Source organism: Pseudomonas sp. B22129, assembly GCF_044218875.1.
Taxonomy (GTDB): Bacteria; Pseudomonadota; Gammaproteobacteria; order Pseudomonadales; family Pseudomonadaceae; genus Aquipseudomonas.
In genome coordinates, this window is the sequence record NZ_CP162592.1 from 458,894 (window position 1) to 574,236 (window position 115,343).

Annotated in this window: 102 protein-coding genes, 8 tRNA genes, 3 rRNA genes and 4 pseudogenes (2 of these 117 running past the window's edge); 56 read left to right on the forward strand and 61 right to left on the reverse strand. The window is 59.7% G+C overall.

The annotated features are described in order from the left end of the window. Positions 1–854: the 3' portion of an NAD(P)/FAD-dependent oxidoreductase gene (locus AB4P94_RS02110; RefSeq protein ID WP_395609202.1), read on the forward strand. It extends 445 nt beyond the left edge of the window; only the last 854 of its 1,299 coding nucleotides appear in the window; its start codon lies beyond the left edge, outside the window; the stop codon is at positions 852–854. Between the two features lie 50 nt (positions 855–904). On the opposite strand, the gene AB4P94_RS02115 is transcribed toward AB4P94_RS02110, so the two are convergent. From AB4P94_RS02115 to rluD, 9 genes are all read right to left on the reverse strand, one after another. After that, the gene (locus AB4P94_RS02115; protein WP_395609203.1) at positions 905–1,792 is read right to left on the reverse strand and encodes a LysR family transcriptional regulator; all 888 of its coding nucleotides are present in this window, start codon (positions 1,790–1,792) and stop codon (positions 905–907) included. A 30-nt stretch (positions 1,793–1,822) separates the two neighbouring features. Further along, positions 1,823–2,557: a cysteine hydrolase family protein gene (locus AB4P94_RS02120; protein ID WP_395609204.1), complete on the reverse strand. Its 735-nt coding sequence runs from the start codon at positions 2,555–2,557 to the stop codon at positions 1,823–1,825. Positions 2,558–2,724: 167 nt separating this feature from the next. Beyond that, positions 2,725–2,801 (reverse strand) — tRNA-Pro (locus AB4P94_RS02125). 94 nt (positions 2,802–2,895) lie between these two features. Next, positions 2,896–2,971: transfer RNA gene (locus tag AB4P94_RS02130), tRNA-Lys, on the reverse strand. 5 nt (positions 2,972–2,976) lie between these two features. Then, positions 2,977–3,053: transfer RNA gene (locus tag AB4P94_RS02135), tRNA-Pro, on the reverse strand. A gap of 9 nt (positions 3,054–3,062) precedes the next feature. After that, positions 3,063–3,138, reverse strand: a tRNA-Asn gene (locus AB4P94_RS02140). Between the two features lie 302 nt (positions 3,139–3,440). After that, on the reverse strand, positions 3,441–6,005 hold the full coding sequence (gene clpB, locus AB4P94_RS02145) for an ATP-dependent chaperone ClpB (protein ID WP_395609205.1): 2,565 nt from the start codon (positions 6,003–6,005) through the stop codon (positions 3,441–3,443). 133 nt (positions 6,006–6,138) lie between these two features. Beyond that, positions 6,139–6,864 carry a peptidoglycan editing factor PgeF gene (gene pgeF, locus AB4P94_RS02150; RefSeq protein WP_395609206.1) on the reverse strand — a complete coding sequence of 242 codons (726 nt, stop codon included), beginning with the start codon at positions 6,862–6,864 and terminating at the stop codon, positions 6,139–6,141. After that, positions 6,861–7,823 (reverse strand): 23S rRNA pseudouridine(1911/1915/1917) synthase RluD, encoded by a 963-nt coding sequence (gene rluD / locus AB4P94_RS02155; RefSeq protein WP_005784662.1) that lies wholly within the window; start codon positions 7,821–7,823, stop codon positions 6,861–6,863. Before rluD ends, pgeF (AB4P94_RS02150) begins: the two co-directional genes overlap by 4 nt. A gap of 149 nt (positions 7,824–7,972) precedes the next feature. Between rluD and AB4P94_RS02160 the strand changes: the two genes are divergently transcribed. Together AB4P94_RS02160 and AB4P94_RS02165 are read left to right on the forward strand one after the other, a co-directional pair. Continuing rightward, complete coding sequence (locus AB4P94_RS02160; RefSeq protein WP_395609207.1) at positions 7,973–8,998, forward strand: outer membrane protein assembly factor BamD; 1,026 nt, start codon at positions 7,973–7,975, stop codon at positions 8,996–8,998. 124 nt (positions 8,999–9,122) lie between these two features. Continuing rightward, the gene (locus AB4P94_RS02165; RefSeq protein WP_395609208.1) at positions 9,123–9,356 is read left to right on the forward strand and encodes a PP0621 family protein; all 234 of its coding nucleotides are present in this window, start codon (positions 9,123–9,125) and stop codon (positions 9,354–9,356) included. Here the strand turns inward: AB4P94_RS02165 and thiO are convergent. The 5 genes from thiO to pilV form a co-directional block, all read right to left on the reverse strand. Then, complete coding sequence (gene thiO, locus AB4P94_RS02170) at positions 9,343–10,452, reverse strand: glycine oxidase ThiO (protein WP_395609209.1); 1,110 nt, start codon at positions 10,450–10,452, stop codon at positions 9,343–9,345. The two genes, AB4P94_RS02165 and thiO, sit on opposite strands and share 14 nt — an antisense overlap. Positions 10,453–10,514: 62 nt before the next feature. After that, a complete protein-coding gene (locus AB4P94_RS02175) occupies positions 10,515–10,916 on the reverse strand; it encodes a type IV pilin protein (protein WP_395609210.1) in 402 nt (133 codons plus the stop codon). A gap of 11 nt (positions 10,917–10,927) precedes the next feature. Next, entirely contained in the window at positions 10,928–11,446 is a 519-nt protein-coding gene (locus AB4P94_RS02180; RefSeq protein WP_395609211.1) for a PilX N-terminal domain-containing pilus assembly protein, read from the reverse strand. Beyond that, the gene (locus tag AB4P94_RS02185) at positions 11,433–12,161 is read right to left on the reverse strand and encodes a PilW family protein (protein WP_395609212.1); all 729 of its coding nucleotides are present in this window, start codon (positions 12,159–12,161) and stop codon (positions 11,433–11,435) included. The genes AB4P94_RS02180 and AB4P94_RS02185 overlap by 14 nt, the downstream gene beginning before the upstream one ends. After that, positions 12,158–12,643 (reverse strand): type IV pilus modification protein PilV, encoded by a 486-nt coding sequence (gene pilV, locus AB4P94_RS02190; protein WP_395609213.1) that lies wholly within the window; start codon positions 12,641–12,643, stop codon positions 12,158–12,160. The genes AB4P94_RS02185 and pilV overlap by 4 nt, the downstream gene beginning before the upstream one ends. A 204-nt stretch (positions 12,644–12,847) precedes the next feature. Between pilV and AB4P94_RS02195 the strand changes: the two are divergent. Then, a pseudogene (locus AB4P94_RS02195) lies at positions 12,848–13,430 on the forward strand (GspH/FimT family pseudopilin). Here the strand turns inward: AB4P94_RS02195 and ispH are convergent. The 6 genes from ispH to murJ form a co-directional block, all read right to left on the reverse strand. After that, the gene (ispH, locus tag AB4P94_RS02200) at positions 13,384–14,331 is read right to left on the reverse strand and encodes a 4-hydroxy-3-methylbut-2-enyl diphosphate reductase (RefSeq protein ID WP_395609214.1); all 948 of its coding nucleotides are present in this window, start codon (positions 14,329–14,331) and stop codon (positions 13,384–13,386) included. The pseudogene AB4P94_RS02195 and the gene ispH sit on opposite strands and share 47 nt — an antisense overlap. Before the next feature lie 159 nt (positions 14,332–14,490). Then, the gene (locus AB4P94_RS02205; RefSeq protein WP_395611282.1) at positions 14,491–14,928 is read right to left on the reverse strand and encodes a peptidylprolyl isomerase; all 438 of its coding nucleotides are present in this window, start codon (positions 14,926–14,928) and stop codon (positions 14,491–14,493) included. Between the two features lie 7 nt (positions 14,929–14,935). Beyond that, entirely contained in the window at positions 14,936–15,448 is a 513-nt protein-coding gene (gene lspA / locus AB4P94_RS02210; protein ID WP_395609215.1) for a signal peptidase II, read from the reverse strand. Then, a complete protein-coding gene (ileS, locus tag AB4P94_RS02215; RefSeq protein ID WP_395609216.1) occupies positions 15,441–18,272 on the reverse strand; it encodes an isoleucine--tRNA ligase in 2,832 nt (943 codons plus the stop codon). The genes lspA and ileS overlap by 8 nt, the downstream gene beginning before the upstream one ends. 14 nt (positions 18,273–18,286) lie before the next feature. Beyond that, positions 18,287–19,225, reverse strand: coding sequence for a bifunctional riboflavin kinase/FAD synthetase (gene ribF, locus AB4P94_RS02220; RefSeq protein WP_078740647.1), 939 nt, complete (start codon positions 19,223–19,225; stop codon positions 18,287–18,289). A gap of 119 nt (positions 19,226–19,344) precedes the next feature. Beyond that, on the reverse strand, positions 19,345–20,883 hold the full coding sequence (murJ, locus tag AB4P94_RS02225) for a murein biosynthesis integral membrane protein MurJ (protein ID WP_395609217.1): 1,539 nt from the start codon (positions 20,881–20,883) through the stop codon (positions 19,345–19,347). Between the two features lie 253 nt (positions 20,884–21,136). Between murJ and rpsT the strand changes: the two genes are divergently transcribed. Then, on the forward strand, positions 21,137–21,415 hold the full coding sequence (gene rpsT, locus AB4P94_RS02230; protein ID WP_003171647.1) for a 30S ribosomal protein S20: 279 nt from the start codon (positions 21,137–21,139) through the stop codon (positions 21,413–21,415). Between the two features lie 285 nt (positions 21,416–21,700). On the opposite strand, the gene AB4P94_RS02235 is transcribed toward rpsT, so the two are convergent. Further along, positions 21,701–22,186 carry a peptidylprolyl isomerase gene (locus AB4P94_RS02235; protein WP_003188398.1) on the reverse strand — a complete coding sequence of 162 codons (486 nt, stop codon included), beginning with the start codon at positions 22,184–22,186 and terminating at the stop codon, positions 21,701–21,703. Here AB4P94_RS02235 and AB4P94_RS02240 point away from each other — a divergent pair. From AB4P94_RS02240 to AB4P94_RS02250, 3 genes are all read left to right on the forward strand, one after another. Continuing rightward, complete coding sequence (locus tag AB4P94_RS02240) at positions 22,185–22,475, forward strand: DUF3565 domain-containing protein (RefSeq protein ID WP_395611283.1); 291 nt, start codon at positions 22,185–22,187, stop codon at positions 22,473–22,475. The genes AB4P94_RS02235 and AB4P94_RS02240 overlap by 2 nt on opposite strands. Positions 22,476–22,554: 79 nt before the next feature. After that, a complete protein-coding gene (pta, locus tag AB4P94_RS02245; RefSeq protein WP_016971193.1) occupies positions 22,555–24,654 on the forward strand; it encodes a phosphate acetyltransferase in 2,100 nt (699 codons plus the stop codon). Further along, positions 24,655–25,554: an acyltransferase gene (locus AB4P94_RS02250; protein ID WP_395609218.1), complete on the forward strand. Its 900-nt coding sequence runs from the start codon at positions 24,655–24,657 to the stop codon at positions 25,552–25,554. Between the two features lie 177 nt (positions 25,555–25,731). Here the strand turns inward: AB4P94_RS02250 and cysN are convergent, their stop codons facing one another. The 3 genes from cysN to AB4P94_RS02265 form a co-directional block, all read right to left on the reverse strand. Then, on the reverse strand, positions 25,732–27,630 hold the full coding sequence (gene cysN / locus AB4P94_RS02255) for a sulfate adenylyltransferase subunit CysN (RefSeq protein ID WP_395609219.1): 1,899 nt from the start codon (positions 27,628–27,630) through the stop codon (positions 25,732–25,734). Positions 27,631–27,639: 9 nt separating this feature from the next. Next, positions 27,640–28,557: a sulfate adenylyltransferase subunit CysD gene (cysD, locus tag AB4P94_RS02260; protein ID WP_003171640.1), complete on the reverse strand. Its 918-nt coding sequence runs from the start codon at positions 28,555–28,557 to the stop codon at positions 27,640–27,642. 270 nt (positions 28,558–28,827) lie between these two features. Further along, on the reverse strand, positions 28,828–29,586 hold the full coding sequence (locus AB4P94_RS02265; protein WP_395609220.1) for a Nif3-like dinuclear metal center hexameric protein: 759 nt from the start codon (positions 29,584–29,586) through the stop codon (positions 28,828–28,830). Positions 29,587–29,688: 102 nt separating this feature from the next. On the opposite strand from AB4P94_RS02265, the gene algW reads away from it, so the two are divergent. From algW to AB4P94_RS02280, 3 genes are all read left to right on the forward strand, one after another. After that, positions 29,689–30,843: a Do family serine endopeptidase AlgW gene (gene algW, locus AB4P94_RS02270; protein ID WP_395609221.1), complete on the forward strand. Its 1,155-nt coding sequence runs from the start codon at positions 29,689–29,691 to the stop codon at positions 30,841–30,843. A 108-nt stretch (positions 30,844–30,951) separates the two neighbouring features. Continuing rightward, positions 30,952–33,048 carry a TonB-dependent siderophore receptor gene (locus AB4P94_RS02275; RefSeq protein ID WP_395609222.1) on the forward strand — a complete coding sequence of 699 codons (2,097 nt, stop codon included), beginning with the start codon at positions 30,952–30,954 and terminating at the stop codon, positions 33,046–33,048. Between the two features lie 13 nt (positions 33,049–33,061). Beyond that, positions 33,062–33,781 carry a DUF4198 domain-containing protein gene (locus AB4P94_RS02280; RefSeq protein ID WP_395609223.1) on the forward strand — a complete coding sequence of 240 codons (720 nt, stop codon included), beginning with the start codon at positions 33,062–33,064 and terminating at the stop codon, positions 33,779–33,781. Between the two features lie 112 nt (positions 33,782–33,893). Here the strand turns inward: AB4P94_RS02280 and hemH are convergent, their stop codons facing one another. Both hemH and AB4P94_RS02290 read right to left on the reverse strand, forming a co-directional pair. Continuing rightward, positions 33,894–34,919 (reverse strand): ferrochelatase, encoded by a 1,026-nt coding sequence (gene hemH, locus AB4P94_RS02285; RefSeq protein ID WP_395609224.1) that lies wholly within the window; start codon positions 34,917–34,919, stop codon positions 33,894–33,896. Between the two features lie 14 nt (positions 34,920–34,933). Then, positions 34,934–35,833 carry a TIGR01777 family oxidoreductase gene (locus AB4P94_RS02290; RefSeq protein WP_395609225.1) on the reverse strand — a complete coding sequence of 300 codons (900 nt, stop codon included), beginning with the start codon at positions 35,831–35,833 and terminating at the stop codon, positions 34,934–34,936. Between the two features lie 199 nt (positions 35,834–36,032). On the opposite strand from AB4P94_RS02290, the gene AB4P94_RS02295 reads away from it, so the two are divergent. The 12 genes from AB4P94_RS02295 to AB4P94_RS02350 all read left to right on the forward strand — a co-directional run bounded on the left by AB4P94_RS02295 (position 36,033) and on the right by AB4P94_RS02350 (position 46,025). Continuing rightward, complete coding sequence (locus AB4P94_RS02295; RefSeq protein WP_395609226.1) at positions 36,033–37,019, forward strand: NAD(P)/FAD-dependent oxidoreductase; 987 nt, start codon at positions 36,033–36,035, stop codon at positions 37,017–37,019. Then, positions 37,016–37,231, forward strand: coding sequence for a TIGR02450 family Trp-rich protein (locus tag AB4P94_RS02300; RefSeq protein ID WP_016971205.1), 216 nt, complete (start codon positions 37,016–37,018; stop codon positions 37,229–37,231). Before AB4P94_RS02295 ends, AB4P94_RS02300 begins: the two co-directional genes overlap by 4 nt. A gap of 112 nt (positions 37,232–37,343) precedes the next feature. After that, positions 37,344–38,303 (forward strand): YbgA family protein, encoded by a 960-nt coding sequence (locus tag AB4P94_RS02305; RefSeq protein WP_395609227.1) that lies wholly within the window; start codon positions 37,344–37,346, stop codon positions 38,301–38,303. Between the two features lie 3 nt (positions 38,304–38,306). Then, complete coding sequence (locus tag AB4P94_RS02310; RefSeq protein ID WP_395609228.1) at positions 38,307–39,233, forward strand: MerR family transcriptional regulator; 927 nt, start codon at positions 38,307–38,309, stop codon at positions 39,231–39,233. Then, positions 39,234–40,679 carry a deoxyribodipyrimidine photo-lyase gene (gene phrB / locus AB4P94_RS02315; protein WP_395609229.1) on the forward strand — a complete coding sequence of 482 codons (1,446 nt, stop codon included), beginning with the start codon at positions 39,234–39,236 and terminating at the stop codon, positions 40,677–40,679. Beyond that, on the forward strand, positions 40,672–41,094 hold the full coding sequence (locus AB4P94_RS02320) for a nuclear transport factor 2 family protein (protein ID WP_395609230.1): 423 nt from the start codon (positions 40,672–40,674) through the stop codon (positions 41,092–41,094). The genes phrB and AB4P94_RS02320 overlap by 8 nt, the downstream gene beginning before the upstream one ends. Continuing rightward, positions 41,091–41,873, forward strand: a complete 783-nt coding sequence (locus AB4P94_RS02325; protein WP_395609231.1) for an SDR family NAD(P)-dependent oxidoreductase — start codon at positions 41,091–41,093, stop codon at positions 41,871–41,873. Before AB4P94_RS02320 ends, AB4P94_RS02325 begins: the two co-directional genes overlap by 4 nt. Next, complete coding sequence (locus AB4P94_RS02330) at positions 41,870–43,117, forward strand: NAD(P)/FAD-dependent oxidoreductase (RefSeq protein ID WP_395609232.1); 1,248 nt, start codon at positions 41,870–41,872, stop codon at positions 43,115–43,117. The genes AB4P94_RS02325 and AB4P94_RS02330 overlap by 4 nt, the downstream gene beginning before the upstream one ends. Then, positions 43,114–43,923 (forward strand): DUF1365 domain-containing protein, encoded by an 810-nt coding sequence (locus AB4P94_RS02335; protein WP_395609233.1) that lies wholly within the window; start codon positions 43,114–43,116, stop codon positions 43,921–43,923. Before AB4P94_RS02330 ends, AB4P94_RS02335 begins: the two co-directional genes overlap by 4 nt. Then, on the forward strand, positions 43,910–45,181 hold the full coding sequence (locus tag AB4P94_RS02340; RefSeq protein WP_395609234.1) for a class I SAM-dependent methyltransferase: 1,272 nt from the start codon (positions 43,910–43,912) through the stop codon (positions 45,179–45,181). Before AB4P94_RS02335 ends, AB4P94_RS02340 begins: the two co-directional genes overlap by 14 nt. Then, entirely contained in the window at positions 45,174–45,665 is a 492-nt protein-coding gene (locus AB4P94_RS02345; RefSeq protein ID WP_395609235.1) for a DUF2878 domain-containing protein, read from the forward strand. Before AB4P94_RS02340 ends, AB4P94_RS02345 begins: the two co-directional genes overlap by 8 nt. Positions 45,666–45,719: 54 nt before the next feature. Next, positions 45,720–46,025: a YkgJ family cysteine cluster protein gene (locus AB4P94_RS02350; protein ID WP_395609236.1), complete on the forward strand. Its 306-nt coding sequence runs from the start codon at positions 45,720–45,722 to the stop codon at positions 46,023–46,025. Positions 46,026–46,162: 137 nt separating this feature from the next. Here AB4P94_RS02350 and AB4P94_RS02355 read toward each other — a convergent pair whose 3' ends face one another. The 6 genes from AB4P94_RS02355 to hemA all read right to left on the reverse strand — a co-directional run bounded on the left by AB4P94_RS02355 (position 46,163) and on the right by hemA (position 51,542). Then, positions 46,163–46,681: an acyloxyacyl hydrolase gene (locus tag AB4P94_RS02355; protein WP_395609237.1), complete on the reverse strand. Its 519-nt coding sequence runs from the start codon at positions 46,679–46,681 to the stop codon at positions 46,163–46,165. A gap of 113 nt (positions 46,682–46,794) precedes the next feature. Then, a complete protein-coding gene (gene murI / locus AB4P94_RS02360) occupies positions 46,795–47,589 on the reverse strand; it encodes a glutamate racemase (protein WP_395609238.1) in 795 nt (264 codons plus the stop codon). Further along, entirely contained in the window at positions 47,582–48,337 is a 756-nt protein-coding gene (moeB, locus tag AB4P94_RS02365; protein WP_395609239.1) for a molybdopterin-synthase adenylyltransferase MoeB, read from the reverse strand. Before moeB ends, murI begins: the two co-directional genes overlap by 8 nt. Beyond that, a complete protein-coding gene (gene prmC, locus AB4P94_RS02370; RefSeq protein WP_395609240.1) occupies positions 48,331–49,161 on the reverse strand; it encodes a peptide chain release factor N(5)-glutamine methyltransferase in 831 nt (276 codons plus the stop codon). The genes moeB and prmC overlap by 7 nt, the downstream gene beginning before the upstream one ends. A gap of 12 nt (positions 49,162–49,173) precedes the next feature. Beyond that, complete coding sequence (gene prfA, locus AB4P94_RS02375; protein ID WP_395609241.1) at positions 49,174–50,256, reverse strand: peptide chain release factor 1; 1,083 nt, start codon at positions 50,254–50,256, stop codon at positions 49,174–49,176. Beyond that, positions 50,253–51,542, reverse strand: a complete 1,290-nt coding sequence (gene hemA / locus AB4P94_RS02380; RefSeq protein ID WP_395609242.1) for a glutamyl-tRNA reductase — start codon at positions 51,540–51,542, stop codon at positions 50,253–50,255. The genes prfA and hemA overlap by 4 nt, the downstream gene beginning before the upstream one ends. 182 nt (positions 51,543–51,724) lie before the next feature. Here hemA and AB4P94_RS02385 point away from each other — a divergent pair, with 182 nt between their 5' ends. The 12 genes and pseudogenes from AB4P94_RS02385 to sctJ form a co-directional block, all read left to right on the forward strand. Further along, positions 51,725–53,449, forward strand: coding sequence for a tetratricopeptide repeat protein (locus AB4P94_RS02385; protein ID WP_395609243.1), 1,725 nt, complete (start codon positions 51,725–51,727; stop codon positions 53,447–53,449). A 4-nt stretch (positions 53,450–53,453) separates the two neighbouring features. Then, entirely contained in the window at positions 53,454–54,071 is a 618-nt protein-coding gene (gene lolB / locus AB4P94_RS02390; protein ID WP_395609244.1) for a lipoprotein insertase outer membrane protein LolB, read from the forward strand. Between the two features lies 1 nt (position 54,072). After that, entirely contained in the window at positions 54,073–54,924 is an 852-nt protein-coding gene (gene ispE, locus AB4P94_RS02395; protein ID WP_395609245.1) for a 4-(cytidine 5'-diphospho)-2-C-methyl-D-erythritol kinase, read from the forward strand. 37 nt (positions 54,925–54,961) lie between these two features. Further along, positions 54,962–55,036: transfer RNA gene (locus AB4P94_RS02400), tRNA-Gln, on the forward strand. A gap of 46 nt (positions 55,037–55,082) precedes the next feature. Beyond that, positions 55,083–56,024, forward strand: a complete 942-nt coding sequence (locus AB4P94_RS02405; protein WP_003208392.1) for a ribose-phosphate pyrophosphokinase — start codon at positions 55,083–55,085, stop codon at positions 56,022–56,024. A 136-nt stretch (positions 56,025–56,160) separates the two neighbouring features. Beyond that, positions 56,161–56,757, forward strand: a complete 597-nt coding sequence (locus AB4P94_RS02410; protein ID WP_033896953.1) for a 50S ribosomal protein L25/general stress protein Ctc — start codon at positions 56,161–56,163, stop codon at positions 56,755–56,757. A gap of 167 nt (positions 56,758–56,924) precedes the next feature. Next, positions 56,925–57,509, forward strand: coding sequence for an aminoacyl-tRNA hydrolase (gene pth / locus AB4P94_RS02415; protein WP_010213318.1), 585 nt, complete (start codon positions 56,925–56,927; stop codon positions 57,507–57,509). A gap of 21 nt (positions 57,510–57,530) precedes the next feature. Next, positions 57,531–58,631 carry a redox-regulated ATPase YchF gene (ychF, locus tag AB4P94_RS02420; protein ID WP_049710111.1) on the forward strand — a complete coding sequence of 367 codons (1,101 nt, stop codon included), beginning with the start codon at positions 57,531–57,533 and terminating at the stop codon, positions 58,629–58,631. Between the two features lie 293 nt (positions 58,632–58,924). Next, a complete protein-coding gene (locus AB4P94_RS02425) occupies positions 58,925–59,848 on the forward strand; it encodes a sigma 54-interacting transcriptional regulator (RefSeq protein WP_395609246.1) in 924 nt (307 codons plus the stop codon). 193 nt (positions 59,849–60,041) lie between these two features. Continuing rightward, a complete protein-coding gene (locus AB4P94_RS02430) occupies positions 60,042–60,197 on the forward strand; it encodes a hypothetical protein (protein WP_395609247.1) in 156 nt (51 codons plus the stop codon). Positions 60,198–60,280: 83 nt separating this feature from the next. Continuing rightward, positions 60,281–60,646: a hypothetical protein gene (locus tag AB4P94_RS02435; protein WP_395609248.1), complete on the forward strand. Its 366-nt coding sequence runs from the start codon at positions 60,281–60,283 to the stop codon at positions 60,644–60,646. A 4-nt stretch (positions 60,647–60,650) separates the two neighbouring features. Then, positions 60,651–61,097 (forward strand): annotated as a pseudogene (gene sctJ / locus AB4P94_RS02440) (type III secretion system inner membrane ring lipoprotein SctJ); the annotation flags it as partial. On the opposite strand, the pseudogene AB4P94_RS02445 reads toward sctJ, so the two are convergent. The 5 genes and pseudogenes from AB4P94_RS02445 to sctW all read right to left on the reverse strand — a co-directional run. After that, a pseudogene (locus tag AB4P94_RS02445) lies at positions 61,083–61,203 on the reverse strand (type III secretion protein); the annotation flags it as partial. The pseudogenes sctJ and AB4P94_RS02445 sit on opposite strands and share 15 nt — an antisense overlap. Continuing rightward, the gene (locus AB4P94_RS02450; protein ID WP_395609249.1) at positions 61,190–62,548 is read right to left on the reverse strand and encodes a FliI/YscN family ATPase; all 1,359 of its coding nucleotides are present in this window, start codon (positions 62,546–62,548) and stop codon (positions 61,190–61,192) included. The pseudogene AB4P94_RS02445 and the gene AB4P94_RS02450, both read right to left, overlap by 14 nt. After that, positions 62,545–63,435 carry an FHA domain-containing protein gene (locus AB4P94_RS02455; RefSeq protein ID WP_395609250.1) on the reverse strand — a complete coding sequence of 297 codons (891 nt, stop codon included), beginning with the start codon at positions 63,433–63,435 and terminating at the stop codon, positions 62,545–62,547. The genes AB4P94_RS02450 and AB4P94_RS02455 overlap by 4 nt, the downstream gene beginning before the upstream one ends. Positions 63,436–63,472: 37 nt before the next feature. Then, entirely contained in the window at positions 63,473–65,566 is a 2,094-nt protein-coding gene (gene sctV / locus AB4P94_RS02460; protein WP_395609251.1) for a type III secretion system export apparatus subunit SctV, read from the reverse strand. After that, on the reverse strand, positions 65,563–66,627 hold the full coding sequence (gene sctW / locus AB4P94_RS02465) for a type III secretion system gatekeeper subunit SctW (RefSeq protein WP_395609252.1): 1,065 nt from the start codon (positions 66,625–66,627) through the stop codon (positions 65,563–65,565). The genes sctV and sctW overlap by 4 nt, the downstream gene beginning before the upstream one ends. A 262-nt stretch (positions 66,628–66,889) precedes the next feature. On the opposite strand from sctW, the gene AB4P94_RS02470 reads away from it, so the two are divergent. From AB4P94_RS02470 to pgeF (AB4P94_RS02505), 8 genes are all read left to right on the forward strand, one after another. Next, entirely contained in the window at positions 66,890–67,441 is a 552-nt protein-coding gene (locus AB4P94_RS02470; protein ID WP_395609253.1) for an RNA polymerase sigma factor, read from the forward strand. A 234-nt stretch (positions 67,442–67,675) separates the two neighbouring features. Then, positions 67,676–67,752: transfer RNA gene (locus tag AB4P94_RS02475), tRNA-Met, on the forward strand. Positions 67,753–67,992: 240 nt separating this feature from the next. Continuing rightward, entirely contained in the window at positions 67,993–68,331 is a 339-nt protein-coding gene (locus tag AB4P94_RS02480; RefSeq protein WP_395609254.1) for a hypothetical protein, read from the forward strand. A gap of 711 nt (positions 68,332–69,042) precedes the next feature. Continuing rightward, positions 69,043–69,390: a hypothetical protein gene (locus tag AB4P94_RS02485; protein ID WP_395609255.1), complete on the forward strand. Its 348-nt coding sequence runs from the start codon at positions 69,043–69,045 to the stop codon at positions 69,388–69,390. 29 nt (positions 69,391–69,419) lie between these two features. Next, a complete protein-coding gene (locus AB4P94_RS02490; RefSeq protein WP_395609256.1) occupies positions 69,420–69,620 on the forward strand; it encodes a hypothetical protein in 201 nt (66 codons plus the stop codon). Between the two features lie 750 nt (positions 69,621–70,370). Next, complete coding sequence (locus tag AB4P94_RS02495; protein WP_395609257.1) at positions 70,371–71,150, forward strand: PhzF family phenazine biosynthesis protein; 780 nt, start codon at positions 70,371–70,373, stop codon at positions 71,148–71,150. Positions 71,151–71,186: 36 nt separating this feature from the next. After that, positions 71,187–73,016 (forward strand): gamma-glutamyltransferase, encoded by a 1,830-nt coding sequence (ggt, locus tag AB4P94_RS02500; protein WP_395609258.1) that lies wholly within the window; start codon positions 71,187–71,189, stop codon positions 73,014–73,016. A 25-nt stretch (positions 73,017–73,041) separates the two neighbouring features. Further along, entirely contained in the window at positions 73,042–73,743 is a 702-nt protein-coding gene (pgeF, locus tag AB4P94_RS02505; protein ID WP_395609259.1) for a peptidoglycan editing factor PgeF, read from the forward strand. 77 nt (positions 73,744–73,820) lie between these two features. Here the strand turns inward: pgeF (AB4P94_RS02505) and ddlA are convergent, their stop codons facing one another. From ddlA to AB4P94_RS02525, 4 genes are read right to left on the reverse strand one after another with little or no spacing between them, the layout of a single operon-like run. Next, positions 73,821–74,915, reverse strand: coding sequence for a D-alanine--D-alanine ligase (gene ddlA, locus AB4P94_RS02510; protein WP_395609260.1), 1,095 nt, complete (start codon positions 74,913–74,915; stop codon positions 73,821–73,823). A 44-nt stretch (positions 74,916–74,959) separates the two neighbouring features. Beyond that, a complete protein-coding gene (locus AB4P94_RS02515) occupies positions 74,960–75,598 on the reverse strand; it encodes a LysE family translocator (protein WP_395609261.1) in 639 nt (212 codons plus the stop codon). A gap of 32 nt (positions 75,599–75,630) precedes the next feature. Next, a complete protein-coding gene (locus AB4P94_RS02520) occupies positions 75,631–75,852 on the reverse strand; it encodes a helix-turn-helix domain-containing protein (protein ID WP_395609262.1) in 222 nt (73 codons plus the stop codon). Positions 75,853–75,859: 7 nt separating this feature from the next. Continuing rightward, the gene (locus AB4P94_RS02525) at positions 75,860–76,423 is read right to left on the reverse strand and encodes a DUF2975 domain-containing protein (RefSeq protein WP_395609263.1); all 564 of its coding nucleotides are present in this window, start codon (positions 76,421–76,423) and stop codon (positions 75,860–75,862) included. Positions 76,424–76,625: 202 nt separating this feature from the next. Between AB4P94_RS02525 and AB4P94_RS02530 the strand changes: the two genes are divergently transcribed. Next, positions 76,626–77,447 (forward strand): AraC family transcriptional regulator, encoded by an 822-nt coding sequence (locus AB4P94_RS02530; protein ID WP_395609264.1) that lies wholly within the window; start codon positions 76,626–76,628, stop codon positions 77,445–77,447. Positions 77,448–77,450: 3 nt separating this feature from the next. On the opposite strand, the gene AB4P94_RS02535 is transcribed toward AB4P94_RS02530, so the two are convergent. The 4 genes and pseudogenes from AB4P94_RS02535 to AB4P94_RS02550 form a co-directional block, all read right to left on the reverse strand. Continuing rightward, positions 77,451–78,026, reverse strand: a complete 576-nt coding sequence (locus AB4P94_RS02535; RefSeq protein WP_395609265.1) for a flavin reductase family protein — start codon at positions 78,024–78,026, stop codon at positions 77,451–77,453. 52 nt (positions 78,027–78,078) lie between these two features. Beyond that, on the reverse strand, positions 78,079–78,684 hold the full coding sequence (locus AB4P94_RS02540) for a methyl-accepting chemotaxis protein (RefSeq protein ID WP_395611284.1): 606 nt from the start codon (positions 78,682–78,684) through the stop codon (positions 78,079–78,081). Further along, positions 78,667–79,437 (reverse strand): annotated as a pseudogene (locus tag AB4P94_RS02545) (PAS domain-containing protein); the annotation flags it as partial. The gene AB4P94_RS02540 and the pseudogene AB4P94_RS02545, both read right to left, overlap by 18 nt. Positions 79,438–79,500: 63 nt before the next feature. Beyond that, positions 79,501–79,833, reverse strand: coding sequence for a DUF2790 domain-containing protein (locus tag AB4P94_RS02550; RefSeq protein WP_395609266.1), 333 nt, complete (start codon positions 79,831–79,833; stop codon positions 79,501–79,503). A gap of 226 nt (positions 79,834–80,059) precedes the next feature. Between AB4P94_RS02550 and AB4P94_RS02555 the strand changes: the two genes are divergently transcribed. The 3 genes from AB4P94_RS02555 (at position 80,060) to AB4P94_RS02565 (ending at position 83,801) form a co-directional block, all read left to right on the forward strand. Further along, positions 80,060–81,379 (forward strand): OprD family porin, encoded by a 1,320-nt coding sequence (locus AB4P94_RS02555; RefSeq protein ID WP_395609267.1) that lies wholly within the window; start codon positions 80,060–80,062, stop codon positions 81,377–81,379. A 341-nt stretch (positions 81,380–81,720) separates the two neighbouring features. Continuing rightward, entirely contained in the window at positions 81,721–82,395 is a 675-nt protein-coding gene (locus tag AB4P94_RS02560) for a response regulator transcription factor PcoR (RefSeq protein ID WP_395609268.1), read from the forward strand. After that, positions 82,392–83,801: a heavy metal sensor histidine kinase gene (locus AB4P94_RS02565; protein WP_395609269.1), complete on the forward strand. Its 1,410-nt coding sequence runs from the start codon at positions 82,392–82,394 to the stop codon at positions 83,799–83,801. The genes AB4P94_RS02560 and AB4P94_RS02565 overlap by 4 nt, the downstream gene beginning before the upstream one ends. Before the next feature lie 548 nt (positions 83,802–84,349). Here AB4P94_RS02565 and AB4P94_RS02570 read toward each other — a convergent pair. The 4 genes from AB4P94_RS02570 to AB4P94_RS02585 all read right to left on the reverse strand — a co-directional run bounded on the left by AB4P94_RS02570 (position 84,350) and on the right by AB4P94_RS02585 (position 90,853). Next, the gene (locus AB4P94_RS02570) at positions 84,350–87,484 is read right to left on the reverse strand and encodes a CusA/CzcA family heavy metal efflux RND transporter (protein WP_395609270.1); all 3,135 of its coding nucleotides are present in this window, start codon (positions 87,482–87,484) and stop codon (positions 84,350–84,352) included. 18 nt (positions 87,485–87,502) lie between these two features. Further along, entirely contained in the window at positions 87,503–88,609 is a 1,107-nt protein-coding gene (locus AB4P94_RS02575; RefSeq protein WP_395609271.1) for an efflux RND transporter periplasmic adaptor subunit, read from the reverse strand. 18 nt (positions 88,610–88,627) lie between these two features. Then, positions 88,628–89,848, reverse strand: coding sequence for a TolC family protein (locus AB4P94_RS02580; RefSeq protein ID WP_395609272.1), 1,221 nt, complete (start codon positions 89,846–89,848; stop codon positions 88,628–88,630). A 99-nt stretch (positions 89,849–89,947) separates the two neighbouring features. After that, positions 89,948–90,853: a cation diffusion facilitator family transporter gene (locus AB4P94_RS02585; RefSeq protein ID WP_395609273.1), complete on the reverse strand. Its 906-nt coding sequence runs from the start codon at positions 90,851–90,853 to the stop codon at positions 89,948–89,950. 216 nt (positions 90,854–91,069) lie between these two features. Here AB4P94_RS02585 and AB4P94_RS02590 point away from each other — a divergent pair, with 216 nt between their 5' ends. After that, positions 91,070–92,440, forward strand: coding sequence for a gluconate:H+ symporter (locus AB4P94_RS02590; protein WP_395609274.1), 1,371 nt, complete (start codon positions 91,070–91,072; stop codon positions 92,438–92,440). 3 nt (positions 92,441–92,443) lie between these two features. Here AB4P94_RS02590 and AB4P94_RS02595 read toward each other — a convergent pair whose 3' ends face one another. Then, on the reverse strand, positions 92,444–93,733 hold the full coding sequence (locus tag AB4P94_RS02595) for an MFS transporter (protein ID WP_395609275.1): 1,290 nt from the start codon (positions 93,731–93,733) through the stop codon (positions 92,444–92,446). Between the two features lie 185 nt (positions 93,734–93,918). On the opposite strand from AB4P94_RS02595, the gene AB4P94_RS02600 reads away from it, so the two are divergent. The 4 genes from AB4P94_RS02600 to AB4P94_RS02615 all read left to right on the forward strand — a co-directional run bounded on the left by AB4P94_RS02600 (position 93,919) and on the right by AB4P94_RS02615 (position 99,198). Beyond that, complete coding sequence (locus AB4P94_RS02600) at positions 93,919–95,337, forward strand: short-chain fatty acid transporter (protein ID WP_395609276.1); 1,419 nt, start codon at positions 93,919–93,921, stop codon at positions 95,335–95,337. 200 nt (positions 95,338–95,537) lie between these two features. Beyond that, on the forward strand, positions 95,538–97,238 hold the full coding sequence (gene acpA, locus AB4P94_RS02605) for an acid phosphatase (protein WP_395609277.1): 1,701 nt from the start codon (positions 95,538–95,540) through the stop codon (positions 97,236–97,238). Positions 97,239–97,360: 122 nt separating this feature from the next. Continuing rightward, a complete protein-coding gene (locus tag AB4P94_RS02610) occupies positions 97,361–98,530 on the forward strand; it encodes a hypothetical protein (protein ID WP_395609278.1) in 1,170 nt (389 codons plus the stop codon). A 146-nt stretch (positions 98,531–98,676) separates the two neighbouring features. Then, the gene (locus AB4P94_RS02615) at positions 98,677–99,198 is read left to right on the forward strand and encodes an SET domain-containing protein-lysine N-methyltransferase (RefSeq protein ID WP_395609279.1); all 522 of its coding nucleotides are present in this window, start codon (positions 98,677–98,679) and stop codon (positions 99,196–99,198) included. Here the strand turns inward: AB4P94_RS02615 and can are convergent. After that, positions 99,195–99,839 (reverse strand): carbonate dehydratase, encoded by a 645-nt coding sequence (gene can / locus AB4P94_RS02620; RefSeq protein WP_003188288.1) that lies wholly within the window; start codon positions 99,837–99,839, stop codon positions 99,195–99,197. The genes AB4P94_RS02615 and can overlap by 4 nt on opposite strands. 138 nt (positions 99,840–99,977) lie before the next feature. On the opposite strand from can, the gene AB4P94_RS02625 reads away from it, so the two are divergent. Further along, positions 99,978–100,382: a serine kinase/phosphatase gene (locus tag AB4P94_RS02625; RefSeq protein ID WP_395609280.1), complete on the forward strand. Its 405-nt coding sequence runs from the start codon at positions 99,978–99,980 to the stop codon at positions 100,380–100,382. Between the two features lie 120 nt (positions 100,383–100,502). On the opposite strand, the gene rimI is transcribed toward AB4P94_RS02625, so the two are convergent. Beyond that, a complete protein-coding gene (gene rimI, locus AB4P94_RS02630; RefSeq protein ID WP_017737118.1) occupies positions 100,503–100,955 on the reverse strand; it encodes a ribosomal protein S18-alanine N-acetyltransferase in 453 nt (150 codons plus the stop codon). Continuing rightward, on the reverse strand, positions 100,948–101,694 hold the full coding sequence (locus AB4P94_RS02635; RefSeq protein ID WP_395611285.1) for an energy transducer TonB: 747 nt from the start codon (positions 101,692–101,694) through the stop codon (positions 100,948–100,950). The genes rimI and AB4P94_RS02635 overlap by 8 nt, the downstream gene beginning before the upstream one ends. 187 nt (positions 101,695–101,881) lie before the next feature. On the opposite strand from AB4P94_RS02635, the gene mksB reads away from it, so the two are divergent. Genes mksB through mksF form a run of 3 tightly spaced genes read left to right on the forward strand, consistent with a single transcriptional unit; the run spans position 101,882 to position 106,693 of the window. Beyond that, a complete protein-coding gene (mksB, locus tag AB4P94_RS02640; RefSeq protein WP_395609281.1) occupies positions 101,882–103,159 on the forward strand; it encodes an Mks condensin complex protein MksB in 1,278 nt (425 codons plus the stop codon). Further along, entirely contained in the window at positions 103,149–103,856 is a 708-nt protein-coding gene (gene mksE, locus AB4P94_RS02645; RefSeq protein ID WP_395609282.1) for an Mks condensin complex protein MksE, read from the forward strand. Before mksB ends, mksE begins: the two co-directional genes overlap by 11 nt. After that, positions 103,853–106,693, forward strand: coding sequence for an Mks condensin complex protein MksF (gene mksF, locus AB4P94_RS02650; RefSeq protein ID WP_395609283.1), 2,841 nt, complete (start codon positions 103,853–103,855; stop codon positions 106,691–106,693). Before mksE ends, mksF begins: the two co-directional genes overlap by 4 nt. A gap of 170 nt (positions 106,694–106,863) precedes the next feature. Here mksF and AB4P94_RS02655 read toward each other — a convergent pair whose 3' ends face one another. The 8 genes from AB4P94_RS02655 to AB4P94_RS02690 form a co-directional block, all read right to left on the reverse strand. After that, on the reverse strand, positions 106,864–109,167 hold the full coding sequence (locus AB4P94_RS02655) for an MlaD family protein (RefSeq protein ID WP_395609284.1): 2,304 nt from the start codon (positions 109,165–109,167) through the stop codon (positions 106,864–106,866). Then, the gene (locus AB4P94_RS02660) at positions 109,160–109,783 is read right to left on the reverse strand and encodes a paraquat-inducible protein A (protein WP_395609285.1); all 624 of its coding nucleotides are present in this window, start codon (positions 109,781–109,783) and stop codon (positions 109,160–109,162) included. The genes AB4P94_RS02655 and AB4P94_RS02660 overlap by 8 nt, the downstream gene beginning before the upstream one ends. Beyond that, on the reverse strand, positions 109,770–110,429 hold the full coding sequence (locus AB4P94_RS02665) for a paraquat-inducible protein A (RefSeq protein ID WP_395609286.1): 660 nt from the start codon (positions 110,427–110,429) through the stop codon (positions 109,770–109,772). Before AB4P94_RS02665 ends, AB4P94_RS02660 begins: the two co-directional genes overlap by 14 nt. Before the next feature lie 155 nt (positions 110,430–110,584). Further along, positions 110,585–110,700 (reverse strand): 5S ribosomal RNA (gene rrf / locus AB4P94_RS02670). Positions 110,701–110,855: 155 nt separating this feature from the next. Further along, positions 110,856–113,747: ribosomal RNA gene (locus AB4P94_RS02675) — 23S ribosomal RNA — on the reverse strand. Between the two features lie 247 nt (positions 113,748–113,994). Beyond that, positions 113,995–114,070: transfer RNA gene (locus AB4P94_RS02680), tRNA-Ala, on the reverse strand. Positions 114,071–114,100: 30 nt separating this feature from the next. Then, positions 114,101–114,177, reverse strand: a tRNA-Ile gene (locus tag AB4P94_RS02685). 82 nt (positions 114,178–114,259) lie between these two features. After that, a 16S ribosomal RNA gene (locus AB4P94_RS02690) occupies positions 114,260–115,343 on the reverse strand (it continues 453 nt past the right edge of the window). Together the 16S, 23S and 5S rRNA genes with 2 tRNA genes alongside form the textbook arrangement of a ribosomal RNA operon.

Here is a 115,343-nt window from a genome sequence, read left to right on the forward strand (position 1 = left end):
AACAACTGCTCAACCACTACCTGCGCGCCCATGCCGGGCAAACCGATGTGGAAGAAAACATCAGCGTCGCCATCGTCGGCGCCGGCGCCACCGGCGTCGAACTGGCCGCCGAGCTGCACAACGCTGCTCACGAACTGGCGGCTTACGGCCTGGACCGCATCAAGCCGGAAAACATGCACATCACCCTGATCGAAGCCGGCCCACGGGTATTGCCTGCCCTGCCCGAGCGCATTGGCGGGCCTGTGCATAAAACCCTCGAGAAGCTGGGTGTGACGGTACTGACTAACTCGGCAGTGAGCGAAGTGACGGCAGACGCACTGATCACCAGCAGTGGCCAGGTCATCCCGGCCAGCCTGAAAGTCTGGGCCGCCGGCATCCGCGCCCCGGGTTTCCTCAAAGATATTGATGGCCTGGAAACCAACCGCATCAACCAGCTGCAAGTGCTGCCGACCCTGCAAACCACCCGCGATGAAAACATTTTCGCCTTTGGTGACTGCGCCGCCTGCCCGCAACCGGGCACCGACCGCAATGTACCGCCACGCGCCCAGGCGGCTCACCAGCAGGCATCGTTGCTGGCCAAATCGCTGAAGCTGCGCATTGAAGGCAAGGACTTGCCAACCTACAAGTACACCGACTACGGCTCGTTGATTTCGCTGTCGCGGTTCTCGGCGGTGGGCAACCTGATGGGCAACCTGACCGGCAGCGTGATGCTCGAGGGCTGGTTGGCGCGGATGTTCTATGTGTCGCTGTACCGCATGCACCAGATGGCGTTGTACGGTTTTTTCCGCACGGCCATGTTGATGCTCGGCAGCAAGATCGGGCGCGGCACTGAGCCAAGGCTCAAGCTGCACTGACGCACTGTACGGCAGTAAAAAAATCCCCCGGTCTTGCGACAGGGGGATTTTTATTGGGCGCGGTAAAACTCGGCCATGTGGTCGACAAACGCCCGCACCTTCGGCGCAAGGTGCCGGGACTGTGGATAAAGCGCGTAGTAATGTCGCTCGCCCAATGAGTAATTGGGCAGGATAGGCACAAGCTGGCCCTGCGCCAGATCATTGCGCACCGTGGCCTGGGTGAAACACGCGATGCCCGCGCCGGCGAGGGTTGCCGCGTGCAGCGCACTGATTGTATTGGTTCTGAATTGCCCCGAAGGCGTGACCCTGACCGCCCCGCCGCGCACTGTGCTCAGTTCCCAATCCGAAGAGGCACCGACAAAGGTCAACAGGCGATGCTTGTCGAGCTCCTGGGCAGTGCGGGGCAAGCCATAGCGGTTGATATAACCCGGTGATGCCACCAGGACCTGCCTGGAAACCGTCAACGTGCGTGCAATCAGCGAGGTATCCGCCAGTGCGTTGGCAATTCGTATTGCCACATCAAACCCGGCGGCCACCAGGTCGACGAACTGATCATCGCAACACAACTCAAGCTCTATGTCTGGATAGCGTCGCTGAAAACCTGGCAGCCAGTGCGGCAAGTCCAGCGTGCCCACCACTAAGGGCACGCTGACCCTGAGCAAGCCTTCAGGTCGCTGATGGCCACTGGCAATGAGCTGGGACGCCGCATCGATACGTTCGAGGATATCCACACACGCCGCGTAGTACTGCTCTCCCGCCGAGGTCAGGCTGAACCGTCGCGTGTTGCGGTTGATCAACTGGGCGCCCAGCTCAACTTCCAGCTGCTGCAATTGCCGGGAAATCGTCGAGTGCGTAGTGTCCAGGCGTTCCGCTGCAGCAGAAAAGCCCTTGGCCTCGACGATGCACCGAAAGGCGCGCATGGCAGATAACTGGTTCATCAAACAGGCTATCCCGGGCAAATCAAAGAATCAGTTAACCGGCAGAGCGAGGATTTGCGACGTGGTCAGCACCGAACCAAAGGTGTCTTCGATTTCAGCCAATGCCGAATTGTGCAGTTCATCCTTGTTAACCGAACGGCCATCAGCACGGGTAATCGCCCGAGTGGCTGTGGCGTCGGATGCTACCACAACGTCGTAGCCCAACGGCGCAGCGTCCCGGGCGGCGCCAGCGACGCAGGCGTGGGTCATCAGGCCGGTGATAATCAGGGTTTTGACGCCTGCCTTTTTCAGTTGTGCATCTAGGTCGGTGCTGGCGAACACGCTGACGGTGGTTTTCTGCACGAGCTTGTCTTGTGGGCGTGGCTTCATCAGCGGGTGAAAGTCCACAGTCTTGCCATCGTTGGCAAACACTGCGGCGCCCGCCGGTGCGATGTGTTGCACGTGAATGACCTGGATATGTTGCGCGTCGGCAAACTCAATCAAGCGACGGGTGTTTTCCAGGGCTTTCAACCTGTCCGGGATCGGCATGCGACCGGTGAAATATTCATTCTGGAAGTCGATGACCAACAAGGCGGTAGTTTTCGGGGCCAGCCGCTCGGTTGGCTTGGCACCGGACATGGCGCGAATGGTGGGGTGCTGGTTCGCGGCGGTTTCGGCGGCGACAGCACACTGCCCGAGCCCCATCAGCATGCCCAGACCAACAAGGGTGGTCTTGAGCAGCGCGGGCAACGAACGAACGGGTTGAATGGCCAAGATAGGGGTCATGATGCGGGTTCCTGTGTAGGTGAGTAACTGACGAGGCCCAGTCTAGGAGGTCTCGACCGCTGCACCAACGCACCAATCAGCACAATATATGTTTGAAAACTGCACAAACGAGATCAAAAAACAGGCAAAAAAAATCCCCGTATCTGTCGATACGAGGATTTTTAATATGGTCGGGGTAAGGGGATTCGAACTCCTGACATCCTGCTCCCAAAGCAGGCGCGCTACCGGACTGCGCTATACCCCGGTAAAAAAAAGGCGACCTTTCAGTCGCCTTCTTCGATCAGCGCTTTTGGCCTCTGATCTTAAGATTCGATTCCAGCGTTAACTGGTCTCAAAAATGGTGGGTCGTGTGGGATTCGAACCTACGACCAATTGGTTAAAAGCCAACTGCTCTACCAACTGAGCTAACGACCCAAATATGGTCGGGGTAAGGGGATTCGAACTCCTGACATCCTGCTCCCAAAGCAGGCGCGCTACCGGACTGCGCTATACCCCGGTTTGAAATTGGCTCCGTGACCAGGACTCGAACCTGGGACCCAATGATTAACAGTCATTTGCTCTACCGACTGAGCTATCACGGAACTACATATTTCAAAGTACAACTTTTACTGCTATCCAACCTTCTCTTCGACTTGCCCGTATCGCTACGTTCATGTGTCTGAGGCGCGCTATTCTACAATCTTAAAAACCCCTGTCAACCCTTTAAATTGCTTTTAAGACAATGATTTGCGCTTGTTTCTGATTTCTTCTTGGGGAGAAGAAACCCGTGGGCTGACGTTGCTGCGGGGCGCACTTTACAAGCCTTTGCCTTACAGTTCAACGCCCTATCGAAAAAAAAGGCCCCGCAATGCGGGGCCTCCTCTTATCGCCATACAGGCCGGGCTCAATGGAAGACGATTTCGTCGTTTTCCACTGCCGCTTTGACGCTGGTGCCCGGCATGAAGCTGCCCGACAGAATCAACTGCGCCAACGGGTTTTCGATCCAGCGCTGGATCGCACGCTTCAGCGGCCGTGCGCCATACACCGGGTCGTAACCGACCGCGATCAGCTTGTCCAACGCCTCATCGCTCAGTTCCAGGTTCAACTCGCGCTCAGCCAGACGGCCACGCAGGCGACCCAACTGGATCTCGGTAATGCCTGCGATTTGATCCCGCGCCAGAGGCTCGAAGATCACCACTTCGTCGACCCGGTTGATAAACTCCGGGCGGAAGTGCGACGTCAGCGCATCCATCACCGCAGCGCGCTGGCCTTCACGATCGCCTACCAGCTCCTGGATCTGCGCCGAGCCCAGGTTGGAGGTCATCACGATTACCGTATTACGGAAGTCCACCGTACGCCCGTGGCTGTCGGTCAACCGGCCATCTTCCAGCACTTGCAACAGGATGTTGAACACATCCGGGTGCGCCTTCTCGACCTCATCCAGCAGGATCACCGAGTAAGGCTTGCGGCGCACGGCTTCGGTCAGGTAACCGCCCTCTTCATAGCCCACATAGCCTGGTGGTGCGCCAATCAGACGGGCCACCGAGTGTTTCTCCATGAATTCGGACATATCGATCCGCACCATGGCCTCTTCAGTATCAAAGAGGAATTCGGCCAAGGCCTTGCACAACTCGGTTTTACCCACGCCGGTCGGGCCGAGGAACATAAACGAGCCGCTTGGACGGTTCGGATCGGACAAACCGGCCCGCGAACGCCGCACCGCGTTGGACACTGCCACCACCGCCTCTTCCTGGCCGATGACGCGCTGGTGCAGCAGGCTTTCCATCTTCAGCAACTTGTCGCGCTCGCCTTCGAGCATTTTCGACACCGGAATGCCGGTCCACTTCGAGACGACTTCGGCAATTTCTTCCTCGGTCACCTTGCTGCGCAGCAACTGGTTCTCGGGTTTGCCATGCTGGTCGACCATCTGCAGGCTGCGTTCCAGGTCCGGGATCACCCCGTACTGCAGTTCGGCCATGCGGTTCAGGTCACCTTTACGGCGCGCGGCTTCCAGCTCCTGACGAGACTGCTCGATCTTTTGCTGGATCTGCGCAGAACCCTGCACTTCAGCTTTTTCCGACGTCCAGATTTCTTCCAGGTCGGAATACTCGCGCTCCAGACGGACAATTTCTTCCTGGAGTTTTTCCAGGCGCTTTTTCGCCGCGTCGTCTTCTTCTTTCTTCAACGCCTGGGATTCAACTTTCAACTGAATCAGGCGCCGGTCCAGACGGTCGAGCACTTCCGGCTTGGAATCGATCTCCATACGAATGCGGCTGGCCGCTTCGTCGATCAGGTCGATAGCCTTGTCCGGCAATTGACGGTCAGTGATGTAGCGATGGCTCAATTTCGCCGCCGCAATGATCGCGCCGTCGGTGATAGCCACCTTGTGGTGAACCTCATAGCGCTCTTTCAAGCCACGCAGGATTGCGATGGTGTCTTCTTCGCTCGGTTCTTCCACCAGTACTTTCTGGAAGCGCCGCTCGAGGGCCGCGTCCTTTTCAATGTACTGGCGATATTCGTTGAGCGTGGTCGCACCGACGCAGTGCAGCTCGCCGCGCGCCAAGGCCGGTTTGAGCATGTTGCCGGCATCCATGGAGCCCTCGCCTTTACCGGCGCCGACCATGGTGTGCAATTCGTCGATAAACAGAATGATCTGCCCTTCCTGCTTCGACAGCTCGTTGAGCAGGGATTTCAGGCGTTCTTCGAACTCGCCACGGAACTTGGCACCGGCAATCAGCGACCCCATGTCCAACGACAACAGGCGTTTGCCTTTAAGGCCGTCCGGCACTTCACCATTAATGATGCGCTGGGCCAAACCTTCGGCAATTGCGGTTTTACCCACGCCAGGCTCACCGATCAATACCGGGTTGTTCTTGGTGCGGCGTTGCAGCACCTGGATGGTGCGACGGATTTCATCGTCACGGCCGATCACCGGGTCGAGCTTGCCCTCTTCGGCACGCTTGGTCAGGTCGACGGTGTATTTATCCAGGGCCTGGCGCGACTCCTCATGGTTGGGGTCATTCACCGCATCGCCGCCACGCAGGTTGTTGATGGCGTTTTCCAGGGCTTTCTTGCTCACACCCTGGCCCAGCAACAATTTGCCGAGCTTGCTGTTCTCGTCCATCGCGGCGAGCAACACCAGTTCGCTGGAGATGAACTGGTCGCCTTTTTGCTGGGCGAGGCGGTCAGCCTGGTTGAGCAGGCGCGCCAAGTCCTGCGACATGTTCACGTCGCCGGTGGGGTTCTGGATTTTCGGCAGTTGGTCGAGCTCTTTGCTCAACTCCTTGCGCAGGCTGTTGACGTCGAAGCCCACCTGCATCAGCAAGGGCTTGATAGAACCACCTTGCTGTTCCAGGAGCGCCTGCATCAAGTGCGCAGGCTCGATGGCCGGGTGGTCGAGGCCCACCGCCAGGGATTGAGAATCCGATAAAGCCAACTGCAATTTGCTGGTTAAACGATCAATACGCATTAGTCACCTTCCTTTTGAGCAGGCCGGAGCTAGAAATACACATCCTGAATGAAGAAACCTGCCAGATACCCTTATAGATGGGGTGGATTCTGGAAGATTCAAGCTGTGGATAGTTGACGCAGATCAGAAGAGTCTAGCGTTCCAGCCAGATAAGGGAGGCGAACCGACCGGTGCGCGGGTTGCGCCGGTAGGAAAAGAAACGAGGGTCAGTCACGGTGCAGAATCCGCCGCCATAAACAGCAGTGACACCCCGCGCTGCCAGACGCAGGCGCGCCAGCTGGTAGATGTCAGCCATGTATTTGCCGGGGTTGCGGCTCGGCACAAAGGCTTCAGCGGTCACCGGCAGTTGCTGCATGAAGGCTTCACGTACCTCCGGGCCGACTTCAAAGGCTTGCGGGCCAATGGCCGGACCCAGCCAGACCAACACGTCGGCCGGCTCGGCGCCCAGGCTTTCGAAAGTAGCCTCAAGCACCCCCGCCGCGAGACCACGCCAACCGGCATGGGCGGCCGCTACGCGAGTGCCTGCACGGTTGCAGAACAACGCGGGCAGGCAATCGGCAGTCATGGAAGTGCAGGCGATACCCGGTGTGCGGGTCCAGCTGCCATCCGCTTCGACCGTGCGCGACGGGTTGGCCTCGACCACTGTCACCCCGTGGACCTGACGCAACCAGGCGGGCTGGATATCAAAGGCATCGGTAAGGCGGCGGCGATTTTCGAGCACGGCCGCAAGGTCATCCTCGACATGATCGCCCAGATTGAGGCTGTCGAACGGCGCCACACTGACGCCGCCCGCACGGGTGGTGACGCAGGCTTTGACTCCCGACGGCGCGGGCCAGTCAGGAATCAGCCAGTCACTCATCCGATAAACGCCTCACGATCCTGCTTGAGCAGCGACAACAACCAGACCAGGTCGTCTGGAAGAGGCGATTCCCAGCTCATCCGCTTACCGCTCGTCGGATGATCCAGCTCCAGGAAGCGTGCATGCAACGCCTGGCGCGGAAAGCTTTTCAGCGATTCAACCATGGTCTGACTTGCCGCCGGCGGAATGCGGAAGCGGCCACCGTAGGCAGGATCCCCGACCAGCGGGAAATTGATATGCGCCATGTGCACACGAATCTGGTGGGTGCGACCGGTCTCCAGCTTCACCCGCACATGGGTGTGGGAGCGAAAACGCTCCAGCACACGGTAGTGGCTGACGGCCTGCTTGCCGCCTTCCATCACCGCCATACGCTGGCGCTGCTGGCCGTGGCGACCGATCGGGGCGTTGATCTTGCCACCCGCCACCACGACGCCGATCACAATGCACTCGTAGATCCGGCTGACGCTGCGGCTTTGCAGTTGTGTGACCAACTGCGTCTGGGCCTGGATGGTCTTGGCCACCACCATCAAGCCGGTGGTGTCCTTGTCCAGGCGGTGCACGATGCCGCAGCGCGGGACATTGATGATGTCCGGCACGTGGTGCAACAAGGCATTGAGCAAGGTGCCATCAGCGTGCCCGGCCGCCGGGTGAACCACCAGGCCTGCGGGTTTGTTGATGACCAGGATGTCGTCGTCTTCATAGACGATATCCAGCTCGATATCCTGGGCAACCCATTCTCCCTGGGCTTCCTGCTCGGCAGTCAGCTCAAGAATCGCACCGCCATGGACTATGTCTCGCGGGCGGATAACCGCTCCATCCACAGTCAGGCGGCCGTCTTTGATCCAGGCGGAAAGGCGCGAGCGCGAGTGCTCAGCGAATAATTGTGCGGCGACTTGATCGAGGCGTTGGCCGCCCAATTCGGACGGCACCTCTGCGCGAAGTTCAATTTTATCGGACATGCTCAGACTAGGCGTGGCACAGCCTTTGGTTTCGGCTGCGCGCTTGTGGTTAAATACGGCGTCTTTTGCCCCGAGGCTTTCAACGGGGCGCTCATCATAACAGGACGGCCCCGCCCAAGACAGCGGCCGTCATAGGGACGCAAGCCGCCATGCAAGTGAAACACCTGCTGCTGATCGCCATCCTCGCCATGACTGCTGCTTGCTCGTCAACAAAGGAAGTCGTCGACGAAAACCTGAGCGAAGTCGAGTTGTATCAACTGGCTCAGAAAGACTTGGACAATAATAGCTACACCAGCGCCACAGCGAAGCTGAAGGCCCTGGAGTCGCGCTATCCGTTCGGGCGCTATGCCGACCAGGCCCAGCTTGAGTTGATCTACGCCAACTACAAGAACGCCGAGCCGGAAGCCGCCAAGTCCGCCGCCGAGCGCTTTATCCGCCTGCATCCGCAGCACCCGAACGTCGACTACGCCTACTACATGAAAGGCCTGACCTCGTTCGACCAGGATGTTGGCCTGCTGGCGCGTTTCCTGCCGCTGGACATGACCAAGCGTGACCCGGGTGCTGCCCGCGACTCCTACAACGAGTTCGCCCAGCTGACCAGCCGCTACCCGAACAGCCGCTACGCGCCGGACGCCAAGCAGCGCATGATCTACCTGCGCAACCTGCTGGCTTCCTACGAGATTCACGTAGCCGACTACTACCTGACCCGTCAGGCCTATGTAGCCGCAGCAAACCGTGGCCGTTACGTGGTTGAGAACTTCCAGGAAACCCCTTCCGTGGGTGACGGTCTGGCGGTGATGACCCAGGCTTACCAGGCACTGCACCTGGACGCACTGGCTGCTACCAGCCTGGAAACCCTGAAGCTTAACTACCCGGACTCCCCAAACCTGAAAGACGGCCAGCTCGTGCCTCGGGTTGCCGAAGCCGACAACCGTTCGTGGCTGAGCAAATACACCCTGGGCCTGATCAGCTCCCGTCCACCGTTGCCGCCGGGCGAGACCCGCGCCAACCAGGACGTGATGAAGCAGTTCCAGGACGCCAAGGATGCCATTCCTTCGGAGCTCAAGCCGCATGACGCCAACGGCGACGTGATCGAAGAAGAAGCGCCACAGGCGCTTGGCAACAATCAAGACCGCTCGTGGTTCAGCTACATGACCTTCGGCATCTTCGACTGATCTGTCGACACACCCGAAAAAGGGAGCCTTCGGGCTCCCTTTTTTGTGGGCCAGCGTTATTGCGCTGTGCGCCTGCCACGTCCTTGGCTAAACTGGCGCATTCCCTGTCGAGAAACTGCCCATCATGGTTCGTCTACTGTTCTGGATTGCTGTCATTGCTGCCGCGGTTTGGTTCTGGCGCAAGTTCAAAAGCCCAGCCGCCAAGCAGCAGCGCTCCGGCGAGCCTGAAGCCGCCTTGATGGTGCGCTGCGCCCACTGCGGCGTGCACTTGCCGCAAAATCGCGCATTAAGCTCACGCCAGGAGTGGTACTGCACCCAGGCACACCTGGAACAAGGGCCGAAGTCTATCCAGCGTTGATTCGGCCTTGCGGGGCATAAGGCGCCGGGTCGATGATCGGCGCATGCCCCAGCAACAAGTCGGCAAATAACTGGCAGGACGCCGGTGCCAGTACCAGGCCGTTGCGGTAATGCCCGCAATTGAGCCACAACCCTTTGAAGCCCGGAACCTCGCCGATATAAGGGATGCCCTCCGGCGAACCAGGGCGCAAGCCAGCCCAATGCCCGACAACTTCGGCGTCCGCCAACGCGGGAATCAATTCCACCGCCGAGGCCTTGAGGCTTTCCAGTGCCGACTCGGTCGGCGTCTTGTCGAAGCCCTCATGCTCCAGCGTGCTGCCAATCAGAATGTGCCCGTCACGCCGCGGGATCGCGTAGCGCCCTTTGGCCAGAACCATACTCGAGAGGAAGTCTGCCGCGCATTTATACAAAATCATTTGGCCTTTGACGGGCTCCACCGGTAGCGCCAAACCCAGCTTGCCGAGCAACTCCCCACTCCAGGCGCCTGCAGCCAACACGACCTGATCGCCAGAAATCTGCCCGGTGGCGGTGTTCACCCCCACCACGTTGCCGCCTTCGAGAACAAAGCCATGCACTTCGCACTGCTCGTGAATGGTCACGCCGGGAAGTGCCAGCAGCGCTGCCTTGAGGGACTTGACCAGCCGCGGGTTGCGCACATTGGCCACATCGGCCATGTAGATCGCCCGGGAATAACCACCGCCCAGTACCGGGACCGCATCATGGGCAGCCGACACGTCCACTTTGCTCAATGGCCGGCCTTCGCGGGCAGCCCAAGCCAGCGCCTCGGCCTCGTCATCCAGGTCCAGCCAATAGAGCCCCGTGGTATGCACCTGCGGGTCGACGCCCGTGGCCGCGAACAATCGCTCGGCCAACTGCGGATAAAAATCCTGGGACCAATGGGCCAAGGCAGTGACCGCCGGGCTATAGCGCCACGGATACAATGGCGAAACAATTCCGCCACCCGCCCATGAGGATTCCTGCCCGAGCCCGGAACGCTCCAGCAGCACGACGGCCTGACCGTGGGTGGCGAGGTTGAACGCCGTCAACAACCCGATTACGCCGCCGCCGACAATCACTACTTGCTGTTGCTTAGCCATCATTTGTTCCAGCCGATAAAAAGGGAAAAGCGCGCCTGGCGCCCATTCATCCAACACTCTCATCATTGCCCCCAGCACGCCCGGTGCGACGTTTCAGGTAGCGCGCCAGTGTTGCTGCGCCCGCCGGTGCTGGTCAGGCCGAATTCGCCACAAGGGTCGCCGGCCATGACAGAGCCGACGACCGGCGTGGCTACCAGGCTGAATACCTGAGGCTGCAATGCAGCGCTGATTCTATAGCGATCATTGCCCTCACTGACGCCGCTTGCATCAATAAAAGTGCCGTTGCGCGTGTAAAAGCGCTCTAGGTACTGTGCTTGCTCCGTCAGCAACGCAACAATTTCTGCGCGATAAGCCTTTCTTACGTGCCCGGTGTAGCCGGGGTAAGCGATCCCGGCCAGCAAAGCAATAATCAAAACAGCGATCAGTAGCTCGATCAAAGTAAAACCCTGGCAATCCTTGCCCATTGGTAAGTTCCTTACTGAAGTTGCCGCCATAAAACCCGTCGAAGTCTCCCGCCAGGCCCCTCATTCGCCTGCGCATACACCGCCTCGAGAACCGTGCGCGACTGCCCCATGAACCCGACCGCCGTCACCCGGTATAACGCCGTCGGCTTCCCGCCGGGCTGATCTGCCAGCCCCAACGACTGGACCCCATAGAGGCCGCCCGCCAAGGCAACCCAGGTGACCGCTGACACAGAATGCGTCCCGGCACTGATCACCGAGTACGATTCTTGCGGCGGCGCACAGGTGCTGATGGATTGACACAACGGCAGTGCACTCCCCGCTTTCCTGATCACCCATGCCCCCTGCTCCAGCCCGCTTTCTGCAGATTGAAATGACTGATTACGATGCCAGAGGCTGCCGGCGATTTTTTGCTGGGACACCGCCCCCTGCATCGACGCCAGGCCGGCCAGTGATAAAACCAGCAGAAATAACAGGCTGATCAACAACACCATGCCGTTCTGCCGAAAACAGATGCGCTCAACGCTTGTCATGGTCGCCCCGCCCCAGCCGGTTACGCAGTGCCGCCACCACGCTGTAATCCTGATCTTTCACGCGCCCGGAGGGGTCACGCAGCGTCATGTGGATACGTACGCTGCGTATCAGCGACTCATCGGCCGGGCTCGCGTCATACCGCAAAATTCCCTTCGACCCCGCGTCGGCCGCCATGCCGAAACTGATCTCGAATGCCTGTACGTTATCCACCAACACCGTCCTGGCCGGTGCCGCGAGTGTGCTGACTTTCAATTGGCCGGTCTCGAAGGTGTAGGTGAGTTGGCGTATCGCAAACCGTATCTGGCCGGGTGCCGGCGACGGCGAATTACCCGCATAAGCATGGGCAGTGCTGCGACAATCGGAAAGCACGGTCCAGTCAGGCGCGCCGCCGTCACTGCCGACATCGGCGGTGACCAGCGTCAGAGACCGGGCGCTCCCGGAGGCGCTCCAACCGACAGGCCGGTCAAACGCTGCCGGCGCATTGTCGATAGCCGCCACTTCCAGGCAGCCAAACATGCCTGCCTGACGGATATCCTGGATCATCTTGCCCAATACAAACCGGGCATCATCCTGAAGCAACGTTGCGGCTTGCTGGGCAGACTGAGTCGCCCGGGAACTGATCACCACCCGGCTGATTCCGAGCAGGAGTACCAACCCGACCGCCAGCGCCAGCAGCATTTCCACCAGGCTGAACCCCCTGACAGAACGATTCATTGCCCCCCCTCTGAATCACTGGCAATACGGCTGGTCAGGCTGAACGTTTCCCGCGCAGCTGGCGTATTTGCGCCCCTGGCGTCATCCCAACTGATGCTGACCGTCACTTCGCTGCCGCTGACAGCCACCGAGCCCTTGCCGCCCGCCCCGGCAAACCCGGCGATGTTGGCCTCAAAGTCATGAAGGTCCAATGCTCGTACGCTGGCACCTGCCGTACCGGGTGATGCGCTGCCGGCTTGATTCCAGGTGTAATCGGCGCCCGAGTTGGCGCGCACCCGGTCCAGCATGTCGTAGGCAATGAAGCTGGCCTGGCTGGTCATCCGCGAACTGTCGGTGTACTTGAGGGCATTGAGCTGAATCACCGCAGCACCGAGCAGGCCCACCGCGAGAATCAGCACCGACACCAGCACTTCGACCAGCGTCATGCCGGATTGCTGGTGATGCCGGGGGCTGGAAAAATGTGTGTTCAGGGGTGCAGACATTCCCGTCGTCGTCCATGTCGAAGGCCTGAGAAGCAGCAGAAAACTGCTGTGCGGCCCAAGACTAGCGCCGGATTTTGGCCCGCGCTGCTCCCGGAACAAAGGGAAATACTTTGGACATAAAGGCCATCATTCAGCGCTACATATCCAGGGCTATACCTGAATCTACCGGCTCAAACACACACTGCGTCCACGGAGGGACGGCCCATGAAACAACGAGGCTTTACCCTGATCGAGTTGCTGTTCGCCCTGCTGCTGAGCGGCATCCTGGTGCAAATGACGGTGCCCGGCTTCAAGGGGCTGCTGGAATCACGGCACAGAAGTCTGGCGGCAAACGCGCTGGCGGAGGGCTTGCGTTTCGCGCGCGCCGAAGCCATCGCTCGCAATCGCGCCGTGATTATTCAGGCGCAGGGTGACGACTGGGGCCAAGGATGGCGAGTGATCGTTGATGTCAGCGGGCGCGGCCATCTGGACGACAACAACCCGCTGCTTCTGGAGCGTCAAGGCAGCGGGCGTGCTGTGATTGCAGGCAATGGGCCGGTCAAGACCCAGGTGCGTTTCAGCGGGCTGGGCGAACCGGTTTTTGCGCGCGGGGGCTTTCGTGCCGGCACCCTGCACGTGTGCGATGCGGCGCGGGCACAGAGCATCTTTCAAGTGGTACTGGCGCCTAGCGGAAGGATCAGCCTGCGCAGTGATAATACCGAGCAGGCTTTATGCCGAGGCTGATCCGGGACCTTGCGAGGTCAGAGCAGCGAGCGAACCCGCAACTCTTTGGGCATGGAGAACGTGATGTTCTCTTCGCGACCGGCCAACTCGTCGGCGCCGGTGGCACCCCAGGCCTGCAACTGCTGGATCACACCACGCACCAGTACTTCCGGGGCCGAGGCGCCTGCGGTAATGCCAATGCGCTCGACACCATCGAACCAGTTGCGCTGCAGGTCTTCGGCGCCATCGATCAGGTAGGCCGGTGTCGCCATGCGCTCAGCCAGCTCGCGCAGACGGTTGGAGTTGGAGCTGTTCGGGCTGCCAACCACCAGGACCACATCACATTCATTGGCCAATTGCTTGACCGCATCCTGGCGATTTTGCGTGGCGTAGCAAATGTCATCCTTGCGCGGGCCGCCAATCGCCGGGAAGCGCGTGCGCAGGGCATCGATCACGCGGCTGGTGTCATCCATGGACAAGGTGGTCTGGGTAACGAAGGCCAAACGGTCAGGGTTGCGCACCTGCAGGTTGGCGACGTCTTTCTCGTCTTCCACCAGGTAGATTGCGCCGCCATTGCTGGCGTCGTACTGCCCCATGGTGCCTTCAACTTCCGGATGGCCAGCGTGACCGATCAGGATGCATTCACGGCCATCACGGCTGTATTTAGCCACTTCGATGTGCACCTTGGTCACGAGCGGGCAAGTCGCGTCGAACACCTTCAGGCCACGGCCAGCCGCTTCGTTGCGCACGGCCTGGGAAACACCGTGGGCACTGAAAATGACGATGACGTCGTCCGGCACCTGCTCGAGTTCTTCAACAAATATGGCGCCGCGGGCGCGCAGGTCTTCGACCACGAATTTGTTGTGGACCACTTCATGGCGCACGTAAATCGGTGGCCCGAAGACTTCCAAAGCGCGGTTGACGATTTCGATCGCCCGGTCCACGCCAGCGCAGAAGCCACGGGGGTTGGCGAGTTTGATTTGCATGCTGTGCCTCGTGTCTTGCAGCGCAAGAAATTGGATCTTGTGGGAGCTGGCTTGCCTGCGATGCAGACACCACGGTGTATCAGGTACACCAGGATGATGCTATCGCAGGCAAGCCAGCTCCCACACAAGCCAGCGCCCGCAGGCACCGGTTTTTGTCAGTCAGAGCGCTTTAACGTCGAATATTTCAACATCAAAGGTCAAGGTTTTACCGGCCAACGGGTGGTTGAAGTCGATGGTCACTTGCGTGTCATCGAAAGTTTTAACCACGCCGGGCAGTTCGGTATTCGCCGCATCATTGAAGATCACCAGCAGGCCTTCCGAAAGGTCCATGCCTTCGAATTGCGAGCGCGGAATGATCTGCACGTTTTGCGGGTTGGGCTGGCCAAAGGCGTTTTCCGGCAGGATTTGCAGGGTGCGCTTGTCGCCAGCCTTGAAACCGAACAGGGCCGCTTCGAAACCCGGCAACAGGTTACCGTCGCCAACCTTGAAGGTAGCCGGGGTTTTGTCGAATGTGCTGTCGACCGTGTCGCCATTCTCCAGGCGCAGTGCGAAATGCAAAGTGACTTCCGTGTTCTGGCCAATACGTTGCTCAGCCAATACCTGATCAGTCATTGACGGTCTCTCCGGTTTTCTTGCTCTTGAACATATCCAACGCCAGCATGATTGCACCGACGGTGATGGCGCTGTCGGCAAAGTTGAACGCCGGGAAGTACCAGCGGTTCTGCCAATGCACCAGAATGAAGTCGATCACATGGCCCAGCGCAATGCGGTCGTACAGGTTGCCCAGCGCACCGCCCAGCACCAGGGCGAGGGCAATGGCCAACCAGGTGTCATCGCGGCCGAGGCGCTTGAGCCACACCACCAGCACCGCACTGACCACCACGGCGATCAGGGCAAACAGCCAACGTTGCCAGCCGCCGCTATCAGCCAAAAAGCTGAAAGCGGCGCCCGTGTTGTAGGCCAGGGTCCAGCTGAAGTAATCCGGGATCACCACGATTTGCTGGAACATCTGCAGGGAGCCTTCGAAGTGAGCCTTGCTGACCTGATCAATGATCAGGACCAGCACACTCAATACGAGCCAGCCCAGACGTCCGAAACGGCTGGAAGCATTAGGCATAGTGGCGAACCTCGCCAGCACCGCTGATGTTATCGACGCAACGACCGCAGATTTCCGGGTGCTCAGGGTTCACGCCGACGTCTTCACGGCAGTGCCAGCAACGGGCGCATTTCGGGAAGGCCGACTTGACCACTTTAAGCTTCAGACCCGGAACTTCCGTGGCAACCGCATCCGCCGGGGCTTGGGCAAATGGCGCCAGGCTCGCGGTGGACGTAATCAGCACGAAGCGCAGCTCGTTGCTCAGCTTGGCCAGGTCGGCGGTCAGGCCTTCCTCGGCAAACAGGGTGACTTCGGCTTGCAGGTTGCCACCGACGGCCTTGGCCGCACGCTGCACTTCCAGCTCCTTGTTCACCGCGACCTTGACGGCCATCACGCCTTCCCAGTACTCGCGGCCCAGTTCGAAGTCGGCCGGCAGCTCGGTCAGGCCTTCGTACCAGGTGTTGAGCATCACGGACTCGTTGCGCTCGCCCGGCAGATACTCCCACAACTCGTCGGCGGTGAAGGCCAGGATCGGCGCGATCCAGCGCACCAGCGCTTCACTGATGTGGTACAGCGCGGTCTGCGCCGAACGACGCGCCTTGCTGTTGGCGGCGGTGGTGTACTGGCGGTCCTTGATGATGTCGAGGTAGAAACCACCCAGCTCCTGCACGCAGAAGTTGTGGATCTTCGAGTACACGTTCCAGAAACGGTATTCGCCGTAGTGCTCCTGCAACTCGCGCTGCAGCAACAGGGTACGGTCCACGGCCCAACGGTCCAGGGCAAGCATGTCCTCGGATGCCAGGATATCGGTGGCCGGGTTGAAACCGGTCAGGTTCGACAGCAGGAAGCGTGCGGTATTGCGGATGCGGCGGTAGGCATCGGCGCTGCGGGCCAGGATCTGGTCCGACACGGCGATTTCGCCCGAATAATCGGTCGACGCTACCCACAGACGCATGATGTCGGCGCCCAGGGTGTCGTTGATCTTTTTCGGTTCGATCACGTTCTTCAGCGACTTGGACATCTTGCGGCCCGTCTCGTCGACGGTGAAACCGTGGGTCAGCAGTTCGCGGTACGGCGCGTGGTTGTCGATGGCGCAGCCTGTCAGCAACGACGAGTGGAACCAGCCACGGTGTTGGTCCGAGCCTTCGAGGTACAGGTCGGCACGCGGGCCGGTCTCGTGGCCCATCGGGTGCGAGCCGCGCAACACGTGCCAGTGGGTGGTACCCGAGTCGAACCAGACGTCGAGGGTGTCGCTGATCTTGTCGTACAGCGGCGCTTCGTCGCCCAGCAGTTCGGCGGCGTCCATCTTGAACCAGGCTTCGATGCCTTCTTGTTCAACGCGCTGGGCAACGATTTCCATCAGTTCGACGGTGCGCGGGTGCAGTTCGCCGCTTTCCTTGTTCAGGAAGAACGGGATCGGTACGCCCCAGTTACGCTGGCGGGAGATGCACCAGTCCGGGCGGTTGGCGATCATCGAGTGCAGGCGCGCCTGGCCCCAGGCCGGGACGAACTGGGTGTCTTCGATGGCTTTGAGCGAGCGCACGCGCAGGGTGTCGCCGCTGGTTGGCTCTTTGTCCATGCCGATGAACCACTGCGCAGTCGCGCGGTAGATCAGCGGGGTCTTGTGACGCCAGCAGTGCATGTAGCTGTGCTTGATAGTGTCGGATTTCACCAACGCACCGACTTCGCTCAGCTTTTCGATGATCGCAGGGTCGGCCTTGAAGATGAATTGGCCGCCGAAGAACTCCAGCGACGGCGCATACACACCGTTGCTTTGCACCGGATTGATGATGTCATCGTTGACCATGCCGTACTTCTTGCAGATCACGAAGTCGTCTACGCCATAGGCCGGCGAGCAGTGAACGATGCCAGTACCCGAACCCAGTTCGACGTAGTCAGCCAGGTACACCGGCGACAGGCGGTCATAGAACGGGTGGCGGAAGTTGATCAGCTCCAGCGCAGTGCCGGTGGTGGTCGCGATGACCGAACCTTGCAGCTCGTAACGGGCCAGGCAGGCTTCAACCATTTCCTCGGCCAGTACCAGCAAGCGATCACCGACGTCCACCAGGGCGTAGGTGAACTCCGGGTGCACGTTCAGCGCCTGGTTGGCGGGGATGGTCCACGGGGTGGTGGTCCAGATCACGATGGCCGCTGGTTTGCTCAAGCTTGCCAGGCCAAAAGCCTCGGCCAGTTTGGCCTCGTCGGCGATCGGGAAGGCCACGTCGATGGTCGAGGATTTCTTGTCTTCGTACTCGACTTCCGCTTCGGCCAGGGCCGAACCGCAGTCGAAGCACCAGTTCACAGGCTTGAGGCCCTTGAACACGAAACCGCCTTTGACGATTTCGGCCAAGGCACGGATTTCACCGGCCTCGTTCTTGAAGTTCATGGTCTTGTAAGGGTTGTCCCACTCGCCCAACACGCCCAGGCGGATGAATTCGGACTTCTGCCCTTCGATCTGCTCGGTGGCGTAGGCGCGGCACAGTTCGCGGGTTTTATCCGCGCCCAGGTTCTTGCCGTAGGTCACTTCGACTTTGTGTTCGATCGGCAGGCCGTGGCAGTCCCAGCCCGGAACATAAGGCGCGTCGAAGCCCGAAAGGGTTTTCGAACGCAGGATCATGTCCTTGAGAATCTTGTTCAGCGCATGACCGATGTGAATCGTGCCGTTGGCATAAGGAGGGCCGTCGTGCAGGACGAATTTCGGACGATCCTTGCCAATTTCGCGCAACTTTCCGTACAGGCCAATACTGTCCCAGCGCTGCAGGATCTGCGGTTCGCGCTGTGGCAGGCCGGCCTTCATTGGGAAGGCGGTGTCCGGAAGGTTTAGCGTGGCTTTATAGTCGGTCATTTAAGGCTCTTCGGTTAGCGATGGGCGCTAGGTGCGGCTAGTGCACGGGCGGCGGCGACATCCGCATTGATCGCCGTTTTCAACGCCTCAAGGGAGGCGAAACGCTGCTCTTCACGCAGCTTCTGGTGGAAAACCACCGTCAAACGCCGGTCATACAGATCACCGGCAAAATCCAAAAGGTGAACTTCCAGGTGGGCCTTGCCATCACCTGCAACCGTGGGCCTGACGCCTATGTTGGCGACTCCCGGCCACGGTTGGCCGTCGATGTCGACGCTGACCAGGTAAACCCCGGTCAGCGGCACACGGCGGCGCTTGAGTTGCACGTTGGCGGTTGGCGTGCCCAGTTGGCGCGCCAGTTTCTGGCCGTGCAGTACCCGCCCGGCAATCCGGAACGGGCGACCGAGCAAACGCTCGGCCAAGGCGAAGTCGGCAGCGGCCAGGGCGTTACGTACCTGGGTACTGCTCACACGCAGGCCGTCCAGTTCGACGGTTTGCGCGGCTTCGACGGTAAAACCCTGGTTGACGCCCGCGTGTTGCAGGAAATCGAAATCGCCCACGCGGTCGCAACCGAAACGGAAGTCGTCGCCGACTTCCAGGTGCTGTACACCCAGGCCGTCAACGAGGATGCGGTCGACGAACTCGGCGGCGCTGAGGCTTTGCAGGCGCTGGTTAAAGGCCAGGCAAAGGACGCGGTCCACGCCCTCCTCGGCCAGCAATTGCAACTTGTCCCGCAGGCGGGCCAAGCGGGCCGGAGCTGTTTCGGGAGTGAAATATTCCCGCGGCTGCGGCTCAAAAATCACCACGCAGCTGGGCACGCCCAACTCGACCGCACGTTCACGCAGCCGGGCCAGGATAGCCTGGTGGCCACGGTGAACACCGTCAAAGTTGCCAATAGTGGCGACGCAGCCCCGATGCTCGGGGCGCAGGTTGTGGAGACCTCGAACCAGCTGCATAACGCGCTTCTTGCTCATAAAGTGGTCGATTATAACCACACCCGGCCCCGGACGACAGGCAACAGAACAGGCCAAATGGATCGAATCGATAAAACAACCGTTTTATCGCGGCAAAGTCTCTATCCCAACGACTTGCGATTGAAATCCCGCAGGCGGAAGCCTTGCAACAGCAACATCCCGAAGTACACCACCACACCGGCGACTACCAGGGTGCCAAGGCGCATGAAGCGCGCCAGCATGTGCCCCTCGTCCCAGGCGGGCATGAAGTGCATCAAGCCCAGCAGCACGGCGGACATCGCCCCTACCGCCACCAAAAGCTTGAAGGCAAACATCCCCCAGCCCGGCTGCGGCTGGAACATCTGCTGCTTGCGCAGTTGATAGAACAGCAGACCGGCGTTGATGCACGCGCCGGCGCTGATAGCCAGGGCGAGCCCGGCATGGGCCAGCGGGCCGATAAACACCAGATTGAGCAATTGGGTGACGATCAGTGTGAATACCGCAATTTTCACCGGCGTACGGATGTTTTGCTGGGCGTAGAAGCCCGGCGCCAGCACTTTGATCACGATGATGCCGAGTAGGCCGACGGAATAGGCGATCAGCGCACGCTGGGTCATGGAGGCGTCAAACGCGCTGAATTGGCCATATTGGAACAGCGATACGGTCAGCGGCTCGGCCAGAATCCCCAGGGCCAGAGAACACGGCAGCACCAGCACGAAGCACAGGCGCAGGCCCCAATCGAGGATGCGCGAGTATTCCTGACGGTCCTTGCTGGCGTAGGTGCGCGACAGGGTTGGCAACAAAATGGTGCCGAGGGCTACGCCGAGCACGCCGGACGGCAACTCCATCAGGCGGTCGGCGTAGTACATCCACGACACCGAGCCCGAGACCAGCAGCGAGGCAAATGCCGTGTTGATAATGAGGGAAATCTGGCTCACGGAAACGCCGAGGATCGCAGGCAGCATATTGCGCATCACGCGCCATACGCCGGTGTCTTTGAGATTCAGGCGTGGCAGCACGAGCATGCCGATCTTTTTCAGGTGTGGCAGCTGGTAGAGCAACTGCGCCAAGCCACCGGCCAACACCGCCCAGCCCAGGGCCATGACCGGCGGGTCGAAATACGGCGTAAGAAACAACGCGAAAATGATCATGCTGACGTTAAGCAGGGTCGGCACGAAGGCGGGCACCGAGAAGCGGTTCCAGGTGTTGAGAATCGCCCCGGCCAGCGACGACAGGGAAATCAGCAATATATAAGGAAAGGTCACCCGCAACAGATCAGTGGTCAGTGCGAACTTTTCCGGCGTATTGGCAAACCCGGGCGCCGTGGCCCAGATCACCCAGGGCGCGGCGAGCATGCCGGCGATGGTTACGAGCATCAGCACCAGGGTCAGCAAACCCGAGACGTAGGCAATAAAGGTGCGGGTCGCCTCCTCACCTTGCTGGGTCTTGTATTCGGCCAGAATCGGCACGAATGCCTGGGAAAACGCGCCCTCGGCGAAGATCCGCCGCAGCAGGTTGGGCAATTTAAAGGCAATAAAGAACGCATCCGTGGCCATGCTGGCGCCAAAAATGCGCGCCAGCAGGGTGTCACGCACAAACCCCAAAACCCGGGAGATCATCGTGATAGAGCTGACGGCAGCCAACGATTTGAGCAGATTCATTGAAAGAGTTTGCGCCTTTAGATAAAGAGCAGGCGAACAAAGCGCCTGTTTATGCGATACTGCGCGCCTGCAACAGCACAGAGCCAAAGCTCGCGAGTTTACAGGTCAAGCGCCGGAAATAAATCACCCGCCTCTTCAGATCGACCACTCAGCAGTTCGCATCAGCCGCCCTTGACAACCCATCAAGTCATCGGCATGATTCGCGGCCTATTTTGTTTGCTATTTCCTAAAAAGTCTTTCGAGGAGCTCGACGGTGGCCAACACACCTTCCGCCAAAAAACGTGCAAAACAGGCTGAGAAGCGTCGCAGCCACAACGCCAGCCTGCGTTCCATGGTTCGTACCTACATCAAGAATGTAGTTAAGGCCATCGACACCAAAGACGCTGAAAAAGCTCAAGCAGCTTACGTTCTGGCTGTGCCAGTTATCGACCGTATGGCCGATAAAGGCATCATCCACAAGAACAAGGCCGCTCGTCATAAGAGCCGCCTGAATGGCCACATCAAGGCTCTGAACGTCGCTGCAGCAGCCTAAGTGGTAACAACTGCCGCGTAACCCAGGTTACGCAACAGTTAAGAAATGCCCCGGACCGAAAGGTCCGGGGCATTTTTGTTTGTGCCTGATTTATGGGCCGTACAGATCCAAATGTGGGAGCGGGCTTGCTCGCGAATGCAGTATGCCAGTCGATACATTTGGTGGCTGACCCACCGCATTCGCGAGCAAGCCCGCTCCCACATTTTTTGACCGCATACATTCTCAGGCACAAAAAAAGCCCCGAACAGGTCGGGGCGTTTTTGCTACCGATTGATCAAACCACAATCAATGGTGGTGACCGCCTTCACCGTGCACGTGGCCGTGGGCCACTTCTTCCTGGGACGCGTCACGGATGGCAACGATCTTCACCTGGAAGTTCAGGCGCTGGCCAGCCAGCGGGTGGTTGCCGTCGACGGTCACGTCGTCGCCGTCCAGATCACGGATGGTGACGATCTGCATTTGGCCGTCCGGCGCGGAAGCGTGGAACTGCATGCCCACTTCCAGCTCGTCAACGCCTTCGAACATGCTGCGGCTCAGGGTGCTGACCAGTTCGGCCGAGTACTCGCCGTAGGCATCTTCAGGTTCTACGGCAACAGTCAGTTCATCACCAACGTTCTTGCCTTCCAGAGCCTTTTCCAGGCCCGGGATGATGTTGCCTGCGCCTTGCAGGTAGACCAGCGGCGCGCCGCCGGCGGAGCTGTCGATGACCTCACCAGCGTCGTTGGTCAGGGTATAGTCGATGGAGACAGCCTTGTTAGCGGCGATCGTCATGGGGCGAGACCTTTTGCATAAGAATGAAGAACGGACAAGTCTAAACAAGGATTTGCCCGAAAGCGAACAGAACCCGGACAGACGGGGCCGATCGACGGCATCCTTCATCATTGGCTTCCACCAGGATGAAGACCAGCACTGGGTCGCCGAGCTGTCCTGCGGCCACACCCAGCACCTGCGCCACCAGCCGCCATGGCAGTCCCGCGCCTGGGTGCTCGACGCCGCACAACGCCTTGAAAAAATAGGCCAACCCTTTGCTTGCGGCTGGTGTGCGCAACAGCACGAATAACGATAACCTTGGCACCTGATTCGCGGTAGGCGCCCAGCCATAGGGCGCCACCCAAGCCATGCACCTCCAGAGAATTCGCATGCAGACTTTTTTTATCGCGCCCACCGATTTTGGTGTGGGTCTGACCTCCATCAGCCTTGGGCTGGTGCGTACCCTTGAGCGAGCCGGGCTGAAAGTCGGCTTCTTCAAACCGATTGCCCAGCCGCACCCTGGCGACACCGGCCCTGAACGCTCCACCGAACTGGTGGCGCGCACCCACGGTTTGAAGCCGCCGCAACCTCTGGGCCTGGCCCATGTGGAGCGCATGCTCGGCGACGGCCAGCTCGATGAACTGCTGGAAGAAATCATCACGCTGTACCAGCAAGCCGCCGTGGGCAAGGACGTGCTGATCGTTGAAGGCATGGTGCCGACCCGCAGCGCCAGCTATGCCGCGCGGGTCAACCTGCACCTGGCCAAGAGCCTGGATGCGGAAGTGATTCTGGTCTCCGCGCCGGAAAACGAAGTGCTCACCGAGCTCTCCGGCCGCGTGGAGTTGCAGGCCCAACTGTTCGGCGGTCCGAAAGACCCGAAAGTGCTCGGCGTGATCCTCAACAAGGTGCGCACCGACGAAAGCATGGAAGCCTTCTCGGCGCGCCTCAAAGAGCATTCACCGTTGTTGCGCAGTGGCGACTTCCGCCTGCTCGGCTGCATCCCCTACCAGCCGGAACTCAACGCCCCGCGCACCCGCGACGTAGCCGACCTGATGGGCGCGCAGATCCTCAACGCCGGCGACTACGAAAGCCGGCGCATGACCAAAATCATCATCTGCGCGCGCACCATGCGCAACACCGTGGAGCTGCTCAAGCCCGGCGTGCTGGTGGTGACCCCGGGCGACCGTGACGACATCATCCTCGCCGTCAGCCTGGCCGCCATCAACGGCGTGCCCCTTGCCGGCCTACTGCTGACCAGCGACACCCTGCCCGACCCGCGCATCATGGATTTGTGCCGTGGCGCCTTCCAGGCGGGGCTGCCGGTGCTGTCGGTGAGCACCGGCTCCTACGACACGGCCAACCAGCTCAACAGCCTGAACAAGGAAATCCCGATTGATGACCGCGAGCGCGCGGAAATCATCACCGATTTTGTCGCCAGCCACCTCGATGCACGCTGGCTGCACCAACGCTGCGGCACGCCACGGGAGATGCGCCTGTCGCCGGCGGTGTTCCGCTATCAGCTGATTCAGCGCGCCCAGGCCGCCAACAAGCGCATCGTGTTGCCCGAAGGCAGCGAGCCGCTGACCGTGCAAGCCGCTGCCATCTGCCAGGCCCGGGGCATTGCGCGTTGCGTGCTGCTGGCCAAGCCGGCGGACGTGGAAGCCGTTGCCCGCGCCCAAGGCATCGAATTGCCCGAAGGCCTTGAAATTCTCGACCCGGACCTGATTCGTCAGCGCTACGTTGAGCCGATGGTTGCGCTGCGCAAAAGCAAGAGCCTCAACGCGCCGATGGCCGAGCAGCAGCTGGAAGACACGGTGGTGATTGCCACCATGATGCTCGCGCTGGATGAAGTGGACGGCCTGGTTTCCGGCGTCATCCACTCCACCGCCAACACCATCCGCCCTGCCCTGCAGCTTATTAAAACCGCGCCGGGCTGCACCTTGGTGTCGTCGGTGTTTTTCATGCTGTTTCCCGAGCAGGTGCTGGTGTATGGCGACTGTGTGATGAACCCGCACCCAAGCGCCGCTGAACTGGCGGAGATTGCCCTGCAAAGTGCCGACTCGGCCGCCGCCTTCGGCATTACGCCGCGTGTGGCGATGATCAGCTATTCCAGCGGCGACTCCGCCAGCGGTGAGGAAGTGGAGAAAGTCCGCGAAGCCACCCTGCTCGCCCATGAGCAGCAAAGCTCGCTGCTGATCGACGGCCCGCTGCAGTACGACGCCGCCGCCAATGAAACCGTGGCCCGGCAATTGGCACCTAACAGCCAAGTCGCCGGCAAAGCCACGGTGTTCGTGTTCCCGGACCTGAACACCGGCAACACGACGCACAAGGCGGTTCAACGCAGCGCCGACTGCGTGAGCCTCGGCCCGATGCTGCAAGGCCTGCGCAAACCGGTGAATGACTTGCCGCGTGGCGCCCAAGTTGACGACATCGTGTACACCATCGCGCTGACTGCGATCCAAGCCGCCAACCGACCTATGGATATCTAAATGCTGGATTTTCTACCTGCCGCCGTGCGCGGGGTGATCGCATCGTTGTTGCTGGCGCTGAATACGATCCTGCTGTGTTCGTTTCTGTTCATCGTCGCGCTGTTCAAGGCGCTGCCGTTTGCCAAGCGCTTCAGCGAATGGCTGATGAACCACACCCACGAAGCCTGGGTGACCAACAATAAGGGCTGGATGAACCTGGTGCGGCGCACGCGCTGGCACATCACTGGCCTTGAAGGGTTGGACTATGAGCACTCGTACCTGGTGACCAGCAACCACCAGAGCTGGGTCGACATCATGGTGTTGCAATACGTGCTCAACCGACGGATTCGCCCGCTGAAGTTCTTCCTCAAGCAGGAGCTGATCTGGGTACCGGTGATTGGCCTGGCCTGGTGGGCACTGGGTTTTCCGTTCATGAAGCGCTACAGCAAAGCCTATCTGGAAAAGCACCCGGAGAAGAAAGGCAAGGATCTGGAAACTACGCGCAAGACCTGTGCGAAGTTTCGCGACAACCCTGTAGGCATTTTCAACTTTGCCGAAGGCACACGGTTTACACCGGGCAAGCATGCGCAGCAGAAATCGCCGTTTCAATATTTGCTCAAGCCCAAGGCGGGCGGGATTGCGTTTGTGCTGGATGCCATGGGTGAACAGTTGAAGTCACTGGTCAATGTGACTATTCACTATCCGGCCGGGCGCCCTGGTTATTGGGATTTGCTGTGCGGGAATGTGAAGGACGTGGTGGTGCAGTTTGAAGAGGTGCAGATTCCGGCTGAGTTCATTGGCAAGAATTATGAGCAGGATGGGGAGTATCGGGCGGCGTTTCAGGGATGGATCAATAAGCTGTGGGAAGACAAGGATGCGCTGCTGGACACGCTGCACACACAGTTCCCAGGCAAACAGTGATCAAAATGTGGGAGCGGGCTTGCTCGCGAAGGCGGCGTGTCAGTCTCCAAATATGTTGGCTGAACCACTGCATTCGCGAGCAAGCCCGCTCCCACATTTGACCGAGTTGTTTTTATGCCCTCATAAAAAAGCCCGCCACCGAGTGATCGGTGGCGGGCTTTTTAGTCCGCGTGGCGCTTAGATCGCGCCGCGCTTGCGCAACAGCTCCAGCACTTGCTTGACGCTGTCTTCCAGCGACAGGGCCTGGGTGTCGATCACCAGATCGGCATTCAACGGCACATCGTACGGGAAGGACTCGCCAGGGATGTTATCCCCACCCGCGGCGTACAAACCTTGCGGATCACGCTCGGCGCACACCAGCGGCGATGCTTGCACGTAAACGGTCAGCAGACGGTCGCCGCCGATCAGCGCCTTGGCCTGTTCGCGGCCTTCGGCATCCGGGGCAACAAATGCGGCCAGGGTCAGCAGGCCCGCTTCGTTGAACTGACGCGCCACGTGCGCGGCACGACGCCAGTTCTCGGTGCGGCCGGCACGGTCCTGCGGCAAGCCCTTGTTCAGGTCGTGACGCAGGTTCTGGCCATCCAGCACGAACACTGCGCGGCCCATGTCGAAGAGCTTGCGCTCAACGGCATACGCCAGGGTGCTCTTGCCAGCGCCCGACAGGCCGCTGAACAACACGGTGGCCGGCTGCTGACCGAAGCGCAATGCACGCTCTTCGGTGGCTACATGGGCCAACTTGCCGTGCTGCGCCGCGCCGCCATGGCTGACCGGCGGTGCGATGATCATGCCTGCCGCCACGGTGCCGTTGGTCAAACGGTCGATGACGATAAACGCGCCGGTGGTGCGGTTGCTGTCGTAGCCGTCCAGGGCGATGGCAGCGTCGAGGCTGACCTTGACCCGGCCAATCTCGTTCAGCTGCAGCGAGCTCGCCGGGCCTTCGGCCAGGGTGTTTACGTCCACGCGGTGCACGATGCTGGTGATCGAACCCGGCACATAGCTGGTGGCGCGCTTGATGTCGTATTTCTTGCCGGGCAGCATCGGTTCTTCGGCCATCCACACCAGCATGGCGTCGAAGGCGTCAGTCACTTGCGGCACGTTGTCGGCGTGTACCAACAGGTCGCCACGGGAGATGTCGATCTCGTCTTCCATGGTCAGGGTCACGGCCTGGCCTGGGCCTGCGTGTTCCAGTTCACCTTCGAAGGTGACGATGGATTTGACACGGCTGCTCTTGCCCGACGGCAGCACCACCACTTCGTCGCCCTTGTGCACGATGCCGCTGGCCAGGGTGCCGGCGAAACCACGGAAGTTCAGGTTCGGGCGGTTGACGTACTGCACCGGGAAACGCAGGTCGGTGTAGTTGCGGTCGTTGGCGATCTCGACGGTTTCGAGGATTTCCATCAGCGATTGCCCGGTGTACCAGGGCGAACGCTCGCTCTTGTTCACCACGTTGTCGCCCTTGAGCGCCGACATTGGCACGAAGGCCAGGGTGCTTGGCTTGAACGCGATACCGTCGGCAAACTTCAGGTAGTCGGCCTTGATCGACTCGAACACGCTTTGGTCAAAGCCGTTGATGTCCATCTTGTTGATGGCCACCACGATGTGCTTGATGCCCAGCAACGAGGCGATAAAGCTGTGGCGACGGGTTTGGGTCTGCACGCCGTAGCGGGCGTCGATCAGGATAATCGCCAGGTCACAGGTGGAGGCACCGGTGGCCATATTGCGGGTGTACTGCTCATGGCCGGGGGTGTCGGCGATGATGAATTTGCGCTTGGCGGTGGAGAAGTAGCGATAGGCGACATCGATGGTGATGCCCTGCTCACGCTCGGCCTGCAGGCCGTCGACCAACAATGCCAGGTCGATGTCATCGCCGGTGGTACCGGATTTTTTCGAATCGCGGGTGATGGCTTCCAGGTGATCTTCGTAGATCATCTTGGAGTCGTGCAGCAGGCGCCCGATCAGGGTGCTCTTGCCGTCGTCGACGTTGCCGCAGGTCAGGAAGCGCAACATTTCCTTGCGCTCGTGCTGGCCCAGGTAGGCGAGGATGTCCTCGCTGATCAAATCAGATACGTGCGACATGACAACCCCTTAGAAATAACCCTGACGTTTTTTATCTTCCATCGAGCCTGCACCATCGTGGTCGATGACACGGCCCTGGCGCTCGGAAGTTCGCGTCAGGAGCATTTCCTGAATGATGTCCGTCAGCGTCTCGGCTTCGGACTCCACCGCGCCCGTCAACGGGTAGCAGCCAAGGGTACGGAAACGGACTTTCTTTTTGACGATTCGGGCTTTGTCTTCGTCGGACAGGTGCTCGAGGATGCGGTCGTCGTCGATCATGATCAACGTGCCGTTCTTCTCGATCACGTCGCGTTCGGCGGCGAAGTACAGCGGCACGATCGGGATGCCTTCCAGGTAGATGTATTGCCAGATGTCCAGCTCGGTCCAGTTGGACAGCGGGAACACGCGGATCGACTCGCCCTTGTTGACGTTGCCGTTGTAGACGTTCCACAGCTCCGGGCGCTGGTTTTTCGGGTCCCAGCGGTGCTTGCTGTCGCGGAACGAGTACACGCGCTCTTTGGCGCGGGATTTCTCTTCATCACGACGGGCACCGCCGAACGCTGCGTCGAAACCATGCTTGTCCAGGGCTTGCTTGAGGCCCTCGGTCTTCATGATGTCGGTGTGCTTGGCGCTGCCGTGGGTGAACGGGTTGATGTTCTGCGCCACGCCATCCGGGTTGATGTGGGTGATCAGGTCCAGGCCCAGCTCTTCGACCATTTTGTCGCGGAACTTGTACATCTCCTGGAATTTCCAGCGGGTGTCGACGTGCATCACCGGGAACGGCAGTTTGCCCGGGAAGAAGGCCTTGCGCGCCAGGTGCAGCATCACGGCGGAGTCTTTACCGATCGAGTAGAGCATCACCGGGTTGTCGAACTCGGCGGCGACCTCGCGGATGATGTGGATGCTTTCCGCCTCCAGCTGTTTCAGATGCGTCAGTTTGTCGACCATGGCTACTCACGGAAAAACGATCTTATGGACGGCCAGCGGGCCGTGTTCGAGCGGGGCATGCTAGCACAGCACCTTCTTCTATTCAGGGAGCGGGCTAGATCGAAACGGTATATGAATATGCCACAGAGTTAGGCCCGCCTCGGTCGAATGTGGGAGCGGGCTTGCTCGCGAATACGGTGGGTCAGCCAGAGTATGGGTGACTGATACTCCGCCTTCGCGAGCAAGCCCGCTCCCACACAAGCCCTTCCCACATGAGTTCCGCGGTGGGGCTTAGATCGGGTTCGGGCAATCGATGAACAAATGCTCCAGCGCAAAGCGCCGCGCCAGGTAATCACCCAGCGCCTGCACGCCGTAGCGCTCAGTGGCGTGGTGGCCGGCGGCGATAAAGCTGATGTCGTTTTCCCGCGCGCTGTGGAAGGTTTGCTCGGAGGCCTCACCACTCAAATACAGATCGACACCCGCCGCAATCGCGTCGTCGATGTAACCCTGGCCACCGCCGGTGCACCAGCCGACACGGCGGATCATTTCGCTGCCTTCGATCAGCAACGGCTCGCGCCCCATCACGTCTTGTACACGGCGCGCGAAGTCACGCGGTGACAGCGGCTCGACCAGAGAGCCCACCAGGCCGACGATTTTCGGGTTGTTCGGGTCCAGCGGGCCTTCGACGGTGATGTCCAGTTGGCGGGCGAGCTGCACGTTGTTGCCCACCTCCCCGTGCAAATCCAGCGGCAGGTGATAGGCCAGCAGGCTGATGTCGTGCTTGAGCAGGGTTTTCAGGCGGCGCTGCTTCATCCCGGTGATGCACGGGTTTTCGCCCTTCCAGAAATAGCCGTGATGCACCAGCACCAGATCGGCCTGGGCTTCCACGGCTGCATCCAGCAGCGCCTGGCTGGCGGTGACGCCGCTGACGATGCGCATCACCTGCGGGCGCCCCTCCACCTGCAGGCCATTGGGGCAATAATCGGCAATTTTTGCGCTGCCGAGGTAGCGGTCCGCTTCCTCGACGAGGGTGCTAAGGGGGACGGCCATAAAAGACTCCTAAATATCCCGTTCCGAGGCGCTCGCAGCCTCGTATAATGCGCGACATTATGGGCGCTCTCCCGCCCCCTGCAACCTGTCAGGACTTACTTGATGCTCAAGGCACTGCGTTTTTTTGGATGGCCATTGTTGGCTGGCGTGCTGATCGCGATGCTGATTATTCAGCGTTATCCCCAGTGGGTGGGCCTGCCCAGCCTTGATGTAAACCTGCAACAGGCGCCGCAGACCAGCTCGGTAGTACAAGGCCCGGTGACTTACGCAGACGCTGTGGTCATCGCCGCACCCGCCGTGGTCAACCTGTACACCACCAAGGTCATCAACAAACCGGCGCACCCGCTGTTTGAAGACCCGCAGTTTCGCCGCTATTTCGGCGACAACGGGCCCAAGCAGCGCCGCATGGAATCCAGCCTCGGCTCCGGGGTGATCATGAGCCCGGAAGGTTACATCCTCACCAACAACCACGTGACCACCGGCGCCGACCAAATTGTAGTGGCCCTGCGCGATGGCCGCGAAACCCTGGCGCGCGTGGTCGGCAGCGACCCGGAAACCGACCTCGCGGTGCTCAAAATCGATTTGAAAAGCCTGCCCTCGATCACCATCGGCCGCTCCGAAGCATTGCGCGTTGGGGATGTGGCGCTGGCCATCGGCAACCCGTTCGGCGTTGGCCAGACGGTGACCATGGGCATCATCAGCGCCACCGGGCGTAACCAGTTGGGCCTTAACAGCTACGAGGACTTCATCCAGACCGACGCGGCGATTAACCCGGGCAACTCCGGCGGCGCGCTGGTGGACGCCAATGGCAACCTGACCGGCATCAACACGGCGATCTTCTCCAAGTCCGGCGGCTCCCAAGGCATCGGTTTTGCGATCCCGGTGAAGCTGGCGATGGAAGTGATGAAATCGATCATCGAGCACGGCCAGGTGATTCGCGGTTGGTTGGGCATCGAAGTGCAGCCGCTGACCAAGGAACTGGCCGAGTCGTTTGGCCTGACAGGGCGCCCTGGCATTGTGGTCGCGGGGATCTTCCGCGATGGCCCGGCACAGAAAGCCGGCCTGCAATTGGGCGATGTGATCCTAAGCATCGACGGTGAACCGGCCGGTGACGGGCGCAAGTCGATGAACCAGGTCGCGCGGATCAAGCCGACCGACAAGGTGGCGATCCAGGTGATGCGCAACGGTAAAGAGATCAAGTTGCTGGCGGAAATCGGTTTGCGTCCACCGCCTGCACCGGTGAAAGAAGAGGAATAACGTTGCCAGGAGCCTGTTCGCAGGCTCCTGTAACTTGATGTTTCAACGGAAATTCATTCTCATTAGCCATGTTATATTGTTTCAATATCGCTATTGGAACGCTCTCTCATGCCGTCTCGAAAAATTGCCCCCATGGCCGGCCTGGCCTTGGGTTTGCTGCTCGACCCCGCCTACGCCGAAGACAACACGCTTGAACTGGACGCCATCAACGTCACCACCGACGCCTATGAGTCTGCCACCGGCCCGGTCAAAGGCTACCGTGCGACACGTTCCGCCAGCGCAACCAAAACTGACACCGCCATTCGCGATATCCCGCAAGCCATCAGCGTCATCCCTGCCTCCGTGCTCAGAGACCTGGGCAGCACCAGCGTGGAACGCGCCCTGGAATTTGCCGGCGGCGTGTCCAAACAAAACAACTTCGGCGGCCTGACGCTTTACGAATACAGCGTGCGCGGCTTCACCACCTCGGAGTTCTACCGGGACGGCTTCAGCGCCAACCGTGGCTACCCGAGCACGCCGGATGCCGCCAACATCGAGCGCATTGAAGTGCTCAAGGGCCCGGCCGCCAGCCTGTACGGGCGCGGCGACCCGGGCGGCACCGTGAACATTGTCAGCAAGAAACCCCAGCCTGAAGCCTTCACCACCTTGCAAACCAGTGCCGGCAGTTGGGACCGTTACCGCACCGCGCTGGATGTGAATACGCCGCTGGACAGTGAAGGCCGCGTGTTGTCGCGCGTGAACCTGGCCGTGGAAGACAAGCACAACTTCCGCGATCACGTTGACGCCCAGCGTGTATTCGTCGCGCCGTCTTTCAGTTGGCAACTGGACCCGGACACCAGCCTGCTCGTCGAAAGCGAATTCGTGCGCCACAGCTCCACCTTCGACCGCGGCATCGTGGCGCCACACGGCATGTCCCGTTCCACCTTCCTCGGCGAACCCGACGACGGCAACATCCGCAATCACAACAACCGTCTCCAGGCCACGTTGGAACACCACCTCAACGATGCCTGGACACTGCGCCTGGCCAGCCACTACAAACAGGGCAGCCTGTGGGGCGACGCCTCGGAAAGCCGCGCGCTGAATGCCGACGGCCACACCGTCAACCGCCGCTACCGGGAGCGCTCTACCGGTTGGCATGACAGCATTACCCAGCTGGAACTGCGCGGCCTGTTCGATATCGGCAGCTGGCAACACGAACTGCTGGTCGGCACCGAATACGAGGACTACCGCAAGAAAGAACGCGTGACCGCCACCGCCGGCAGCCCTTACGCCATCGACATCTACAAGCCGGTCTACGGCCAGCCCAAACCCGACGGCGCACGCTCCGGCACTGACTTCTTCGAGCAGACCAAAAGCCACGCGCTGAACCTGCAAGACCAGATCATCTTCACCGACCGCCTGCGCGGCATGCTTGGCGCGCGCTTCGAGCACTTCGAGCAAAGCACCGATGACTTCGCCCGCAACCACGCCAAGAGCCGGCAAACCCACGACGCCCTTACCCAGCGCGCCGGCTTGCTCTATCAGCTCACGCCGCAAGTCGGGGTGTTCGCCAATGCCTCCACCTCGTTCAAACCCAACAATGGGCTGGACGCTGCCGGCAAATCCTTCAAGCCGGAAGAAGGCGTGGGCTATGAAGTGGGGATCAAGAGCGAGCTGTTCGACGACCGCCTGAGCACCACCCTCGCCGCCTTCCACATCGAAAAGGAAAACGTGCTCACCCTCGACCCGGCCACCAACCTCAACCGCGCCATGGGCAAGGCACGCAGCCAGGGTTTTGACCTGCAATTGACCGGGCAACTGACTGACGCTGTACGCGTGATCGGCGCCTTCGCCTACATCGATGCCGAAGTCACCAAAGGCGACAAGGCCATTCCCGCCGGCAGCCGCATTCTCGGCGTGGCCAAACGCAGCGGCAGTCTGTTGGGCGTGTATGAATTTCAGGATGGCGTGTTACGCGGCTCCGACCTGGGCGCAGCGTTCACCTATGTGGGCGACCGCTCGGGCGAGGCCGGCAGCAGCTTTGAACTGCCGGCCTACCACACCGTCGACCTGCTGGCGCATTACAAGGCCACGCAAAACGTCACCGTAGGCCTGAACCTCAACAACCTGTTCGATGAAAAGTACTACGAGCGCTCCTACAGCAATTACTGGGTCAACCCCGGCGAGCCGCGCAATTTCACCGTCAGCCTGACCCTCAACCTGTAAAAAGGACGCCACCATGCACCTTCTCAAACCCCTGGCCCTGATCGGCCTGCTGTTCGCCGCCGACGTATACGCCCATGGCCTGTGGACCGAACAACGACGCGGCAATATCGAAGTGATCTACGGCCACGGCGCCGAAGACAACGCGTTCAAGCCCCAGAAAATCAGCGGCGCCTGGGCCTATGACGCCAGCGGCAAGATGATTCCGGTGACCGTGGAACGCCTGGTCGACCACGCCCGCCTCAAGCCGCTCAAGCCACCAGCGGTATTGGCGGTGGCGCTGGACAACGGCATGTGGTCGCAAACGGCGGATAAAAAGTGGATTAACCAGGGCCGCAGCAAGGTCGAAGGGGCGATAGCATCAACCCAGACCTTCAAGTACAGCCTGGCGATCTACGAACCCGGAGCCAAACTGCCGGAGCTGAAGCAGATCAGACTGCTCATCCTGCCGGAAGCCGATCCACTGACCGTAGGGCCGGGCAAGTCACTGCCGGTGCGGGTGCTGCTCGATGGCAAGCCGGCGGCGGGGGTCAAGTTGGTCGGCGACTATCGCAATATGCCGAACACGTTAAGCACCGAGACCGACAAGGATGGCCGGGCCCAGGTGCTGGTGCGCAATGAAGGGTTGAATGTGATTTCAGCGCAGGTGGAAGTGCCGCTCAAGGACAACCCGGATGTGGCGACGCAGGGGTTGTTTACCTCGCTGACGTTCTTGGGCGAACCTCATCACGAATAAACGCCACAAAACAATGTGGGAGCTGGCTTGCCTGCGATGCAGGCACCGTGGTGTATCAGTTACACCGCGTTGATGCTATCGCAGGCAAGCCAGCTCCCACATTTGATCGCTGTCATTTCAGCGCTAACGGCGCCCGCTCGCACAGGGTGTTCAGCGCCTGCGCCCACTGCGGATCATCATTCAAACACGGCACCAGCACCAACTCCTCGCCCCCCGCTTCACGGAACTGTTCCAGTCCGCGATCACCGATCTCTTCCAGCGTCTCGATGCAATCGGCAACAAACGCCGGGCACATCACCAGCAGTTTTTTCACGCCTTGTTGAGCGAGGGTTTCCAGGCGGGCTTCGGTGTAGGGTTCGATCCACTTCGCCCGCCCCAGCCGCGACTGGAAAGCCACCGACCATTTATCCGCAGGCAGCCCCATTCGCGCGGCAAAATCCCGCGCCACGCTGAAGCACTGGCCGCGATAGCACGTCGCACGCACCTGCGCCGAGGCATTTGCGCAGCAATCGGTGGCGCCATCAAAGGTGTGGCCGGGGTTGAGCTTTTGCAGGTGACGCTCGGGCAAACCGTGGAAGCTGAACAGCAGGTGATCGTAGTCCTGCTGCAAATGCGGCTTGGCGCTCGCCACCAGCGCGTCGAGGTATTCAGGCTGATCGTAGAAGGGCTGCAGGATCGCAAACTGCAAATCGAGCTTTTTCTCACGCACCACACGGCGGGCTTCTTCCACCACGGTGGTGACGGTGCTGTCGGCAAACTGCGGGTACAACGGCGCCAGGGTGACATTACGAATGCCCTGGGCGGCCAATCGGGTCAGCACGCTTTCAATGGACGGTTCGCCGTAACGCATCGCCAGTTCCACCGGGCCCTGGGTCCACTGCGTGGTCATCTGCTGTTGCAAGCGGCGGCTGAGCACCACCAGCGGCGAGCCTTCATCCCACCAGATCGAGGCGTAGGCATGCGCCGACTGCTCAGGCCGCTTGATCAGGATCAGCGACACCAGCAAGCGCCGCACCGGCCATGGCAAATCGATCACATAAGGGTCCATCAGAAACTGATTGAGGTAGCTGCGCACATCGGCCACCGACGTGGACGCGGGTGAGCCCAGGTTGACCAGTAACAACGCGTGATCCGTCATGCAACATCCTATCTTCAGAGGCGGCTGGACAAGTCTTCCAGGGCCGCGTGCAACTCAGTGAACTGAAAAATGAAACCGGCGGCCAGCAGCCGTTCGGGCACCGCCTTTTGCCCGCCCAACAACAAGCCGGACAACTCACCCAACCCGACCTTCAAAGCAAACGCCGGCATCGGCATGAACGCGGGGCGGTGCAACACCCGGCCCAGCGTCTTGGCGAACTCACCGTTACGTACCGGGTGTGGTGCGCAGGCATTATAAGGACCACTGGCGTCAGGCTTGTGCAGAAGAAAATCAATCAGGGCGATTTGATCCTGAATGTGGACCCACGGCATCCACTGCCGGCCGTTGCCGATAGGCCCGCCCAGCCCGAGTTTGAACGGCAGCAACAGCCGCGACAAAAAGCCGCCCTTCGCCGCCAGCACCAGCCCCGTGCGCACCAGCACTACACGCACGCCCAATGCTTCGGCGCGCAGGGCGGTTTCTTCCCAGGCGATACACAACTGGCTGGGGAAATCGTCCTGTACCGGGCCGCTGGCTTCGGTGAGTTCGCGCTCGCCACCGTCGCCGTACCAGCCTACGGCGGATCCGGAGATCAATACGGCCGGTTTTTGCTCCTGGCTCTCGATCCACCCCAGCAGGGTTTCGGTGAGGCCGATGCGGCTATTCCACAGCAACGCCTTGCGCTTTTTGGTCCAGGGCCTGTCGGCGATGGGCGCACCGGCCAGGTTGACCACCGCATCCACGTGGCCGATCACATCCTGCAAACGGCCGACGCCCAGCACGTCGGCGCCGCACCACTGGGCGACAGTTTCGGGCTCGCGGCTCCACACCGTCAGGCGATGGCCCTGGGCAAGCCAGTGCAGGCAAAGTTTGCGGCCGATCAGACCTGTACCGCCGGTCAGCAAAATATGCATGGGATCCTCCTCATGTAACGTTCGCCGCCCGCCGTTAGTCTATTTTATAAGCAGGGATCATTTGTAATCGGGCGTGGGCTGTTGTTTAACCATAGGCCACGTCGTTAGAACAGGTACGCCAAAACTTATACCAAAAAACAATATTGTACAGCTATTGGTGTCGGCGTAGTCTGTACCCAACGGTAAAACGAGGCCCCCCATGACTGTTCCCATCGCGATCATCGGCACCGGCATCGCCGGTCTCTCCGCCGCCCGAGCGTTACGAGACGCGGGGCATGTTGTACAACTCTTCGATAAAAGCCGCGGCAGTGGCGGCCGCATGTCCAGCAAGCGCAGCGACGCCGGCGCACTGGACCTGGGCGCACAATACTTCACCGCCCGCGACCGGCGCTTCGTCAACGAAGTGCAACGCTGGCAAAGCAACGGCTGGGCCGAGCAGTGGAAGCCCCAGCTGTACAACTTCAAGTCCGGCCAACTCACGCCCTCCCCCGATGAACAGATCCGCTGGGTCGGCACGCCGCGCATGAGCGCGATTACCCGCGCGCTCCTCGACGACTTGCCGGTGGAGTTCGGGTGCCGCATCACTGACGTGTTCCAGGGCAAACAGCACTGGAACCTGCTGGACGCCGACGGTGGCAACCACGGCCCCTTCAGCCATGTGGTCATCGCTACGCCGGCGCCGCAAGCCACCGCTCTTTTGGCCGCAGCACCGAAGTTGGCCAGTGCCGCTGCCGGCGTCAAAATGGACCCGACCTGGGCCATCGCCCTGGCCTTTGACAAACCGCTGGATACGCCCATGGAAGGCTGCTTCGTGCAAGACAGCCCACTCGACTGGCTGGCACGCAACCGCAGCAAACCCGGGCGCGACACTGCCCTCGACACCTGGGTATTGCACGCCACCAGCACCTGGAGCAAGGCCCACCTGGACCTGCCCAAGGAAGCCGTGATCGAACACCTGCACGGCGCCTTCGCCGAACTGCTGCACAGCGCCATGCCCGCGCCATCCTTCAGCCTGGCCCACCGCTGGCTGTATGCGCGGCCCTCCAGCAGCCACGAATTCGGCGTGCTGGCCGATGCTGACCTGGGTTTGTATGTGTGTGGCGACTGGTGCCTGTCGGGCCGGGTCGAAGGGGCATGGCTCAGTGGCCAGGAAGCCGCGCGACGCTTGATCGAACACCTGCAATGAACCGCATCAACCCGGCAAAATTGCTGCTGTCGAAGTGGACAGCAGCGCACCCTCGAAACAAGGAAAAACATTTTCTGGTCACCGAGCTGTTCCGTGATGAGGAAGGCACGGTGCTGGAAATCGAACTGCAAGCCATCATGACCCGCCGCGCCGAACGCCTGGCCTGGCAAACCCTGCAAAACGCCGAGGACTGGCGAATCGGCTGGAAATAGCCTCGCCGCAGATACTTGTACAAAATATTTGACTTGTACAGCATCAAACCTATGATGAGGTTTAGTTGTACAAGTTTTAATCCTTGTACAGGAATCTTGCAGAGGTTCGGCCATGTCCAGCACCGTCAAACCGAAGATCGCCATCAGCGCCTGCCTGTTGGGCGAAAACGTGCGCTTCAACGGCGGCCACAAGCAATCCCTGCTGTGCAGCCAAACCCTCGCCGATTATTTCGACTTTGTGCCGCTGTGCCCCGAAGTCGCAATCGGCCTGGGTATCCCCCGCGAGCCGATTCGGCTGGTCGGCGACCCCGACAGACCTCAAGCCGTCGGCACCGTGCACCGCGAACTCAACGTGACCCAGCCTCTGGATGATTATGGCCAGCAGATGGCGGCCGAGCACACCGACCTGTGCGGCTACATCTTCATGCAGAAGTCGCCGTCGTGCGGCCTGGAACGGGTCAAGGTCTACCGTGAAAACGGCACGCCGGTGGATGGCGGCGGGCGCGGTATCTACGCTCAGGCCTTTTGCGCGCGCCACCCCAATCTGCCGGTGGAGGAAGACGGCCGCCTGAACGACCCGGTGTTGCGGGAAAATTTCCTGACCCGGGTTTTCGTCTACGCCAGCTGGCAAGCGTTGCTGGGCGAAGGCCTCACCCGTCACCGCCTGCTGACCTTCCATTCGCGTTACAAATACCTGTTGATGGCCCACAGCCCGGCGCACTACAAAAGCCTCGGTCACCTGCTGGGTAGCATGAACAAGGGTGCCGACCTCGAACAACTGGGGCACGGCTATTTCAGCGAACTGATGACCGGCCTGAAAAAGTGCGCCACCCGTGGCACTCACACCAATGTGTTGCAACACATCAGCGGCTACCTCAAGCAAGCAATCAGCGCCGACGACAAGCAGGAAATGCAAACCGTCATCGGCCAATACCGCCACGGCATCGTGCCGCTGGTGGTGCCACTCACGCTGCTCAAGCATCACTTTCGCCAACACCCGGACCGCTACATCGCGCAACAGGCCTACCTGCAACCGCACCCGGAAAACCTCAGCCTGCGGAATGCGATCTGACCCATGAACCCTGCCCTGCAAGACGAACCCGGCGAAGACATCGCCAAAGCCCTCGAAGACGGTTGGTTGCCGATTCGTGAAGTGGCGCGCCAAACCGGCGTCAATGCCGTGACCCTGCGCGCCTGGGAACGCCGTTATGGCCTGATCGTGCCGCAGCGCACGCCCAAGGGCCACCGGCTGTTCAGCGCCGAACACGTGCAACGCATCCACGCCATCCTGACTTGGCTCAACCGTGGCGTACCGGTCAGCCAGGTCAAAAACCTGATCGATTCCGCCCAGCTTCCCGACAGTGTCGAAAATGAATGGCATGCGCTACGCCAGAACCTGGTGACGGCCATCAGCGAACTGGCGGAGCGCCGGGTCGACGACACATTCAACCAAGCCATGGCGTTGTACCCGCCGCGCACCTTGTGCGAGCAATTGTTGCTGCCGCTGCTAAAGGAGCTGGAGCAACGCTGGCAGGGCCAATTCGGCGCGCAGATGGAGCGCGTGTTTTTCCTGTCCTGGCTGCGCAGCAAGTTCGGTGCACGTATCTACCACAACAATCGCCAGTTACAGGGCGCACCGCTGTTGCTGGTCAACCATTCCGACCTGCCGCTGGAACCGCATGTGTGGCTCAGCGCTTGGCTGGCCAGCAGCGCGGACTGCCCGGTAGAAGTATTCGACTGGCCGCTGCCCGCCGGTGAACTGGCCCTGGCGGTGGAACACCTGAAACCGCGGGCCGTACTGCTGTATTCGAGCAAAGCCCTCCACTTGTCGGCACTTCCAAAACTTTTGGGTGGCGTCAGTTGCCCAATGCTGATTGCCGGACCAACGGTATGCATCCACCAAGCCGAGTTGGCCGTATTAACCCGTGACACCCCTGAATTGTTCGTGGCCGAAGACCCATTGTCGGCCCACCAGCTACTGATCCAGCGTGGAATCGTTTAAATGCATTTGATCTGGCTGCGCACCGACCTGCGCCTACACGACAACACCGCCCTGGCCGCCGCAAGCCAGCGAGGCCCGATTGCCGCTGTTTACCTGATCACGCCCGAACAATGGCTGGCCCACGATGACGCGCCGTGCAAAGTCGATTTCTGGCTGCGCAACCTGGAAAGCCTGAGCCAGGCGCTGGGCGAGCTGAATATTCCTTTGCTGATTCGCACAGCCTCCACCTGGGATCAGGCGCCCGAGGTGCTGAGCACACTGTGCCGGGAACTGTCGGTGGCGTCGGTGCACGTCAACGAGGAATACGGTATCCACGAAAGCCGTCGCGATGCAGCCGTGGCCAAGGCCCTGGAAGCCGATGGCGTGGCCTTCCACAGCTACCTCGACCAACTGTTCTTCCAACCCGGCAGCGTGTTGACCAAAACCGGCACCTACTTCCAGGTGTTCAGCCAGTTCCGCAAAGTCTGCTACACCCGCCTGCACAGCGCCCTGCCGCGCACCGTGGCCGCGCCTGAAGCCCAGGCGCCGATCAAGCTCAACAGCGATCCGGTCCCAAAAACGGTCGAAGGTTTCCAGACGCCCAGCGAAACCCTGCGCGCCCTCTGGCCCGCCGGGGAAGACGAAGCCCGGCGCCGCCTCGACGCCTTCGCCGACCAGCAGATCAGCTACTACAAGGACGAACGCGACTTCCCGGCCAAGCCCGGCACCAGCCAGCTGTCCGCCTACCTTGCGGCCGGCGTGGTTTCGCCGCGTCAATGCCTGCACGCCGCGCTGCAAACCAACGGCGGCGAATTCGAAAGTGGCGACCTGGGCGCCATTACCTGGATCAACGAGTTGCTGTGGCGCGAGTTCTACAAACACATTCTGGTCGGCTACCCAAGGGTTTCCCGCCACCGCGCCTTCCGCCCCGAAACCGAAGCCGTGGCGTGGCGCCATGCGCCCAAAGATCTGGCCGCCTGGCAGGAAGCACGCACCGGCCTGCCGATCATTGACGCAGCCATGCGCCAACTGCTGGAAACCGGCTGGATGCACAACCGCCTGCGCATGGTGGTGGCGATGTTCCTGACTAAAAACCTGTTGATCGATTGGCGCGAGGGTGAGCGTTTCTTCATGCGCCACCTGATTGACGGCGACTTGGCGGCCAACAATGGCGGCTGGCAGTGGAGCTCCTCCACCGGCACGGACTCGGCGCCGTATTTCCGGATTTTCAGCCCGTTGAGCCAGTCGGAAAAATTCGACGGCGAAGGCTTGTTTATCAAGCGCTGGCTGCCCGAGCTGGCGGCGCTGAATAAAAAGGAAGTGCACAACCCCGAGGCAGTCGGCGGACTGTTTGGCGTGGCTGACTATCCGCGCTCGATTGTTGACCTGAAAAAATCCCGCGAACGCGCATTGGCCGCCTTCCGCAGCCTGCCCTCGCGCGAAGCCGCCGGAGGCATTCATGAGTGATTTCCTACGCACGTTCGCCCAAGCCTTCACCACACTCGACAAGCACAACCTGCACCTGCTCGACAGCTTGTACAGCAAGGACATCGCCTTCGCCGACCCGCTGCACGAAGTCCACGGCCTGCCCGCGATGCACCGCTATTTCGCTGAGTTGTATAGCAACGTCAGCCAGTTGCGTTTCGATTTCCACGGCTTCGACCAGGTGGCCGAAGGCGAAGGCTACTTGCGCTGGAAGATGAGTTTTTGCCATCCGCGCCTGGCCAATGGCAAGGTCATCCGGGTCGAAGGCTGCTCGCACTTGATGTGGCGCGACAAGGTGTACCGCCATCGTGACTATTTCGACGCCGGCGCGATGCTCTATGAACACTTACCGGTCCTCGGCCGCGTGATTGGCTGGCTGAAAAGGAGAATGGGATGAGCACCACACCGCCCCGCCGTTATTGGTTGACCGGCGCCAGCAGTGGCATCGGTGCTTCATTGGCCGTGGAGTTGCTCAAAAGTGGCGCCCACGTAGCGCTCAGCTCGCGCACCAAAGGCCCGCTGGAAGCGCTCGCCCAGCGGTTTCCGGGGCAAGTCCTTGTGGTGCCCGGCGACTTGACCAACAGCCAGACCGTGCGTGAAATCGGCGAGCATATCGGCGTGGTCTGGGGTTCGTTAGACACGGTGATCCTCAACGCGGGCACCTGCGAATATGTGGACGCCAGGCAGTTTGACGCCTCCATCGTCGAGCACGTGGTGCGCACCAATCTGTTGGCCAGCAGTTATTGCATCGAAGCCGCATTGCCGTTGTTGCGCGCCGGGCACACCCCGCACCTGGTGGGCGTGGCCAGCGCCGTGACCTACCTGCCGATGCCGCGTGCCGAGGCCTATGGCGCGTCCAAGGCCGGGCTGCGCTACCTGTTTGAATCCCTGCGCATCAGCCTGTCGCCGGAAAATATCGACGTCACGGTGATCAGCCCAGGCTTCGTTGACACGCCGCTGACCGAACGCAATGACTTCCCGATGCCCTTGAGCTGGTCTGCCGATAAAGCGGCGCGGCATATCTTCGCCAAACTGGAAAAACGCCCACTGGAAATCGCCTTCCCGGCACTGTTCATCGCCACCCTGTGGCCGCTGTCGAAGCTGCCCAACCGTGCGCAATTGATCATCGGCAAACGCATGCTGCGCAGCCCGCCGCCGCAGAAGGACAACCTGTGAAAATCGCCATTGTCGGCAGCGGCATCGCTGGCCTGACGAGTGCCTACCTGCTCAGCCGCCGCCACGACATCAGCCTGTTCGAGGCCGGCGACCGCATCGGCGGGCACACTCACACGGTCAACGTGACGGTCGAGGGTAAACCCTATGCGGTGGACACCGGCTTCATCGTGTTCAACGACTGGACCTACCCCAACTTCATTCGCCTGCTGGGCCAGATTGGCGTGAGGTTCAAACCCACTGAAATGAGCTTTTCGGTGTGCGACGCGAACGAAGGGTTTGAGTACAACGGCAATAACCTCAACAGCTTGTTCGCCCAGCGCCGCAATATTCTGTCACCGGGGTTCTGGGGCATGCTGCGCGACATTTTGCGCTTCAATCGCCAGGCGCCGCTGGACTTGCAGGAACAGCGCATCAGCGCCGAGATGACGCTGGGGGACTACCTCGAAGCCGGCGGCTATGGCCCGCGGTTCATTCGGCATTACATCGTGCCGATGGGCGCGGCGATCTGGTCGATGTCGCTGCAGGACATGCTCGGTTTCCCGCTGCAATTTTTCGTGCGGTTCTTCAAGAATCACGGCTTGCTGTCAGTGAACAACCGGCCGCAATGGTGCGTCATCGAAGGCGGCTCAAGCAGCTACATCGAACCCCTGACCCGCAGCTTTCGCGAACAGGTCCGCCTCAATTGCCCGGTGCATCGGGTCGAGCGCAACGCCGAAGGCGTTGTGATTCACAGCGCGGCCGGCACCGAGGCCTTCGACAAGGTGGTGTTTGCCTGCCACAGCGACCAGGCGCTGGCCTTGCTCGGCGACCCGAGCGACGCGGAACAACACATCCTTGGCGCCCTGCCCTACGCCGACAACGACGTGGTGCTGCACACCGACACCCGTTTATTGCCTGACCGCAAACTGGCCTGGGCCAGCTGGAATTACCGGCTGATCGGCAAGGTGCAGAGCCAGGCCGCCGTCACCTACGACATGAACATTCTGCAAGGCATCGACAGCGCCACCACCTTTTGCGTCAGCCTCAACCAGACGCCGATGATCAACCCGCTGAAGATCCTCGCGCGCTACACCTATGCCCATCCCCAATACAGCCTGGCAGCCGTGGCCGCGCAGGCGCGCTGGGAAGAACTGCACGGCACGCGCCATACCTTTTATTGCGGCGCGTACTGGGCCAATGGCTTTCACGAAGACGGTGTGGTCAGCGCCCTGCGCGTAGCCCAGGCTTTTGGGGAAACCCTATGAACAGCGCCCTGTACAGCGGCTGGATTGCCCATCGCCGGTTTTCGCCCAAGGCTCACGCCTTTCGCTACCGCATCGGGCTGCTGTACCTGGATTTGAGCGAACAGGACGAAGTGCTGGGGTTATCGCCGCTGGCCGGCGCCAGCCGCTTGGCCCCCTTCGGTTTTCGCCAGCAGGATTACCTGCGTGAATTGACGCGCCACGGCATCAGCTTGAGCGATGCCGTGCGCCAGGAAGTCGGCAAGGCACTGGGGCGTGAGCCCCGGGGCGTTATCTGCCTACTGACCCAGGCCCGCAGTTGGGGCCTGGCTTTTAACCCGGTGAGTTTCTTCTACTGCTTCGAGGCCGACGGCAGTCTGGCCGCGATCCTGTGTGAAGTGACCAACACCCCGTGGCGCGAGCGCTACCACTACGTGCTGCCGGCCCAGGCGCTGGGTGCCGAACAGCACCAGCATTTCGCTGTGGCCAAGGCATTTCATGTGTCGCCGTTTTTGCCACGGGACCTGGAATACCGCATGAGCTTCAGCCCGCCCACCGACAAGCTCGGCGTGCACATGGCCGACTGGCAAGGCGCGCACAAAGTCTTCGACGCCACCTTGAGCCTGCAACGAGAAATGCTGACCCGCGCCAGCCTGCACCGCTACCTGTGGCGCTTTCCCTGGATGACCGCCAAAACCTGCCTCGCGATTTACTGGCAGGCCGTGCGCCTGTTGCTTAAACGCACACCGATTTTTCCCCATCAGGCCGCCGATGGCGCCTCTCGCACCGCAGTCGGGTATACCAAGGATCGCCGCCATGAAAACCCCTAGCTTATCGGTCAAGGCCAACCGCCTGAACGTCAACGGGCTGACCACCGCGCTGTTGCGCAAGGCCGTGCTGCGCCAACTCAGCCAACTGCGCCACGGCCAGTTGGTGGTGATTGAAGAGGGCGAACGCCAAGTCTTCGGCGCCCGGGAAGCGCACTTGCTGGGGGAAATCCAGATTCTGGATTCGGCGGTGTGGGGCCTGGTGGCGGCCAACGGCTCCATCGGCGCGGGCGAGGCGTTTATCCACGGCTACTGGAGCAGCCCGGACCTGACCGCCGTGGTGCGCGTGATGGTCAGCAACCTGGAGGTGCTGGACGCGCTGGAAGGTGGCCTCGCCCGCCTGGCCCGGCCATTCACTCAAGGCCTGCACTGGCTCAACCGCAACACGCGCAAGGGCTCGCAAAAAAACATCGCCGCCCACTACGACCTGGGCAACGACCTGTTCGAAGAATTCCTCGACCCGACCATGATGTACTCGGCGGCGCAATTCCTGACACCCGACGACACCCTGGAACAGGCGCAACTGAACAAGCTGGAGCGCATCTGCCAGAAACTTGCACTCAAACCTGCGGATCACCTGCTGGAAATCGGCACCGGCTGGGGCAGCATGGCGCTGTATGCGGCGCAGCATTATGGCTGCAAGGTCACCACTACAACCTTGTCCAAAGAACAATTTGCCTACACCGAAAAACGCATCGAAGCCCTCGGGCTGCAAGGCCAGGTCACCCTGCTGCTGCAGGACTACCGCGACCTCACCGGCGAGTACGACAAGCTGGTGTCCATCGAGATGATTGAAGCGGTGGGCCATCGCTTCCTGCCGACCTACTTCAAACAGTGCGCGCAGTTGCTCAAGCGCGACGGCCTGATGCTGCTGCAAGCCATCACCATTCGCGAGCAACGCTTCGAACAGGCCAAAAACAGCGTCGACTTTATTCAGCGTTACATCTTCCCTGGCGGCGCCCTGCCCTGCGTGCAGAACATGCTGCAGATAGTCAGCCGTGACACCGACATGAACCTGCTGCACATGGAGGACTTCGGCCTGCACTACGCGCGCACCCTGCGCCTGTGGCACGAGAACTTTCGCCGTGCCCATGGCCGTCTCGCCGAGTTGGGCTACGATGAGTACTTCCTGCGCTTGTGGGAATTCTATCTGTGCTACTGCGAAGGCGGGTTTATGGAGCGAACGATCGGTACCGCGCAGTTGCTGCTGGCCAAGCCGGCGGCGATCAACCCACCCCTGCTCGGGCGCTTCAGTGCTTAAACCGCTGGCCAACGCCGTGCTGTTCCAGTGCGGCTGGTTTGCTTGTGTGCTCGGCGGCGACAGCCGCTGGTTGCTGGTAGGTGTGGGGATACTGGCCATTCACCTGCTGTGGACGAGTTCGTGGTCGGCCGACGGGCAAGCCATCCTCGCCGTGACCCTGCTGGGCACCGTCATCGACACCACGCTGCGCACCTTTGGCGTATTTCACTTCAGCTTTCCAGGGCCGCTGATTCCTTTTTGGCTGATCCTGCTGTGGGCGCTGCTCGCCACCACCTTGCGCCATTGCCTGGCCTGGAGCGCTCGGCCGTGGTGGCGCGCCAGCCTGTTGGGCGCGGTGGGCGGGCCATTGTCTTACTACGCGGGCAGTCAAATGGCCGGGGTGCATTTTGGCTACGGCACGCCACCGACCGTCATCGGCCTGGCGGTGTTGTGGGCCCTGCTGTTTCCCGCGCTGCACTGGATCGCCCGGCAACTGGGGCACTGACGTCCGTCAGAGCATTCATACGCATCCGACGCGCTTGCCTTACACTGCGCGCCTATGACAGACATCCCGCTCACTCAACTCCCCGAACCCGCCGTCACCTGCTCGACGTGCGCGGCCTGCTGTTGCCAGCTGGAAGTGATGCTGATCACCGACACGGGTGTTCCACAGCGCTTCATCGATACCGACGACTGGGGCGGTGAAGTGATGCTGCGCCTGGACGATGGCTGGTGCGCGGCGCTGGACCGGGACACGATGATGTGCACGATTTACGAACGACGGCCGCTGATTTGCCGGGAGTTCGAGATGGGGGCACCGGAGTGCATCGAGGAACGCCAGGGGATTGCGACGGCGTATCGCTGATTGCCGGATGCATGGAGATTCAAATGTGGGAGCGGGCTTGCTTGCGAATGCAGTGTGTCAGTTGATACATGCCTGACTGATACACCGCATTCGCGAGCAAGCCCGCTCCCACATTGGTTTTGTAGTGGACCTGGAATCTATAGCGGCAAGGTGTAGTGCAGCGAGTAGCTCTCTACGCCATCGTTATTGCTGCTCAGCCCCGCGTTTGAGTAGTGCGTGGCACGAATGCCCACTTCATGCCCACCGGCAAAGCGCAGGCCAAAGCCCAAACGGTCTTCAAACTGGAAGGCCTGGCCGATATTGTTGTCTTCAACCCGCGTGCGCGAGAACACCGCTACACCAATCCCCGCCTCGATGTACGGCTTGACCTTTTCCCCGGCAAACTCATACACAAACACGGGCGAGAACGACAAGCTGCTGACGCTGGCGCGCTTGTCGCCATCCCAGTAGGTGTATGCACCGCTCCAATAACCGGTCAACCGGCCGGTATTGCTCTGCCACCAGCTTTTATCCCAGTCCGATGTCAGCCCCAGGCGATAGGTCATGGTCGAATCGCTGGTGCTCCCCACACCCAACTCCAGGCCGGCGGCCTGGGCTGAAACCGAGTGTCCCACCACAGCGGCCGCAATCGCAGCCAAACAGAACAAGCGCTTCATAAGAAACAATCCTTTGAGAACGAAGTTATAAGGTCTTGTGCAGGCTATCTCGCTATAGAAGCTGGCGCATAGACGGAAGTTCCAGCTTCTAACGCCGGTATTTCACGAATTTTTCACGCGCCAAAGCTTCGCACAACGCCTGGGTATTTCCATAGAGTCGGTAGGATATTTCTGAGGTGATCGGCATCGCCACTGGTCCAGAACTGTGCCGGTTCAGGATTGGCAGTCGCCAGCAGGTCGCGCTCGCCCAGCAACCGCTTGAGCTGACGTGCGACGGCAGCGCCGGTGTCGATCAGGATGATGCTCGCAGGGAGCATCTGAGCCAGGAGTGGCTTGAGGAAGGGGTAATGGGTGCAGCCCAGGATGATGGTGTCACAACCGGCGCTGAGCAGCGGTTCGACATAACCCTGCAACATCTGGCGCAAGGCCGGGCTGCACAGGTCGCCGGTTTCAATCAGCTCCACCAGGCCCGGGCACGGCTGGGTGATGACCCGTACGTCAGTGGCAAAACGGTCAAGCAAGGCTGCGAACTTGGCGCTTTGCAGCGTGCCGGTGGTAGCGAGTACACCGACCACGCCGCTGCGGGTGGCGGCTGCAGCGGGTTTGACCGCGGGCTCCATGCCCACCAACGGCCAGTCGGGGTAGTCCTGACGCAAATCCGCAACAGCGGCGACCGTCGCGGTATTGCACGCAATCACAAACGCCTTGGCGCCGCGCTCGCGAAAGAACTCGGCGACCATGCGCGAGCGTTGCAGGATAAACGCCGGGGTTTTCTCGCCATAAGGAATATGCCCGCAATCGGCCACATACAGCAGCGACTCATGGGGCAACAGTTGCTGGATTTCATCCAGCACCGACAAGCCGCCGACGCCGGAGTCGAACACACCGATGGGCGCGTCCTTAACCATGGTGTATCCCGCAGACACTGCAGCCCGGATCGCGTTTGACGCGCAACTCGCGAAAACGCGTGGTCAACGCATCGATCAGCAACAGCCGGCCCACCAGCGGCTCGCCAAAACCGGCGAGCAACTTCAGCGCTTCCAACGCTTGCAGGCTGCCGACCACGCCCACCAGCGGCCCGACCACGCCAGCTTCGCTACAAGTCAGTTCGGTGTCGCTGCCGTGCCCATATAAGCAGTGGTAGCAAGGGCTGTCGGCGCGACGCGGGTCGAACACCGACAACTGGCCTTCCAGGCGAATGGCCGCGCCACTGATCAATGGCTTGCCAGCGGCGACACACGCGGCGTTGACCGCCTCGCGGGTGGAAAAATTGTCGCTGCAATCGAGCACCACATCCACCGCCGCCACTGCCGCTGCCAGCGAATCGGCGTCCAGGGCACTGCGATGGGCGATCAGTTTGATCTCGGGGTTGATAGCGCCCAGGCGGTGCAACGCCGAGTCGACCTTGGTCTGCCCGACGCTGTCAGTGTCATGGATGATCTGGCGCTGCAGGTTGGTCAGGTCGACGGTATCGAAGTCGGCCACGTGCAACTCGCCCACACCGGCCGCCGCCAGATACAGCGCGACGGGTGCGCCCAGGCCACCGAGGCCGATGATCAATGCACGGCCATTTTTCAGGCGCAACTGACCGTCGATGTCGACATGCTGCAACAGAATCTGTCGGCTATAGCGCAACAGCTCCTGATCGGTCAGCACGGGCGGCGCCCCAGGGTAATGCGTTCGTGGTTGCCAAGGTCGATGCGGCTGTGGACCGTTTCAAAGCCCTCACCCGACAACAGGTCACGCACGGCCGCCGCCTGGTCGTAACCGTGTTCGAGCAACAACCAGCCACCGGCATTCAGGTGGGCCGGGCTCTGCGCAATGATCACGCGTAAGTCGTCGAGGCCGTCGTGGCCCGCCACCAGTGCGCTGGCCGGTTCAAAGCGTACGTCACCGGCGACCAGGTGCGGGTCGTTGTCGGCGATGTACGGCGGGTTGCTGATGATCAGGTCAAAGGTGTGACCTTGCAGGGCGCTGAACCAATGGCTGTTCAGCACCGTGGCGTTTTTCAGGTGCAGGCGCTGGCGATTGCGCTCGGCCAGGGCCACGGCTTCCAGCACGCGGTCGACCGCCGTGACTTGCCAGGCTGGGCGTTCGCTGGCCAAGGCCAAGGCAATCGCGCCGCTGCCGGTGCCCAGGTCGAGAACCTTGGCGGGCGTAGCCGGCAACAATTCCAGTGCGGCTTCTACCAGCAATTCGGTTTCCGGGCGCGGGATCAGCGTGTGCGGTGCGACCTCCAGGTCCAGCTTCCAGAAGCCTTGCTGGCCAAGGATATAGGCCACCGGCTCACCGCCACGGCGACGCTGCAGATAGTCGGCAAACTTCAGCGCATCTTCGCTGCTGACGATTTTCTCCGGCCATGTGTGCAGGTAACTGCGCGATTTGCCCAAGGCAGCGGCCAGCAACAGCTCCACATCCAGGCGCGCGGTGGGCGAATCCGGCAGGTCGGCAGCGCGCAGCAGGCTGGCGATAATGGTCATTTATTCACCTGTTTATTCACCAATCGCCGCGAGTTGATCGGCCTGATATTCAGCGAGCAACGGCTCGATCACTGCGTCCACGCCACCGGCAAGAATTTCATCGAGGGAGTAAAGGGTGAGGTTGACCCGGTGGTCGGTCACCCGGCCCTGGGCAAAGTTGTAGGTACGAATACGCTCGGAGCGGTCGCCCGACCCCACCAGCAATTTACGCTCGCTGGCAATCGCATTGGCGGCGGCGCTGGTCTGCTGGTCGTTGAGCTTGGCCGACAGCCAGGACATCGCCCGCGCGCGGTTCTTGTGCTGGGAACGCTCTTCCTGGCACTCCACCACGATGCCGGAAGGCAAGTGGGTGATACGGATCGCGGAGTCGGTCTTGTTGACGTGCTGGCCACCGGCCCCCGACGAGCGGTAGGTGTCGACGCGCAAATCCGCCGGGTTGATCTCGATGGCTTCCTGCTCGTCCGGCTCGGGCAACACGGCCACGGTGCACGCAGAGGTGTGGATGCGGCCCTGGGATTCCGTCGCCGGGACCCGCTGCACACGGTGCGCGCCGGATTCGAACTTCAGCTTGCCGTAAACGTTGTCGCCTTCGACCCGCGCGATGACTTCTTTATAGCCGCCGTGCTCACCTTCGTTTTCAGACAGGATTTCCACGCGCCAGCCGCGACGCTCGGCATAACGCGAATACATGCGGAACAGGTCGCCGGAAAAAATCGCCGCCTCGTCGCCACCGGTGCCGGCGCGGATTTCGAGGAACACGTTGCGCCCGTCATTCGGGTCTTTGGGCAGCAGCATGCGTTGCAGGTCGCCCTCCAGCGCCACCAGTTTTTCCTTGGCTTCGCGGACTTCTTCCACGGCCATTTCGCGCATGTCCGGGTCGCTGTCCTTGAGCAGCGCCTGGGCGCCTTCGAGGTCGGTCTGGGTTTTCAGCCATTGGCTATAGGTGGCCACAATCGGCTCAACTTCCGCGTATTCCTTGGAATAGGTGCGAAATTTGGTCTGATCCGAGATGACCTCGCCATCGCCGAGCAAGGCGGTCAGTTCTTCGAAACGGTCCTGGAGCACGTCCAGTTTATTGAGCAGTGACGCTTTCATTGCGGTTTTTTATCCGAAGAGCTATCTGACGCGCCCTCACCGAGGGCAAAGAGTTCTTGGGCCATGGCCAGCGCATCGAGGCGGCCTTCGGCAGTAAGCTTTTTCAACTGCACGCTGGGGGCATGCAGCAATTTATTGGTCAGGCCACGGGCGAGCTGCATCAACACGTCTTCTGCGCTGCCGCCGTTGGCGAGCAAACGCTGGGCCTTGGTCAGCTCTTCGTCACGCAGGCGTTCGCCTTGCTGACGATAGGCCTTGAGCACATCGACCGCCGCCAGCTCACGCAGGCGCACCATGAAGTCTTCGGCCCCGGTACTGACCATTTCCTCGGCGGCCTGGGCGGCACCCTGGCGGCTCTTGAGGTTTTCGGCGACCACCTCATGCAGGTCGTCGACGCTGTAGAGGTAAACGTCGTCCAACTCGCCGACTTCAGGCTCGATATCGCGGGGAACAGCGATATCCACCATGAAAATAGGTTTGTGCTTGCGCAGCTTCAATGCGCTTTCTACTGCGCCTTTGCCAAGAATAGGCAATTGGCTGGCGGTGGAGCTGATCACGATATCGCTGCGCACCAGCTCAGCCGGAATGTCTGACAGCAGCACCGCGTGGGCGCCGAACTGCTCGGCGAGGATGCTCGCGCGCTCGAGTGTACGGTTGGCGACCACAATACGTTTCACGCCCAGGTCGTGCAGGTGGCGAGCGACCAGGGTGATGGTCTCGCCGGCGCCGATCAGCAACGCCTGGCTGCGCTGCAGGTCGCTGAATATCTGTTTGGCCAGGCTGACGGCGGCAAACGCCACCGACACCGGGTTTTCACCGATGGCGGTGTCGGTGCGCACCTGCTTGGCGGAATTGAACGTCGCCTGGAACAGCCGGCCCAGCAACGGCCCGACGGTGCCAGCCTCACGCGCCACGGCGTAGGCAGATTTCATCTGGCCGAGGATCTGCGGCTCGCCCAACACCAGCGAATCGAGGCCGGCGGCCACACGCATCATGTGACGAACTGCCGCATCCTCTTCGTGCACATAGGCGCACGCACGCAGCTCGTCGAGGCTCAAATGGTGGAAATCGGCCAGCCAGCGCAGCACCACATCCGCCGAAAGATGTTCCTGCTCTATATAAAGCTCGCTGCGATTGCAGGTCGAAAGGATCGCAGCTTCGCGGCTGTCGGTGATCCGGCAGAGTTGCTGCAAGGCCTCAACCAACTGCTCCGGCGTAAACGCCACGCGCTCGCGCACGTCTACAGATGCAGTCTTGTGGTTAATACCGAGTGCGAGGAAGGCCATTCAATATCGCTGATGATGTCGGGAAGCCGACAATTGTCCTACTTCGAATGATTCAGAACAACCACCGTAGGCTATTGTCCTAATGCCTTGTGTCTATTAAGGCATCCACTGAGACTCGGTTATGTTTGGCCGAAGGCTTGTGTCATGATGATCCGACCGCAGGTTAGTCGTCCTCTTCCTATATGAATAGATCTTCCGCGTTGCTCCTTGCTTTTGTCTTCCTCAGCGGCTGCCAGGCCTTGGCCCCCGTGTCGCCGGACGGTACGCCGCCGGTCGAAGACAGCACTCCCGCACCTGAAAAGCCCAAGGTTTATTCCTCGTTCAAGGAAGAAACGATCTACAGCCTGCTGACCGCGGAACTCGCCGGCCAGCGCAATCGTTTCGATATTGCCCTGGATAACTACGTGACCCAGGCCATCAACACTCAGGATCCGGGCATCTCGGAGCGGGCGTTTCGCATCGCCGAGTACCTGGGCGCCGACCAGGCTGCGCTGGACACGTCGCTGATCTGGGCGAAAAACGCGCCGGACGACCTGGAGGCCCAACGCGCCGCTGCCGTTCAGCTGGCACGCGCCGGGCGCTATGACGACTCCATGGTCTATATGGAGAAAGTCCTGCAGGGCAAGGGCGACACGCATTTCGACTTCCTCGCACTGTCGGCTGCCGACACCGATCAGGACACGCGCAACGGTCTGATGAAGAGTTTCGACCGTTTGCTGCAAAAGCATCCCAAGAACAGCCAGCTGATTTTCGGCAAGGCGCTGTTGTTGCAACAAGATGACGAAGCCGACGCAGCGCTCAAGCTGCTGGAACAGAACCCGCCGGAAGACGGCGAGATCGCGCCGATCCTGCTGCGCGCCCGCTTGCTGCAAAACCTCAATCGCGGCAAGGAAGCGATTCCGCTGCTGGAAAAAAGCATCAAGAAGTACCCGGACGACAAGCGCCTGCGCCTGACTTACGCGCGCACGCTGGTTGAGCAGGACCGTATGGAAGACGCCAAAGTGCAGTTCGCCAACCTGGTCCAGCAATACCCGGACGACGATGAACTGCGCTACTCCCTGGCATTGGTATGCCTGGAAGCCAAGGCCTGGGATGAGGCCAAGGGTTACCTGGAAGAGTTGATCCAGCGTGAGAGCCATGTGGATTCGGCGCACTTGAACCTTGGCCGTATCGCCGAGGAGCGCAACGACCCGCAAGCCGCCCTGCTCGAATATGCCCAGGTTGGCCCCGGCAATGATTACCTGCCGGCCCAACTGCGCCAGGCCGATATCCTGATGAGCAATGGCCGCACCGACGAGGCGGAAAAACGCCTGGCTGCTGCGCGCGATGCCGAACCGGACTACGCGATCCAGCTCTATCTGATCCAGGCCGAGACCTTATCGGCCAACAATCAGGGCGAGCGTGCCTGGAAACTGCTGCAACAAGCCTTGCTGCAATACCCGGATGATTTGAACCTGTTGTACACCCGGGCCATGCAGGCGGAAAAACACAACGACCTGGCGCAGATGGAAAAAGACCTGCGCCTGATCATCAAACGTGACCCGGACAACGCCATGGCGCTGAACGCCCTCGGCTACACACTGTCCGACCGTACAACACGCTATGCCGAAGCCAAGGTGTTGATCGAGCAAGCCCACAAGTTGAACCCGGAAGACCCGGCCGTTCTCGACAGTCTTGGCTGGGTGAATTACCGCCTGGGCAACCTCGACGAAGCCGAACGTTTGCTGCGTCAGGCGCTGGAGCGCTTCCCCGACCAAGAAGTGGCCGCCCACTTGGGCGAGGTGCTCTGGGCCAATGGCAAGCAACGCGAAGCCCGTCAAATCTGGGAAAAATTCCTCAAGGAACAACCCGAAAGCCCCATCCTGCGCGGCACCATCAAGCGCCTGACCGGATCCGAGACCCTTTAAGCTTATGTTCTTGCGCCACGTTATCGTTTTCAGTTTCCTCGCCTTGCTCGCCGGTTGCGCGGGCATTGGCAGCCGTGAATCCGTTGAGGGCCAGGGCAACCCGGCCCAATGGCAACAGCACAAGGACCAGCTCAGCAGCATTGATGGCTGGCAGATCGAAGGCAAGGTTGGGGTTCGTGCGCCGAAGGATTCCGGCAGCGGCACCCTGTTCTGGCTGCAACGCCAGGACTATTACGACATTCGGCTGTCGGGCCCGCTAGGGCGCGGCGCAGCACGCCTGACCGGTCGCCCGGGGCAAGTCAGCCTGGAAGTGGCCAACCAGGGCCGCTATGAAGCGGCTTCGCCGGAAGAATTGCTGGAACAGCAGATGGGCTGGAAGCTGCCCGTTTCGCATCTGGTCTGGTGGGTGCGCGGTTTGCCTGCGCCTGACAGCAAAAGTCGCCTGAGCCTCAATGGCGACAGCCGCTTGGCCACCTTGGAACAGGACGGCTGGCAGGTCGAATACCTGAGCTACGTACAGCAGGGCAGCTACTGGCTGCCCGAGCGTATCAAGCTGCACGGCACCGACCTTGACGTCACGCTGGTGATCAAGGACTGGCAACCGCGCAAGCTGGGGCAATAACGTGTCCGTAGAAAAACTGACCCTGCCCTCCCCCGCCAAACTCAATTTGATGCTGCACATTCTCGGTCGCCGTGCAGACGGCTACCACGAGTTGCAGACGCTGTTTCAATTTCTCGATTACGGCGATGAGCTGACCTTCGCCGTGCGCGACGATGGCGTGATCCAGCTGCACACCGAATTCGAAGGCGTGCCCCACGACAGCAACCTGATCGTGAAGGCGGCGAAAAAACTTCAAGAACAATCCGGCAGTTCGCTCGGCATCGATATCTGGATCGATAAAATCCTGCCCATGGGCGGCGGTATCGGCGGCGGCAGCTCGAATGCCGCGACCACCTTGCTCGGCTTGAATCACTTGTGGCAACTGGGCTGGGACCCTGATCGCCTGGCTGCACTGGGGCTGACGCTGGGCGCCGATGTGCCGGTTTTCGTGCGTGGGCACGCGGCTTTTGCCGAGGGTGTGGGTGAGAAACTCAGCCCGGAATACCCCGAAGAGCCGTGGTATGTCGTGCTTGTTCCGCAAGTATCTGTAAGTACAGCAGAAATTTTTTCAGATCCGCTGTTGACACGTAACTCTCCTCCCATTAAAGTGCGCCCCGTTCCCAAGGGAAACAGTCGAAATGACTGCTTACCGGTTGTAGCAAGGCGTTATCCAGAGGTACGTAACGCTTTGAATTTGTTAGGTAAATTTACCGAAGCAAAATTAACCGGAACTGGAAGTTGTGTGTTTGGGGGCTTCCCAAGCAAAGCTGAAGCTGATAAAGTCTCGGCCCTTCTTACAGAGACCCTTACAGGGTTTGTAGCAAAGGGAAGCAACGTTTCGATGTTGCATCGCAAGCTGCAAAGTCTGCTCTAAAAGGAACCGGGTGTTAGGCACTCGTTGCAACAGATACAGGGGCGTCGCCAAGCGGTAAGGCAGCAGGTTTTGATCCTGCCATGCGTTGGTTCGAATCCAGCCGCCCCTGCCATTTTCTAATACTCATCCAGGTTACCCTCAGCCTCTAGGTACTGCGCGTGTCCAAGATGATGGTCTTTACGGGGAATGCTAACCCCGATCTGGCTCGACGTGTCGTACGTCAGCTGCATATCCCTCTCGGTGACATCTCTGTCGGTAAATTTTCCGACGGCGAAATTACAGCCGAGATCAATGAAAACGTTCGCGGTAAAGACGTCTTCATTATTCAGCCGACTTGCGCTCCGACCAACGATAACCTGATGGAACTCGTCGTGATGGCTGATGCCTTCCGCCGCTCCTCAGCGACTCGAATCACAGCTGTAATCCCTTACTTTGGTTATGCCCGTCAGGATCGCCGCCCGCGTTCCGCACGTGTGGCTATCAGCGCGAAAGTCGTCGCTGACATGCTGACCGTGGTAGGCATCGACCGTGTTCTCACGGTTGACCTGCACGCTGACCAAATCCAGGGGTTCTTCGATATTCCGGTAGATAACATCTACGGCTCCCCAGTATTGGTGGATGACATCGAAGACCAGCGCTTTGAAAACCTGATGATCGTGTCCCCGGACATTGGTGGCGTCGTGCGTGCACGGGCTGTTGCCAAATCCTTGGGCGTGGACCTCGGGATCATCGACAAACGCCGTGAAAAAGCCAATCACTCTGAAGTGATGCATATCATCGGTGATGTCGAAGGGCGTACCTGTATTCTGGTTGATGACATGGTCGACACCGCCGGCACCCTGTGCCACGCGGCGAAAGCCTTGAAAGAGCACGGTGCTGCAAAAGTCTTCGCCTACTGCACACACCCTGTGCTGTCGGGCCGAGCGATCGAGAACATCGAGAACTCCATGCTGGACGAACTGGTGGTGACCAACACCATCCCGTTGTCCGCAGCCGCTCAAGCCTGTTCGCGTATCCGCCAACTGGATATCGCACCGGTAGTTGCCGAGGCGGTTCGCCGCATCAGCAATGAAGAATCGATCAGCGCGATGTTCCGTTAAGGGTCAAACCTTCGGAACACCCACTGACGAAAAGCGCCCCGCCCCGACATTGTGTTGGGGCGGGGCTTTTTTGCCCATGTCGAGGCCGGCGCTGGTCGCAAACGCCGCTCGATGATGGCTATTTTGGAGATACAAAATGACTGACTTTACTCTGAACGCCCAAGCGCGTACTGACCTGGGGAAAGGTGCGAGCCGCCGCCTGCGTCACGCCGCCAACATCCCTGCTGTTGTTTACGGTGGCAACAAGCCTGCTGAATCCGTAACCATCCTGGCCAAAGAAATCGCCAAACTGTTCGAAAACGAAGCTGCCTACAGCCACGTTATCGAGCTGAATGTCGATGGCGCCAAGCAGAACGTAATCGTTAAAGCGATGCAGCGTCACCCGTCCAAGCAATTCATCATGCACGCTGACTTCGTGCGTGTTGTTGCTGGCCAGAAACTGACCGCCATCGTGCCTGTGCACTTTGTTGGTGAAGACGCTCCGGTCAAGAAAGGCGGCGAGATCTCGCACGTCCTGAACGAAATCGAAGTGACCTGCCTGCCGAAAGACCTGCCTGAGTTCATCGAAGTCGACCTGTCGGCTCTGGAAATCGGCGCTATCGTTCACCTGTCCGACCTCAAAGCCCCTAAAGGCGTTGAGTTTGTTGCACTGGCTCACGGTGATGACAAAGCTGTTGCAAACGTACACGCTCCACGCGTTGCTCCAGAAGCTGAAGAAGGCGCTGCAGAGTAATTCACTCTGTATTGCCGGAGCTTGAGGAAACATCGCGGACCGGAACGTAGCGAGAAAGCGGGCGATAACGCGGCGTTTACTCTTGAGTAAATGAGCTACTGTTGTCCACTTTCGCCGCACCAAGGTCAGGCGATGTTATCCACAACTCCAAAGGAAGGGCCCCTGTCGTGACTGCCATTAAACTGATCGTTGGCCTGGGAAATCCAGGCGCCGAATACGAACAGACCCGGCATAACGCGGGGGCCCTTTTTGTTGAGCGCATCGCCCACGCGCAAGGTGTCAACCTTGTGGCCGATCGCAAATATTTTGGCCTGACCGGGCGCTTCTCGCACCAGGGTCAGGATGTTCGTCTGCTGATTCCCACCACCTACATGAACCGCAGCGGCCAGGCTGTCGCGGCGCTTGCGGGCTTCTTCCGAATCAAACCCGAAGAAATCCTGGTGGCCCATGACGAACTGGACCTGCCACCCGGTGTTGCCAAGCTCAAGCTGGGCGGCGGGCATGGTGGGCACAACGGCCTGCGCGACATCATCGCGCAGTTGGGTAATCAGAATAATTTCTACCGCCTGCGGCTTGGCATTGGCCATCCGGGCGTTGCCAGTATGGTTTCAAATTTCGTCCTGGGTCGTGCGCCACGCGCCGAACAGGAAAAACTCGATGCCAGCATCGACTTTGCCCTCGGCGTGCTGCCGGATATCTTCGCCGGTGAATGGAACCGCGCGATGAAAAACCTGCACAGCCAGAAGGCCTGACTCTTACCGAGGGGAAACACCATGGGATTCAATTGCGGCATCGTCGGCCTGCCCAACGTCGGCAAATCCACCTTGTTCAACGCCCTGACCAAGTCCGGTATTGCAGCGGAGAACTTCCCCTTCTGCACCATCGAACCCAACAGCGGTATCGTGGCCATGCCCGACCCGCGTCTGGCGGCACTGGCAGCCATCGTCAATCCGAAGCGCATCTTGCCGACCACCATGGAATTCGTCGACATCGCGGGCCTGGTGGCTGGTGCGTCGAAAGGTGAAGGCCTGGGCAACAAGTTCCTGGCGAACATTCGCGAAACCGATGCCATCGCCCACGTGGTCCGCTGCTTTGAAGACGAGAACGTGATTCACGTTTCCAACAGCGTCGACCCGAAACGCGACATCGAAATCATCGATCTGGAACTGATCTTCGCTGACCTCGACAGCTGCGAAAAGCAACTGCAGAAAGTCGCGCGCAATGCCAAAGGCGGTGACAAGGACGCCGTGGTCCAGAAAGGCCTGCTGGAGCAATTGATCGCTCACTTCACCGAGGGCAAGCCAGCGCGCAGCCTGATGAAGAACATGAGCACCGACGAAAAAGCGGTGATCAAGGGCTTCCACTTGCTGACTACCAAGCCGGTGATGTACATCGCCAACGTCGCTGAAGACGGCTTCGAGAACAACCCTTTGCTCGATGTGGTCAAGGCCATCGCCGATGAAGAAGGCGCGATCGTTGTGCCTGTGTGCAACAAGATTGAAGCGGAAATCGCCGAGCTCGATGACGGCGAAGAAAAAGACATGTTCCTTGAGGCTCTGGGCCTGGAAGAGCCTGGCTTGAACCGTGTGATCCGCGCCGGCTACGAAATGCTGCACCTGCAGACCTACTTCACCGCCGGTGTCGAAGAAGTTCGCGCGTGGACCGTTAAGGTCGGCGCCACCGCGCCACAGGCCGCTGGTGTGATCCACACTGACTTCGAAAAAGGCTTCATCCGCGCCGAAGTGATCGCCTACAACGACTTCATCCAGTACAAGGGCGAAGCCGGTACCAAGGAAGCGGGTAAATGGCGCCTGGAAGGCAAGGAATACATCGTCAAAGATGGCGATGTAATGCACTTCCGTTTCAACGTGTAAACGTTACCTGCGGTTTACGCCGACAATAAAAAGCCGATGCTATGCATCGGCTTTTTTATGGGCGACGATTAAACATGTCGCCAACACACGCCTGTCTGTGGCTGTCATTTTTCAATGATTCACTCTACTCACTGTCCTGCGAAATAAATAAACCTGCGCCTGTCTAACTTGTCCTACATCGCCCACGCAAGTTCCTACTTTAATGCAGCCAGAAAAAACTTATGCTTTCCATTCTACTGAACCGCGCTGACCGTTTTATCACTGGCGCAAAGCGATAATGGAGCAACCATCCGATGCCGGCCGCCCCTCTCAGGGAAAATGAAACAAATATTTCATTGATCGAAAACCCGGATATCGAAAATACGCTCCTGAGCACCGCACCTCTCAATATCGACATTCTGTTATTGGGAGAAACCGGTACCGGCAAGGATACCTTGGCCCAACGAATACATAGCCTCTCAGGGCGACGAGGTAACTTCGTTGCCTTGAACTGCGCAGCCATCCCGGAGAGTCTCGCAGAAAGCCAGTTGTTCGGCGTCAACAGCGGCGCCTATACAGGCGCACTGCAATCACGGGCCGGCGTCGTCGAAGCGGCTCACTTGGGCACCCTTTACCTCGATGAGATCGACAGCATGCCGTTGAGCCTGCAAGCCAAGCTGCTGCGCGTACTGGAGACACGTGGCGTGGAGCGCTTGGGCTCAACCCGTTTCATTCCTGTGGATATGCGCGTTATTGCGTCAGCCCAACAGTCGCTGCTTGCGATGGTCGAGCAAGGCTCCTTCCGCCGCGACCTGTACTTTCGACTGAATGTCGTGAGCTTCCAGCTGCCGGCCCTGCGAGACCAGCGAGAACGGATCATTCCATTGTTCCTGGGGATGATCCAGCAAGAAGCCGAACGCTTCAAATACCCTGCCCCGACGCCGCCCGGCGAGTTGCTGCAACAATTACTGTGTCATACCTGGCAAGGCAATGTCCGCGAACTGCGCTCTGCAGCCAAGCGGTTCGTTCTGGGCCTGCCACCGCTTTACGCCGCAATGATCAATTCACAGGCCGATGAAATGAGCCTGAAGGCGCGGCTGCAGCAAATTGAAAAGGCACTGATTGAAGAGTCACTGCGGCGTAATGACCATTGTGTCGATAGCGTGGCAATTGAGCTGAAGGTCGCCAAGCGCACGCTTTATTACCGAATGAAACAGCTCGAAGTACAGCTGGCATAAAGCGTTTGCACCTCCATTTACGTCATGCAGCAAAAAAATGTGGCGAAACAATTAAACACAACCCTCCTCTTGAGACTTGGAACGCTTCATACCTTGCAGGCCACGTACTCAACGAGCAATTTCAACATTGCTCGGAAACGACCGATAGTAATCAACCGCTATCGAATCTTATATAAAGTTAAAGAGGTGGATCATGGCACTAGGCGGCGTGGGCACTAGCCCACAAGAGATGGCTACAAAAGGTATCGAAGAGCAAAAAAAATGGGATGGCGTGCAAAAAACCAAAGAAGAGGCTGAAATCGCCAAATTCAACGCGCAGATCGCCAACACCAAAGCAATACGCTACTAAGCAGACCAAGCCTTCTCAACTTAATCCGTTGAGAAGGCTTATTTACGTGGCACATCACACTCGTACTTGCGATAGAGGAACCTATGCTCATCACCCCTGCTGACCTGACAACGAGCGCAAAAATCGCAACGGGATCGGATACGCCTGCCGAGAGTCATCGTTCTTCTGACCTCAATTTTTTCCTGGCCGAAATGAACAAGACCGACCTGTCCGATAAAAGAAGCCCCCGCGCCGTGGCCTCGGCCGATTCAGCCAGCGCCATGGGTGGATCGTCGGCGGAATCGAAAAATTTGTCCAAAGGGTTTCGGGACGCCAGCCTGGGCAAGACGACGAAGTACGCGGACAAATTCCCCGAATACCTCGCTAAAGCTCATGTCGAAGCCATCTCCAACGTCAAGGTGATTGGCGCAATCGCAAAAGCCTGCGACAAAATTTCAAGCATGGGGTAGATGCATGTACCGCCGCCTGAGCACCCTTTTATTTTTTTCATTGGCGCTATTGCTGACTGGCTGCGGTGAAAGTGTAGAGCTGCATCGCAATATTTCCGAACAGGAAGCCAATGAAGTCATTGCAGAACTGGCCGACAAGCAGATTCGGGCCCAGAAGATTCCAGGCAAGGACGGCGTCGCTGTCCGCGTCAAAGCCAGTGACATCAACCGGGCCGTTCGTACGCTGGACGCCGCCGGACTGCCCAAGGTGGCGCGCTCGACGTTAGGCGATATCTTTCGCAAGGAAGGGGTCATCTCCACGCCACTGGAAGAGCGCGCGCGCTACATCTACGCGTTGTCCCAGGAACTGGAAGCGACCTTGTCGAATATAGACGGCGTGATCGTCGCTCGAGTGCATGTGGTGTTGCCTGAGCGGGTAGCCCCCGGCGAGCCCGTACAACCAAGGCTTGCCGAGCACGCGTGGCTTCACGCAACGCACGCTCTGCGCGGTCAGCCCGGTGCCGTCGCAGACGTCGCAAGGTCTCGATTTCACCGAGTAAAACGTCAGAATGGGACATAGGCCGTGAGCTCCTTGAGTTGTTCCAAAGTGGCGGCCATCGATGCAGGTTCACGCAAGTCCTGACGCAGGAATGCGTCGACCGCTTGGCGACTGTCCACTGCCAGATCGGTCAGCGCATCGCTGCCGGGCTGGTATTCCCCAAGCTTGAGCATCAGCTCGATCTGTTGATACGCCGATAACAGACGCCTTAACGCCGTGCCCGCCTGGATATCGTCTGGTGCAGCGACGTTGCTGAGAATCCGCGAAAGGCTGCCCAGGACATCCACCGCAGGATAATGGCCACGTTCGGCGAGCTTGCGAGACAGCACGATGTGGCCGTCGAGCAACGAGCGAACTTCATCGGCGACCGGGTCGCTCATGGAGTCCTGCTCAATCAGCACCGTGTAGATCGCTGTAATCACGCCGTCACGGGTCAGCCCGGCGCGCTCGACCAGACGCGGCAGCAGGCTATACACCGAAGGCGGCAGACCACCCCGCCCCAGAGGCTCGCCGGCAGCCAGGCCGATTTCACGCTGGGCCCTGGCGAAACGTGTCAGGGAATCGATCAGCAGCAGCACCCGCTTGCCCTGGCGCCGGAAGCCTTCGGCCAGAGCCGTCGCCGTAAACGCCGCGCGCGCACGCTCCATGCTCGAACGGTCGGAAGTGGCACACACCAGCACCGCCTTGGCGCGCAGTTGATCATCCAGCTCATGGTCAAGAAATTCGCGCAGTTCCCGGCCTCGCTCGCCGATCAAACCGAACACAATCACATCGCACTCAACGTTACGGGCGATCTCGGCCAGCAAGGTGGTTTTGCCACAGCCAGCCCCTGCAAACAGGCCCACGCGTTGGCCCTCGCCCAACGTCAACAACCCATCGATCGAACGCACACCGGTGGCCAACGCACGGTTGATTCTCGGTCGATCGGTAGGCAAAGGCGCTTCACACAGCACAGCGCTCGCATCCGGCGAGTCAACCTCGGCAAAAGCGCTCGGGCCTTCGCCGGTGATCGGCCGCCCAAAACCATCCAGCACCTGCCCAAGCAGCGCCTCACTGACCTGCACCCGGTGCGATATCCCCAGGCGTTCCACACTGGCGCCCACACGCACGCCTTCCAGGTTGCCCAAGGCACTGAGGACTGCATCCTGTTGATCAAAACCGATGATCTCGGCCAGCATGTAATCACCGGGGTTTTTCTCCACTTGGCACAAATCGCCAATACGCGCCTGCGGCAGCCGGCATTGCAGCAACATGCCGTTGACGCGCTGGATTCGGCCCCGCATCGTCACCGGCGTAAAATTCGCCAGCGCCTGGGTTTGACGTTGTTGCCAAAGCTGCAGGCGCGCTTGAGTGTCCTCGTTCACCAACGCACCTCAAAACGCTGTGTACCATCGAAGACCACCTTGCTGTTATCGATCAGCACCAGGCGCAGGCCTGCGACTTCATCGCCCACAAACAGCCGGTTGCCGTCTTCCAGCACCACGTGACCAGTAGGCCCTCCAACGATCTGCACAATCTTGAACGGCAATGCTCCGTCACGTGCTCGCACTCGACTGATCACCGGCACAGCACTGTCGAATTGCTCGACAAAACGGCTGAGCATTCGCGTTACCAGTTCAACATCATCCGGCGAGACGTCACCGTTGAGTGCGACCTGACCATTGATCACCTGCACACTGACCCGCTGCCCCAACTCACGCTCGTTGAGCATCTTCATCAGTTGTTGGCGGACTTCGAAGGGCGAGGCCAGCTCGCTTTTGCGGACCTCAAGCGGCATCAAGGAGGCCTTGGCCTCACGCTCGCCCGTCGAGGCTATGCTCACCACCATGATGATGACCGCAACCACCAGCACCAGGCTGATCAAGCGTTTTTGCTGTGAATGAGGAATGGACGATAACTTCAGCGTCTGCGGCGGCACATAAACGGGGGCAACGACAGGCTTTGGTACCTGGGGCCAGGGTTGACTCGCCAAAGAGACACACAGCCCGATGGCGCCCACCGAAAATGATTCGTCGAGTGCCAGGCTCGCGATCTGGGCCAGCATCTGACCCTGGGCGCCGTGCAGCAATCCTGCTTCGGCCTGTACCGACCAATTTGAACCGGCCAGCCGCAACCGCGCGTGGTGCTCGGCGATGCCTGGATCGTTCAGCACCAAGTCGGCATCACGGTGGGCACCAATACTCCACTCGTCACCAAACAGCGGCAAGGCGGCCCCTTGGTGCAAACCGTCAAGCACTCGCAGTTCAAACATCACTGAACTCCCCGGTGCGCGGCCAAGCGACGACAGATCATGCCGCCGCTCCACGCATCAGTTCGTCCTGGCCCAGGTCAAAGCGCCCCAGTACTTTCACCTTGGCGGTACTGCTCAGTTCGGCAAAGGACATCACCGGCACATGGTTGAACTCTTCGAGCAATAGCGTGCGCAAAGGGCTGCGCAGATCCTGCGCAACCAGCATCACGCTTTTGCTTTTGGGCCTGGCGGAAAAAGCCTGGTTAAGCAAGCTGACCAGTGCGGCACTGCTATCGTTATCGAGAGCAAAAAACACCCCAGTCTGGGTCTGGCGCAATGCCTCGCGCAGCGTGTTTTCAGTCTGTGGCGACAATAGCCAGGCATGCAGCCCATCACTCTCGCTGTACTGGTGGAAAATCTGCGATTTAAGGGCGATACGCGCGTAATCCGCCAAGGCATCCGGCTCGCGCTCATGCTGCCCGTATTCAATCAATGATTCGACTATCAGCCGCACGGCACGCAACGGCACACCTTCGCTGGCCAAACGCTGCAGCACTGCCGAAAAGCGCGACAGCGGCATGATCCGTTGTAATTCCTGCACCAGTTCCGACTGGTTGTGTTCAAGCCAACTGAGGATCGCTTTGCTCTCCTGAACCCCGAGAAATTGCGGGCCACTGAGCATCATCGCCTGCTTCATGCGGTCGACAATCAGGCTTGCCGCGCTGAAGCGCTCAACCTGTGGATCATCCAGCAGGGGGTCGTCTGGCGGCAGCCAGATCCAATCCTGCTCGTCGCGCTCAGCCAAGCCGGGAACGGCATGCGCCGGCACGTCTTTCAGCGCTGCCCGGTCGACGGCGACTTCAGGTACGACAGAGGCCCTGACCATGGGTACTTCGTGAACGCAGAAGCGCATTTCATCGTCGGCCATCGAGGCATCAATTTCGACTTCGAAAGGCGGCAGTGTCAGCCCGATGTTGGCGACCAACGCATTGCGAGCCTGACGGATACTATGAACAAGCTCCGTCATCGCCGCAGTGCCATGCAACATCGGGGAGAACTGCAGCAGATAGGGGCGTGACGGGTCGAACCCGCGCAAATCTTCTGCCCCGTTGTCTTCCGGGCGGACGGCCTCGGCCACTGCAGCTCCGGGAGTTTCTTCGCGTTTACGTTGGCGTGCGAGGTAATAGCCCAGGGCCCCCGTCATCAACGACATGATGATAAATACAACCGTGGGCATGCCTGGCAGCACTGCAAAAGCGAGCATGCCCACCGAAGCAATCATCCAGCTCTTGGGCTCACTGGTCATCTGCCGAGCAATTTCGACGCCCATGCTGGTCGCGCCTTTACGCGCATCCGGCGCCGATCGCGTGATGATCATGCCCGCCGTCAGCGAGATCAGCAGTGCGGGTATCTGCGCGATCAAACCATCACCGATGGTCAACACCGAATACAGCGCGATGGACTCGGCGGCGCTCATGTCGTGCTGAAACATGCCGGTGGCAAAACCGCCCAACAGGTTGATCACCACGATAATCAAACCGGCAATGGCATCGCCTTTTACGAACTTCATCGCGCCGTCCATGGCGCCGAACAATTGGCTCTCGCGGGATAACTGATCACGCTTGTCCCGCGCCTGCCCACCGTCGATCAGACCCGCACGCAAGTCACTGTCGATGGACATTTGTTTGCCGGGCATGGCATCCAGGCTAAAGCGCGCCGCCACTTCGGCAACCCGCTCCGAGCCTTTGGTAATCACCAGAAAGTTGACCAGTGTCAGGATCATGAAGATCACCAACCCCACCGCCAAGTTGCCACCGACGACGAAATTGCCGAAAGCCTCGACGATGTCACCGGCGTCCTGCTCCAGCAGGATCAAACGTGTGGTTGCAATCGATAGCGCCAGGCGAAACATGGTCGTCAACAGCAAAATGGACGGAAAAGACGAGAACGCCAGGGGCCCGGGAAGGTACAGCGCCAACACGATCAGCAGGCACGCGATACAGATGTTGAATGCAATGAGAATGTCCACCAACCAGGTAGGCAGCGGGACGATGAAGATGAACACGATGGCCAGGACCACCACGGCCCCCAGCACCTCGGCACGCTGTGCGACCTTAAGCAAAAAACCGTTGATAGCCCTCAGTGCCGTCACGCTTGGGTTCCCCATTTGTTTTCAAGCTGCTGTTGGCCGCGCTCAAGACGAGCAAGCTCGTCCATGACCAGTAAACAGTTGTGCAGGGCTTGTTGGCGCTCCTGGGCATCGCGCCAGAGGGCCGCAGGCAGATCCTTGATTACGGGGTAAAGCGCATTCAGGGAGATCAAGGACTCGGACGAGGGGCCACCACCGATTTCGTTGGCCAGGCGCTGGACTTCTCTGGAGGCAATGCCGGTGCTGGTGTACCCCAACAAGCGCTGCAGCAAGTCCACAGCCGCAAGGTCGGCATTCAGGCGTCGGATCAACGCCTGGCAATTGGACAGGACACCGCTCAGATGACCACAACTTTGCAGGCCCAGCAGCAGCGTACGCAGCTTGGCGGTCGCCACCGAAGACACTTGGGCGGCAATATCGTCAGCCAGGGCACGACGCATGACCTTCAGCCCCGACGCAAAACGCTCGCCTCCGTAGACGCCCAGCAATGCTTGCATCATTTTGCTCAAGGACTGCTGCGTCACCACGCTGGCGTAGTACAGCGTCCGCAGTGCCTGGCGCTCCTGCGGATCATCAGCGGCCGCTTGCAACGCCATTGCCGTGTTCAGCGCAGCCTGAATTTGCCCCTCGAAACGTAGCTCTAACTTGGTCAGTGCATCACGCGCCAGGCCCGCCTCGATCTTGCGCGCCTCAGACTGCGCCTGGGCCGAGAGAAACTGCAGCACGACGTAGGTGCGCGCAGGATCGCTGCCGGTGAGGTCGAGCATTTTGTCGACACTCGCCCCCTGCAGCAGTTGTGCGCGCACCCGACGGGCGGTTGACTCCACCGTCGCTTGCGCGGGATGGCCCAACTGGTTCCAAAGGTGCGCGCACTGCTCGGTAGGCATCTGCCCGATGCCCGCCGGGCGTTGAGCAAGGGTTTTAGTGTTGAACGCCATTTCCCGGACAAAAATGTCAGCAAGGCCACCAGCCGCGGCGGCTGTTTCCGCCACCGGGGCACGGCTGATCCTGGATGGCACAGGGCTCTGGGGCACTTGCACATCTTGATAGAGTTCAACTTTCATGGGCATGCCGAGACAGGAAGAGTATTTCTCTCTGTGGCAAACGGCGCCTGAACGGTTCCATTGAAATCCATGCCACCTGACAGTTGAAAGAAGTGGCACAAGATCTCGGGCCTTTCTGCCGAAAACTGCGCAAAACCGCACCAATTACAAAATATTTATTATAAAAATCAATCTGTTATGTGATTTTTTCAATTGGCACAAGCGGTGCTAACAGGGGTTTCGTCGAAACAATTTCGACCGCGTCTACCCTGAGGAAAAAATCATGGATATCCCTATTGGTGCTCTAGCTCACTTCGTTGGCAGCTCGCCTGAATTCATGCTCCAACTGACGGACGAGCAGCAGAAAAAACTCCGGCGTTTTATTCATAAGCGCGTCCTCAACCCCGAGGATGCAGACGACATCCTGCAACTGACTTACCTGGAAGCCTGGCGCAACCGTGAGAGGTTCGGCGGCCAAGCCACCCTCAGCACGTGGATGTGCGGCATTGCGCAGAACCTGATCCGTAACCATTTCCGGCGCCTGTACGCCAAGCCGGTGCATTGCGAATTTGACGAATCGCTGTGGCACGGCCTGGAAGAAAACAAAAACCTGGACTGGGAATTCGAGATCAACCGCCGCTTGGAGAAAACCCTGAGCGCCATCGACCACCTGCCGGCGGAAATGCGCAAGACGCTGTACGCCACGCTGGAAACCGACGGCAGCTACCAGGACACCGCCGACGTGTTGGACATTCCTATCGGCACCGTCCGTTCGCGCTTGTCACGCGCGCGCGAACAGCTCAAACGCGTTACGCATAACTCGTCACAACCGTAAGACCGCCGAAAGGCAACTGTTGGGCGGCAGGGATATCTGCCCAACCGAATTCTTCAGTTTCAAAGACGCCCGCCCCCACGCCCCCCGCATCAGATCACCGCCGCTGAACACCACACCCGCCATACCACTCGTCACCGTTTAGCCTGATTTTGGTTAAACAGTTGAAAGCGTAGAAAAAATTTCACTAAAAGTGCTTGACGCATTCCCGTTCTGCGCGAATAATGCGCGCCACTTGGCTACATAGCTCAGTTGGTTAGAGCATAGCATTCATAATGCTGGGGTCCGGGGTTCAAGTCCCTGTGTAGCCACCAAGTACCTGTTTACAGATGTCTCCACGAGTCTCTAAACAACCTCAAGAAGCCCGCCTAGTGCGGGCTTTCTTGTTTCTGGCTATCTCTCCTTGTATCCCCCTATACCTTCCCTCCGTGTATCCCCTGTAGTGGTCTAATGAAACCGGACACCCATTTAGGCGAGAACCTGCTCAGGCGAAATGCGGGCCAATCATTCGTTGGCACTGGGCACACTCTGGCCGAAGGCACTGCGACCCATGGATGGAGAACGAAGGCCCCTGGCATCGCGCCTGGAAAGCTCTTTTTCCGTTCGAGTGGCAAGAGGTTGTGGCCTACGACCGTGCTGGCGAGAAGCATATCGCTGATGTGAAGCGCCCAGACGGCACAGTGATTGAGCTTCAGAACTCTCCGATGGGCATCGAGGAGATGAACAGCCGTGAGGTGTTCTATGGCGAGCGGATGATCTGGATTGTCAACGGGGAGAGGTTCAAGGATCACATCCAAATCGGTGACGCGCTGCCAGATCCCGACCACCCGAAAATCAGCTTACCCCGTGCGGAGGCCGTCAAAGTTAAGGGTTTTTCCGTCTCATACCCCTGACAGACCCCTGACGAATTCTGGACAGGCTCTGGACAGATGTGGAGGCCGCGGATCATCCAAGTCCGCCCAGGAACCCACGCCTGCGCCGGCTGGCGGCAGATCCGGTAGGCGACCGGATAGCTACCTCGTCCAGAATCGGGGAGAGCCGCGACGGTCATTTGCGTGACCAGTGGCCCAGGATCGAACCAAATAAACGCCTCCAGAATCCTTGACCAGCCTTGACGCAACATTGACGAAATTCTTGACAGGTCTTGACGGATTTATCTGGCGCCACCAGTAGCTGAAGCGCTGAAAGCCACGCAGGGCAAGGCTTTTCGGAAATTCTCGCAGCTTGGCCAGCACCAGCCTCGTCAAGAATTTATGAGGTGGCCGTCAAGACTGCCGTGCAATGAATATCCAGGCCCATGCTGGCGGGATGAGGTGGTGAAATACCGGGCCAGACAAATCCTTAGCGCGCCAGGTAATACTAGACAGGCACTAGACGGATCTACAGTCACCGGTGCTACTAAAAAGGACTGAAGGCCCCGGAATAAAGGGGCCAAAAGCACTCCGAGCCGTTTGGTCATCACCAACGCCGTCTAGTATTTCCGAAGTACCAATCAAGGGGAAAAGTCTCCAAGGCTGCGCATATGGTAGCGGCAAAGTTCTGGGTTCTAATCGCAGCATGATAGGGTCAGGATCTCATCAATAAATCGCAACCTAGGTGCAACCGTGAGCATCGACATAATCATCCTGAAACCCATAAACCAGAACGCGACCGACCTTACCGCCGTCGAGAGCGTCATTGATATCGGGCGTCCAGAAATAGTGGAGGTTGCTTTGAACTCGGTATTTCCTGGATGTACAGACGGAGCATTTGTTACAGGCGAGGAATACTCGCTTGAAGCAACGCTGAGCGGAGACCCTGTGAGTTCAATACACCTCACGCTCCGGCACGGAAGTTCCTGGTCCGAAGTGAGCAATAACTCATTCCTTGTTTCAATATCCTCCCTCTGTCAGGAGTTGAAATCACAGGCCTTTTCAGTTTCAGATAACTCACGGATATCCCTACAACACTAGGAATCGAACAATCCACATGAGGTAGAGCTGTGTCCATTATTGACTGTGATTATCTACCCGCCGACAAGGTGGTGTTTCCGCCGGAGCTGGCGCTGCTGATCGTCAGGAAGGCCAGCGCAATGGCGGCAGTATTTGAGGAGCAAGCGCTTGACCAGCTCACCAAGGACGCCCGGCGCGCCCTTTCGCGGGGAGCTGAGCCAAGGCGAGTCATCAGGGAAATGCGCTTGTAGCCGCGAGTGTGAACTGCCGGGATCTCGGTAGTATTTCCAGCACCTGCCATACCGGAATGGGAGCCCAGGTTAATTATGGATAGTCCCGCACACCACTCGTTCGCGAAACACCCCATGAATGACCACTACCCTGGTTCGGGGTGGTGCTGGCGCGGGGGGAATGGCAAGAGCGCCTCAGTGTGGTGGAACTGCCACACGGCGCCAGCACCATCGCCGCAAAAGTGTGACGATGGCTCCTCAAAAGTGAGGAACGAGATAATCTGGCCACTTTTGGGCCGATCCATCAAAGGAGTGGTGGTGATGACCATACCTTTGCGCCTGTGGCGGGTTTATCAGGATGCGTTACCGTTCGTCGGGGACGGAGCAACGAACCAAGACGGCTTTTTCAGCCAGCGTGAAACAAGCCAAAAACACCCCAGCAGACAGCACCGTGTATCCCCAGGTGTATCCCTTAAAAATACGAACACTAGAATAGTCAACCAAAACAGCAAGTTACCTAACCAGTTCAAATGTCTGTGTACCACCAAGTACTAAAAACGGCTTACCGAAAGGTAGGCCGTTTTTTTATGCCTTCAGAAAAGTGGTGAGGTGCTCAGGCCTGGGGACGGGGCGAGGGCGAGGCTCGCGTCTATCTCAACATCAACGGTGTGTGGGCCGCCCCATGCGCTCAAAAAAAGCCGCCATCTGTACTTTGACGCTCAGCTGAACCCGCTGTTAGTGTCCAGCCTCCCCCACACGGAGTGCCTCACGGTGAAACTGGATATCTACCAAGTCGACGCTTTCAGTAGCCACGCCTTCGGCGGCAACCCCGCTGCAGTATGCCCGCTCACCGAATGGCTGACCGATGAGCAATTGCAAAACATCGCCGCAGAAAACAACCTCTCGGAAACCGCTTACTTCGTACCCCGTGGCGACATTTACGAGTTGCGCTGGTTTACCCCCGAAGTCGAAGTTGACTTGTGCGGCCACGCCACGCTGGCCGCAGCCTGGGTGTTGATTCACAAACTGCCGGGCGCACCGCAAGTGTTGCGCTTTGCCACCCGCAGCGGCGAACTTCGGGTGACGCGCAACGGTGACGAACTGGCGATGGATTTCCCGGCCAAGAGGCCCGAACGTTGCGAACCGCCAGCCGGAATGCTCAGCGCATTGGGCATCGAAAAGGCCCAAGTGTATGCCACCGACGACTACATCGTGCTGGTAGACGACGAAGCCCAGGTCGCCGCCCTGACGCCGGACTTCGCTCGCCTCAAGGGCCTGCCCAAACGCGGAATCGCAGTGACGGCTAAAAGCACTCGCTTTGACTTTGTAACGCGGTGGTTCGGGCCAAATGTGGGCGTCAACGAAGACCCGGTCACCGGCTCCGCACACACCTCGCTGACGCCCTTCTGGGCCGAGCGTTTGGGCAAGTTGCACCTCACTGCCGAACAGGGCGGCAAGCGCCGTGGGCAGTTGCGCTGTGAGCTCAAGGGCGACCGCGTGATCATCTCGGGTGCAGCGGTACTCTATCTGCAAGGCACGATTTACCTGTAAAAAGTACGGCCCAAAGGACAACAGATCATTCTCACAATGAACGGAGTTCAGCGCGTGTTTTCGATTTCCCGCCGTCAACTGTCGATGATTGCCGCAGCCCTCGCCCTGGCTGGCTGTCACAACCCCATCAACGAACAGCCTCCGGCACCGGAGCTGGGTTCAGGTTTTCGCACCGACCTCACCACCCAGCACGCCGAACACCACATGGCCGCCGCTGCCAACCCGCTGGCGGCCGAGGCCGGGCGCGAGATGTTGCGCCAGGGCGGCTCGGCCATTGACGCGGCCATTGCGATGCAGGCTGTGCTGACACTGGTGGAACCGCAATCCTCCGGCATCGGCGGCGGCGCGTTCATCATGGTGTGGGACGGGAAAAACGTACACGCCTACGACGGCCGTGAAACCGCGCCGGCCGGAGCAACCGAGCGGCTGTTTCTGAAAGCCGACGGCACGCCAATGGCGTTTCCCGAGGCACAGATTGGCGGGCGCTCCGTCGGCACCCCGGGGGTTTTGCGGGCGCTGGAAATGGCGCACCAGAAAACCGGGCACCTGCAATGGGACAAGCTGTTCGAACCGGCGATTCGTCTGGCCGAGCAAGGCTTCGCCATCTCGCCGCGCTTGCACGCATTGATCGCCGCTGACCGCTACATTCCCCAGTCGCCCGACATGGCCGCTTATTTCCTGAATGCCGACGGCACGCCAAAAGCCACTGGCACGCTGCTGAAAAACCCGGCGCTGGCAGACGTATTCAAACGCATCGCCAAGGAAGGCCCTGACGCGTTGTACCACGGGCGGATTGCGGATGAGATCGCGCGCAAAGTCCAGGGCCATCGCAACGCGGGCAGCCTGTCACAAGCGGACCTCAAGGGCTACACCGCCAAAGAGCGCGCGCCGCTGTGCACTGACTACAAGCAATACCGCGTGTGTGGCATGCCACCGCCGTCGTCGGGAGGCATTGCTGTGGCGCAAATCCTGGGCACGCTGCAAGCCCTGGAAGCCCGAGACCCGAAACTGGCCATTGCGCCAATGACACCCGTGAAAAGCCCGTCACCCGCCGGCCTGGAACCTGCGCCCGAGGCCGTGCACCTGCTCGCCGAAGCCGGCCGCCTGGCGTTCGCCGACCGCGGTTTGTACGTGGCTGACGCAGATTTCGTACCGGTGCCCATCGCGGGTCTTGTCGCCGCAGACTACCTGGCCAAACGCGCCGCGCTGATCGGCGAGCGCAGCATGGGCGTCGCCAAACCGGGCCAACCGGCAGGCATCCAGGTCGCCTACGCGCCTGACCGTTCTCCACTGCGCATCTCCACCTCACAAGTGGTGGCCGTAGATGATCTGGGCGGCGCCGTGTCGATGACCACCACGGTCGAAGCGGCGTTTGGCTCTCACCTGATGGTTCAGGGCTTTTTGCTGAACAACCAGATGACCGACTTTTCGTTCATACCCGAAGAAAACGGCCAACCGGTGGCCAACCGTGTAGAGCCCGGCAAACGCCCGCGTTCAGCCATGGCGCCAACCTTGGTGTTCGACCGTAAAAGCGGCGAGCTGCTGGCGACTGTGGGCTCGCCAGGCGGCTCGCAAATCATCGAATACGTGAGCAAATCCCTGGTGGCGATGCTCGACTGGAAACTCGACCCGCAGGCCGCCATCAGCCTGCCCAACTTCGGCAGCCGCAATGGCGCCACCGAATTGGAAGCGGGCTTGTTCAGCCCGGCGCTGAAGCAAGCACTGAGGGCCAAGGGCCACGCCCTGAGTGAAATCGATATGACCAGCGGCATCCAGGCCATCGTGCGCACACGGGACGCCCAGGGCAAAACGTCGCTCAGTGGCGGCGCCGATCCTCGGCGTGAAGGCGCAGCGGTGGGCGATTGAGTCTTTAATCAACGGAGAGAGCAGCTTGCAACAGGCAGATAACCTCGGCGCCATCCCTGGCATCGACCACGGCTTTTGTACGATCAACGACCCGATGCGCCCGGACGATGTGTTTTTCTGCAAGCAGGTGCACAGCGCGTCAGTCATCGAATGGCAGCCGGGCCAAGTGGCCAATACCCTCGAAGCCGATGGCGTGTTTACCCATGAGCATCAGCCGATTGCGGTGATTACCGCCGATTGCCTGCCGATTCTGATCGCTGCAAAAAACGCTGAAAAAGTCGCGGCCGTGCATGGCGGCTGGAAGGGGCTGCAAGGCGGGATTGTGGCCAACGCGATTCAGCGATTCGTCGACGAAGGGATTACCGTTGACCAATTGCAGGTGGCCATCGGGCCGTCGATCAAACCGTGCTGTTATGAGGTGAGCGAGGCGTTTGTTGCGCAGTTCCCAATGGATCAAAAACACCTGTGGCAACACACACAACCGGCGCCATTACTGGCGCCGCAAATTGCTCCGCCTCATGCCAGGCAAGTTGGCAGTGCGTGGTTTGATTTGAGTGGGTACGGGGTGATGCTGTTGCTGGCAGCAGGGGTCAAGCGGGCGCAGATTGAGGTCAGCAAGGTGTGCACTTATTGCTCGTCACCCAGCTTTGCCAGCTACCGCAGAAGGACGCACCACCCTGAGGAACCGAAGACGTTGATTTATTCGTGGGTTGCTCGCAAGGCCTGAAAACGCCTGTGACCGGATTTGGGCTGCTGCGCAGCCCAGCTCCCTCGCCACGGAGCTCACTTCCTCATCGGGTCATTTCAGCGGCTGACCTTCAATCCCTTGCGCCCCGCGTGCCGCTCCTGCGCCAGTTCAATCAAACGGCTGACGAGTTCGCTGTAGCTCATCCCCGCCGCCTGCCACAGCTTGGGGTACATGCTGATGCGGGTGAAGCCGGGCAGTGAGTTGATTTCGTTGATCAGGACTTCACCGTCCTCGGTGAGGAACACATCCACCCGCGCCAGCCCGGCGCAGCCCAGCACTTCAAACGCCTCGACCGCCAGACGGCGAATGCGCTCGCTGGCCTCTTCACTGATATCCGCCGGCACCACGACCTGGGCAGCCTGGTCGTCAATGTATTTGCTGTCGTAGGAATAGAACCCGTTGCTCACCACAATCTCGCCGCAACCGCTGGCAATGGGGTTTTCGTTGCCCAGTACGGCGCATTCGATTTCACGGCCTTTAACGGCGGACTCCACCAACACTTTTTCGTCAAAACCCAGGGCCAGTTCAACGGCCGCGTGATAGCCGGCTTCATCGGCGACTTTGCTCACACCCACCGAGGAACCCTGGTTAGCCGGTTTGACGAACATGGGCAGGCCAAGCTTGCTTGCCGCCGTTTCGAAGGATGTGCGCGCGGCATTGCCACGGGTCAGAGTGATGAAGGGTGTGACGGCAATACCGGCATCGCGCAACAGGCGTTTGCTGATGTCCTTGTCCATGCACACTGCCGAGCCCAGTACGTCGGAGCCGACAAACGGCAAGTCAGCCATACGCAGCAAACCTTGCAGGCAGCCGTCTTCGCCGAGGGTACCGTGCACAATAGGAAAGATCACATCGATATGCTGCAGCAAGCCCTGCCCGGAGGTTTCAACCACTTGCTGGCTGGCCTTGCCGGGCACTACCGCCAGCTCGCGGTTGGATTTGTTGAGGGCGATGAGGGCCGGGTTTTCCTGGTTGATCAGAAAGTTCGACGTATCGTTGAGGTGCCAGTGGCCGGCTTTATCAATGCCGATCAACACAGGCTCAAAGCGCGAACGGTCCAGCGCATCGACGATATTGCGCGCCGACTGCAGCGAGACTTCGTGCTCAGCCGAACGCCCACCAAAAATAATACCTACCCGCACCTTGCTCATGACCCGGCCTCACTGTTGAAAGTAAGGCTTCTTAACACGGGCAGTCAGCGGTTCGCCACCAGATGTGCACCGAACAGCACGTAGCAACCGCCGGCAAAGCGGTCGAGCCACTTGCGTGAACGGCTGTAGGCGCTGGCCATGCGCTGGCTGGAAAACACCAGGGCCACGGCGCTGTACCAACTGAACGACAAGGTGGACATCACAATCACCGCCAGGGTCAGCAGCATTGGTGACGGCGACGGCGGCATGGTGGACGCAAAAATGGTCGCCACAAACAGGGCCGACTTGGGGTTGGACACGTTGCCGAGCAACCCCAGGCGCCAGGCCGAAAACAGCGAACGCCGGGGTTCCTCCGGCAATAGGCTTTGCCCGGCGGCGGGCGCCGAACGCTTGAACAGTTTGAGCCCCAGGTAAATCAGGTAGCAACCGCCGATGATTTTGAACGCCAGGTAGAGCATGGGCGCGGCCGTGAACAATGACTTGATGCCCAAACCACCCGCCAGCCCCCAAAGAACCGTACCCGTCGCTACACCAGCCGAAGCCGCCACGCCATGACGGCGCGAGCCGTTCGCGGCCAACTGGGCGATATTGAAAAAGTTGGGGCCGGGCGTTACCACCGCAACGATCCACAGCAACCCCAAGGACACCAATGGCGCCGCGTATGCCCAGTTTGGGAGTGACATGCAGGGTTTCCTCTCACACAGCTGATTAGTCGTTATTGCTCGGTGCCCGACCCCGGCGTGTGCACCAGCAAGTCGCCGGGTTGGCACTCCAGGTACGCACAGATGGCATCCAGTGTTCCGAGCCGTATTCCCTTGACCTTGCCTTGCTTGAGCAAGGACAGGTTCTGTTCGGTAATCCCGATGGCCGCCGCCAGGTCCTTGGATTTGACCTTGCGTCGGGCAAGCATAACGTCCAACTCAATCACAATGGGCATTTCAGTCTCAAACAAAGGTGCGGTTTTCAGAGTCCACTTCACTGGCCTGCCACAGGATACGCGCGATCACCGCGATACAGGCCGCCAGGAACAACGCCACGAAGCTGGGCGTGGTCACACTCAGGGTGATCAGGCGGTGGCCGACCGGTTCATTCATTGTCACCCAGACACTGAGCAATGGCTCACATAAAAAATCCAGAAGGACCCAGATTGCCACTGCTTTGCCCACCTTGCCCAGATGCGAGGCAGCCTTGCTGGAGAAGTATTCGCCCCGCGCATAGTTCTGGAACAGCTTGCGCAGATGATTCAAACCGGACGCCAGCGCCAGCAACGGCACGCTCGACAGTACGATGGCACCCAGGATCTGCCACAGAGGAAACAACGCAACCTGCTCGGCGCGGCCCTGGATCAGACGGTCACTCAACGCGAAGTTGAACCCAAGCCCCTCGGGCGAAGAACCGAAAACCGGAAACAGCCAGCCGGCAGCGTTAAGGGCCAGCATGCTGATGATCAGCAACAGCGTGACCACCGACATGCGTTGGCTGAGCAGGGCAAGACGTTGTGTGTTCATGGACGGCCTCATTGGTTGAATGTGGAGGCAAAGTATCGAATTAATTATCGTAAAACAATAATTTTTTATCGATAAATAATGTTTTCATGTAACCCAAAGCGTCCGCCCACGCACAAACCGCTGCACAATCGTACAAGACCCCACCAGACAACCCGCGCAGACTGGGTTAACGTGTTTCCATCTCTACATGTGACAAGCCACCATGGGCAATCCGACTTCCACCCTCGACTGGCTGCACCGCGCCCCGCACGCCAGCGGCCTGGACCGTATCGAGGCGTACTTCGCCGGTTTCGCATTCGACCCGCACCGCCATGACACCTACGCCATCGGGCGCACGTTGTTCGGCGTGCAGAGCTTTCATTATCGCGGTTGTATGACCCACAGCCTGCCCGGCACGACCATGGTGATCCATCCCGACGAAACCCATGACGGTCGCGCCAGCAGCGTGGAAGGTTTCAAGTACCGGATGATTTATGTGGAGCCGGCGTTGATTCAGCAGATTCTGGGCGGCAAGCCGTTGCCGTTTATCCCCAAGGGCTTGTCCACCGACCCACGTTTGTTCCGCGCCAGCGAAGTGTTGCTGCAAAGCCTGGATTGCCCGATCGACCCTTTGCAGGAACAGGACGCCATGTTCGACCTGGCGCAGGCACTGAGCACCACGTCAGGAGAGATCATCAGCCGCAAATCCTTCGATTATGTGGCCGCCGAGCGCGCACGGGAATTTATCCACAGCGCCTTGGGCCGCAGCATTACCCTGGATGAAATCTCCGACCACTGCGGCCGTGATCGCTGGGCGTTGTCGCGGGATTTTCGTTTGTTGTTCGGCACCAGCCCTTACCGCTACCTGACCATGCGGCGCCTGGACCTGGTGCGCAGCCTGCTGGCGCAGGGCCAATCGCTGGTAGACGCGGCGATGACCGCAGGCTTCACCGACCAAAGCCATATGACCCGACAGTTTCGCAGCACCTACGGCATGCCGCCGTCGCGCTGGGTGAAAATGTCAGGTCGCTTCCAGCACGGGTAAGGCTTACAGCTGACGCCCGACGACCGGCTCGCCGATGGTCAGGAAATTCCCGCCCGCGATATGGTGCAAGGTGCGCAGTTCATCCTGGCCTTCGAAGTGCCAGTGCCCTTCGCTGAACACACGCTCGTCGGCATAGGCCGCAACCACCTCACCGAGGAACAAATCATAGGTCTGCTGGTTGTGAGGCTCGGGCAGCAGGCGGCATTCAAGCCACGCCACACACCCTTCCAACAACGGTGCTTCGGTGTGCTCGCCGATGAAGGTTTGCAAGCCATAGGCGGCGAATTTATCGGTCTCGGAACCGGTGGTGTTGCCAACCGTTTGCACCAAGTCCACCTGGGCCACGCATGGCACCTGGAGCACAAAGGTGCCGGCGCCTTCCAGCAGTTGGCGGGTCCAGGTGGCCTTGTCCAGCACCACCGCGACTTTGGGCGGTTCGAAATCCAGCGGCATGGCCCAGGCGGCAGCCATGATATTGCGCTGGCCATTGTGCGCCGCGCTCACCAATACGGTCGGCCCGTGATTGAGCAAACGGTAGGCCTTGGACAGCGGAACGGGGCGACGGTGGTCAGGGCTCATGGAGGGTCGGCTCTTCAAGCAGGAAAGTGCCTACGATACCTGAGCCCTGCACTCAGCTCGACAGCTGATTGGCGAATTGGCCGACTGCGCTGACCACTTTTTGCGCACCGTCCTGGATCTCCACAATCACTGCGCCCGCCTCGGCCGCCAACGCCAGGCCCTGCTCGGCTTGCAGGCGGCCATCGGTCATCAGCGTCACCGCATCGCGGGCCATGTCCTGGTTCTGGCGCACCACGCCGACGATTTCCTCGGTGGCCTTGCTGGTGCGCGAGGCCAATTGGCGAACCTCATCGGCGACCACTGCAAAACCGCGCCCTTGCTCACCGGCACGCGCCGCTTCGATGGCCGCATTGAGCGCCAGCAGGTTGGTCTGCTCGGCGATGCCGCTGATGGTCTTGACGATGGTGCCGATCACTTGCGACTGTTCGTTCAACGCCTCGATACCTTCGCCAGCCTGCTGCATATGCTTGGCCAGATCACGCATCACATCGACCGCCTGGGTCACCACGGTAGTGCCACGCTGGGCGCTGCTGTCGGTTTGCAGCGAAGTGCTGTAAGCAATGTTGGCGGCTTCGGCCACGGCTTGTTCCTGGTTGACCTGATCAGTGATCACCGTGGCGAACTTGACCACTTTGTACAATCGGTCTGCTGCATCCATCACCGGGTTGTAGGTCGCCTCCAGCCACACCACGCGACCATGGCTGTCGACCCGTTTGAAGCGTGCCGCAACAAATTCACCAGCGTTCAAGCGCTTCCAGAACTGTTGGTATTCGGCGCTGTTGTACTCTTGCGGATCGCAGAACATGCGGTGATGTTTGCCCTGGATCTGCGCCAGGCTGTAGCCCATGCCGCCAAGGAAACGATCATTCGCGGTGAGCACATGCCCGCCGAGGTCGAATTCGATGACCGCCGTGGAACGCACCAGCGCGGTGATCAGGTTTTCATGTTCGCGCGATGCTTCGATGGTGCGGGTGAGGTCGCTTGCATAAATCGAAAAACGCTTGATGCGCCCATCCGAGCTACGCACCGGCTGCACGATTGAACGCAACCACGCTTCGTTGCCATTGCCGCGCATCAAGCGCACGGTACCGGCGAAATGCTCACCGCGCACCAAAGCGTTCTTGAAGCGTTGCTGGAACTCATCCTGACGCAGATGAGACGGCACCAGCTCCTCAATAGGGCGCCCCACAATGTGTGTGGCCTGGTAAACCAATTCCTGCAAGAAGTTGGCATTGGCCCACTCCACCCGGCCATCGGCGTCCAGCGTCAGGCACAGCATTTCGCTTTCCAGGCTCTCCTTGACCTGCTGCAAGCTGGACAACTCTTCGCGAAGAGCCGACAGCTCCTGCTTCAAACGGGTGTTGAACATGGGGCACCGATGGTCATAAAGGGAGAAGGATCTGACCTGCATCGGCGCTGCCGGCGTTTTCTGAAGAGCACTTTAGGGCTGCGGCCAACTCTTTTTTTGGATCCATTAACCACCGTTGTTACGGCACACGCCCATCACTTGGTACTGAAGGGTATTGAGCTTGCCCGTGGAGTCCTCATAGGTCATACGCGACGGCACGGCCTCGCACGAACGGATCGGCGGCGTGACGTTGACCACCTTGGCAATGTCCAGCTTCATGCCATAGCGGTACGCCTGTACTTCGGGGGCGGGTTTGCCCTTCTTCTCGGCATACGCCGCCATGGCTTTCTCATTGCGCTCCATCATCTGGGCAAAGGTGCGATCCCCACCGCCTTCGGCCAAAGCACCGAAAGACAGCACCGCAATGAATACGCCCACAGCCATTTTGTAAAAGTTCATATCAAGTTCCTCGGTTGAAAAGTTCAGTGCCGAGACTAACGAACGAACCCTGACGCAATGTTCACTAAAACATTACTTATCTGTTAGATGCCCGTGAGCTTCCAGAATTGTAATGTTTGAGCCACTTCATTGTTATTCGCCGTTTGCAACTATCAGCCCGGGCCAGATCAATAAAAACGCCCACCTCCATAAGAAGCTGAAAACTGCCACGACCAAGGAGCGAAACATGAATGTCCGTCACTACACCCTTCCCTTTACCCTGATCGCCGCACTGCCCATGGCAGCCATTGCCGCCGACGAAAAGCCTGAAGGTTTTGTCGAAGGCAGCAGCGTTAACGTGCTGGCGCGCAATTTTTACTTCAACCGAGATGATCGCAAGGGCCAGTCCAGCCCTACCGGCAATGGTTATTCCGAAGCCTGGGCGCAGGGCTTGATCGGCAAGTTCGAATCCGGCTTTACCAGCGGCACAGTGGGGTTTGGCCTGGACGCCTTTGCCATGTACGGCCTGAAACTCGACTCGGGCACCGGCCGCAGTGGCGGCAAAGGCTCATTTGGCGTGCTCCCGGTGGACAGCGACAACCACCCTGAAAGTGGCTACAGCAAATTCGGCGGTGCGGCAAAACTGCGCGTGTTCGACACCGTGATCAAAGCGGGCGATGTATTCCCCGCCACGCCCGTGGTGGCCGCAGGTGATTCACGCCTGCTGCCCGAAACCTTTCGCGGCGTGACCGTACAAAACACCAGCCTTGAGGGCCTGAGCCTGCAAGGCGGACGCCTGAGCGGGATGAGCCAGCCTACTGAAAGCGGTATGAACAAAGGCTTTGCCACCTTCTATGCAGGCAAGGTCGATTCGCCCTGGATCGGCTATTTCGGCGGCGACTACCAGCTCAACAAACACTTCAGCGTCAGCCTCTACAGCAGCCGCTTGAAAGACGCCTGGGACCAGTACTACTTCGCCAGCGCCGCCAGCTACCCGCTGAACGATGACGTCTCGCTGTTTGGCGATTTCAACTATTACAAAGCCGTGGACGAAGGCAAAAAGCTGCTGGGCGAATTCGACAACAATATCTGGAGTGCGCGGGTCGGGGTAAAGGTCGGCGCTCACAGCGTGGCCCTGTCGCACCAGCGTAACAACGGCGATGACGACTTCGACTACCTGCGCCAATCGGATTCGATTTTCCTCAACAACTCGATCCAGTACAGCGACTTCAACTCGCCCAAGGAGCGCTCGTGGATGGTGCGCTACGACCTGGACATGCAGACCTTCGGCATTCCCGGCCTGTCGTTCATGACCCGGTACGGCAAAGGCAGCGGCGCCGACTACAGCAACGCCAACTCGGTTTACATGCGCCGCGACGCCGCCGGTAACCCGCTGACCGATCAGCGCCGTTGGGAGCGGGATATCGAGGCCAAATACGTCGTACAAAGCGGCAGCCTGAAAGATTTGTCTCTGCGCTTGCGCCAGGCGACCGTACGCTCCAGTGCTTTTGAATCAGACTTGGAGGAAGTTCGCTTGATTGCCGAATATCCACTGGTAGCACTGTAGTGATTACATTCGTTTGCCGTTAACTAACATCTGTTCACAAATAGCCAGTTATCAAAACTGTAACATTGGGCTCAGCTTCTCGTTAAGTTGAACTTCCTATACTCGCGTCAACTTATTTGCACCGAGCAACATTCATCTCTGAAGCTGTTTTTGTAGCTCCTTTGGAAAGAGATGAATTTTTAACGCCCCACTGGGGCGTTTTTTTTGGGCGTTCGCCGGGCAGCGACCGATGGTCGCAGTTGACCCTGAAGTAACTTCACGGTTCAGAATTTTCCTACTCACAAAGGACATCATTCCATAGGGAAATGGACCCCTTCTCCTATCTGTAAAGGTAAATCCCCATGCGTATCCTTGTGGTTGAGGACGAGCAAAAAACCGCCGACTACCTGCAGCAAGGCCTGAGCGAAAGTGGCTACGTGGTCGACTGCGCCTCCAATGGTATCGATGGCCTGCACCTTGCCGGGCAACACGCGTACGAACTGGTGATTCTCGACGTCAACCTGCCGGGCAAGGATGGCTGGGAAGTGCTTGAGCAATTGCGCCGCAATGGCACCCAGCGGGTGATGATGCTCACCGCCCGCGGGCGCTTGGCCGACAAGATCAAGGGCCTGGACATGGGCGCCGACGATTACCTGGTCAAGCCTTTCGAGTTTCCCGAGTTGCTGGCGCGTGTGCGCACCCTGCTGCGGCGCAGCGAACATATTCCGCAGCCGGAAGTGTTTCGTATATCGGACCTTGAACTCGACCCCCGCCGTCATCGCGCCTATCGCGGCAACCGGCGCATAGACCTGACGACCAAGGAATTTGCCTTGCTGCAGGTGCTGATGCGTCAGTCCGGTGAAGTGCTGACACGCACGCAGATCATTTCCCTGGTATGGGACATGAACTTCGACTGCGACACCAACGTGGTGGAGGTCTCCATCAGCCGCCTGCGTGCCAAGGTGGATGACCAGAGCGAGGTCAAGCTGATCCACACGATTCGCGGTGTGGGTTATGTGCTGGAGGCTCGGCAATGAAGACCAGCAGTTTGTCGATGCGCCTGGGCCTGACGGTCAGCCTGATGGGCGCCGGGCTGGTGCTGTTGCTGGCAACCCTGGCTTACCTTGCCCTCACCCACGAACTGGAAAAACTGGCGCGAAAAAACCTGGAAAGCAAGATGGAGCAAATCCAGCACAGCCTGGCATTGGGGCTGGACGCCAACCGTATTCGCGCCCGACCGCACTCGTTGATGGACCTGGTGATCGGCCATGACAATTTCTTCCTGACCATCATCGGCACCGCCCCCGATAACACCGTGCTGCTGAGCGTTGGCGCCAAGTCTCAGGAGCCGCTGCTGACAGACTTTACGCCCCGGGAAACCCTCGGTTACCTCAACTGGACCGACAGCTTCGGCAACCAGATCCTCAGCGCCTCCAGCCTGATGCGCCTGGGCAACGGCGATCGTGTACGCGTTTTGCTATCGCTGGACCGCATGGACGACCAGGCACTGCTCAGTGCCTACCTGCGCGCCACGATCATCGCCCTTCCAATGTTGCTGCTCCTCATCGGCATGGGGGCCTGGTGGCTGGTGCAACGCGGGCTCGCGCCATTGAAACAGTTCAGCCATGTCACGGCCAAAGTGACCACCCAGGACCTGACCCATCGTTTGTCGGTCGACAATCTGCCCAGGGAACTGGGCGAGTTGGCCCAAGGCTTCAACGTGATGCTCGATCGCCTCGACGCGGGGGTGCAGCAGTTGTCGCAATTCTCCGACGACCTCGCTCACGAGTTGCGCGCGCCCCTGACCAACCTGATGGGCAAGGCCCAGGTGACACTGTCACGCCAGCGGCCGCCGGAAGAATACAAAGCCGTGCTGGAATCCAACACGGAGGAGCTGGAACGCCTGGGCCGCATCGTTTCCGACATGCTGTTTCTGGCTCAGGTCAGCCACCCGGCGGCACGTGCGTCTTTTACAGCGGTTTCCCTGGCGGATGAAGCCCATCGCGTGATGGAACTGTTTGCCCTGAGTGCCGAAGACAAACAACTCACCCTGACCCTGAGCGGTGATGCCCAAGTGAAAGGCGATCGCCTGATGATTCAACGCGCGCTCTCCAATTTGCTGTCCAATGCTATCCGTCATACCCCGGCCGGTTCACACGTATCGCTGCTGGTGGAGACGTATGGCAGCCATGTGTCCGTATCCGTCAGCAATCCAGGGCCCGGCATAGAAGCGCAACATTTGCCGCACCTGTTCGAACGCTTCTACCGTGTCGACAGCAGCCGCGCCCGCACCGAGGGTGGCACCGGCCTGGGCCTGGCCATCGTGCGTTCAATCATGACCCTGCACCTGGGGCAGGCTGAGGTGCGCAGCCTGCCCGGCGGTTTCACCTTATTCCGCCTGGTGTTTCCTTTAATACCGCCGAGTGAAGAAACACTAACTTGAACCCAACACAGATCAATGTGGGAGCCGTCGAGCCCCAGCGAGGCCGCAAAGGCGGTGGCATGGCCGATGGAAATGTCGCCTGACAAACCGCTTTCGTAGCCTCGCTAAAGCTCGACAACTCCCACAGTTGATCCGGGTTGCTGCATCGATAGAGCTCGGCTCCCGATCTATCGCCCCATGAAGAATTCACAAACACCCCTGCCCAATGTGGGAGCCGTCGAGCCCCAGCGAGGCCGCGAAGGCGGCGGTACAGCCAATGGAAATATCGCCTGACCCACCGCTTTCGTCGCCTCGCTAAAGCTCGACAACTCCCACAGTTGATCCGGATTGCTGCATCGATAGCGTTCGGCTCACGATCTACTGCCCCATGAAGAACTCACAAATACCCCCGCCCCAATGTGGGAGCCGTCGAGCCCCAGCGAGGCCGCGAAGGCGGTGGCATGGTCAACAGAAATATCGCCTGGCCCACCGCTTTCGTCGCCTCGCTAAAGCTCAACAACTCCCACAGTCAATCCATGATGCTGTCAGCATTGTCGCCGCCAACGGGATCACTCTTCCTTGCGGTGTGCCCACTGATACAACGCCGGCAACACCAGCAAGGTCAGCAACGTAGAAGAAATAATCCCGCCGATCACCACCGTCGCCAACGGGCGCTGCACTTCAGCCCCGGTGCCGGTGGCCAGGGCCATCGGGATAAACCCGAGGGAGGCCACCAGCGCTGTCATCAACACCGGGCGCAAGCGGGTCAGGGCCCCCTCGTTAACAGCGACCGACAGCGAGCGCCCTTCCTCACGCAGGTTGCGGATGAACGCGATCATCACCAGCCCGTTCAGCACCGCCACACCCGACAGCGCAATAAAGCCTACCCCTGCCGAGATCGACAGTGGTATGTCCCGCAGCCACAGCGCCATGATTCCGCCGGTCAGCGCGAACGGAATACCGGTAAACACCAGCAAGCCGTCCTTGAGGTTGTTGAACATCATGAACAACAGCCCGAATACCAGCAGCAGGGCCACCGGCACCACGATGCGCAAACGGTCCGAGGCTTCCTTCAACTGTTCGAACTGACCGCCCCACGTGGTCCAGTAACCGGCCGGCACTTTCACCTCAGAGGTGATCGCAGCTTCAGCCTCCTCCACAAACGAGCCTATATCCCGGCCCCGTACGTTGGCACTGACGATCACCAGGCGCTTGCCGTTCTCGCGGCTGATCTGGTTCGGGCCAAGTACCAGATCCAGGCTGGCAACCTGTGACAACGCGATAAAGCCCAACTGCCCGGAGGTGTTGCTGGCGGCGGCCGGCACCGGAATCAACAACCGCGAGAGCCCGTCGATATCCGTGCGCAACGCGTCGGACAAACGCACCACCATGTCAAAACGGCGGTCACCTTCATACAACGTTCCGGCCTGACGCCCACCCACCGCGACAGCAATGGTGTCCTGCACATCCCCCACATTCAGGCCAAAGCGCGCGGCCTTGTCACGATCGATATTGATGGTCAGCACCGGCAGCCCCGAGGTTTGCTCCACTTTCACTTCCGAAGCACCGTTGAGCTTTTGCAAGGTCTCGGCGATTTCTCCAGCAGTCTTGTTCAGCACCGCCATGTCATCACCAAACACCTTCACCGCCACGTCGCTGCGCACCCCGGAAATCAGCTCGTTGAAACGCAACTGGATCGGCTGCGACAGTTCATACGCACTGCCCGGCACAATCGCACTGGCGCGCTGGATATCGGCGATCAGCGTTTCGCGGGACTTCTTCGGATCTGGCCATTGGTCCTTCGGTTTCAACATCACATAGCTGTCGGAAATATTCGGCGGCATCGGGTCAGAGGCAATTTCCGCCGTACCGGTGCGCGCGAACACCCGCTCGATTTCCGGCACCTGGGCCATCAAGGTTTTTTCCAGCTGCTGCTGCATCTGTACCGATTGCGTGAGGCTCGTACCCGGCACGCGCAATGCCTGCTGGGCAAAGTCGCCCTCACTCAGGCTAGGGATGAATTCACTGCCCATGCGGCTGGCGACCGCCCCCGAGGCAACGATGGTCAGCACCGCCAAACCAAACACCAGCACACGGCGCCCCATCACCCAAACCAGCACCGGCGCATAGGCCCGCCGCGCGGTGCGCATCACCAGGTTTTCTTCCTCCTTGACCTTGCCGGTGACAAACAAAGCAATCGCCGCAGGCACGAACGTCACCGACAAAATCATCGCCCCCAACAAGGCAATCACCACCGTGAACGCCATCGGGTGGAACATCTTCCCGGCGACCCCCGTGAGGGCGAAGATCGGCAGGTACACCACCATGATGATCAACTGCCCGAAGATCAGCGCGCGCCGGGCTTCCTTGGCGGCGGCGAACACCTCATGCAGGCGCTCGCTGCGGGTCAACAGCCGCCCATGACGATGCTGCGCATGGGCCAGCCGGCGAATGGCGTTTTCGACAATCACCACCGCGCCGTCGACAATGATGCCGAAGTCCAGCGCCCCCAGGCTCATCAGGTTGGCGCTGACTTTGTTGGTGAACATCCCGGTAAAGGTGAACAACATGGCCAGCGGAATCACCATCGCCGTGATCAGTGCTGCGCGGATATTCCCGAGGAACAGGAACAGCACCGCAACCACCAGCAGCGCGCCTTCGAAGAGGTTTTTCTTGACGGTGGCGATGGCTTTTTCGACGAGGTTGGTACGGTCGTAAACCGTAATGGCCACCACCCCTTCGGGCAGCGAGCGGTTGATTTCCTCAAGCTTTTTCGCCACCGCCTGGGACACGGTGCGGCTGTTTTCGCCGATCAGCATGAACACGGTGCCGAGCACCACTTCCCGGCCATTTTCGGTGGCAGCGCCGGTGCGCAACTCCCGGCCGATTTCGACCTGCGCCACATTGCGCACTCGAATCGGTGTGCCATCGGAGGTGGTGATCACGATGTTGGCAATGTCATCAATCGATGCCACCTGGCCTGGTGCGCGGATCAACAACTGCTCGCCACTGCGCTCGATATACCCCGCGCCGACGTTGGCGTTGTTACGTTCCAGCGCCGTGACCAAATCCCCCAGCGTCAGGTTATAGGCCGCCAGGCGCTTGGGGTCCGGGGCAATCTGGTATTCCTTGGCGAAGCCACCAATGGTGTTGATCTCGGCCACGCCCGGCACATTGCGCAGTTGCGGCTTGATGATCCAGTCCTGGATCACGCGCAAATCCGTCGGTGTGTAGGCCGTGCCGTCATCCTTCAGCGCGCCGTCCTTGGCTTCCACCGTCCACAGGAAAATTTCCCCCAGCCCGGTGGAAATCGGCCCCATCGCCGTTTCGATGCCCACGGGTAATTGCTCACGTGCGTTTTGCAGGCGCTCGTTGACCAATTGGCGGGCGAAGAACAGGTCGGTGCCGTCCTTGAAGATCACCGTGACCTGGGACAAACCGGAGCGCGACAACGAGCGCGTCTGCTGCAAACCCGGCAGCCCGGCCATCGCGGTTTCGATGGGGAAGGTAATGCGTTGCTCGGTTTCCAGCGGCGAAAACCCGGCCGCCGCCGAGTTGATCTGGACCTGCACATTGGTGATGTCGGGCACCGCGTCGATGGGCAATTTCTGATAGCTGGCGATGCCGACACCGGCCATCAACAGCACCGCCAGCAACACGATAATGCGCTGCTCGATGGCAAATTGGATAAGGCGCTCAAACATGGGAAATCACTCGCAGGATCAATGGGCGTGTTCGGCCGAGCCTTTGCCCAGTTCGGACTTGAGAATGAAGCTGCCGACGGTGGCCACCTGCGCGCCGGCGTCGAGCCCCTGACGCACTTCGACGTAGCCGTTTTCGCTCACGCCCAGCTCAAGGTGGCGGGTCATGAACCCCTCCGGGGTGCGTACGAACACCGAGGGTTTTTCCTCAACGGTCTGGATCGCGGTTTGCGGCACAGTGACCTTGGCCTGATAGGTGTCGGTGGCGACTTGCACCGTCACAAACAGGCCGGGGCGCCAGGCGTCATCGGGGTTGGCTACGCTCACACGTACGGTGGCGGTGCGCGTCTGTTCGCCGAGCAAACTGCCGACGTAGGCCACAGTGCCCTGCACGTCGGTGCCCATTTCCGTGGAGCTGACTTTCACCGGTTTGCCCACGCGAACCGTGTTCAAGTCTTTTGGGAAAACGCCGAAGGTGACCCACACCTGGGACAGGTCCGAGAGGGTAAAGGCGTTAGTGGTTTCGCTGACCACTTCGCCGACGCCGAGGTGTTTTTCCACAACGGTGCCGGCGAACGGCGCGCGCAATTCATAGCGGTTGCCACCGACCGCCACGGCCGTGCCACTCAAGGCGGTCATCTTCTGGCGAGCGTTGTTCAGCGCGATTTCAGCTTCTTGCAACGTCTGGCGCGCCAGCAGGTAATCCTGCTCGGCGGAGATTTCGTCCTTCCACAACTGACGCTCGCGCTCAAAGGTCGTACGCGCCAGCTCGACCCGACGCACGCTGGCAGCGAGTTCGCTGCGCTGATCGGAGATCTGCTGGCTGGCGATCACTGCCAGCACGTCACCTTTTTTCACCGTCTGCCCGAGATTGACCTTCACCGACTCCACCACGCCCGCCACACGCGGCAGGAGGTGCGAGGTGCGGTCTTCGTCGAAACGCACTTCACCGGGCAACGTCAGCAGCGTACTGATCGCGCGAGGTTCAGCCTTGGCCAGTTGAATCCCGGCGGCCTGGATCTGCTGTTCGGTGAGTTCAAGCACGCCCTCCTCTTCATCGGCCTGTACAAAACCGGACAGCATCAGGCCCAGGGCGACGGCCAGCGCCACGCCATGTTTGTTGTTCATAGAAAACTCCTGGAAAAATCAAAACCGGGCGAGGTCGCCGTAAATCCGCTCGATGCGCACCCAGGCGTCGGTGGCCTGTGCAGTCGCGGCGAGGTATTGGGTACGCGCCGCGATCAGGGTGCGCTGGGCGTCGAGCACATCAAGAAAGTTGAACTTGCCCATCTCGAAGCCGCGGGTGGCACTGTCCACCGCGCTTTGCGCAGCGGGCAGGATTTGCTGGTTGAAGGCTTGCACCTCGGTGTTCGCGGTTTGCCACAAATCCAGGGCCTGGCGGGTTTCGGTACGCAGGCGCAGTTCGGTGGCGTTGCGCAGGTCGCGGGCCTGATCGGCACGGCGGCTGGCGGCAAGGACGTTGCCCTGGTTGCGGTTGAACAGCGGGATCGGCATCGACACGCCCACCAGGTTCACCCGTTCGCGCACGCTGGCGTCGTACTGGCTGCCGATGGACACGTCGAGGTCGGGAATACGCTGGGCTTTTTCCAGGCCCACACTGGCTTCACTTTGCTGGATTTGCAGCTCGGCCAGACGCAGGTCTGCGGTCTGCTCAAGGCGTGCCAGCAACTGCGCGGTGGCTGGCAAGGGCGGCGTCGATTGGCTTTGCACCGCCACGGCTTGAAAGTCGGGCGCCGCGCTGCCAGTGCTCGCAGCCAGGCTGCGGTAGGCGTCAGCCAGGCCAATTTGCGCGCGGTTGAACTCCAGGCGAATTTCCGACACTTGCACCTGCGCGCGAGTCGCTTCCACAGGCGAAGCCTTGCCGGCGGTGACGCGCCCCTTGGCGACCACCAGCCCGCGCTCGGCCAAGGCGAGAGAGCGTTGCGCCAGCTCCAGGCGCTGCTGGGCACGAAGGGCACCGTAATAACCGTCGATCACTTCGGCTCGAAGCGCATTCCGGCGCTGCTCCAGGGTCAGCGCGGCAGCATCCTGCGCACGCTCGGCCACCTCGATCCGCGCGCCGCGCTTGCCGCCCAGTTCCAGGGCCTGGCTGAGTTTGATGCTGGTGGTGCGGGTGTCGCGCCGGGTGTCTTCGACATCCACGGAGGCCACCGGGTTGGGGATCAACCCGGCCTGTTGGCGCCCGCCCTTGGCGATGTCGATTTCCCATTGCGCTGCCGCCAGGTCCGGGTTGTTGGCGAAGGCGGCTTGCAGGGCTGAATCGAGGGTAAGGGTTTGTGCCTGGGCGACGCTTGCGACTGCCCACAATGCCGTCGCCCCCAACAGTGTTCTAACGGAAAATGCCATAACGAGAGTTCCACGCCCATGAAGTCGCTGAGTTTTCCCAGCGGGGGCAATGTAGCTTTCGGTACTTATCGCGGCGGTGGAGGGAAGATTACAAATCCGTCAGGCATGCAGCTCGTCGTGGTCGTCGTGTTGAAAGCCTTCACCCTCGACCTGAAGTGTCGCGTGGGAAATATCGAATTGTTCGTGAAGCAATTCCGTCACCCGCGTGAGGATTTGGGGTTCGGTGCCTTGGGACGAGTCCGCGACCAGATGCGCACTCAGCACATTCTTGCCGCTGGTAAGGGCCCAGATGTGCAAGTCGTGCACGTCCTTGACCCCAGGCACACCGCGTATCGCCTGCTCGACCTGATCGATATCAACGCCGTCCGGCACGCCTTGCAGCAGCACGTTCATGCTTTCCTTGAGCAGCGTCCAGGTACGTGGCAGCACCCAAAAACCAATGGCGGCTGCCACCACAGAATCGACCCAGCCCCAACCGGTGAACATGATCACCACCGCCGCGATGATCACGCCGATGGAACCGAGCATGTCGCTCCAGACTTCCAGGTAGGCGCCCTTCACGTTCAGGCTCTCGCCACTGGCGGCACTGAGCAGGCGCATGGAGATCAGGTTGACGATCAGCCCCAGCACGGCAATCACCAGCATGCCGGTGGACTGGATCTCGGCGGGTGCCTGCAGCCGTTGCCAGGCCTCGTACAGGATGTAGAACGCTACGGCGAACAGCAGCAGTGCGTTGAACGCCGCCGCCAGAATCTCGAACCGTGCATAGCCGAATGTGCGCTTGCGGTCGGCCGGGCGTTTCGCGACCTGGATGGCCACCAGAGAAATCGCCAGCGCCAGGGCGTCGGTCATCATGTGCGCAGCGTCCGACAGCAGCGCCAGGCTGCCGGTGACGAAGGCGCCGATGACTTCGGCAATCATGAAACTGCCGGTCAATCCCAACGCCATCCATAACTTGCGTTCGTGGCCGGCGCGTACTTGGGCGTGGCTGTGTCCTGCGCTCATGAAAAATCCTCGAGGTGTGGGGTGCGTGGATCATAGAGCTATAGGTCAAATTCCCGTGCATGGGTTGCAGATTTGTCATCCGCCCGCCAGCGCGCTGTTAAATTGATCGCACCAAAATCGCACAAGAGCGCGCTGGAACGGTTCTATCAGGTATGCTTTTCAGGCAGGAAACAAAAAGAAACAAATTAGCCAACCTGTTCGATAAGGAGTCCCGTTTTGGAGTTATCGACTGCCGCGTGGATGGTTCACGACACCCGCCTCATGTTTTGCGTATTGCTGGCCATCGCCAGCATCATCGTGCTGATCAGCGCGACCAAGCTGCCGCCGTTCCTGTCGATACTGATCGGTACGTTTATCGCCGGCGTGGGCGCTGGCCTGCCACCGGAAGAAGTCGCCAAGGCCTTCAGCAAAGGCGCCGGGGCGATCCTTGGCGAGGCCGGGATCATCATTGCGCTGGGCTCGATGCTCGGCGCGCTGATGGCTGAATCCGGCGCGGCCGACCGCATCGCCACCACCCTGCTCGGGTTGGGCAAGGGCAAGTCATTGCCGTGGGTGATGGCGCTGGTGGCGATGGTGATCGGTTTGCCGCTGTTCTTCGAAGTGGGCCTGGTGATGATGGTGCCGATCATCTTCGTCATGGCCAAACGTTCGAACCAGCCACTGCTGAAAATCGCCATCCCGGCGCTCGCGGGCATGACCACCCTGCACGCCCTGATGCCACCGCACCCGGGGCCGCTGATTGCGGTGGGCGCATTGCATGCCGATTTGGGCCTGACCATGTTGCTGGGTTTCTGCCTGGCGGTGCCGGCGGTGATCCTGGCCGGCCCGATTTACGGCAACTGGCTGTCCAAGCGCCTGCACGTGGATGAACCGGCCGACATCGGCGCGCTGTTCAGCGCGCCGCCCAAGGCACCGCGCCAGCCGAGCTTCGGCATCTCATTGCTGATCATTTTGTTGCCGGTGATTTTGATGCTCGGCAGCACCCTGGCCAAGGTCGCCATGTCACCGGAAAACCCGCTGGCACTGACTTTGAAATTCCTCGGCGAACCGCTGATCGCCCTCGGCCTGGCCGTGATCGCCGCCGTGGTCTGCCTAGGCTGGGCCGCCGGCATGCCGCGTGCGGAAGTCGGCAACACCCTGCGTAAAGCCCTCGCGCCGATCGCCGTGCTGCTGCTGACCATCGGCGCCGGTGGCGGCCTCAAGCAAACGTTGCTGGACGCTGGCGTCAGCCAAACCATCAGCAAGGTCGCAGAAGGCGCGCACATGCCGTATCTGCTGCTGGCCTGGTTGATCGCCGTGGCGCTGCGCCAGGCGACCGGCTCAGCCACCGTCGCCACGACCACCACGGCAGGCATTCTCGCGCCGATGATGGCCGGGCTGGCGGCAACGCAAAGCTCGTTGGTGGCCCTGGCGATTGGCGCCGGCTCGGTGTTCTTCTGCCACGTCAACGACGCCGGGTTCTGGATGGTGCGTGAGTACTTCGGCTTGCAACTCAAGCAGACGATCTGGGTATGGTCGGTGTTGCAGACCATCGTTTCAGTCGTCGGTTTGATCGGTACGTTGCTGCTCTGGCACTTTTTGACGTAACCCTCAGGCGGCCAAGGTGTGGCGCTTGCCAAACAGCGCCACACTCGCCACTCCCACCGCGCCCATCACCACGCAATAACCCACGCAAATCCACGGGCTGGTCGGCATCAACGCGATCAACAACAGCGGCGTGGTACTCGCCCACAATGCGTAGGCAATGTTGTAGGTAAAGGAAATACCCGACACCCGCACCTGCGCCGGGAACAGCCCGACCATCACCGACGGCACCGCGCCGACTACCCCGCAACTCAAGCCCGCCACCGCATACGCCGCGCCCAGCCACACGCCGCCGGCGATCAGGCTTGCATACAGAACCGCAATGCCCACTGGCAGCAACAGGCTATAGACCAGCACCGCGCGCCAGGCGCCGATGCGGTCCACCAGCAGGCCGGCCAGTACACAACCGATGTTCAGGAAAACGATGCCCAGCGCACTCAATGCGAAGGTATGGCTGGGGGTCATGCCGAAGGTTTTTTGCATCATGGTCGGCGTGATAACCACCAGCACCACGACGGCGGAGGTGAGCACGCAGGTGAGGATCATCGCCGGCAACAGCACGGCGCGATGGTCGCGTAATACGGTTCGCAAGGGCATCTCGGCAGCGGCTTGACGGCGAGCCTGCATTTCCAGGAACACCGGGGTTTCGCTGAGCCAGCGACGCAGCCACACACCAATCACGCCGAATACACCGCCGAGCAGAAAAGGAAAACGCCAGGCGTAGTCGAGGATTTCAGCCGGGGTGAAGACTTGCGCGAGCAAGGTTGCGGTGAGTGCTCCGAGCAGGTAGCCGAAGGTCAGGCCGGCTTGCAGGAAACCCAGGGCGTAGCCACGATGGTTTTTCGGTGCGTGTTCGGCGACGAAGGTCCAGGCGCTGGGCACTTCACCGCCCACCGCCGCGCCTTGCAGCACGCGCAGCGCCAGCAGGATCAGCGGGGCGAAATAACCGATTTGCGCGTAAGTGGGCATGATCCCGATCAGCAGGCAGGGCAAGGCCATCATCAGAATGCTCAGGCTGAACACGCGTTTGCGCCCCAGGTGATCGGCGAAGTGCGCCATCAGGATGCCGCCTAACGGGCGCGCCAGGTAGCCGGTGACGAAGATGCCGAAACTTTGCAGCAGGCGCAGCCATTCGGGCATTTCCGGCGGGAAGAACAGTTGGCTCAAGGTCAGCGCGAAGAAGACGAAGATGATGAAGTCGTAGATTTCCAACGCACCGCCGAGGGCGGCCAGGCCCAGGGTTTTGTAGTCGGAGCGGGAAAAACGCTGCGCCTGTGGGGAAAAGGTGGCAGTCATGGGATGGCTCGGCAGACAAACAAAATGGCGTGCAGGTTATGAGCTGAGCCAGATGATGGCAATCGCGGCAGATATATTTGTTTTCCTCATGGATCGATGAAGATAACTGCATTCCCATATCAATGGCCGTAGCGGAATATGCCGGAAAACTGCCAACACCCTAATAAATACAAGAGGTAGAACCTGTGGCCGATGCAATTGAAGAAAGCCGCTATGCCCGATTTGCCCTGCGCTGTTCCAACTTCGCCGAGCGATGGTTTCCCGACTCCTGGGTGTTTGCCGCCCTCGCCGTGATCATCGTCGCCGTGGCGACCCTGGGCATGGGCGCCGCGCCGTCTGAAGCCGCCAAGGCGTTCGGCGACGGCTTCTGGAGCCTGATCCCGTTCACCATGCAGATGGCCTTTGTGGTCATCGGTGGTTACGTGGTGGCCAGTTCGCCGCCTGCGGTGAAACTGATTGACCGTTTGGCGCGCATCCCGAAAAACGGCCGCTCGGCTGTGGCCTGGGTGGCGTTGATTTCCATGGTTGCGTCCTTGCTCAACTGGGGCTTGTCCCTGGTATTCGGCGGTTTGCTCGTGCGTGCACTGGCCCGTCGTACGGATTTGCGCATGGACTACCGCGCGGCCGGTGCTGCGGCTTACCTAGGGCTTGGCGCGGTGTGGGCGCTGGGGCTGTCGTCGTCGGCCGCGCAATTGCAGGCCAACCCCGCCAGCTTGCCGCCGTCGATCCTGTCGATCACCGGGATGATCCCGTTCACCGAGACCATCTTTTTGTGGCAATCCGGCGTGCTGTTGCTGGCGCTGATCGTGGTGTCGCTGATCATCGCCTACGCCACCGCGCCGGGCCCGAACAGCGCGCGTGATGCCAAGGCCTGCGGCGTCGACCCGGCCTTCAACCTGCCCAAGCCACAAGCGCCGACCCGCCCGGGCGAGTGGCTGGAACACAGCCCGTTGCTGACCATTTTGCTCGCGCTGCTGGCCGCCGGCTGGCTGTTCCATGAGTTCTCGACCAAGCCGGCGATCAGCGCCATCTCGGGGCTCAACACCTATAACTTCCTGTTCATCATGGTCGGGGCTCTGCTGCACTGGCGCCCGCGCAGCTTCCTGGATGCCGTGGCCCGCGCGGTGCCGACCACCACCGGCGTGCTGATCCAGTTCCCGCTGTACGGCTCGATCGCGGCGTTGATGACGGTGGTCAAGGGCGGCGACGGTCAGACCCTGGCGCACCACATCTCGTTGTTCTTCACCTCCATCGCCTCCCACGACACCTACGCGCTGTTGATGGGGGTGTACTCGGCGGTGCTCGGCTTCTTTATTCCGTCGGGCGGCGGCAAGTGGATCATCGAAGCGCCCTATGTGATGCAAGTGGCCAATGACCTGCAATACCACTTGGGCTGGGCGGTACAGATCTACAACGCCGCCGAGGCGCTGCCGAACCTGATCAACCCGTTCTATATGCTGCCGTTGCTGGGCGTGTTGGGATTGAAGGCCCGGGATTTGATCGGGTTTTCGTTCGTGCAGTTGTTGGTGCACACGCCGCTGGTGCTGTTTCTGCTGTGGGCGCTGGGGACGACGTTGAAGTATTTGCCGCCGGTGATGCCGTAACGCGATCCATGTGGGAGCTGGCTTGCCTGCGATGGCGATGTATCAATCGGCATATGGGTCGATTGATACACCGCCATCGCGGGCAAGCCCAGCTCCCACATTGAGATGCAGCATCAGCAGAATTGTCTTCGTTCCGTCACATTCCATTGCTACCGTCCTGCGAAATATCTTGAAACAACCACCCCGCAGGGACTCACAGCATGAGTGATGAGCACGAAGACCGCCCTTCCGCCGATTCCGCAGCCCAGGCGCCGGTAGACACCAGCCGCCGACGCTTCCTGGGCGGCGCGGCAGTGCTGGGGGTCGGCGCGACGCTGAGTGCCTGCGGCAACACCAGTGAAGCGCCGGGCAAACCGGTGACGCGGCCACTCACGCCGCAGGAACTCGACAAGGCATTGCATGACCAGGTGAAAACCGTGGTGGTGATCTATGCCGAAAACCGAAGCTTCAACAACCTGTTTGCTGACTTCCCAGGCGTTGAGAAACCGCTGTCGGCACTCTCTGCCGCTGACGTCCAGCAACGTGACCGCGACGGTAGCCCGTTGACTACACTGCCCCCCGCTTGGGGCGGCGTGTTGCAAGTCGGCCCGCAAAGCGTGGACGGGGTGACGTACCCCAGCGAAGTGCAATACCAGGAAAACCTGCCCAACGCGCCGTTCGCCCTCAAGGGCCCGAACGCCGAAGACCTGCCGCTGAGCCTGGTCACCCGTGATTTGTGGCACGTGTTCTACCAGAACCAGATGCAAATCAACGGCGGCAAGAACGACAACTTCGTGGCTTGGGCGGATTCCGGCGGCCTGGTGATGGGCTATTACGCCCAGAGCCGTTATGCCCTGCGCCTGTGGGATGTGGCCAAGGAGTTTGTGCTCTGCGACAACTTCTTCCAGGGTGCCTTTGGCGGTTCGTTCCTCAACCACCAATACCTGATCAGCGCCACGGCACCGTTTTACCCGAACGCCGCGCAATCCGTGGCCAAGGCACAGATCGCCTCGCTGCAAAGCGATGACCCGACCGACCCGCGCCTGAAGCCGCTGGACAAATCCCCGGCCAGCGCCATGACGGGCCCACCGCAGTTCGGCCCCAGTGCCCTGACCCCGGACGGCTACGGCGTCAACACCCTCGCTCCACCTTACTGGCCGACCTGGATTCGCGACCCGGAAAACCCGGATTACTCCAAACCCGACCTGCCCAACGTGCTGGTGCCGCAAACCCACGAACACATTGGCGACAAGCTGTCGAAAAAGAACATCGACTGGGCTTGGTACGCCGGTGCGTGGCAGGCGACGCTGGACCAGTTCAAGGATTCGGGCGGTATTCCGAAGATTCCGAACTTTCAGTACCACCATCAGCCGTTCAACTATTTCAAGCAACAAGGGCCGCAAAACCGCGCCGAGCGTGACAAGCGCCTGCGTGACGGCGGCTTGGGCGATGAGTCGAGCACCAACAAATTCTTTGCCGATGCCCAGGCCGGCAAGCTGCCTGCCGTCACCTTCTACAAGCCCCAGGGCAACCTCAACATGCACGCCGGTTACGCCGACGTGGCCTCGGGCGACCGCCATATCGCCCGCGCCTTGAAGGTGCTGCAGGAAAGCCCGCAGTGGAGAAACATGGTGGTGGTGGTCACTGTCGATGAAAACGGCGGCTGGTGGGACCACGTCGCACCGCCCAAAGGCGACCGCTGGGGCCCGGGCACACGGATTCCGGCGCTGGTGGTCTCGCCCTTTGCGCGTAAAGGCACAGTGGACCATACGGTTTACGACACCGCATCCATCCTGCGCTTGATCACACGGGTGTTCCAACTGGAGACGCTGGACGGCCTCAAGCAGCGCGATGACGCGATGATCGCCCGCGGCCAGAAGCCGATGGGCGACTTGAGCAATGCATTGCAGTTCAACCTGTAGGTTTTCTTATCCAATAGCGACATGGTCGGCGATTTAGCACGCGGTTTTCCTAGTCAACCGCTACTGTGTGCAAGTGGGCCTTCATCCCGCGCAGACGGGCTTTTGCTGACAAGGAATCAAGCATGTTCAAACCGACCAGGTTGTCTTTTACCCTGGCCGCACTGCTGGCCAGTGCGGTCGTACAAGCCGACGTCGAAGTGCCACTGGGCAGCACGCAACGTGTCACCCAGTTGTTCGCGTTTCCCAACAATTGCAACGTGATCTGCTTGCGGCCCTGGACGCTGGAACAGACCGCCGAGCATTACTTGAACCAGAGCCTGCAGCGTGACGGCTACAGCCGCGCCAAGGTCAGCGTAAAAGCCCACGACGGTCAGCTGTCGGCGACGTTTACCGGCGTACCGGACGGCTACGGCCAGCCCCTGACCACGTTGCTCAATACTGCTGACCTCGCCTATCAGGGCGCCAGCAAGCTCAACAGCGACGGCAAATGGGCCTACAACTGGTACCTGTTCCTGCCGCTGGGCATGGCGCTGGAAAACCGCAAAAGCATCGAATTGCTGCATTTCCCGCCGGATTACTCACTGACCCAGGCCCAGGATTACCTGGAATCGGCCACCACAGACCGTTGGGCCACCCTGCTCACCGACAATGGCATTCCCGCGACCGAGACCCCGGCTTACCAGACCATCATCGACATCGCACCGATTGCCGCCCCGTCCAACGCGGGCAAGGACCTGGAGACCGTCTACAGCTACTTCACCGATTACCAGACACGCATGGTCAAGGAGTTGAGCCTGCACGCCAGTAGCTCATTGCCGATGGTGGCGTTCGGCGCGCCAGTGCGCAGCTGGATCAAGCAACAGTATGGCCAAACGGTGAACGTGTTGAGCCTGGCGCAAATCAGCCCGGCGGCCGGTAAAACCGTGTCGGTGCTGGGCGCCAACCACCCGAGTTACATCTGGTACGCGGCAGACCCCGCCACCTACGACGGTAACGAGCAGAAGGCCGACGAAGCCGGTTTGAAAGTGATGGGCCAGGATTTGAGCGCAGCCTGCTGGCAAGCCGGGATGGGGCAGAAGCCAGCCAGTGACCCGAATGTGCTGCTCAAGGCCTGCATGAACACCTGGCAAGTCACGCGCAAAGAACAAACCTGTGAGCTGTTCTATACCTCTGTGCGCAACCTGACCCCAGACCAGGCCAACGCAAAATGTGCCACGCCCACCACCAAGGCGCAGCTCAAGCAATTGAAGGACGCCGCCCCGGCACCCGCGCTCACCGCGCCGGCACTGTAAAGTGCACATAAAAAACCGATGACTACTGTCAATAATGACAGTAGCCATCGGTTCCATGTTCAGCGAGTCTTGAGCCGCGCCCATTCGCTGCAAGACTGGTAATCAAACAACATTCGCAGGTCGATGCAGCCCAACCAGGGAGAGTTATGAAAACTCAAGCCATGGATAAGGCTAATCGGGCTGGTGCTGACTGCATCTACCCATTTGCTACAACGCCGCCAGGTCGCTACCCGTCAACCCGTCATTTTCAAGTGGTACACGATCAAAACGGACGAGCAACAGGCATTCAATCGCGCATACGGTTCGACAGCAGAACCCGTATCGCCAACGTGTCCGGCTATGCCACCCGAGAGCGCCGCCCGAACACGTTTCAGATCTCTTCACACATTTATCTGTTTGACTGCTGGTTTTGCGGGCTGCTCAACCACTCGTGCGACCCCAATGTGCTGCTGGACACCGACTTCCTGGAATTGTGGTCGCTGTACCCTATCCTGGCCGGTGCACTACTGACCATCGACCACGCCGTCACAGCAGACATCCTGCCTTACCAATTTGCCTGCAACTGCGGCAAGCCCCGTTGCCGAGGCTGGATCAAGGGCCGCCAGGAACAGATAAACGCAGAGGGCCTGCGCTTTCTGGAGCAGTGGCACAACCGTGTTGGCTGTTAAGCCTCGCCCAACGGGCGCAGGCGATATTGCGGCGGCAACTGCTCGAAACCACTGATGGTGGTGTTCAAGCTTTTCCAGCGGCCATCCTTGATGCCGTAAATGCACCCATGGATCGACAGACTCTGCCCGCGGTGCCAGGCGTTTTGCACAATGCTGGTGTGGCCGACGTTGGCCACTTGCTGAATTACATTCAGCTCGCACATGCGGTCTACGCGTTCTTCTTCGGTGGGCAGTTGGGCCAGCACGTCACGGTTTTCGTAGTAGAGGTCCCGAATGGTGCGCAGCCAGCCGTCGATCAGGCCAAACTGGCGGTCCTGCATCGAGGCGCGCACGCCGCCGCAGCCATAGTGGCCAGTCACAAGGATGTGTTTGACCTTGAGCACGTCCACCGCGTACTGGATCACCGACAGGCAATTGAGGTCGGTGTGCAGCACCACGTTGGCCACATTACGGTGCACGAACAAATCACCTGGCAGCATGCCGACGATTTCGTTGGCCGGCACACGGGCGTCGGAGCAGCCGATCCACAGGTATTCCGGGGTTTGCTGGCGGGCCAGCTTGGCGAAGAATTCGGGATCTTCCTGTTTGATCGCGTCCGCCCAGCGTTCGTTGTTATCAAGCAGGTCTTGTAGTTCGTTCATCAGGAAAGCCTCAGGAATGATGCGCAGTTTTGTGACTGACAACCCCTCGTCCGGGTCACGCTCGGCGCGAATTAGCTTGAATCTTTGGAGCACCGTGCCTGTCCACACACTATAAGCCCCACAGTATGAGGATTGGCCATGACTGAATCACGACGCCCCTTCGGCGCTACACAGCCCGAACCGATTGATGACAATGAAGACCGCATGGGTTCCATGCGCGAGCTGGATTTTGACGAGGAAGAGCCCACGGCGGAAATCGGCGATGAAATTCCCGCGCGCGAGCGCAAGCACCTGATGCCCGACGAACGGGTGCGCGAGGCGGGGTTGACCGGCGCATCGACGGATGATCATGAGCCGACCGACGACGATATGAGCCCGGAAACGCTGATCCATGAGGATGGCGCGCGGGATGCAAGAGAGGAAGGCGAGGATAATCCGGCGGATTATGATCTGAGCATCGTCGATGAAGACGAGATTGGCGGCGGGAATGGGCTGGATGAGGCCGAGCTGGCGGATATTGATCCGGTGGACGGCAACCGCTAAAAATACGCGACTCAAAATGTGGGAGCGGGCTTGCTCGCGAATACGGAGTGTCAGTTGACAGATATCCTGACTGATACACCGCTTTCGCGAGCAAGCCCGCTCCCACATTTGGATGTGTGTTTAATCGACCAAGGTACAGGCCATCACGACTGCATCTTCACGACCACCCACGGCGGGATAATAATCCCGGCGACGGCCAATCTCATTGAAGCCATAGCGTTCATACAAGCGGAAGGCGCCGGTATTGCTGTCACGCACTTCCAGAAAGCACTCGCGTGCACTGGCGGCATACGCGCGGGACATCAAATGCTCCAGCAACGCCAGCCCCAGGCCACGGCCCTGGTTCTCCGGCTTGACGGTAATGTTCAGCAAATGCGCTTCATCAAGGATGATTTGCACCACACCATGCCCCACCTGCTGCTCGCCTTCGAACATCAGCCAGATCTGGTACTTGCCCAGCCCATCGAGAAAAATCCCGCGGGTCCAGGGGTGGCTGAACGCCGCGTATTCGATTTTCAGCACGGCATCGAGGTCAGCCTCGGTCATCGGGCGGAAGGTTAAAGCCTCACTCATCGGTTGTTTTCCAGCGCGCCATCAGCCGGCGCATGGCTTGCCAGACATCAGCCTTACGCTGTGGCTCTTCCATTAATAATTCCAGGCCCGGCAGGGCCCATACCGAGCCCAGGCCTTCGACCTGCAGCTCGCGGTACCAGGCTTCGGCATTGGCCTCACCGGCAAACCGCACGGCGGGCAGGCCGATCAGCCACAGGCACACGCAGGGTTCGTCTTCCAGGCGCGCCGACACAAAACCTTGCACAAAATCCCGCGCGGCTTCGGGGCCCTGGTCCATGTTGCCGCGCACCAGCAACGGCCAGCGCACCGGATCACCGATGATTTGCGGGCTGTCGGGCAGGCCGGCGGCGCGCAGCATATCCTTGAGCAGCATATAGGCCGGGTCGCGGGTCTGGAAACGCTCGCCCGTGGGCAGCTCCACCAGCAGCAGGCAGCGCCCGGCACGCAGCAATTGCAGGGCGAAGCGCGGCGGCGGCACGACCGGCGCCTTGACCACCGGCGCAGCCTCTTCCACAGCCTTGGCCGCCTTGCTCACCGGTGACGGGCGCGGCACTTCGATCTTCGCCCGTTCGACGACCGGACGTGTCTGCGGGGCAGGCTTGACCACCGCCACCGGCGCCGCAGCCTCCTCGCCCGACGGCTCGAACGCCTCATAGGGCTCAAGCGCCTGCAACAACTCAGGCCGCGAAGGCGCGGCAAACGGCAGTTCGGTGCGGGGCAGCCAGTTGACCACCTGCATGGCGGTCAAGTAAGCGCGACGTCGGGACTCGATAAGCACAGCTCGGCCACTTGTGGATAACTAAAGAGCGGGGATTCTACCGCTGTTCGGTAACAATCGCCCACTGCGCACTGACCGGCTGTGGATAAATCCCACTCCCGATGCAGTACAATCGCGACTTTTAATCGCCAACCAGCCGGCCATTCCGATGATCGAACCCAAGCGCGTCTTGCGCGCCCTCGCCGAACACTGGGCCCTGCTTGAGCCACTGTGCGAACACTTCGACCAAGGCACCTTGAGCCTTGGCGAGCTGCGCGCACAATTGGCGGCCCAACAACTGGACAGCACGCCACAGGACATTACCAGCCTGTTGGACGTGTGGATTCGCCTGGATATCCTGGTGCCTGTCGCCAAGAGCCCGAACCGTTTCGAGCTCAATGCGCAGATCCATGACTTCCTGGCCTATCTTCGCAAGGAGCACCGGCTTGGCCTGTGCCTGGAAATCGAAGCCTACCTGCGCCACCTTGAGCGCCTGGCGGGTTATATCCAGGACGCCTTCGACATTCGTGATGGCCACGACCTGGCCCGCCAACTGCGCTTGCTGGACATGCGCGTGCGGGACGTGCTGAAAAAACTCGCCAACGACGAACAGGCCCTCGCTGCCGTGGCCGACCGCGCCAAGACCAGCGACCGGCAGATTCCGTTGCGCCAGCGTTATGCCGAAGTGCTGGCGACGTGGGACGAATACGTCGAACCGATGATCCAACTGGTAAACGCCGACGGTGCTTTCGAGCAAGGCGTACGCAAGGTGGAGAACGTGTTGCTGCGCATGCTCACCGAGCAACAGCGCCTCGGCCACTTGGTAGACGACGATATGCTGCTGCGCACCCATGCGCGCATCCTCGAAATGCAGACCAGCGCCCAACTGACGTTGCGCCATGCCCGCGAACTGCTACTGCCGCTGCGTGAAGAAGCACGCCGCCACAACGCCGTGACCCGTGGCGCGGCACTGGCTCTGTCGGCCATTCGCCGCAAAGGCTTGGACGCGGTGCCGCAGGCTGCAATGCCGATGTTTACCCGGCCGCAAAGCACCTTCCTAGGCAGCGCCAGCCAGGTGGAAGCCTATGTGTACGCCCTGGCGAACTTCGAGCCGAAACCCGCGAAGTTTCCAAAAGCGCACAAGTCCTACAAAGGCGAAGCCCAACGTGCACCGCGCACGGTCAAGGAAATGCTCGAACGTTGCGAAGACGCGCTGCCGATGCCAGACCTGATGACCTGGCTGCTGGAGCAGGAACCGGACGGCGCGACCGACGAATTGCTGTACTGGTTCTCGCGCCTGTCCCGCGAAAAACGCTTCAAGCGTGAACGCCTGGAACGCCGCGACTACCACACACACGAGCACCAGGTCAGCCTGCGCTCATTCGCCCTGCTCCCGGCCAGCAGCGATATAGCCGAGAATTCTGCGAGTACCCCTCATGCATCTTGATCTATCCGAACTGTCCCAGCTGGCGCCGATCTTTCGCGAGCTGTTCAAGGGTTACCACGTCAGCCGCCGCGACCCGGAGCTGTACGCGCAACTGTCGAACTTCCAGGACCAGTACCGCACGCTGTTCAAGGCCCTGGGCTTCGAGCTGGTGTGTGATACGCGCGGTTTCTATTACTTCGTGCCGGATTCCGCCATTGCCAGCGCGCAGGTGAACAAGACCGCGCAACGCCTGGCACTCTTCACCTTCATCCTTGTCGAGCACTTGGCCGACCAGGGCCGCGATCCGATTGCCGTGCTCGACGGTGGCAGCCTGGGCCGCGATGAACTGCCGTCGCTGCTGGAAAAATACCGCGACCTGTTTATACAGGCCGAAGTGCAGACCCAGGAAGAGCTCGAAGAAAAAATCATGCGCCGCATGACCCAACTGGGTTTTGCCAGCGAAGACAACGGCGTGTACCGCTTCCTGCCGCCGATGCACCGTTTCCTCGACGTGTGCCTGTCGGTGCAGCAGGACCGCGATCTGGCGGCCAGCGTGCACAGCGTGTTGCCATTGCCGGCGCCGGTGATCATCGATGAAGACAGCGATGAAAAACTGCTGAAAACCGATGACCCGCTCGATCTGAGTGACTTCGAAGAAGAAAACGAAGAAGACGCCCTGGCCCGCGCCATTGCCGAAGAACAGGAGACCGATGCATGAGCAAGGAACGCTACGGCATCCGCCGCTTCGCCCTATTGAACACCGCCGGTTACAGCCTGGGCCTGTTCCCGCTGGAAGAGCCGTTGTCGGTGTATGGCGCAAACAACTTGGGTAAGTCTGCGTCGATCAACGCTTTGCAGTTCCCGATTCTGGCGCGCATGTCGGACATGAGCTTCGGCAAGTACACCTTGGAACAATCGCGACGCTTCTACTTCGCCACCGACACCAGCTACATCCTCGTCGAAGTGTCCCTGCCCCACGGCCCGCACGTGATCGGCGTGGTCGGTCGCGGCCCGGGTGGCGGTTTCGGTCACCAGTTCTTTGCCTACGCCGGCAAGCTGGATTTGGCTCACTACCAGAAGAACGACACCTGCCTGCGTCAGAAAGAGCTGTTCACCAACCTTGAACGCGAAGGCCTCAAAGCCTACGAACTCAAGCCGGACGAACTGCGCCGCTTGCTGGTGGGAGGCCACACGTCGATTCCGCTGGACCTGACACTGATTCCGCTGCGCTCCACCAGCGAGCAAAGCCTGAAGACTTTCCGCGCACTGTTTATCAACCTGCTGCACATGCGCGAAATCACGGCCGCCAAGCTCAAGCAATTGTTCCTCGATGCGTTCGAGCACAGCCTGCGTTCCGGCAGCGTGGACTACATCGCCGCGTGCGAAGAAGCCTTCCGTGATGTAAGGCGCATGGAACAGGACTACAACTCGCTGGTGGCTGCCGGGCCGTTGGTTGAAGCGCTCGCCAATGGCGTGCGCTTGCGCGATGTATTGCGCGGCAAATTGCATCGCCTGTCGCCCTTGCTGGATTCGTTGCTGGGCACCTGGTCGGACTACGCCAGTGCACGCAAGGAAGAGCTGACCATCCAGGCCGAACATTACCGCAACGAGCAGGACGCGCTGCAGAACGATCAGCGCGGCGGCACTCAAGAGCTGATGCGCCTGGAGCGTGAAATCAGTGGTATTCAGCGCTGGTTGGGTGAGCTGTCGGTGCTCAAGCATCGCTTTGCGTTGGTGGATGACGTCAAAGTGCTGGAGCAGCAACTGCTGGCGGCCAAAGATGCCCACGATGAACTCGCGGGCGCGTTGGCGCAGTCGCGGCAATTCAGCGCCGAGGACCTGGACGAGCGTTTGCGCGACCTGGAGAAACGCCTGAAGTCGGTCAAGCAGCAACTCGACCACGCGGACAACAACAGCTACGCCAAGCTGCGCGAAGAATTCTCACAGCCGGATGTCGAGCGTCTGATGCGACTGTTCAACAGTTCGTTGTTCAGCCTGCCGTTGGGTGCGCATGGCATCACGCTGGACGAGGAAGGCTTGTGGGTCAAATCCCTGGAGCAGATCCTCGATGGCTTCAAGGGCGAACGCTTTGAAGTGCCGGGGCTGTCCATCGACATCTCGCACATCGAACCGCCTGCATTGCAGGCCTTGGCGGATCGCGCGGCGTTGCGCGACCAGAAAGAGCGCCTGGAAAAAGAACTCAAGCAGCTGAAAACCCAGCAAGCCGTGGCGGCTGACCGTGCCGCGAGCAAGACCCAGACCGAAGCGCTGTACCAGCAAGTGCTGGATGCACAAAAGGCGCTGGAAGATTTCCGCCGCGCGCAAACCCTGAGCGCTGAAGAAGGCGAGAAACTGGAAAACCTGGCGCAGATGGAAGCAGCCCAGGATGAATTGAAACGCTCCAGCGATGCGTTCACCGAGCGTGTCCAGCAACTGTCGGCCAAGCTGCAACTGGTGGGCCGCCAGATTGGCGATATGGAGGCCAAGCAGCGCACGCTGGACGACGCGCTGCGCCGTCGCCAATTGCTGCCGGCGGACTTGCCGTTCGGCACACCGTTCATGGACCCGGTCGATGACTCCATGGACAACCTGCTGCCACTGCTCAATGACTATCAGGACAGCTGGCAAGGTTTGCTGCGCGCCGATGGCCAGATTGAAGCGCTGTATGCACAGGTGCGCCTGAAAGGCGTGGCCAAGTTCGACAGCGAGGATGACGTTGAGCGCCGCCTGCAACTGTTGATCAACGCCTATGCGCACCGTACCGACGAAGCCCTGACCTTGGGCAAGGCACGCCGTGCGGCCGTTACCGATATCGCGCGGACTTTGCGCAATATCCGCAGCGACTACGACAGCCTCGAGCATCAACTGGCGCTGTTCAACCGCGAGATCAACAAGCGCCAGGTGTCCAACTTGCAGAGCTTCCGCATCGTGCTGGCGCCGAACAAGGAAGCCCTCAAGCATATCGACCAGATCATCCACAGTGCCGGTCAGTATGAAGAAGGTGAAACCCTGTCGGTGTTTGACCTGAGCCAGAGCGCCGAGCAGGACAACAAGAACGAAGAGGCCAAGGAATACCTGGCTCGCCTTGTGGCCGCCAACCATAACCAGTTGGGCCTCAAGGACTTGTTCGAGCTGGCGTTCGAAATCACCAAGGTGCACGGCCAGCCGGTGATTCACACCGACATCGACGGCGCCGCGTCCAACGGCACCACCATGACCATCAAGGCGCTGACCAACATGTATTTGTTGCTGCACTTGATGGACCGCGACCAGGCCGGGCGTGTGCGGTTGCCGTACTACCTCGACGAGGCGGCGGATATCGATGAGAAGAACCAGGCCGCGCTGCTGGAAACCAGCTTGCAGCTTGGCTTCGTGCCGATCCTGGCCAGTGTGAAGCCGCAAGTGTCGGCCCAGGTTGCGATCGACCTGGAAGGCGGTAGCGGGCCGAACGGGATCTATATCGATGAGGCGGACTGGAAGTACATCCGCCGTCACGATGTAGTGAAGGCAACGCTGAATGTGCAGGCGGATGAGCCGGAGCTGGATGAGGTTTGATCGGCTGAGCTGAAATGCAAAAAGGCCCCTGGATGAGAATCCAGGGGCCTTTTTTGTAGCCTGTTCCGGCCTCATCGCGGGCAAGCCCGGCTCCCACAGTTGTTCGCATTCCAAGAGGATATACGCGGTCGAATGTGGGAGCGGGCTTGCCCGCGATGGCCGCGACGCGGTTATTTGCCGAGCGGGATTTTAGGCGCCCAGGTCAGCCATTCATCTTCAAACTTGTCGAACAACGGGAAAGTCTGCTGCGGCCTTGCCGCATTGCCCATCCGCTCGCCATCCGGTGTAGCAAAGGCAATTCCCCCGGCAACCAATGTCTCCAGAGACTCAGTACGCACCGTCGCGCCCTTGAACAGGCCAAAGTCGAGACCAAACCCGCTGGTGTTCCAGAAACGGCTGCCGCTACGTACCAAGGGCGCGTACTTGGGTTCGATCAGGATGTGGATCAGCACGCGGTCGGCGGTCTGGCCCAGCTCGTAGCCGGTGACTTTGCCGACGGTGACCTCGCGATAGGTAACCGGTACGCCTTCTTTGAGCGAGCCTCGACGTGCGGCGCTGAGTACCAGGCTCAAGCCTTCTTCCTGATGAACAGCCGATGGTGGTTCGCTCAATGCGACGAAGCTCTTTTGCGGCCCGACGTTTTTCGCGGCCGGTTGCACTTCGATGTATTGGCCAGTGACCAGGGTTTCCAGATTCGAGGTTTTCATCAGGCCCAGCTCAGGCTTGACCACCCAGAACTGGCTACCCGTGCGCGCGATGCGATCGGCGACTTGGGTAATGCGCGCACTGAGCAGGACCGATTGCATGTCGGCGCTGAGGTCGACACTTTCGATCTTGCCCACGTCCAGGCCCTTGAAGCGCACCGGTGTGCCGGGGCGCAGGCCGTCGGCGCGGTCCACTTTAATGGTGACGAGGGTGCCGTGTTGGTTGGCGGCTTCCCGGTCGGTGAAGAGGCGGAAACGCGGGATGCGTTTTTTCAACGGCACATTCGGTTCCGGTGTTTCGAACGCGATACCGCCGGCCATCAGGCTGGCCAGGGATTCACTTTTCACCTGAATACCGCCGGTGAGGCCACCGGTCAGGGTGACGCCGCTGGCGTTCCAGAAGCGGGTCGAACCGTTGACCAGGTTCTCGTACTCTTTCTCGATGTGAACGCCGATCACTAATTGCTTGTTCTTGCGCGAGAACTGGTAGCTCTGCACCGAACCGACTTTGACCTGTTTGTAGAGGATTGGGCTACCGACATCCAGGGAGCCAAGGTTGTCGGTGAACAGCACCATATGCAGGCCCGGGGAGCGCAGGTCCAGCGGTGGCGCTTTGGCACGGGCGACGAATTCGCGTTGCGGAGCGCTGCCTTTGTCACCCGGGCGGATGGCGATGTAGTTACCTTTGACCAAGGCCTCGAGGCCAGTAATACCGGCCAGGGAGATGGAAGGCTTGACCACCCAGAATTGGGTGTCTTGCACCAGGTAATCTTCGGCCAGCGGGTCGAGGGTCAACTCTGCATTCGCGCTGGACAGGTCCGGATCGATCTTCAGGGTTTTCAGGCTGCCGACCTGGATACCCTTGTACATGACCGGCGTACGCCCGGCCTGCAAACCTTCGAAGTCAGTGAGTTTGACCTTGACCTTGATACCGGCGGCGGCGGCGTCGAAGTCTTCATAGAGACGGAAAGGCAGGCTCGGATCGGTCGGCGGGCTGTCCTTGCGATTCTCCGGCGTAGCAAAGGCGATGCCGCCAGCGACGATGCTGGAGAGGGATTCGCTGCGCACCTTCACGCCGGAGAGGTTGGCGTCGATGCTGATGCCGCTGGCGTTCCAGAAACGTGTGTGCTTGCGCACCAGATTGGCGTAGGTCGGCTCGATATAGACCTTGATCTCGACAGTGCTCTGGTCTTCGGACAGCAGATAGCTTTTCACCTGGCCGACTTGAATCTGCTTGTAGAACACCGGGCTGCCACGATTCAGGGAACCCAGGCGATCGGCTTTGAGGGTCAGGTGCAGGCCGGGCTTGGCATCGGATAACGGTGGTTCTTCGGAGAGCGCCTTGAATTTACGCGAGGGCTCTCCGTCGCCAGGGCTGGCGGCGATGTAGTTGCCGGAGACCAGGGTTTCCAGGCCGGTGATGCCGGCAAGGCTGACGCTGGGCTTGACCAGCCAGAAGCGCGTGTTGGTTTTGAGGTACTGCTCGACGTCCTTGTTCATCTCGATGGTGGCAATCACCCCGCGATTGTTACCCTCGTCGTCGAGGGCCAAGGCTTTGACCTTGCCCACGGGCATGCCTTTGTAGACCACTTCGGTCTTGTTGACCTGGATGCCCTCGCCGCTTTCAAAGCGCACCTGGATCTCGATGCCTTGTTGGGAATAGGCACGCCACCCCAACCAGCCACCGATAATCAGGGCAATCAGAGGCAACACCCATATGGCCGACCAGTTGGAGGCTGGGCGGGTTTTAGCCTTAGGCAAATCACTCATGGTCGTCGTCCGACTCCGTGTTATCCCAAATCAGTCGGGGATCAAAAGTTACTGCGGCAAGCATCGTCAAGATCACCACACTGGCGAACGCTGCAGCGCCGAGATTGGCCTCGACGCTGGCAAGCCGCCCAAAGTTTACAACCGCCACCAGGATGGCGATCACGAAGATATCCAGCATGGACCAGCGGCCAATGAATTCGATAAAGCGGTACATCACAATGCGTTGTTGCGCGGACAGCGGCTGGCGGCGTTGCACAGAGAACAGTAGCAGGCCTATACCCACCAGCTTGAAGGTCGGCACCAGGATGCTGGCGATGAACACAACCGCAGCGATAGGAATCATGCCGTGCTGCACCAACTGGATGACGCCGGCCATGATGGTACTGGGATCGCCCTGGCCCAGGGAATTGATCGTCATAATTGGTAACAGGTTGGCCGGGATATACAGAATGGCCGCAGTGATCAGCAAAGCCCAGGTACGCGCGAGGCTGTTAGGGCGGCGTGCATGAATCAACGCGCCACAGCGGGTGCAGATTTGCTCTTCGGTGTCCGGCTCTTGCTTGTTGAGCTCATGGCATTCGGTACAAATCAGAATGCCTGCATCAATCGCCCGCATGATCATTCTCCCCAGACAGCGCCTGCCAAATCTGGTGGGGCGACATCACCACCTCCAGCAGCACCTGAACCATTAATAAACTGATGAAACAGATCAGGCCCAAGCCGACCGTGATGGCAGCCATGTCCGCGAGCTTAACGATCGCCACGAGCACACCCATCAGGTAGACCTCCAACATCCCCCAATCTTTTAGATGGTGGTAAATGCGGTAGAGCAGCAAGCCATAGCTGCGGCCGACTTTCCAGCGAATGCTGAGCAGCACGGCTAACTGGCAGAGCAACTTGAGCAGGGGAACGCCCATGCTGCACAGGAACACCACGGCAGCGACACCTTGCATGCCAGTGTCGAACAGACCGACGACACCACTCCACACGGTGTCCTCCGAGGACTGCCCAAGTAGATTGAGCTGCATGATGGGTAAAAAGTTCGCCGGGATGTATAGCAATAACGCCGCTATTACCAAGGCGAGGCTTCGCTCAACGACATTGTGGCGATGGGCGTACAGTTCGTAGCCGCAGCGTGGGCATTGGGCTTTTTCACCGAGGGCGAGCGAAGGCTTGCGCATCAGCAAGTCGCACTCATGGCATGCCACCAGTTCGTCCAGTGGTAAATCCGACACCTCAAGGGTATCAACCGGATCGGGCATAGATAGGGCTCTGACTCTAAAAAAGGTTAGGTGCCTATTCTAGTGGTCTGGTTCAGAAATAACTGTGCAAATTTGTCGGTAGACGTGGGCGATATTTCCGACCGCCCAAAACAAAACCCCTGTTTGCGTTAGCAAACAGGGGTTCTGGAATTTAATCTTGACGATGACCTACTCTCACATGGGGAAACCCCACACTACCATCGGCGATGCATCGTTTCACTACTGAGTTCGGGATGGGATCAGGTGGTTCCAATGCTCTATGGTCGTCAAGAAATTCGGGTACTGACTCGTGGCTTATGCCTCGCTTCAGCAAATTGGGTATGTGACAGCTTTCGGTGTTTTGTGAACGTCGAACTTTCGGTTCATCTCGTCTTCACACACCGCAATCTGATGCTCTTTCGAGTAGTCAAATTGCTTGGGTGTTATATGGTCAAGCCTCACGGGCAATTAGTATTGGTTAGCTCAACGCCTCACAGCGCTTACACACCCAACCTATCAACGTCGTAGTCTTCGACGGCCCTTCAGGGAACTCAAGGTTCCAGTGAGATCTCATCTTGAGGCTAGTTTCCCGCTTAGATGCTTTCAGCGGTTATCTATTCCGAACATAGCTACCCGGCAATGCCACTGGCGTGACAACCGGAACACCAGAGGTTCGTCCACTCCGGTCCTCTCGTACTAGGAGCAGCCCCTCTCAAATCTCAAACGTCCACGGCAGATAGGGACCGAACTGTCTCACGACGTTCTAAACCCAGCTCGCGTACCACTTTAAATGGCGAACAGCCATACCCTTGGGACCGGCTTCAGCCCCAGGATGTGATGAGCCGACATCGAGGTGCCAAACACCGCCGTCGATATGAACTCTTGGGCGGTATCAGCCTGTTATCCCCGGAGTACCTTTTATCCGTTGAGCGATGGCCCTTCCATACAGAACCACCGGATCACTAAGACCTACTTTCGTACCTGCTCGACGTGTCTGTCTCGCAGTCAAGCGCGCTTTTGCCTTTATACTCTACGACCGATTTCCGACCGGTCTGAGCGCACCTTCGTACTCCTCCGTTACTCTTTAGGAGGAGACCGCCCCAGTCAAACTACCCACCATACACTGTCCTCGATCCGGATAACGGACCTGAGTTAGAACCTCAAAGTTGCCAGGGTGGTATTTCAAGGATGGCTCCACGCAGACTGGCGTCCACGCTTCAAAGCCTCCCACCTATCCTACACAAGCAAATTCAAAGTCCAGTGCAAAGCTATAGTAAAGGTTCACGGGGTCTTTCCGTCTAGCCGCGGATACACTGCATCTTCACAGCGATTTCAATTTCACTGAGTCTCGGGTGGAGACAGCGCCGCCATCGTTACGCCATTCGTGCAGGTCGGAACTTACCCGACAAGGAATTTCGCTACCTTAGGACCGTTATAGTTACGGCCGCCGTTTACCGGGGCTTCGATCAAGAGCTTCGCGTTAGCTAACCCCATCAATTAACCTTCCGGCACCGGGCAGGCGTCACACCCTATACGTCCACTTTCGTGTTTGCAGAGTGCTGTGTTTTTAATAAACAGTCGCAGCGGCCTGGTATCTTCGACCGGCATGAGCTTACGGAGCAAGTCCTTCACCCTCACCGGCGCACCTTCTCCCGAAGTTACGGTGCCATTTTGCCTAGTTCCTTCACCCGAGTTCTCTCAAGCGCCTTGGTATTCTCTACCCAACCACCTGTGTCGGTTTGGGGTACGGTTCCTGGTTACCTGAAGCTTAGAAGCTTTTCTTGGAAGCATGGCATCAACCACTTCGCTAACTAAAAGTTAGCTCGTCATCAGCTCTCGGCCTTAAGATCCCGGATTTACCTAAGATCTCAGCCTACCACCTTAAACTTGGACAACCAACGCCAAGCTGGCCTAGCCTTCTCCGTCCCTCCATCGCAATAACCAGAAGTACAGGAATATTAACCTGTTTTCCATCGACTACGCTTTTCAGCCTCGCCTTAGGGACCGACTAACCCTGCGTCGATTAACGTTGCGCAGGAAACCTTGGTCTTTCGGCGTGGGTGTTTTTCACACCCATTGTCGTTACTCATGTCAGCATTCGCACTTCTGATACCTCCAGCAAGCTTCTCAACTCACCTTCACAGGCTTACAGAACGCTCCTCTACCGCATCACTTACGTGATACCCGTAGCTTCGGTGTATGGTTTGAGCCCCGTTACATCTTCCGCGCAGGCCGACTCGACTAGTGAGCTATTACGCTTTCTTTAAAGGGTGGCTGCTTCTAAGCCAACCTCCTAGCTGTCTAAGCCTTCCCACATCGTTTCCCACTTAACCATAACTTTGGGACCTTAGCTGACGGTCTGGGTTGTTTCCCTTTTCACGACGGACGTTAGCACCCGCCGTGTGTCTCCCATGCTCGGCACTTGTAGGTATTCGGAGTTTGCATCGGTTTGGTAAGTCGGGATGACCCCCTAGCCGAAACAGTGCTCTACCCCCTACAGTGATACATGAGGCGCTACCTAAATAGCTTTCGAGGAGAACCAGCTATCTCCGAGCTTGATTAGCCTTTCACTCCGATCCACAGGTCATCCGCTAACTTTTCAACGGTAGTCGGTTCGGTCCTCCAGTTAGTGTTACCCAACCTTCAACCTGCCCATGGATAGATCGCCCGGTTTCGGGTCTATTCCCAGCGACTAGACGCCCTATTAAGACTCGCTTTCGCTACGCCTCCCCTATTCGGTTAAGCTCGCCACTGAAAATAAGTCGCTGACCCATTATACAAAAGGTACGCAGTCACAGAACAAAGTCTGCTCCCACTGCTTGTACGCATACGGTTTCAGGATCTATTTCACTCCCCTCTCCGGGGTTCTTTTCGCCTTTCCCTCACGGTACTAGTTCACTATCGGTCAGTCAGTAGTATTTAGCCTTGGAGGATGGTCCCCCCATATTCAGACAAAGTTTCTCGTGCTCCGTCCTACTCGATTTCATGACTAAGAGATTTTCGCGTACAGGGCTATCACCCACTATGGCCGCACTTTCCAGAGCGTTCCGCTAATCTCAAAGCCACTTAAGGGCTAGTCCCCGTTCGCTCGCCACTACTAAGGGAATCTCGGTTGATTTCTTTTCCTCAGGGTACTTAGATGTTTCAGTTCCCCTGGTTCGCCTCTTACGCCTATGTATTCAGCGTAAGATAACCATCTTATGATGGCTGGGTTCCCCCATTCAGACATCTCCGGATCAAAGTCTGTTTGCCGACTCCCCGAAGCTTTTCGCAGGCTACCACGTCTTTCATCGCCTCTGACTGCCAAGGCATCCACCGTATGCGCTTCTTCACTTGACCATATAACCCCAAGCAATCTGGTTATACTGTGAAGACAACATTCGCCGAAAATTCGAATTTCTCAACTAAGAGAACTCACAAATTTTACCTTAGCCTGATCCGTTACCAGTGAAAGTAACGTTCAGTCTATCTTTCTATCACATACCCAAATTTTTAAAGAACGATCTAATCAAAGACTAGAAATCAACATTCACCATCAACCTGATGGAATGCTCATTTCTAAGCTTTCATAACGTAGAAGCAGTAGTGGTGGAGCCAAACGGGATCGAACCGTTGACCTCCTGCGTGCAAGGCAGGCGCTCTCCCAGCTGAGCTATGGCCCCGTATTTCTACAGGCGTTTCCCACACAAAATTGGTGGGTCTGGGCAGATTCGAACTGCCGACCTCACCCTTATCAGGGGTGCGCTCTAACCAACTGAGCTACAGACCCAATTTCGGGCTGCTTCTTATCGTCTTCTTCAATGAATCAAGCAATTCGTGTGGGAACTTATGGAGCAGCTGATGTCGTCGATTAAGGAGGTGATCCAGCCGCAGGTTCCCCTACGGCTACCTTGTTACGACTTCACCCCAGTCATGAATCACACCGTGGTAACCGTCCTCCCGAAGGTTAGACTAGCTACTTCTGGTGCAACCCACTCCCATGGTGTGACGGGCGGTGTGTACAAGGCCCGGGAACGTATTCACCGCGACATTCTGATTCGCGATTACTAGCGATTCCGACTTCACGCAGTCGAGTTGCAGACTGCGATCCGGACTACGATCGGTTTTATGGGATTAGCTCCACCTCGCGGCTTGGCAACCCTCTGTACCGACCATTGTAGCACGTGTGTAGCCCAGGCCGTAAGGGCCATGATGACTTGACGTCATCCCCACCTTCCTCCGGTTTGTCACCGGCAGTCTCCTTAGAGTGCCCACCATTATGTGCTGGTAACTAAGGACAAGGGTTGCGCTCGTTACGGGACTTAACCCAACATCTCACGACACGAGCTGACGACAGCCATGCAGCACCTGTCTCAATGTTCCCGAAGGCACCAATCTATCTCTAGAAAGTTCATTGGATGTCAAGGCCTGGTAAGGTTCTTCGCGTTGCTTCGAATTAAACCACATGCTCCACCGCTTGTGCGGGCCCCCGTCAATTCATTTGAGTTTTAACCTTGCGGCCGTACTCCCCAGGCGGTCAACTTAATGCGTTAGCTGCGCCACTAAAAGCTCAAGGCTTCCAACGGCTAGTTGACATCGTTTACGGCGTGGACTACCAGGGTATCTAATCCTGTTTGCTCCCCACGCTTTCGCACCTCAGTGTCAGTATTAGTCCAGGTGGTCGCCTTCGCCACTGGTGTTCCTTCCTATATCTACGCATTTCACCGCTACACAGGAAATTCCACCACCCTCTACCATACTCTAGTCAGTCAGTTTTGAATGCAGTTCCCAGGTTGAGCCCGGGGATTTCACATCCAACTTAACAAACCACCTACGCGCGCTTTACGCCCAGTAATTCCGATTAACGCTTGCACCCTCTGTATTACCGCGGCTGCTGGCACAGAGTTAGCCGGTGCTTATTCTGTCGGTAACGTCAAAGCAGCAAAGTATTAATTT

Coding starts and splice junctions, on each gene's coding strand:
- AB4P94_RS02115 (WP_395609203.1), bottom strand. CDS start 1,792: ATGAACCAGTTATCTGCCATGCGCGCCTTTCGGTGCATCGTCGAGGCC.
- AB4P94_RS02120 (WP_395609204.1), bottom strand. CDS start 2,557: ATGACCCCTATCTTGGCCATTCAACCCGTTCGTTCGTTGCCCGCGCTG.
- clpB (WP_395609205.1), bottom strand. CDS start 6,005: ATGCGTATTGATCGTTTAACCAGCAAATTGCAGTTGGCTTTATCGGAT.
- pgeF (WP_395609206.1), bottom strand. CDS start 6,864: ATGAGTGACTGGCTGATTCCTGACTGGCCCGCGCCGTCGGGAGTCAAA.
- rluD (WP_005784662.1), bottom strand. CDS start 7,823: ATGTCCGATAAAATTGAACTTCGCGCAGAGGTGCCGTCCGAATTGGGC.
- AB4P94_RS02160 (WP_395609207.1), top strand. CDS start 7,973: ATGCAAGTGAAACACCTGCTGCTGATCGCCATCCTCGCCATGACTGCT.
- AB4P94_RS02165 (WP_395609208.1), top strand. CDS start 9,123: ATGGTTCGTCTACTGTTCTGGATTGCTGTCATTGCTGCCGCGGTTTGG.
- thiO (WP_395609209.1), bottom strand. CDS start 10,452: ATGGCTAAGCAACAGCAAGTAGTGATTGTCGGCGGCGGCGTAATCGGG.
- AB4P94_RS02175 (WP_395609210.1), bottom strand. CDS start 10,916: ATGGGCAAGGATTGCCAGGGTTTTACTTTGATCGAGCTACTGATCGCT.
- AB4P94_RS02180 (WP_395609211.1), bottom strand. CDS start 11,446: ATGACAAGCGTTGAGCGCATCTGTTTTCGGCAGAACGGCATGGTGTTG.
- AB4P94_RS02185 (WP_395609212.1), bottom strand. CDS start 12,161: ATGAATCGTTCTGTCAGGGGGTTCAGCCTGGTGGAAATGCTGCTGGCG.
- pilV (WP_395609213.1), bottom strand. CDS start 12,643: ATGTCTGCACCCCTGAACACACATTTTTCCAGCCCCCGGCATCACCAG.
- ispH (WP_395609214.1), bottom strand. CDS start 14,331: ATGCAAATCAAACTCGCCAACCCCCGTGGCTTCTGCGCTGGCGTGGAC.
- lspA (WP_395609215.1), bottom strand. CDS start 15,448: ATGCCTAATGCTTCCAGCCGTTTCGGACGTCTGGGCTGGCTCGTATTG.
- ileS (WP_395609216.1), bottom strand. CDS start 18,272: ATGACCGACTATAAAGCCACGCTAAACCTTCCGGACACCGCCTTCCCA.
- ribF (WP_078740647.1), bottom strand. CDS start 19,225: ATGCAGCTGGTTCGAGGTCTCCACAACCTGCGCCCCGAGCATCGGGGC.
- murJ (WP_395609217.1), bottom strand. CDS start 20,883: ATGAATCTGCTCAAATCGTTGGCTGCCGTCAGCTCTATCACGATGATC.
- AB4P94_RS02240 (WP_395611283.1), top strand. CDS start 22,185: ATGGGGCGAGACCTTTTGCATAAGAATGAAGAACGGACAAGTCTAAAC.
- AB4P94_RS02235 (WP_003188398.1), bottom strand. CDS start 22,186: ATGACGATCGCCGCTAACAAGGCTGTCTCCATCGACTATACCCTGACC.
- pta (WP_016971193.1), top strand. CDS start 22,555: ATGCAGACTTTTTTTATCGCGCCCACCGATTTTGGTGTGGGTCTGACC.
- AB4P94_RS02250 (WP_395609218.1), top strand. CDS start 24,655: ATGCTGGATTTTCTACCTGCCGCCGTGCGCGGGGTGATCGCATCGTTG.
- cysN (WP_395609219.1), bottom strand. CDS start 27,630: ATGTCGCACGTATCTGATTTGATCAGCGAGGACATCCTCGCCTACCTG.
- cysD (WP_003171640.1), bottom strand. CDS start 28,557: ATGGTCGACAAACTGACGCATCTGAAACAGCTGGAGGCGGAAAGCATC.
- AB4P94_RS02265 (WP_395609220.1), bottom strand. CDS start 29,586: ATGGCCGTCCCCCTTAGCACCCTCGTCGAGGAAGCGGACCGCTACCTC.
- algW (WP_395609221.1), top strand. CDS start 29,689: ATGCTCAAGGCACTGCGTTTTTTTGGATGGCCATTGTTGGCTGGCGTG.
- AB4P94_RS02275 (WP_395609222.1), top strand. CDS start 30,952: ATGCCGTCTCGAAAAATTGCCCCCATGGCCGGCCTGGCCTTGGGTTTG.
- AB4P94_RS02280 (WP_395609223.1), top strand. CDS start 33,062: ATGCACCTTCTCAAACCCCTGGCCCTGATCGGCCTGCTGTTCGCCGCC.
- hemH (WP_395609224.1), bottom strand. CDS start 34,919: ATGACGGATCACGCGTTGTTACTGGTCAACCTGGGCTCACCCGCGTCC.
- AB4P94_RS02290 (WP_395609225.1), bottom strand. CDS start 35,833: ATGCATATTTTGCTGACCGGCGGTACAGGTCTGATCGGCCGCAAACTT.
- AB4P94_RS02295 (WP_395609226.1), top strand. CDS start 36,033: ATGACTGTTCCCATCGCGATCATCGGCACCGGCATCGCCGGTCTCTCC.
- AB4P94_RS02300 (WP_016971205.1), top strand. CDS start 37,016: ATGAACCGCATCAACCCGGCAAAATTGCTGCTGTCGAAGTGGACAGCA.
- AB4P94_RS02305 (WP_395609227.1), top strand. CDS start 37,344: ATGTCCAGCACCGTCAAACCGAAGATCGCCATCAGCGCCTGCCTGTTG.
- AB4P94_RS02310 (WP_395609228.1), top strand. CDS start 38,307: ATGAACCCTGCCCTGCAAGACGAACCCGGCGAAGACATCGCCAAAGCC.
- phrB (WP_395609229.1), top strand. CDS start 39,234: ATGCATTTGATCTGGCTGCGCACCGACCTGCGCCTACACGACAACACC.
- AB4P94_RS02320 (WP_395609230.1), top strand. CDS start 40,672: ATGAGTGATTTCCTACGCACGTTCGCCCAAGCCTTCACCACACTCGAC.
- AB4P94_RS02325 (WP_395609231.1), top strand. CDS start 41,091: ATGAGCACCACACCGCCCCGCCGTTATTGGTTGACCGGCGCCAGCAGT.
- AB4P94_RS02335 (WP_395609233.1), top strand. CDS start 43,114: ATGAACAGCGCCCTGTACAGCGGCTGGATTGCCCATCGCCGGTTTTCG.
- AB4P94_RS02340 (WP_395609234.1), top strand. CDS start 43,910: ATGAAAACCCCTAGCTTATCGGTCAAGGCCAACCGCCTGAACGTCAAC.
- AB4P94_RS02350 (WP_395609236.1), top strand. CDS start 45,720: ATGACAGACATCCCGCTCACTCAACTCCCCGAACCCGCCGTCACCTGC.
- AB4P94_RS02355 (WP_395609237.1), bottom strand. CDS start 46,681: ATGAAGCGCTTGTTCTGTTTGGCTGCGATTGCGGCCGCTGTGGTGGGA.
- murI (WP_395609238.1), bottom strand. CDS start 47,589: ATGGTTAAGGACGCGCCCATCGGTGTGTTCGACTCCGGCGTCGGCGGC.
- prmC (WP_395609240.1), bottom strand. CDS start 49,161: ATGACCATTATCGCCAGCCTGCTGCGCGCTGCCGACCTGCCGGATTCG.
- prfA (WP_395609241.1), bottom strand. CDS start 50,256: ATGAAAGCGTCACTGCTCAATAAACTGGACGTGCTCCAGGACCGTTTC.
- hemA (WP_395609242.1), bottom strand. CDS start 51,542: ATGGCCTTCCTCGCACTCGGTATTAACCACAAGACTGCATCTGTAGAC.
- AB4P94_RS02385 (WP_395609243.1), top strand. CDS start 51,725: ATGAATAGATCTTCCGCGTTGCTCCTTGCTTTTGTCTTCCTCAGCGGC.
- lolB (WP_395609244.1), top strand. CDS start 53,454: ATGTTCTTGCGCCACGTTATCGTTTTCAGTTTCCTCGCCTTGCTCGCC.
- AB4P94_RS02410 (WP_033896953.1), top strand. CDS start 56,161: ATGACTGACTTTACTCTGAACGCCCAAGCGCGTACTGACCTGGGGAAA.
- ychF (WP_049710111.1), top strand. CDS start 57,531: ATGGGATTCAATTGCGGCATCGTCGGCCTGCCCAACGTCGGCAAATCC.
- AB4P94_RS02425 (WP_395609246.1), top strand. CDS start 58,925: ATGCCGGCCGCCCCTCTCAGGGAAAATGAAACAAATATTTCATTGATC.
- AB4P94_RS02430 (WP_395609247.1), top strand. CDS start 60,042: ATGGCACTAGGCGGCGTGGGCACTAGCCCACAAGAGATGGCTACAAAA.
- AB4P94_RS02435 (WP_395609248.1), top strand. CDS start 60,281: ATGCTCATCACCCCTGCTGACCTGACAACGAGCGCAAAAATCGCAACG.
- AB4P94_RS02455 (WP_395609250.1), bottom strand. CDS start 63,435: ATGTTTGAACTGCGAGTGCTTGACGGTTTGCACCAAGGGGCCGCCTTG.
- sctW (WP_395609252.1), bottom strand. CDS start 66,627: ATGAAAGTTGAACTCTATCAAGATGTGCAAGTGCCCCAGAGCCCTGTG.
- AB4P94_RS02470 (WP_395609253.1), top strand. CDS start 66,890: ATGGATATCCCTATTGGTGCTCTAGCTCACTTCGTTGGCAGCTCGCCT.
- AB4P94_RS02480 (WP_395609254.1), top strand. CDS start 67,993: ATGGAGAACGAAGGCCCCTGGCATCGCGCCTGGAAAGCTCTTTTTCCG.
- ggt (WP_395609258.1), top strand. CDS start 71,187: ATGAACGGAGTTCAGCGCGTGTTTTCGATTTCCCGCCGTCAACTGTCG.
- ddlA (WP_395609260.1), bottom strand. CDS start 74,915: ATGAGCAAGGTGCGGGTAGGTATTATTTTTGGTGGGCGTTCGGCTGAG.
- AB4P94_RS02515 (WP_395609261.1), bottom strand. CDS start 75,598: ATGTCACTCCCAAACTGGGCATACGCGGCGCCATTGGTGTCCTTGGGG.
- AB4P94_RS02520 (WP_395609262.1), bottom strand. CDS start 75,852: ATGCCCATTGTGATTGAGTTGGACGTTATGCTTGCCCGACGCAAGGTC.
- AB4P94_RS02525 (WP_395609263.1), bottom strand. CDS start 76,423: ATGAACACACAACGTCTTGCCCTGCTCAGCCAACGCATGTCGGTGGTC.
- AB4P94_RS02530 (WP_395609264.1), top strand. CDS start 76,626: ATGGGCAATCCGACTTCCACCCTCGACTGGCTGCACCGCGCCCCGCAC.
- AB4P94_RS02535 (WP_395609265.1), bottom strand. CDS start 78,026: ATGAGCCCTGACCACCGTCGCCCCGTTCCGCTGTCCAAGGCCTACCGT.
- AB4P94_RS02540 (WP_395611284.1), bottom strand. CDS start 78,684: ATGGATGCAGCAGACCGATTGTACAAAGTGGTCAAGTTCGCCACGGTG.
- AB4P94_RS02550 (WP_395609266.1), bottom strand. CDS start 79,833: ATGAACTTTTACAAAATGGCTGTGGGCGTATTCATTGCGGTGCTGTCT.
- AB4P94_RS02555 (WP_395609267.1), top strand. CDS start 80,060: ATGAATGTCCGTCACTACACCCTTCCCTTTACCCTGATCGCCGCACTG.
- AB4P94_RS02560 (WP_395609268.1), top strand. CDS start 81,721: ATGCGTATCCTTGTGGTTGAGGACGAGCAAAAAACCGCCGACTACCTG.
- AB4P94_RS02565 (WP_395609269.1), top strand. CDS start 82,392: ATGAAGACCAGCAGTTTGTCGATGCGCCTGGGCCTGACGGTCAGCCTG.
- AB4P94_RS02570 (WP_395609270.1), bottom strand. CDS start 87,484: ATGTTTGAGCGCCTTATCCAATTTGCCATCGAGCAGCGCATTATCGTG.
- AB4P94_RS02575 (WP_395609271.1), bottom strand. CDS start 88,609: ATGAACAACAAACATGGCGTGGCGCTGGCCGTCGCCCTGGGCCTGATG.
- AB4P94_RS02580 (WP_395609272.1), bottom strand. CDS start 89,848: ATGGCATTTTCCGTTAGAACACTGTTGGGGGCGACGGCATTGTGGGCA.
- AB4P94_RS02585 (WP_395609273.1), bottom strand. CDS start 90,853: ATGAGCGCAGGACACAGCCACGCCCAAGTACGCGCCGGCCACGAACGC.
- AB4P94_RS02595 (WP_395609275.1), bottom strand. CDS start 93,733: ATGACTGCCACCTTTTCCCCACAGGCGCAGCGTTTTTCCCGCTCCGAC.
- acpA (WP_395609277.1), top strand. CDS start 95,538: ATGAGTGATGAGCACGAAGACCGCCCTTCCGCCGATTCCGCAGCCCAG.
- AB4P94_RS02610 (WP_395609278.1), top strand. CDS start 97,361: ATGTTCAAACCGACCAGGTTGTCTTTTACCCTGGCCGCACTGCTGGCC.
- AB4P94_RS02615 (WP_395609279.1), top strand. CDS start 98,677: ATGAAAACTCAAGCCATGGATAAGGCTAATCGGGCTGGTGCTGACTGC.
- can (WP_003188288.1), bottom strand. CDS start 99,839: ATGAACGAACTACAAGACCTGCTTGATAACAACGAACGCTGGGCGGAC.
- AB4P94_RS02625 (WP_395609280.1), top strand. CDS start 99,978: ATGACTGAATCACGACGCCCCTTCGGCGCTACACAGCCCGAACCGATT.
- rimI (WP_017737118.1), bottom strand. CDS start 100,955: ATGAGTGAGGCTTTAACCTTCCGCCCGATGACCGAGGCTGACCTCGAT.
- AB4P94_RS02635 (WP_395611285.1), bottom strand. CDS start 101,694: ATGCAGGTGGTCAACTGGCTGCCCCGCACCGAACTGCCGTTTGCCGCG.
- mksB (WP_395609281.1), top strand. CDS start 101,882: ATGATCGAACCCAAGCGCGTCTTGCGCGCCCTCGCCGAACACTGGGCC.
- mksE (WP_395609282.1), top strand. CDS start 103,149: ATGCATCTTGATCTATCCGAACTGTCCCAGCTGGCGCCGATCTTTCGC.
- mksF (WP_395609283.1), top strand. CDS start 103,853: ATGAGCAAGGAACGCTACGGCATCCGCCGCTTCGCCCTATTGAACACC.
- AB4P94_RS02655 (WP_395609284.1), bottom strand. CDS start 109,167: ATGAGTGATTTGCCTAAGGCTAAAACCCGCCCAGCCTCCAACTGGTCG.
- AB4P94_RS02660 (WP_395609285.1), bottom strand. CDS start 109,783: ATGCGGGCGATTGATGCAGGCATTCTGATTTGTACCGAATGCCATGAG.
- AB4P94_RS02665 (WP_395609286.1), bottom strand. CDS start 110,429: ATGCCCGATCCGGTTGATACCCTTGAGGTGTCGGATTTACCACTGGAC.